Consider the following 113,946-nt stretch of genomic DNA (forward strand, 5'->3'; position numbering starts at 1 on the left):
AGGTGGGCTTTCGTTCCCCGGTGCTGGCCAGCGACGGCGCGAACCTGGCCGCCGCGTTTCAAACCATTGTCGAAATTGGCGACGAGCTGCTGCTGATGCGCATTCTCGACCAGGCCTTCCCCGGCTGCGTGTTTTACAGCGACAACACCGGCGGGCGCTTCCGCATGATGATGCAGCGCGAGGGGCTGAGCAGACCGCTGGAACCGGCAGAGTTCTCCGACGGCACGCTGCGTTTTTTGTGCCTGGCGGTGGCGCTGTTAAGCCCGCGCCCTCCCGCATTCATCGCCCTCAACGAACCGGAAAACAGCCTGCATCCGCAGATGCTGCCCGCCCTGGCAAGCCTCATTGCCGAGGCCAGCCGCTATTCGCAGATCTGGCTCACCAGCCATTCGCCGGAGCTGGCGCATTTGATTGAGAAGCACCGATCGTTTTCGCTGTATCAGCTGTCGATGGCGGAGGGGGAGACGAGGATGGAGAGGCTGGGGTAATTGCCATCCTCACCGGTAGTGCTGAGAGAACCGCTTTTTATCTTTTCTGGAAGCGTTATAAGTTAACTCCTTATTTTGGTTAAAATTTGCCTGGTCAATGTCTTAAAAGGACATCGATTGGGTGTAAACATGATCTGGTTTCACCTTTCCATGCGTATAGCGGACATACGCTGGAGCGTATTGACATACTTGATGGAAAGGATAGGTATGGGGTTTTAAAGCACAATAATGACGTTATTCAACAAAATAAGGAAATAGAGAAATGTCTATACCAGCATACTTATGGCTTAAGGACGACGGCGGAGCATTAATCAAAGGCGGAGTTGATGTTCAGCACAGAGAGTGCAGCATTGAGGTAAAAGGGTTCCACCACAACCTCATGATCCCAACAGATAACGCAACCGGCAAAATAACCGGTACACGTATGCATTCCCCTATGCTGATCATTAAAGAATTCGACTGCTCTAGCCCATATCTTTATAAAGCAGTTGCGACAGGTCAAAGCCTGGTGTCAGCAGAAATAAAATGGTATCGGATCAACTACTCTGGACAGGAAGAGGAATACTTCAACATGCTGCTTGAAGGCGTGCGAATAGTTTCGATTTCACCAGCAATGGCACCAGGGGATAACCCTAACGAAAACCATATGGAAACGGTCGAACTGCGTTACGAGAAGATTACCTGGAAGCATAACGACGGGAACATTATCTTCAGCGATGCATGGAACGAACGCCAGTCAGCATAGAACGCACAAGGGGCGCTTAGCCCCTTAATCATACAACCAGCGCCCCGCTTTGGCAGACTCAATAATCATTTCGAGCGTTAGCGGCTTGTACTGACGATCTCGAAACTTCTTTCTAAGCCCAAACTGGTACCAAAAAAGCTCGGGCTCAAAGTAGTTATCCATGACAAAGTTGCTGTGCTCAATTTCATACCGGTTGAATAGGTCGAGCAGCATCTCCTCCAGATCTTCAGGGACGAGGTTAAAATGCTCCTGGAAGGTCCATTCCTTAAGGGCAGGACGCTTACGTTCACTGTAATTTTCAGTGATGTAATCTAAAAACTCTTGCTCATCCGGCAACAACATTAGAAATAAGTCCAGGCAATCCGATCTTTCGGTCGGGCAATGAGGTTGTACTTGTTTCTGGTTTCTCTGGCAACTAGGGCAAAGATAATTACCGCCTGGGCATAGCCAACAAAGGGAACTGCTCTTCCCACGACGGCCCCAACCTTATTTGTCTGTCTGGTTTTACCCATACCGATGATCGTCTCCACTCTCATGCCTTCAGGAAAGTGGCCCCCCTTTAAAATGCGACGCGCTACCTTAGACGCGATACTTGTACGCGAACCGGACGCACCCAATACCTTACGCTTGGGTAATATAGGCTGCCCCGCCAGGATTGTTGCAGCAGTCTCCACAGTTACGCCCAGATGGTTCGCCAGACCCTCAGCGAATATCAGCAAAAATAGCTCCTGTGGGGTTACGTTCGCATTCCCGTGATAGAAATACGTCCCGCCAGATTCCTCTACTGTGTCCATAGCATAATCCATTAATTAAAGAGATAAAGGTTAAACCCTTATCTTTATTAAGGATAACAAGGCAATACCACTTTGATTAAATTCAGAAAAGTGCCTGCATAAATGCTTTAAAATGAAATCGGGTCAATCGATAAACCGCTTGCGCACCCTTTCCAGCGGCGCAATCAGCAGATTGATGAGCGGCTTACGATCGATAACGATATCGGCGTTCACCGTCATTCCGCCCATCAGCATGCGCTTTTTCTTGTCCGGGTCGGTAAACCAGGAGGGGACGCGCACTTTAGCCAGGTAGTAGTTCTGCCCTTCCTGGAGCGGGATCAGCGCCGAATGGGCATCAATGTTTACCTCATAGAAATCGGACAGCGTTGCCTCCACGGAACCGTACTTGTCCACGGGCCACGAGTCGAAGCGCAGCTTGACCTTATCGCCTTTCGCCACGCGCCCCACCCCCGTTGCCGGAACATACAGGTACCCCTCCATCGTCGCCGCGGTATTTTTACGGATCACCACCACCACCTCGCTATTTTGCGTAATGGCCCGGCCAGGCGGGAAGTTAATCGCCACCACGTAACCGTCGGAAGGGGCCAGCATCGCCATGGTGGAACTTCCCCGGCTGGACAGGTTGCGGTCAATTTCGCTGATGCGGTTTTTCACATACAGCTGCTCTTCGCTCAGAGAGTCAATTTGCGACTGGGTGCTGTCGGTCAGGCTGGTTTTTCGTGCCTCAAGCTCAAGAATAGTGCTCTCCTCCAGCGTCAGGTTGAGCTGCGCATTGAGCACATCGTTGTGGCTTTTATCGAGATCCACTTTGGAGACATAGCCCTTCCCGGAGACGGATTTCCACGCCTCGTAGGTGTCGGTGCTGTTTTTTAACAGCGCGCGCAGCTTCTTCACCTTATCGCGGGAAACGGCGATCTGCTTGTCGGTGAGAGCCAGCTGCTGCGCCAGATTTTTGCGATACGACGCAATCGAGTCCTCAATGGCCTGGATGCGCTGCTCGCTGCGCTTCTTCTCCGCTTCCATCTGCTGGCGGTCAAACTGCACCACCGAGCCCTGCTTGCCGCCATAGTCCTGCGACACGGTGAACAGCGGATCGTTTTCCTTCACGTACTGGCCCGGCCGTACGGCAAAATCCACAAGCGTACCGGACTCCCGGGCGCGCACTTCGACATCGCCCTGCGCCGGGATCAGCACCCCGCGTGCCAGCGTGGTTTCCGAAAAGTTAAAGACAATCGCAAAGACCAGCAGGCAGAGAAAAAAGGTGATGAACAAGGTCAGCACGGCTTTCAGCCGTGGCGCGTTGATGTGATAGCTTTTTGAGAAATGATGCGGGATCAGCGCCCGCCGCTGTCGGCTTCGGTTTTTTAATTTCACGATATGTCATCCATGATAAATCACTGAAAGATCGTCCCATGCACTCCAGAGCGTGGGGGTTTTGCGCAGCGCGTTCAGCGTGTCGGCGGCGGCCTGACGGTAATCCTCTGGCGCATACGCCTGACTCTCCAGCCCAAACTCCGCCGTGTGCAGCGAACAGATCGGCAGCAGCGTTAGGACGCTGTAGCCATAGCGCGATAAAAACCGCGTTGAGACGTCCGTTAACCACGCCTTTTGATCCCCAGCCTGGGTGGAGAACAGCGGCGCATCCGGCAGGCGTTCGTCCATCAGCAGCACCGTCACCAGGCGGTGAGGGGCGAAAAACGAGCTGGCGCGTCGGCCTTCGTGCGCGGCCATTAGCTTATGCAGCGCAGTGTGACGGGTAATAAACTGAAAGCGCACATCGGCTGGCGCGGTGGCGAGCAGCGCATCCACGATCAGACCAAAGCCCGCCCAGCGCATTCCCAGAAGCAGGGTGCGAGATGAACTGTAAAACGCCTGCTCCTGCGTCCACTGCGCCACGTACGCGTGCAGATCGAAGCGGACGTTGCGCGCCCAAAGCGCGGGCGGGAAGATCTGCTCCACGAAGTTAAACCCGCTCAGCTCATGGGCGTTCTGATGCAGAAAATCAGCCGGGACATCGGCCTCCGGGCAGCGCATAAACTGGCTGTAGTTTTGCGTGATCCGGTTTGCCAGCAGCGTGCGCCCGGCCTGGCGCGCGCAGAGGCGCGCATAGAGACGCGGCAGAAACATCATTGCTCATTCTCCCGCAGGGTGCCATTTTCCATGGTATAGAGACGCCCCTGACAGCCCACCACGTCCGGCGAGTGGGTAACAAACACCAGGCCAATCCCCAGGCTACGCAGGTTCGCCAGCACTTTCTGCGCGGTCGTTTTATCCAGGTTCGCCGTCACTTCGTCACAGAGCAGAAGCTTAGGCTGGCTGTACAGGGCGCGCGCCAGAACCAGACGCTGCATCTCCCCGGCAGAGAAAAAGGTGTTCCCCGGCAGCATCTCCGTTTCGTAGCCGTGCGGCAGCCTGGCGACGACGTGGTCCACCTCCGCCAGCCGACACGCGGCAATGACCTGCTCTTTATCCGGTGCGCTGTCAAAGCAGGCGATGTTGTCCAGAATCGAGCCGGTGAAGAGAATATCGTCCGCATGGACGATGCGGATGTGCTGACGCAGCGAGGAAAGATCGCACTCCTCAATGGGGATCTTATTGATCCGCAGCGTGCCAGACGATGACAGCAACATGCCGGAGATCAGACGCAGCAGCGTGGTTTTTCCCGACCCGCTCTGGCCCACAATCACCGCTTCTTCGCCCTGCTTCAGGGTCATATTGATATGCTGTAGCGTGGCCTCCCGGCCAGGATAGGCAAATGAGACATCCTCAAATTGCAGACAGACCGGCGAGGTGACAATCCGCTTCCCAAACTGGCTGGTTTCAGAGGGGGCAAACAGCAGGTCGCCCACGCGATCCAGCGGCCCCTTGAGGGCATTTTTGTCCAGCAGCTTCTGCGCCACCTGCACCATGGCATCGGAAAAATAGCGCTTATAGCTGATATAGGCGTAAAGCATCCCGATGCTCATCTGCCCTTCCAGGATCAGCCACGCGCCAAAGCAGACCACCAGCAGCTGCTCGGCATTGATCACCAGCAGCGAAGCCACGTCAAAGCGGGCCAGCAGCCGCTCTTTACGCATCAGCCCGGCGATGTGTTCGCGCTGGGATTTATCCATCACCGCATCCCGGGCCTGCTCCATATTGTTCGCTTTGAGCGTAATGATCCCTTTCTGCGTCTCCACCAGCAGGGATTCATACTGGGCGGTGCGCTCGATGGAGTCATCCACCGCGCGTTGATAGGGGCCGATCAGCGAAAAGCGGATCAGGAAAAACACGCCCATCAGCAGCATCGTCAGCAGCGCAATTTTGACGTTATACAGCAGCATAAACAGCAGGCTGGTGACGGCGATCAGGCTGGAAAAGAGAATTTGCACGTAACCATTGCTGATGAACTCCGCGCAGGCGTGGAGCGATTTTTCAATGGCCAGCACGATGCCCGGCGGGCGCGAGCGGAACCAGCTGGTCTGGGTGCGCAGCATGTAGTGGCGCACGGACTGGCTTAAATCGTCATAGGCAATGTTACGCATCAGGATCTCAAGCAGCTGCTTGAGGAATTTACCGATGACTTCAAAGATAAAGACGATAGCGAAGATCGCGGTGAGCAGGATCACCAGATCGCTGTCGCTGCGGGAAATGGCCTCATCCATAATCAGCTGCACGTAGGTGGGGCTTGCCAGCATGGTGATGAGGGTAAAAATACAGAGCACAAACAGCAGCAGCTGGCGCTGGAACAGGCTCGGGGATTTATTGGCTAACCGGCCAAGCGTGAGCTTTTCATCCGGGGATTTCTTTTTGAAGCACGGCGTGGGCTTAAGCTCAAGAACATAGCCGGAAAAGAGTTTTTCCGCCTCTTTCAGACGGTAACGACGCACGCCGCTGGCGGGGTCGTGAACGGTCACGCTGCGGCTGTCGATCTTCACGATGACCACGAAATGGTTGCCGCGCCAGAAGGCGATGAGCGGCAGCTCAGACGTTTCTATTTCAGTGATTTCGCCTTTAAGCACCCGGCCAGACATATTTTTATCGCTGGCAAGGGTCATCAATTCCGCCATTGAGGTTCCCGCATCGGCGGAAACGGAAATCTCCCGGCGCAGCTGGCTGACGGAGACATGGTGGTCGTAGTGCCCCAACACCATCGCCAGGCAGGCCAGTCCACATTCGGTAAATTCATGCTGGCGAATAACAGGGGTCTTACCCTGTTTTTTATACTGAAAGAGCGAAAACATAATGATCCGTGGCTGAAATAAAAAAATGGCCCGGCAATGCGGGCCATGCGTACAACGTGCTTCTCGCTTAGGCGCTGAAGAAACCGCCGATGAAGCCGCCCACCAGGCCGAACACGCCGCCGATGGTGCCGCCCAGCGCGCCTAACATCTGGCTGCCCGCGTTATAGCCCGCGCTTGCGCCCTGAATAGCGGCAGCAAACGGATCCCAACCACCGATGATGGCCTGTGCTTTTTTGAAATCGATAACTTGCATGAGTCTTTTCCTGTTAACGTGAATTAGTTGTAGCTACCAACCAGCGCACCCAGGAAGCCCATTGCGCCACCCAGAATTCCGCCAACCACACCGCCAACCATGCCCATGATGCTTGCGCCGGTGTCGTAACCCAGCTGTGCACCTTTAACCAGACCAGCGAACGGGTTTAACGCGCCACCGATAATGTCTTTCGCTTCTACGAATGAAATCGCTTTCATTTTTATCTCCTGTAGTGATGGATCTTTAGCATGATGCTAAAGGCTAATTTCCTTTTATGAAGGAAAGCGGTTGCTACGGGCAGGTGGTAAGCGGAATGATTTTATTGCCATAAATAATCATCCGCCTTGCAGCCTGCCCGGCATTATCTATTTCCAGCCGTTGCCCCGGCGGAATATATTTTGAATTGTTGTATTGCGTACTGCACCCGACCGAGGAAACATATTTAAAATAGGTATTCCCGGTATTACTCACCACCCCGTTGCTAAACGCATAATCAAAATGTCGTGTCCATGGACGGACAATCAAAATAGCCTCAAGCGAGACCACCACATCCGACTGGATGCGCTGGCCTTTGCGCGTGATAACCTTTGCCTGGAGCGGCGTCTCGGTGAATTTTACGCGATAGTATCGCTCTTTGTTGTCATGCGGGCCGGTATAATAAAATTTAAAACCCGCGCGTTCACCGCTCCCCAGCGTTAATTGCTTAGGCGAATACATGACTTCGCCATCTTTTATTTCGGTTTCTTTTCCCTTCTCTTTAGGAACGTCTACCTGAATAAGCGAAACGGTATAATTCTGACGCTCGCTGGTATCGTTTTTTATCGGCTGAAAAACAACTTCTCTTTCGGGAAGAAAATCAATATTCAGACTTTCGATAATTAAAGCATTTGCCCCTGTGGAAATGAAGCAATTTATTGCAAAAATAGCCAGGAATTTTCCAGTCATGGTTGATTAATTCCAGGATGCGCTAACATCTATTCTTCCCTGCGCGGTCACTTCGCCAAACCAGCTATTTCCGTCATAGGTGGTTTTCGATACCGGATTATCCATAACGAACTGGAGGATCAGCGGTGTTTTCCAGAGCCACATATCGGTCACGCCGGAACTCATTTTGTCCCACTCTTCCGCATGGGTGGCCGGCGCCGGGATCGACAGTACTTCGCCTTTACAGTTGTGCGCCATCAGCGTCTGGCTTTTCCCCACCAGCACGTTGCCCGGAATGGGAACCGTGAAGCCGTTGCCGCTAAAGGCGCAGTAGTCCACCCCATTCAGGCTTTGGGTAGGCCCGGTTACTTTTACCGTGACCGCAATCGCCGCATCTTTTTGCGCCCCGCTGTAGGTGATGGTGTAGGGGATCTCAATGGGCGCTTCGCCGATAATACCTTTCCCGGAGCCGCCCAGACCGTCAGGATCGAGGGTGTAATCCGGGTTGTCTGGCACAATCTCCAGCCCGGGCTCGATAGGGTTAATCACCAGGCCGCCCCCCGGCTGGAAGCAGAAATCCGCTGCCAGCGAGCTGTTGCCGGGCGTCAGACACAGGCTGACGATATTGCCAATGTTGCTGCCGTCCCCCGCCTGCGCCACGCTCAGAATTAACGCTTTCGGCAAAAAGATTTTAAGGGACGCTTTGCCGCCGTTTTTCTGCGGCGCTGCAAGGAAGGTGTTCGCCAGGACACGCGTATCGCTCAGGATACCGCCGGAGATACTGTACCAGGTGTTTTCATCGAAGGTCAGCTCGGCGGCAAGCCCGGTGCCGCCGCTCATGTGCGATTGCAGCACGCTGTTGACGCGGGAAGAGGTGAGCGCCAGCCCCCCGTTGTAACCGGAGATATCCTCCCCAACAAACGTGTATTCGAGCAGGTCGCACAGGACGCCAGAGACCGTGTTGCGGGTGTATTTGGTGCAGGTGGCCCCCGTTGATCCATCGACAATCGTCACCTCACCGCTGATCGGGTCAATCCCCAGGTTAAGCGCCCTGGCGTTGGTCATGGTCAGCGTGCCCACCTTGTGAAGCGTATTGGTGGTGGTCACTTTGTTGATGGAGCTGATTTGCGGCGTGGAGGTGATGGTCACTTCATCCCCTGGCGCGGCGTTGAGCAGATAGTTAAAGAACGGATCGCCCAGTACCCAGCGCCCGTATGACGTGCCGGGCTCCATCACCGGCGGCTTAACCACCATCGACGTGTCGGTATAGCTGGTCGTCGGGGTGTACCCCGTGTTGCCGCAGGACGAGGAACACGCCGTCCCTTTGAAGAACGGAGAGGCGCTGGAACCGGTCACCGAAAAGTCGATGGTCAGCGCGCTGCCTGCCGGACCGCTGTAGCTGTTGTCCGGGATGTAAGTGGCAATACCGTTATTCGTTTTCGCACTCAGGGTCGGCCACTCGCGCGAACCGTGTAAAAACGCGGTCGACGTGCTGTTCAGACTAAACAGCCCCGCGCTGTTTCCCGTACCGTTATTGTCCGGGTTATTAATGGCTAAATAGGGCAGCTCCTGCGCCTGGGCCGCCGCGCTCATCAGCAGTAAATTAAGAGCGAATATCTTTTTCATCGTCACGTTCCTGCGTTCCTTTTGCTTCCTGCCAGACGAAATCGCCTTTGTCGCAGGAGATGTCCCCGAGCCACAGCGCACCGCGGTTAGACTCGATGTCCAGGCGCACTTCGCAGACGCTGTCGTCCGGCGTGGCGATACTCAGGACAGGGTTGTTCTTATCAACGTCGATCACGAAGCGTCCGTCGTTTTCCGTCCGGGTCAGCCCGACGTGGTTTTTGATCTGCATGGCGCCAACCGGGGCCCCGTTTGCATCCACAAGACGACCAAACAGGGTGACGATTTTCTTCACCTGCGGCTTCATCACCACGGTATTACCCGGATAAACCGTGATATGGCGACGCGCATTCGCGCCAATCTCATAGCTTTCCGTACCGGTTTCACTGTTCATCACTTCCAGGTCATAAGCCTGGTATGCCGGCAGCGACAGCCAGGTCTTATCCCCTTTGATGCGTTCTGCCCGGCCGTTAAGCTTCAGGGTCAGCGCTTCATCAGATTTGAGACCGGTACTGACAATCACCCCTGCGCTTTCGGTGCCTTTCCCGGCGGCGATGGCCTCTTTGGACCAGCCCACGCTGCCGTCACTGGTCAGCGTGGAGTTCCAGCCTTTACTCATGCCGCTCTGGACGCTGAGGATGTTGCTGTTCCACGGCGTGTCGAAGTTCACGCTGCCGCCGCCGCTTACGCTGCGATCCTGGCGGCTGTTAAAGGCTTTCGAGACGTTGGCGGTGGCCGATTTCAGGTAATCGCCCTCAAACTGGCGGCTGGCGCTGACGTTCAGCGCTGTGCCGGTATCGCGATTGTGGGAAACGCCAACCGACACGGTATTGCCGAGCGGTATGGCGAAATCGAGCATCACGTAACGATCTTTCTCTTCGTAATACCCGTCGTATTTGTTGCGCGACATCCCCACCCGCAGGCGCGCCGTACCGTAGCGACCGGCGTATAACCCCTGGGAGTAGTCCAGCTGATAGCGTTTATAGCGATAGAGGTCGTCCTCCTGGCGCATCAGGCTCAGGTTGCCTGCCGAGGGCAGGCCGAATGACGGCAGGCTAAAGGAGGCACCCCAGGTGTTGCCCTTGCTCTCATAGATATCCAGGAACTTGCCGCTGGAGAGCTGTTCATGGGAGTACCACACCGAGCCGATCTGCCACGGCAGGCTGAGATTCGCCCCATAGTTGGCGCGATACGTTCCGTCGGAGGCGGCCATGGTCTGGGTATTCACCGAGAAATAGCCCGTCAGGTTCAGGGAGGCCCACAGCTCGCTGACGATGTGTTCCCGCATCATGTAGGTAGAGGCGTTCCAGTCGACCATCCCGCTGCGCTTGCTGAACGAGGCTCCCACCAGCGACATGGTGTCTTTATGTTTGGTGTCGTAATCGTAGTAGTAGGTGTTATCCTGCTCGTTTTTGCGTTTCGCGTATTTTTTATAATTGACGACGGATTTATCGCGGCTATACATCCCGCCCCACATCTGCCAGCGCAGCGTTTCCGACACGTTGCTGGAGAACGGTTTATTTACGGTGTACATGCTGCGCGACACGGTGCGGCTTCCGCTCACCACTTCAACTTCGACGCTGTAGATCCCGTAGGGCAGGCTGCTGGTGTCAATTTCATGGTTGCCGACGTCAAAGCGCTGAATGCCGATAAGCTGCCCGTCACGACGAATACGGGCCTCGCCCGCCGTGGGAAAATAGACCACCACCGGCGTCAGAGAGAGCGTGTTATCGCGCTTGCGGGAGTTGGCCTGGTTGCCCATGGAAACGCCGTAGACTTCACCGCCGGAAATCCCGCTGACGCTCGCCAGAGACTGCATCGCCCAGCCGTTCAGCATGCCCGCGGCGTAGCGCATCCCCTGATAGTCGCGCTCCCACATAACCGCGTTCATCTGGGTATCGCTGCTGTTCTCGTTGACGTAGCCAGAGCCGTCGATCAGGACATGATCGACGCCCATTGAGATCCAGTTTCTCGCGTTCAGATAGCCCGACGACCAGCTGTCACCGTAGCCGCTCTCGGTGTGATACGCTCCGAGGTTGTAGGAGAAAGTGCCGCTCAGGTCGTCAGACTCCGGCGCATCAATGTCCACCTCACGCGGGCGAATATTCACCCCGTAGTCGCTCTGCGACAGATTCAGCAACAGGCGCATTTTTTTCTGATCCAGTTCGAACGCCGAACCCGCGCTAACCGGAATACGCATCTGGTCATCAAACTGCTTATCGTTAATGCTTTGCAGTAACGCCCGCATCTCTTTTGACAGACGAATGCCGTTATCAGACTCCTGGACCTGAACATCCCTCAGCCCCAGCTTCAGATCTTTTGCAAAGAGCGTCACGTCACCGATACGAACATATTCGCTCGCCGTGCCTTCGTGGTTCCCTTGTTGTGCTGAGTGTGGACGCGTATTCACCAGATAGACGGGAATTTTGATCCCCTGCTCCAGCAGTGCATAAAGCGAGTCGGGAAAACGGTAATTAGCGATAACCACGGAGCTTGAGGCTGCATGCGCAAGCGCAAGCGCGGGCAGCGTGCCGGATGCGCAAGCCATCATCACCGGCAACACTAATTTATTTTTCACCATGCATCCTTACTTAACAGGAATGAACTGTTTCAGGTCCCATATTCCGAGATGAAAATGGTTATCCGTAACGTTGATATCCTCGATAGCGCGCGAGGTCTCTGGCATCAGGTAGAAGTTTTTGCTACACGGCGTGCCGGGGGATTCCGGATTAGGCTTCAGGCAGGTCCCGGTCGCATTGACGCGAAACGAGGTGTTCCCTTTATTGGTTATTTTTCCCGCCACATAGACGAAATCAATCTTCTTATCCCGGGGCTGAACCACCAGAATGGTGCTCACCACCGCACGCGTCATCCCGGTGCCGTTTTTTGGCGAACCGCTGTCCACCTCTTCGCTTACCCCTTCATCCGTGAAGGTAATGCGGTAGTAACGCTCTTTGTTATCGGCGTTCCCGTGATAGTAAAATTTGACGATATTGCTGGTACCGGCGGGCATCACCATGCGCGTGGGCGTCAGCAACAGTTCGTCCACTTTCTCCGGATTAATGACGATCCCTTCATCCATTGGGCTGCTGATCCGCTGTGCGCGAACAGAAACAATACGCACGCTGTCTGCTTCGTTTTTTATTTCCTTGGCGGTGGAGTCAGCATCCGCAGAAATAATGGTGGTGACTTTTCCCACATTAATGGCCAGCGCGGAGGAAGAGATAAATAATAAAAATAAGAAGGTGGATTTGAGGTTAAACATGCTATTTCCCTAAACAGGGGCTTGCGCCCCTGGATCGATCAGGCCTTAGCCCCAGGTTGCGCGGAACGCAACAGACACGGTCCCTTCCCACAGGCTGTTGGTCAGGTCTTTGAACTCTTTCGCAGTACCCGCGTTGTCCTGAGCGGAGTCAACGTAGAAGACGAATTTGTCCTGGCCGGTAATTTCGGTATCTGCCGCCGCGCCTGCGCTGGTGGTCAGGTTCCACAGGCCAGAAGAGACGCCGGTGTTAGAAGAAGAATCAACCAGCGTGGTCCATGCGGTCGATTTCGCCCCCACGGTGCCACCGATAGAGCCCAGGTCGTTACCGCCCCAACGCGCACCCACTTTCAGCTTGGTCGCTTCACCACCCACGCTGAACAGCGTGTTGTTTGAATCGTCGAGGATAGCTTCGAGTTTGAAGCTGGTCGCCGTAGAGTGATCGCCACGGATAGCCACATCAAACAGACCGGTATCGGTGTTGAAAGATTTGGTATTGGCGCTGTAAACGAAGTTCAAAGCACGCGTTGGCGTAACAACCAGATCGGATTCGCTGTCTTTGGTCGCGGTTGCCTGCCAGGTGGCAGAAGCCGTCGTTTCAGCTGCATTAACTGCGCTCAGGGCAGAAACAGACAGCAGGGAGCCCAGAACGATAGCGTTCAGTTTGTTCATTTATTTAGTCCTTCAAAAAAGAATCCACGTGTATAAAAAGGGGAGCCCCTTTTTCGAGGCGGAGTATAGACAGCCGCAAAATAACGAGGCAATACAGAAAAATTCACTCGACGGAGAGTAACAATAAAAATATAAATAAATTTCTCGTATCTTATTGTTACGTATTGAGTAAATTACTCAATTTCCCGAGTAATAGATAAATATCGATTTTTCAATAAAGAGAAATATCAGGACGTCGGGACAGCTACACACATCATTACAGGCAACACCAGCCCCTTAATTAACCACGCATGTTTTTTTACGCTGGTAATATAGAAGAAGTTGATATTATCAAGTAACATTTCGTTTACAACGCCATCCGGCGCCGCATCATCTTCAGATTTATTCAGCTTTTTATCCTTAATATAAAAGATATTGCTGCCGTCGACCTTTTCCACGCTGAGCGTGTAATTTCTGTCAATCAGGTAGCTTTTGCCCTCTTTCTTGAGTACGCCTTTATGAATAACCGTCACAACATCTTTGTTGTTAAACAGGAAAAGCGTGGTTAGCGACATATCGGTTGACTCACCCGTGGAATAGGTTTTCCAGGAAATGGTATCTGACTGGCAGCCAAACCCCTCATCCTGCGTTCTGATAAAATAGACCCATAACAACGCGATGACAGACAGCGCCAGTACGATACTGAACAGTACACTCATTTTAGTCCTTGACATATTTTAACTCCCGGTCAGGCTTCTGTAAGAAATGCAGTTCTTATAATCGTCGATACTGTCCTGCTGATAACAGATGGCCAGGAAATAATTTTCTATCTGCGACTTTTTAAACCTGGAATAGTAAGCATCTGCAACCTGATGTTGACAGTCGATATGTTGACTGGCGATGACCTCTTTTACGTGATTAAAGTAGTGCTGTCGCGGCTGATACATATTCTTATCGATCAGGTATATCGTACACCTGTCCACTTTACCGAGCAGATGCATATCAGAATCTTTCAGGCTCTCGGCATAGGAATCCCGCTGGTGCAACAGTAAAACAGCGGTGCCGGTAACAATAATTAGTAATAACGTGCAGAGAGAAATAAAGAGTCTGTGCAGCGATATTATTTGTTTAGGCGGATCGGCATCTTTCTTATGCGCTAGCGTATCGAATGCTTCAGAAGCAGATTCTTCGCTAAGCGTTGAAATAACCGGCGGCCTGACCGTGTGGTGTTCAATATGCGCGGCAAGGCTAAATCCCTTGCCACGTATCGTTTTTATCAGTAAAGGGTCGCAGCCTAATGTACGAAATGCTTTTCTGATTTCACTTATGGCAACATTCAGACTCACCGAAGAACCAGAGAAACCATGATCCTCCCAGACCTTCTTTATCAGGTCGTCTCTGTCGAGTGTTTTACCATTATTGATGATAAGTTCATAAAGCAGACGACCCGCCTGGTTAGATAACTTAATGGATGACTCTTCCTCTCCATTAATCATGATCATACCGGTGTCGACTTCATAAAGCATTGTAAGATCAATGAGATACTTCATATTATTATTACGCCATTGTTAAATTTTTGTGCATTTGCCAGGCAATAATAAGTCTAAAGTTTGTGTGGTCAAGTCGCGTGATATTAATTGAGAGATGAATTCATAAAGCTTCATTAATTAACGATTATTAAAGCATTAATAAAAATCTTCGAACCAACGCATTTAGGTTAAAACATTAAAAAAAACATACTGACAAGATTATAATCTTAAACTTTAGAATTTTTTGGAATAATGTTTTGTTATGTACTTTTTTAGTGCAACATAATATCGTCAAAGCATTCTCCCGAGTCGCCATGCGTCTAGCCGGTACATCAGGGACATGTGTAGCCGATTAACATTCATTTTAAATAACACAAATCTTCATGGAGTTTATCATGTTCAAATCGATCATGACCGTATCACTGCTGGCCGCCGCTATTGCCTCTACCAGCGCAGTGGCCGCAGACAATTCGGCGGGTGGTATCATTAACTTTACCGGCGCTATTACCGATACAACCTGTACCATTAACGGCGGTAAAAGCGCGGACTTTACCGTTGCGCTTTCCCCTATTTCGGTAAAAGATGCGGGCACCACGGTTGGCCTGATCACCCGAAATAAAAAATCTATTGCGCTGACATTCTCTGGTTGCTCACCAGCAGCCGGAACGACCGGTACCCCTCTGAAAGTTTATTTCTCCAGCGCGGATAATATTTCCACTGACGGTAAATACCTGCTGAATAACAGCGTGAACGAAAGCGATGCCAGCGTGGCACGTAATGTCGGCTTTGCGTTAGTGGAGCCAGGTTCGTCTACGCCTATTACCCTGAACCAGCCTTACACGACAAATATTATGGGTACAGCGACCGCGCCAGATTCCGAAACGCTGACGCTGGACGTTTATTACTATAAAACAAACGCCGCTGCCGCCACCGTGGGCGAGTTAAGCTCCAACGTAACGTATACCATTTCCTACCTGTAATAGTGATTATTCAGGCTCTGTTTTCGCAGAGCCTGTATTTAAGGTTGCAATCATGCGCAAGGCAATTTTGCTGGCAGGCTTACTGCTAAGCACGGGTCACTCATGGGCCAATATTGTCATTAATGGCACCCGTGTCCTTTATCCTGAAAATAACAAAGAGGTGATCGTCCAGTTAATGAATACGGGCGATGCGCCGGCTCTGGTACAATCCTGGATAGATGACGGTGATATTAATTCCACGCCGGAAACAGCCAATGTGCCGTTTCTGTTGTCGCCGCCGGTGATAAAGGTTAACGAACATAATGGTCAACAGCTTCGTATTAAAAAGCTGCCGTCCAGCTTGCCTGCGGATCGCGAATCCGTCTTTTTCCTGAATGTCCTCGACATTCCGCCCAGACCTGAAAATCTGCAAAACCAGAATACCGTTCAGCTGGCGATTAAATCCCGTATCAAACTTTTTTATCGGCCCGCTGCGCTGAAAGGCACGCTGGATGACGCGGTGGCGAAACTGACGCTCGCCGCCGACGGCGATCGCTTTCGCATTACAAATAACAGTCCGTTCCATATTACGGTCGCCAATATTTCGCTGGGTAAAACGAAATTGCTCCAGGAGTCCCCGATGGTTTCCCCGTTTGGGCAGCTGACGGTCGCCGCCAAAAATACGGTTAAGCGCGGACAGACCTTCCAGCTGATGTATGTGGACGATCTTGGCGCGTATAAAACCCGGACTTTCACCAGTCAGTGATCGGAAAGACTCACCATGAAAATGAAACAAAACAGACTCTGTCTGCTGGCAGTCTGCACGCTTCTGCTTTCGCATAAATCAGGGGCCGTCTCGTTTGATCCCTCCCTGCTTGCTGGCGCATCCGGTGAGTCCGATCTGTCTCGCTTTTCCGAAAACAACGCCATGCCTGCCGGCAGTCAGGAGATGGATATCTACGTAAACGGCAGCTGGAAGGGACGTTATACCGTCATCTACGGCGAGCAGCGTGACGACATCCGCCTTGCCTGGAAAGATGCCCGGTCGCTGGGCATCAACACCACGTCCGTGCCTGCGCCCGCCATTGCGCACGGGCAGGTCCAGCTGCGCGATCTGGTTCAGGGCGGTGAAGTCAAAACCGATACCAGCACCCTGAGTCTGGCGCTTACCGTTCCGCAGGCGGCCGTGCAGCGTACTGAAGAAGGTTACATTGCCCCCCAGTTCTGGGACGAGGGGATCCCGGCGCTGATGCTCTCGTGGAACACGACCTGGTACAACACCCGCGCGAAAGGCACTGCGAAAGACACAAATGATGATTTTTATGCCGGGCTGGATTCCGGCGCCAACCTGTTCGGCTGGCAGTTTCGCGACAGCAGCGCCTGGCGGAAAACCGCCAGCGGAGAGAGTAGCTGGCAGAATAATACCCGCTACCTGCGCCGTCCCCTGGCCTCGCTGAAATCCAACCTGACGCTGGGTGACTTTTATATTCCTGGCGATCTGTTTGATTCCCTGCGCGTGCGCGGCGTGTCGCTGGCGTCGGATATGAAGATGCGCCCAAATTCACAGCAGGGTTTTTCACCGGTGGTTCACGGCGTGGCACGGACGAACGCCCTGGTGAAAGTTATCCAGAATGGCAACGTGATCTATCAGGAGAACGTGCCGCCGGGCCAGTTTACCCTCGACAGCATTCAACCTACCGGGTCCGCGGGCGATTTGCTGGTGGTGGTGCGTGAAGCGGACGGTTCACAGCAGTCCTTCACGGTGCCGTTTTCCGCCGTGCCCGGGATGCTAAAAGAAGGGGTGAGCCAGTACAGCGTAGTGGCGGGTAAAGTGCATCAGAACACGCTCGATGCCGAACCCGCATTCATGCAGGCCACGCTGCGCTACGGGTTTAATAACCTCATCACCGGGTATACCGGGACGATTATTAGCGATAACTACCAGGCCGGGCTTGTCGGTACCGGGTGGAACCTTCCGTTTGGCGCGGTTTCGTTTGATGTCACCCACGCCAAAACCACCCTACAGGATCGCACCAGCAGCGGTCAGAGTTATCGCGTGTCGTACAGCAAATTTATCGATACCACCGCCACCAACTTCACCCTGGCGGCCTATCGCTATTCCACTAAAGGCTATTACAGCTTCAGCGACGCGCTCTATTCGCGCGAAGGGTATCAGCGCCTGAGAGCGCAGTACGACGACTATGAAGATCGGTTTGGCGTTGCGCCCGACATGTCGCTAAGCACCTGGGACGCCCTGCGCGCGGCGCAGCCCAAGAATACCTTTACGCTTAACCTTAATCAGCGCCTGCTCAATAACTGGGGCACGGTGTTTGTCTCCGGCACACAGCGCGATTACTGGAACTCACAGCAAACCACGCGCGAATATCAGATGGGCTATTCCAACGCCATCGGCCGCGCCAGCTATACCCTGTCGGCCAGCCGGGTACGGAACAGGGACAGTGAAGAAGAGACGCGCCTTTACCTCTCCCTCAGCCTGCCGTTCTCGCTGTTTGATAATAATGCGTGGATCACCTCCAGCCTGACGGCCAGCGATTCGCATTACGAACAGAGCAATATCAGCATGAGCGGGAACGCGCTGGCGTCGAACCGCCTGAGCTATACCCTCTCCGGCAGTAATGCGCGTGGGGGTAAAAATGCGGCAAGCGTTAACGCCGCGTACCGTTCGAACTTCGCGACACTCGGTGGCTCTTACAGCGAATCCTCCGACTACCGCCAGACCGGGCTCAGCGGGCGCGGAAGCCTGGTGGCCTACCCGTGGCACGTTCTCGCCTCAAACGAAACCGGCACAACCATGACTATCGTCGATGCGCCAAAGGCGGAGGGACTGATGGTGAACGGCGATGAAAGCATTATGACGAACCGCGATGGCGTGGCGCTGGTCCCTTACGCCACCCCGTATCGCAAAAACGCCATTACGTTAACTGAAACGGAAAACAGCGCTGGCGCGGAGGTGATCGGCAATATGGCTAACGTGGCTCCTTACGACGGGGCGGTGAGTTATATCCGCTTCGACACCGATAAGCGCCAGTCATGGGTACTTCATGCGACGCGCACCGACGGCAAACCGCTGCCCTTTGGCACTGAAGTGCTGGATGAACACGGTGGATCTGTCGGGTATGTCGGCCAGGCCAGCGTACTGTATATCCGTGCTGAACAGCCGCCACGCGCGCTCAACGTGCATCTCCGCAGCGGAAAGTGCGAAATCTCCTCCCCGACCTGGGGGCTGAACAGCCCCTCATCGGTTTGCCATTAATTACGGATTATCAAAATGTTACGATCATTCATGTTCCTGCTCCTCACCAGCATTAGCGGGATGAGCTATGCCACCTGCTCCGGCAGCAGCATCGTTTATGGCACACCGATTACCATTGATTTATCGGATAAGCTGAGCCCGGCCACGCCCACATGGACCGGCAGCTTCAGCACCCAGTACAGCGGTTCGTTCAACTGTACGACGGGTAACAGTGAATTTTCTTACACGCCGATCCTCTCGACCGACAGCAAATACGCGACCATCCTCGGGTTCAGCAATAACAAGTATATGGTGCGGGCGGAGATCACCAATCCCCCGGCCAATAAAACCCTGTCAGCCAGCGGTAGCCATACGGCGTCTGAGCTGAACACTCCGTTTACGGTTCGCTTCACCCTCGTTAACCAGAGCGGTACCACCCTGACGGGGGATACGGCGAACATGAGCGACGTTCTGTTCGTCAGCGACATGAGCGGGTTATCCATCTGGGAAATCATCACCTGGCCAATCAATCAGGTCATCAAGATAGCGCAGTGGTTATTCAGCGGGTTCAAGTGGCCTTACGACAACCGAGATATGTTTGGTCAACCGATGATCATCAAATACGCGCCGAAACTGACTACCTGTTCCTTTGATAATGCGGGGCTGACCGTGGCGCTGCCGACGCTCGGCATTCCCCAGCTCAGTGCATCCTCACAGCCGGGGCTGACGCCTTTTTCACTGAACATGAGCTGTCAGAACGTCGGGGTTAATGGCAATTCCGATCGGGCAATTGAGATGTTTCTGTCCAGCACGCAGCTGCTCTCAACCGACAGCTCGGTGCTGATCGACAGCAGCAGTAGCGCGGCGCAGGGCGTGGGGCTCCGCCTGATAAAACGTGACGCCCCGCAAACGCCGGTGACCTTCTCTACCTCAACCACCAGCCGTGGCAACGCCACGATGATTTTCAGCGTGGCGGCTGGCGCGGCGCTGGACGAACATTTCACCCTTCCGATGGCGGCGTACTATTACGTGTGGGCGCCCGCCCAGGTGAGCCAGGGTAAGATCAATACATCGGCTACGCTGAATATTATCTATCCCTGATGTGAACTATTCCTCCATCTTTCCAACCGCTTGCACATACTTAATCAGTTCGCTGTGGTTGGAAAGATTCAGCTTTTTCATTGCATTGTGTTTCTGTGTCGCAATGGTACTGACCGAACGGTTTCGATGACGGGCAATCTCCGTCGTTGAAAATCCTTCCACGATAAGATGAAGCACCTCCCACTCTCTGGCCGAGAGGATGGAACGCGCCCGGGAGCCGGACCGCATTACCCGCCTGAGCCACGAAGAGATCGACGGTTTTTGCCCGTCCGCCATGAGCAACGCGGGTAATTCCTTTTTCAGTTCAGTCAATTCATCCTGCTGACTGATGGTTAATTCAAATTTCATCTCCAGAACTTTTTTTAACAGCCCGTAAGGCAGCTCGGGCACCAACAGAACACGCCTGACGTGATGGGTTTTACATAAAGATGTAAAACGGCTGCTGACCTCCGCACTCCACTCTTTATGATTAAGCAGATAATTAAATTCAGTGAAGAAAACATCCACGTTATTATCCGCCACCGCCGCCAGCGCCTGTTCTGTGGAATCGACCTGAGTAATGTTCAGTACGTAATCGGGTAAAAGATCCTGGAGCGCCCGGAATATTATCTCTTTAAATATATTTATTTTGTAAAACACCATTACCCTTACGATACGTTCAGTATTATTCATGTCTTTTCTAAATTCTCGTGACCGGAGGAAAATGATAATAGTTTATGTACTCACCACTCACAACCTCTTCGCGCCAGGATTTTATCCTTCTCAGGCTTAAAAATCTGAACAAGGACATTAAATTCATAGAAAAAATTCTATTTTATTCTGCACGCCGTTTCCCCTCGCAGATAAAGCCCTGTCGATAATCCTGCCACGATCACAATTTTTCTTACAGGAACAGCAGTAAATCACTGAAAAAACGGTGGATTAACCCCATTAATCAACCTTCTGATGCTTATTATCCGCTCATTTACAGAATAAAAATCTGGCATGAATATTATTAGAAGATTAAAACAATTGCATATACCATTAAAACCATTTTTCAATTTTATCTTCCGCTAATAATTGGCTTCAGCTTTACTCGACGGTTTGTATTGGCTTACATTGATGCCATCGCATCGCGTTATTTAAAAAGTGCTCGCTATTCTTTTAATAAGAGAGTGCGAACCGCCATTTTCTCTTATATGGACTGTTTACTCAGCGAAAGGAGAATGCCAATGCAAAATAAAAAAACAATTCACGTTGCCGTTGTTGACAGCTGCGAATTCACGATGATTGGCCTGCAATCGCTTGGAAAGCGTGAGCCTGATGAAAAACACGACGTTATTTTCCATGGATTTACCCATATCGAAGAACTTGCTATGAGTGAACAACTCTTTGATATCATCATTTATGATCCGTTGAATACGCGTCATTTCCGGGTGACGACGAATGACGACATTCTCTGTATTAAACAGAAACAAGTGACGGCGAAGATCTATATCTATTCGTTATCCGCCGGCTATTTGAAATTCAAACATGTTGATGGAGTCATCAGCAAAAGAGTCTCCCTGGGGGATATCAAAGCGCTGTGGCAAATACTGATGAGCCAGACGCCGCAAGAGTCTGGCCGTTACAACGTAGGCATGACGACCCGCTTACGCACCCCGGCGAGGTTGTCCAGCGAGGAGGCCAGCGTATTGCGCGGCTATTCCTGTAATCTCAAAACCAAGCAAATCGCCCGTCAGCTGGGGTGTAACGTCAGGCTGGTTTACTTTTATAAGAACAACGCCATGAACAAGCTTAAGGCCGTGCGTGGCCCCTCGTTTTACCAGAGCATTCGCTGGATCCTGAATTAAGAATTTGACCGTGTGTCGTTTGCCTTTTGTTCCCGTGTCCGCGGGAACCTTTTTTCATTTCCTGAAGGCTGTTCCATGTATACCGTTCTTCCCTCTCCCCTGTTGCAACGTATCTCAGGGCTGCGATTCCAGCCTCTTGTCGATCTTCATTCGGGCCAGGTGTTCGCGCATGAAGTTCTCGTGGAGATCCATAACGTCAATCTTGAGGTGCTGTTTGCCTCGCTGCCCTCGCGCAGCGCGCTGCAAATCTTCTTCTGGCAGGCCAACACCCTGTTACAGATACCCGCCCGGGACGCTTACTGGCTAAACCTTCCGGCAGAACACCTTCTCAACGAACGCGCTATCCGGTTGTTGCTGGCGTTACGCCATCAGCAGCGGTTAACGATTGAAATTCAGGATCCCCTCACCATCACACGGCTGGGCGAGGATGAGCAACGTCGTCTTCATGCCACGCTTGTTCGTTTAAAAGAGGCGGGATGGCAAATCTGGCTGGACGATTTAACCCGGGAGTTGGCGGAGGCGTTCGCGCGGCTTGCGCTGCCGCTGGATGGGGTGAAAATTGACCGCTCAGCGCTGCGCGAGCGCGCGCCGCTTGCCCCGTTTGTACAGGAGGTCAGGGCAGGTATCGCGCAATCAATTCTTATAGAAGGCATCGAAAACTCGCGGGATCTGGCGCGCGCCCGCGCGTCCGGCGCACAGTCTGGTCAGGGTTTTCTGTGGCCCGAAAGCCGAACCGATGCCCGCGTAACGCTTTGACGGCCAGCGGAGCGCTGGCCTTTTTACCGGGGCTTACCAGCCCGGCACCGCGCCACCGTTAAAAAGGGTCTCCGCCGCTTTCGCCACTTCCGGCGACTGATAGGACTGGATAAATTCCTTCACGTTTTCGGCGTCTTTGTTCTCTTCACGCGTGACCACAATATTCACGTAGGGTGAGTTTTTGTCTTCGATAAAGACGCTGTCGTGTACCGGAGAAAGCCCCGTTTGCTGGAGATAGGTGGTACTGATGATGGCCACATCCACTTTCGGATCGTCCAGCACGCGCGGCAGCTGCGCCCCTTCCAGCTCCATAATCTGTAAGTTTTTCGGGTTCGCGGTAATATCCAGCGCCGTTGGCAGCAGCCCAACATCCGGTTTAAGGGTAATCAGCTTCTCTTTTTGCAGCAGCAACAGCGCGCGGCCAAGGTTGGTGGGATCGTTTGGAATCGCAATGGTTGCGCCGTCCTTCAGCTCAGAGACCGATTTAATCTTTCGGGAGTAACCCGCCATCGGGAAGACGAAGGTATTGGCCACGGCGACCAGCTTGTAATTGTGCGCCTTGTTATCTTCTGCGAGGAACGGGCGATGCTGGAAGACGTTGGCGTCCAGTTCGCCCTGGTTGGTGGCATCGTTGGGTAGCAGCGAGCCGCTAAAGCCCACCAGCTCAACATCCAGACCGTATTTCTCCTTTGCCACCTTTTTGGCGACTTCCGCCACGTCCTGCTCAGCGCCATTGATCACGCCGACTTTAATGTGTCTGGCATCATTGACGCCCTGATCACAACCCGCGAGCAGCAGGCCAGTCAGGAGAAGCGCACCCAATCGAAGTTTCACGAGACAGTTCCTTTTGATAGACGTTTTGAAGACTATATCGACAACGAGACGGCAGGCTAAAAAACGAAAAGGAATCAGTAAGACGGTTAAGTTATATGCGGCCTGTTGCCGGGTGGCGCTGCGCTTACCCGGCCTACGTAACGGGCGAAGTGTAGGCCCGGTAAGCGTAGCGCCACGGGCGATGGGCATCAGGCTACGGTAGTCCAGGCGCAAGCAGAACCGCTTCCCTCACGCCTGCCGACGCAGCGGCGCTTCGCGCAAAAACCACGACAGCACAAACGCCAGCACCATAATCCCCGCCGCCAGCATGAATACCGCATGGATCGCCGAGCCGAACGCATCCAGATAGTCCAGACGCAGGGCATCAGGCAGATGGTGTATGGCAACGGGATTAAGTTCGCGCGGCAGTTCCGCCCCTTCCGGCAGCCTGTCGATCAGGCCTGATTGCAGAATATGGGTGAACACCGCGCCAAACAGCGCAACGCCAATCGCCCCGCCAATGGAACGGAACAGCGTCACCCCAGACGTCGCGACGCCGTATTGATCGGCTGACACGCTGTTCTGCACCGCTAGCACCAGCACCTGCATCACCAGTCCCAGCCCCATGCCCAGCACGCCGGTAAACAGGTACAGCTGCCAGGTTGGGGAGGTGATTGAAATGCGCGTCAGTAACACCATCCCCACCACCCCGACCAGCGTGCCGAGGATCGGGAACAGACGATATTTCCCGGTACGGCTGATGATGCGCCCGCTGATAATGGAGGTGAGCAACAGCCCACCCATCAGGGGGATCAGCTGCAAACCGGCCTGCGTCGGCGTGGCGTCTTTTACCACCTGTAAATAGAGCGGCAGGAAAGTGACGGAGCCAAACAGCGACATGCCGATAATAAAACCGATCAGGCTACAGAGCAGGAAGCTGCGGTCGCGGAAGAGCGACAGCGGGATAATCGGCTCCCACGCCAGCCGCTCTTCGTAGATAAACCCGGCGATCCCCGTCAGGCCGAAGGCCAGAATGCACCACAGCTGCGGGTCGCTCCATTGGCGGATAGTCCCACCCTCGGTGGTAAACAGAATGATGCACAGCAACGCCATGCTGAGGTAAATCGCCCCCAGGTAGTCAATCTCATGCTTGCTGCGCCGCGCGCTGCCGTGGAAAACCGCGCCAATCACCAGCAGGGCAAACAGCCCCAGCGGCAGGTTGATGTAGAAAATCCAGCGCCAGGATGCGTGCTGAACGATAAACCCGCCGATCAGCGGCCCTATCACCGTCGCCAGGCCAAACACGCCGCCAAACAACCCCTGATAGCGACCCCGATCGGCAGGCGGGATCACGTCCGCCACGGCAGCCATGCTGATCACCATCAGACCGCCGCCCCCCAGCCCTTGCAGGGCGCGCATCAGCACCAGCTGGGTCATGTTCTGCGCCAGACCGCACAGCGCGGACCCTACAAGAAACAGCACAATCGCGATTTGCAGAACGATTTTTCGGCCAAACAGATCGCCGAATTTGCCGTACAGCGGCACCACGATGGTCGAACTGAGGATATAGGCCGTTACCACCCACGAGAGCTTATCCAGCCCGCCCAGCTCACCGACGATGGTCGGCAGCGCGGTGGAGACAATGGTCTGATCCAGCGCCGAGAGCAGCATCACCAGCAGGAGTGCGCTGAACAGCAGCTTAATCGACGGCGCCTTTTTCGCAGGTTGAGTCATTACGTCGGACTCCATAAGACATCACTTGAAATTAATTAATCGTATAATTAATATTTGTGGAAGTGATGAATAAGATCAAGAGATACGGTGACCATGCCAGCACAAAAGGACAATTCTGAACCCCGCCGCCCCGGTCGGCCACGCGGCGGCAAGCGCGTTACCGCCAGCCGTGAACAGCTGCTGGACATCGCCCTGAACCTCTTTTCCCGCCAGGGGATCGCCAATACGTCGTTGAACGCTATTGCACGCGAAGCAGGCGTGACGCCCGCCATGCTGCACTACTACTTCAACTCCAGAGAACAGTTACTGGATGCGATGATTGAGGAGCGCTTCCTGCCGTTACGCGAGCGGATCGGGGCGATTTTCGCCGACAACCGGGATTCGCCGGTGGATGCCCTGACGGAAATGGTCAGGGTGCTGGCCGAACTGGCGGAAAAGTATCGCTGGTTTGCCCCGCTGTGGATGCAGGAGGTGATTGGCGAGATGCCGGTACTGCGCACCCATTTGCAGGCACGCTTTGGCGATGAGAAATATCACACCACGCTGGCAACCATCAAAGGCTGGCAGCAGGAAGGAAAGCTGAATCCGGCGCTGGCCCCCGAACTGCTGTTCACTACGCTGCTGAGCCTGGTGCTGGTGCCGTTCTCCCGCATGCGCAATGACGAGAGGCTTAACGCCCTCTCGCCGGAGATCGTGGTGCGCCACGTGTTAGCCGTGACAGGCACCGGGATCGGCGGTTAAAGATTTTTGGACAGATAGTGTCTCTGCATTCCCTGATAAGGGTAATCCTGCAAGGACATCTGCACCTGATAACCCTGTTTTTCATAGAACGGACGCGCCTGGAAGCTGACCGTATCCACCAGCGCGTGACGACAGCCTTTGCGACGGGCCTCCTCTTCAGCCGTTTTGATAAGCTGGCTTCCCACGCCCGTTCCCCGCACGCTGTCGCTGACCCACAGATAGTCGATGTTCAGCCAGTCGCCTTTCCGTACGCCGATTAACCCGCCCAGCATGACGCCATTGTCGTCTCGCATATATACGCCAATATCGCCGCCAAACGTCGACAGATCTAAAAACTGCGCGTTATAGGCTCTTAGCCCCGTTAATAATTCTTCTTTTTCTTCGGCTGTGACATTATCTGTAATGCTCAGATGCATAATTCTCTCCTTATTTTCAGCGCAATCTGAATATCTCACAGCTTAACCTTCATAAAAACTCCTTATTTTCTCCATTGTTTATAGCTGGAAATATTCATTCAATATGTAAATAAAAAAAGCCTTTCCAATAGTCTCCGAAAACGTATAATGAGAACGATCATTCTCACTTTTTACGGTAGCCGACAATGAGTACAAAGCTGGAAGAACGACAAAAACTGCGGCAGGACGAAATCATTACCGCCGCGCGCCGCTGCTTTCGCGCCAGTGGATTTCACGCTGCCAGCATGTCGCAGATCGCCAGCGAAGCCAGGCTCAGCGTCGGACAAATCTATCGCTATTTCAGTAACAAAGACGCGATTATTGAAGAGATGATCCGGCGCATTATCGACTCACGTATTGAAGAGATGCAGGGCAAAACCCTGGTTGAAGGGATGCCGCAGGCGCTTGCCTGGCGCCAGACGCTTAACGAAGACGATGACGCGCTGATGCTCGAAATGTCCGCAGAGGCCACGCGCAATCCGCTGGTGGCAAACATGCTGATCGAAGCCGAAGCACGCATGTTCGCCAATGCCTGTGAGCACCTGAAAAAGCAGTTCCCTCACCTGAGCGATGAGCATATTCGCTGCTGCGTGGAGATTACCGCCGTGATGATCGAAGGCACGATTTACCGTCGACTCACGCCTTTAAAAGTACCATCAGAACAATTAGAGCCTATATACCAGAATATTTTAAATATGATTTTCTCTGCGAAGTAATCGCATGTGAATAATTAGCGGAAATAAGTAATTTCCCTTTTTCATTTCTGGCTCAGCCAGAGATGCGGGATCGCTGTGCTTTTAATTAGCCCTCCTCCCTGTTAAGCGATTAACAGGGCAGGCTTCGTTCACCCTGGAAAAAGATTATGAAAACCATAACAACCTCCATCGCGGCATTACTCCTCCTGACAGGGTGCGATAATGCGCAAACATCTGCTCCTCAACGTCCTCTTCCGGAAGTGGGGATTGTCACCCTCATGAGCCAGCCGGTGTCCGTCGTCAGCGAGCTGACCGGCCGCACCGCCGCCGCAATGAGCGCCGAAGTGCGCCCCCAGGTAGGTGGCATTATCCAGAAGCGCCTGTTCACCGAAGGCGATACGGTCAAGGCCGGGCAGGCGCTGTATCAGATCGATCCTTCCAGCTACCGCGCCGCGTATGATGAAGCCGCCGCCGCACTGAAACAGGCACAGGCGCTGGTGCAGGCCGACTGCCAGAAAGCCCGGCGTTATGCGCAGCTGGTGAAGGACGACGGCGTATCACGTCAGGATGCGGAAGACGCGAAGTCCACCTGCGCGCAGGACAAGGCCAGCGTCGAGTCAAAGAAAGCCGCGCTGGAAAGCGCCCGCATTAACCTCAACTGGACCACCGTCACCGCGCCGATTGCCGGACGTATCGGCATCTCCTCTGTGACCCCCGGCGCGCTGGTGACCGCCCAGCAGGATACCGCGCTGGCCACCATTCGCGGGCTGGACAGTATGTACGTCGATTTAACCCGTTCCAGCGCCGATCTGCTGCGTTTACGCAAGCAAACCCTCGCCAGCAACAGCGATACGCTGAACGTGTCGTTGATTCTCGAAGACGGCAGCAGCTACAGCGAAAAAGGCCGCCTGGCGCTGACCGAAGTGGCGGTGGATGAGTCTACCGGCTCAGTCACCCTGCGCGCCGTCTTCCCGAACCCGCAGCATCAGCTTCTGCCGGGCATGTTCGTCCGCGCCAGAGTGGATGAAGGCATCATGAATGACGCGATCCTCGCCCCGCAGCAGGGCATCACCCGCGACGCCAAAGGCACCGCCACCGCGCTGGTGGTGAACGCCAGCAACAAGGTCGAACAGCGTCAGCTGGAGACGGGCGACACCTACGGCGACAAATGGCTGGTGCTGAGCGGTTTGAAGGCGGGCGATAAGCTGATTGTGGAAGGCACCGATAAAGTCACCGCCGGGCAGGAAGTGAAAGCTGAAGAGATGAAAACCAACGGAGGAAACGCCTGATGTTTTCCCGTTTCTTCGTGCGTCGCCCGGTCTTTGCCTGGGTTATCGCCATTCTCATCATGCTCGCCGGAATGCTGGCGATCCGCACGCTGCCCGTTGCGCAGTACCCGGACGTGGCTCCGCCGTCGATCAAAATCTCCGCCACCTATACCGGTGCCTCCGCACAGACGCTGGAAAACAGCGTGACGCAGGTGATCGAGCAGCAGCTCACCGGGCTGGATAACCTGCTCTACTTCACCTCCACCAGCAGCTCGGACGGGTCGGTGAGTATTAACGTCACGTTTGAACAGGGAACCGATCCGGACACCGCTCAGGTACAGGTGCAGAACAAAGTCCAGCAGGCGGAATCGCGCCTGCCGACCGAGGTGCAGCAGTCCGGGATCACCGTCGAAAAATCCCAGAGCAACTTCCTGCTGATCATGGGCGTATATGACAAAACCGACACCGCCAGCAGCTCGGATATCGCCGACTGGCTGGTGAGTAATATGCAGGATCCGCTGGCGCGCGTGGATGGCGTCGGTAGCCTACAGGTGTTCGGTGCAGAATACGCGATGCGCATCTGGCTCGACCCGGCGAAGCTGGCGTCGTACTCGCTGATGCCCTCCGACGTGCAGAGCGCGATTGAAGCGCAGAACGTGCAGGTTTCCGCCGGTAAAATCGGCGCGCTGCCCTCGTCGAACGCCCAACAGCTGACCGCCACCGTCCGCGCTCAGTCGCGTCTGCAAACGGTCGATGAGTTCAAAAAGATCATCGTCAAGAGCCAGTCCAACGGTGCGGTGGTGCGCATCAGCGACGTCGCGCGCGTGGAGATGGGCAGCGAAGATTACACCGCCACCGCGAAGCTGAACGGCCACCCGGCGGCGGGTATGGCAGTGATGCTCTCACCGGGCGCCAACGCGCTTAACACCGCCACGGCGGTAAAAGATAAGATCGCCGAGTTCAAAAAGTCGATGCCGGAAGGCTACGACGTGGCCTATCCGAAAGACAGCACCGAGTTCATCAAGATCTCCGTTGAGGACGTGATTCAGACCCTGTTCGAAGCCATTATCCTCGTGGTGGTGGTGATGTACCTGTTCCTGCAAAACATCCGCGCGACGCTGATCCCGGCGCTGGCGGTGCCGGTGGTGCTGCTGGGCACCTTCGGCGTGCTGGCGCTGTTCGGTTACTCCATCAACACCCTGACGCTGTTTGCGATGGTGCTGGCTATAGGGCTTTTGGTGGATGACGCCATCGTGGTGGTGGAAAACGTCGAGCGTATTATGCGCGACGAAGGGCTGCCCGCCCGGGAAGCGACCGAAAAATCGATGGGCGAAATTTCCGGCGCGCTGATCGCCATTGCGCTGGTGCTCTCTGCGGTATTCCTGCCGATGGCCTTCTTCGGCGGCTCTACCGGGGTCATTTACCGCCAGTTCTCGGTCACCATTATTTCGGCGATGTTCCTCTCCGTGGTGGTGGCGCTGACCCTGACGCCCGCGCTGTGCGGCTCGATCCTGAATCACACCGCTCCGCACAAAAAGGGCTTCTTCGGCGCGTTTAACCGCTTCTACAGTAAGACCGAGCACGGCTATCAGAACAAGGTGCTGCGCGCCCTGCGCCGTTCCGGTGGCATGCTGGTGATCTACGCCCTGCTCTGCGGCGCGATGGGGTTCGCCATGCTAAAACTGCCGGGCAGCTTCCTGCCAACCGAAGACCAGGGTGAAATCATGGTGCAGTACACCCTGCCCGCCGGCGCAACCGCGGTGCGTACCGCCGAGGTAAGCCGCCAGGTACGCGAGTGGTTCCTCACCAAAGAGAAAGCCAATACCGACGTGATCTTCACCATTGAAGGCTTCAGCTTCAGCGGCAGCGGCCAGAACGCCGGGATGGCGTTCGTCTCCCTGAAAAACTGGTCAGAGCGCAAAGGCGATGAGAATACCGCCCAGGCCATTGCCCTGCGCGCCACGCAGGAGCTGAGCACCATTCGGGATGCCACAATTTTCGCCATGACCCCCCCGGCGGTGGATGGTTTAGGCCAGAGCAACGGCTTTACCTTTGAGCTGATGGCCAGCGGCGGCACCGACCGCGACGCGCTGCTGAAACTGCGTAACCAGCTGATTGGTGAAGCCAACCAGGACAACTCGCTGCACGCCGTGCGCGCCAACGATCTGCCGCAGATGCCGCAGCTTCAGGTGGATATCGATAACAACAAAGCCGTGTCGCTGGGGCTCTCCCTGAGCGATGTTACCGACACCCTCTCCAGCGCCTGGGGCGGCACCTACGTTAACGACTTCATTGACCGTGGCCGCGTGAAAAAGGTCTACATCCAGGGCGACAGCGACTATCGCGCGGTGCCATCGGATCTTAACAAATGGTATGTGCGCGGCAGCGACAGCACCATGACCCCGTTCTCCGCCTTCGCCACCACCCGCTGGGAGTATGGCCCGGAAAGCCTGGTGCGCTACAACGGCTCGGCGGCGTATGAGATTCAGGGCGAAAACGCCAGCGGCGCCAGCTCCGGTACGGCGATGAGCAAAATGGAGCAGCTGGCGAATAACCTGCCGTCCGGCAGCACCTGGGCATGGAGCGGTTTGTCGTTGCAGGAAAAACTGGCGAGCGGTCAGGCAATGAGCCTCTATGCCCTCTCGATCCTGGTAGTGTTCCTGTGCCTGGCGGCGCTGTATGAGAGCTGGTCGGTGCCCATTTCGGTGATCCTCGTGATCCCGCTTGGGGTGCTTGGCGCAGCGGTTGCCGCCTCCCTGCGCGGCCTGAACAACGACGTCTATTTCCAGGTGGCGCTGCTGACCACCATCGGTCTGTCGTCGAAGAACGCCATTCTGATTGTCGAGTTTGCCGAAGCCAAAGTGGCCGAAGGCTACTCCCTGACGCGCGCCGCCCTGCGGGCCGCCCAGACGCGTCTGCGTCCGATCATCATGACCTCGCTGGCGTTTATCGCAGGCGTGACGCCGCTGGCGATTGCCACCGGCGCCGGGGCCAACAGCCGCGTGGCGATCGGTACCGGTATTATCGGCGGGACGCTGGCCGCGACGCTGCTGGCCATCTTCTTTGTTCCTTTATTCTTTGTACTGGTGAAACGTCTGTTCTCCGGTAAGCACGCAAACCGGAGGTCATAATGTTTCGTGTAACCGTATTAACGTTAGCGCTGCTGAGCGCGGGCTGTGTGTCATTAGATCCCACGTATCAGCGCCCGGACGCCCCCGTCCCGGCGACGTTGCCGGGCGCCCATGGCGAAGCCAACGCCGTGGTGAGCCAGTGGCAGCAGGTGATGAATGATGCGCGGTTGAAAAGCGTGGTGACGATGGCGCTCAACAGCAACCGCGACGTGCAAAAAGCGATTGCGGATATCGACGCCGCCCGTGCCCAGTATGGCGAAACGCGCTCGTCCCTGTTCCCGACGGTGGACGCGGAACTGAGCCACACCCGCAGCCGCACGCTGGCGAGCGGCGTCGCGACAAGTGACGAAGCCAACGGCGCGGTCTCCAGCTTCGAACTGGATCTGTTTGGCCGCAACCAGAGCCTGTCGCGTGCCGCGCGTGAAACCTGGCTTGCCAGCGAATTCACCGCGCAGAACACGCGCCTGACGATGGTCAGCGAGCTGACCACGGCCTGGGTGACGCTGGCGGCGGATAACAGCAATCTGGCGCTGGCGAAGTCCACCCTGGAGAGCGCCGCAAACTCACTCAAGATTGTGAAGCGCCAGCAGGAAGTGGGTGTGGCAGCGGCAACGGACGTCAGTGAAGCGATGGCGGTTTACCAGCAGGCGCGCGCCAGCGTGGCGAGCTACCAGACGCTGGTGATGCAGGACAAAAACGCTCTCAACCTGCTGGCGGGCGATACGGTGCCCGAGAACCTGCTGCCCGGCACGCTGGAGAGCCTGAGCGACAACGCCATCACGCTGATCCCGGCGGGCGTCAGCTCCAGCGCGCTGCTGCGTCGTCCGGACATTCAGGAGGCCGAGCATAACCTGCTGAGCGCCAACGCCAACATCGGCGCGGCGCGCGCCAACTTCTTCCCGACCATCTCGCTCACCGCCAGCGCGGGCGTCGGCAGCGATTCGCTGTCGTCCCTGTTCAGCCACGGGATGAAGGTCTGGTCGTTTGCACCTTCCATCACCCTGCCGCTGTTCAGCGGCGGCAACAATATGGCGCAGCTGCGCTATGCGGAAGCCGAGAAAAAAGGGTTAATTGCGACCTATGAGAAAACCATCCAGAGCGCGTTCAAGGACGTGGCCGACGCGCTGGCCCGGCGCGAAACGTTGAGTGAACAGCTTGATGCCCAGCGTGAATACGTGGCGGCGGAGCAAAAAACGCTGGATGTGGCGACGCGCAGTTACAAGGCTGGCGCGGGCGATTATCTGACGGTGCTCACCGCGCAGCGGTCGCTGTGGTCGGCGCAGGAATCACTGATTGCCTTGCAGCAAACCGACCTGGAAAACCGCATCACGCTGTGGCAGTCGCTGGGCGGCGGGATCCAGTAACATCACTGCCGGGCGGCGCAACGTTGCCCGGCCATCAGAGTAAATACCTATGGCAAAACTCTCTTTTTCTTTCGCGGCCATCCTTGGCCTGCTGACGGCGATCGGGCCGCTGTGTTCCGATTTTTATCTTCCGGCGCTGCCGGAGATCGCCACCCAGCTCAACACCTCCACAACGCTGACGCAGCTTTCTCTTACCTCGGCGCTGATTGGCCTGGGGCTGGGACAACTTTTTTTCGGCCCGCTAAGCGATCGCATCGGACGTAAAACGCCGCTGCTGTTCTCACTTTTGCTGTTTGTACTGGCTTCAGTGCTTTGTGCCAGCACGCAGAATATTTACGCCCTGATCGGCTGGCGATTTGTGCAGGGCGTTGCCGGGGCGGGCGGCTCCGTACTTGCCCGCTCTATCGCCCGTGATAACTATCATGGCACGATGCTAACGCAGTTTTTTGCCCTACTGATGACGGTCAACGGCATCGCGCCCGTGGTGTCCCCGGTACTCGGTGGCTATATCGCGTCGCATTTCGACTGGCGGATGCTGTTCTGGGTAATGGCAGGGGCGGGTCTGGCGCTGCTGATCGCCAGCCAGCTTTTTATCCGCGAGTCCCTCACAGAGAAACAGGGCGGGGGATCGCTGACGCAAACCGCCAGGACGGTACTTAAAAATCGTCGCTTTATGCGCTACTGCCTGATCCAGGCCTTCATGCTGGCGGGGCTGTTCGCCTATATCGGGGCATCCTCCTTTGTGATGCAAAACGAGTATGGCCTGAGCGCCATGCAGTTCAGCCTGCTGTTCGGTGTGAACGGTATCGGCCTGATCGTCTCAGCGCTGATTTTCTCCCGTCTGGTACGCCGACACCCGGCGGAAGGGTTAATGCAAATAGGTCTGGTGTTGGCCGTAACCTGCGCGGGGCTGACGTTGCTCTTTGCGTGGATGCAGCTTTCCGTTCCGGCACTGATTGCACTCTTTTTCACCGTCGCATTTAACAGCGGGATCAGCACCATTGCGGGTTCAGAAGCGATGAGCGCAGTCGACGCGAAGGAGTCCGGCACAGCGTCAGCCATTCTGGGCATGCTGATGTTTTTATTCGGCGGGATCGCAGCGCCTCTTGCCGGTATCGGCGGAGAAACGATGCTGAAAATGAGTCTCGCGGTGTTAGTAAGCTATGGCATTGCACTGGCGATCGGATCCCGCACGCAGAATGCGTAAATTCATACTTTTGGCTTGAATCGCGTTGATGAATGTAACGATATATTTCAGGGGAAGAATGTGACTTTCAAAGGAGGTTTCGATGAAATCTGCACACCTGGTTTGCCTGCTCGTTTGCCTGATTTTCGCTGCGTTTGTTCACGCGCAGGAGAAGAGCGCTCCGGAGAAAGAGGCGCAAATAAAACAGCAGGTCCTGAAAGATGTGAAGAAAACCTGTACCCCGCAGAAAAAGCAGAGCGATAAGGCCTGGCAGGCGATGATTTTGTCGTCTGAGGCCAATCAGCTGCTGATCAAAAACGCCATCACCGCCGTGAAGCGTGACAACCTGGACGCCTACTGGGATGCAGTAAGTCAGGTGGATTGTATGGAAGATTACTGAGGGTTGAGCGCCGGGTGGCGCTGCGCTTACCCGGCCTACATCACACGTTTAACGCTTCCGCACATCCGGAATAATCAAATCCCCGCGCAGAACGTAGGACCCGAGCATCTGCGTTTTCTCTGTCAGCCAGCTCACGATGCGCGCCGCCATGGCGTCCATGGAATACTCAATGGCCGGGATCACCGGAATACCCGGCAGATGCAGCGAACCGCCGAGGCTGAAAACCATGATGTCTTCCGGTACCGATTTATTAAACGCCTGTAACTGCGGGATCACCCGCTGGGCTTCCTGCTCATCCGCCACCAGCAGCGCGTTGAAGTTCAGCGTGGACGCGTTGTTGAGTAATTCCTGAAGCGCAACGGACGATGAAGTCGCGTCCATAAACACGAGGTTGCGATTAAAGGGCAGGAAGTTTTTCTCCAGCGCGTGTTTGTAGCCCAGCAGCACCTGATCGGCAAAGCCGCTGCCTTGCGGGTGGATCAGCGCTATCTGGCGACGCCCCTGGCTGGTGAGATAGTTACAGGCCGTTTCGGCCGCGAACGCGTGATCGAACTGAATGCTGTTGGCGTTATCGGCTTCCATACAGTCGACCAGAATCACGTTGTCCATGTCCACGTCCAGCGGGAAACGCGCGCCAATCACCAGAATGTCATCACATAAGCCGCAGGAGAGTTCTTCAAGGGCGTTCATCACTTCTGTTTTTGTGTGTGCAAAACGCAGCAGCAGATGTTTTTGATGCTGGCTGAGGTGTTTTTCCAGCGCGTACAGGTAACCGGTGGTCTGGTTAATGTTTTCCTGCGCGCAAATCACCCCAATGCAGCCCGTCGACTGGCTGAGCAGCGACTGGGCGATCACGTTGGGACGATAGTTCAGCTCATCCACCGCTTTCAGAACAGCCTGGCGGCTGGCTTCTTTAACGCCACGCGACCCGCTCAACACCCGTGATACCGTGGCTTTGGACACCCCGGCCAGACGCGATACATCGTTGATTGTAGACATCTCTCTCCCCTGTCAGACGCAACTGGCGTCTGTAATTTCCATCACCGCTACGGCTCACATTATAGCCAGAACGGAGTATATCCGTTTCCGTTTTCCATGGAAACCGATTTTCCGTTTCCACTCAATTTGATGCCAAAACAGCCAAATTATGTGACCCACATCCGGTTAATTAGCCTCATAAGTAAGGGATCTTGATGGTTGTCACACTTCTGTCTTTTATAAATGGAAACCGGTTTCCGTATCATGTCCAATCATCCTCGCAATAACTTTTTACATTTTGAGGATGGTTGTCGATGTTCAAGATTATGCTGTGCTGCTCTGCCGGGATGTCCACCAGCCTGCTGGTCAGCAAAATGATCGATGTTGCAAAAGAACGGGGCTTGCCCGTGAAGATAGATGCGTATGGCGTATCCGAATTTGATACGCAGTTTCCGTACTATCAGGTGGTGCTTCTCGGACCGCAAGTGAAATACATGTTAAAGACGCTCTCAGACAAGGCAGCGACGCAAGGCATTCCGGTACAGCCCATCGACATGATGGATTACGGCATGCAGCGTGGCGATAAAGTACTGGACTATGCTCTGTCGCTCATCGAAGCGGCACACTAAAAGGTGTTCACATGAGTTCGTTATATCAATCCATGGTCGCGGTGATTGAGCAGTCAATTACGCCGCTGGCCGCGAAGCTCGGTCAGCAAAAGTATGTGATTGCCATCCGCGACGGCTTTACCGCTGCGCTGCCGTTTATGATCATCGGCTCGTTTATGCTGGTGTTTATCTTCCCGCCGTTTTCGGCGGATACCACCAACAGCTTCGCCCGCGGCTGGCTGGATTTCTCCGAGGCCTACCGCGAACAGCTGATGCTGCCGTTTAACCTCAGCATGGGCGTGATGACCTTCTTCATCTCGGTGGGGATTGGGGCGAGCCTGGGGCGTCAGTTTAACCTCGATCCGGTGATGTCCGGCCTGCTGGCCTTTATGGCCTTCCTGCTGGTCGCCGCGCCCTATGCCGATGGCAAAATTTCGACCCAGTATCTCTCCGGTCAGGGGATCTTCACTGCGCTTATCACCGCGATCTACTCCACTCGCGTCTATGCGTGGCTGAAACAGAACAACGTCACCATCCGCCTGCCGAAGGAAGTGCCGACCGGCGTGGCGCGTTCGTTTGAGATCCTGATCCCGGTGATGGTGGTGATCGGAACGCTGCACCCGCTGAACCTGTTCATTGAAGCGCAGACCGGGATGATCATCCCGCAGGCGATTATGCACCTGCTGGAGCCGCTGGTGTCGGCGTCTGACTCGCTGCCCGCCATTCTGCTCTCCGTCCTGCTGTGCCAGATCTTCTGGTTCGCTGGTATCCACGGGTCGCTGATTGTCACCGGCATCATGAACCCGTTCTGGATGGCGAACCTCTCTGCAAACCAGGCGGCGCTGGCGGCGGGCGCGGCGCTGCCGCACGTTTATCTGCAAGGTTTCTGGGATCACTACCTGCTGATTGGCGGCGTAGGCTCCACCCTGCCGCTGGCGTTCCTGCTGCTGCGTAGCCGCGTTACCCACCTGCGCACCATCGGCAAAATGGGCGTGGTGCCAAGCTTCTTTAACATCAACGAACCGATTTTGTTCGGCGCACCGATCATCATGAACCCGATGCTGTTTATCCCGTTCGTGTTTGTTCCGCTGGTCAACGCCTGCCTGGCGTACGGCGCAACCAAACTCGGCTGGCTGGCTCAGGTGGTTTCGTTAACCCCGTGGACCACCCCCGCGCCGATTGGTGCGTCGTGGGCGGCGAACTGGGCGCTCAGCCCGGTGGTGATGTGCCTGGTCTGTATGGTGATGTCCGCGCTGATGTACCTGCCGTTCCTGCGTGCCTATGAGCGTACGCTCATCAAAAACGAAGAGCAGAAAGCTCAGGCGACCGTCGGTAACGCTGAAGCCGCCAGCAATTAAGTCAAAGAGGAAGAGTCATGAAATACGCATTTCCCGATAACTTCTGGTGGGGCAGCGCAAGCTCCGCTCTCCAGACGGAAGGGACACGAGAGGGTGAAACCACGTGGGATTACTGGTTTGCCCGCGAGCCGAACCGTTTTCACAACGGCGTGGGGCCGCAGCACACCTCCACGTTTTATCAGCACTGGAAAACGGACATTCAGCTGTTAAAGCAGCTGAACCACAACAGCTTTCGTACCTCGATTAGCTGGGCGCGCCTGATCCCTGACGGTATCGGTGAAGTGAACCCGGACGCGGTCGATTTTTACAATCAGGTCATTGATGAGCTAAACGAGCAGGGCATCACGCCGTTTATCACCCTGTTCCATTTCGACATGCCGATGGCGATGCAGGAGATTGGCGGCTGGGAAAACCGTGACGTGGTGGACGCGTACGCCCGCTATGCGCAGATTTGCTTCGAGCTGTTCGGCGACCGCGTGCTGCACTGGTTTACCTTCAACGAGCCGATTGTTCCGGTGGAAGGCGGTTATCTGTACGACTTCCACTACCCGAACGTGGTGGATTTTCGTCGGGCAGCCACCGTGGCGTATCACGCCGTGCTGGCCCATGCGAAGGCCGTTCAGGCTTACCGCGCCGGACACTACGCGGGTGAGATCGGCATCGTGCTCAACCTGACGCCGTCGTACCCGCGCTCCCGGAACCCGGCGGACGTGAAGGCGGCGCACATAGCGGACCTGATGTTTAACCGCAGCTTCCTCGACCCGGTGCTGCGCGGGGAGTATCCGGCGGACCTGGTGGCATTGCTGAAATCTTACGATCAGCTGCCCGCCTGCAAGCCGGAAGACGGTTTCCTGATTGCGGAAGGGAAAATCGACCTGCTCGGCGTTAACTACTATCAGCCGCGTCGCGTGAAGTGTCGCGACAGCGCGGTGAACCCGCAGGCGCCGTTTATGCCGGAGTGGTTCTTTGATAATTACGAGATGCCGGGCCGTAAGATGAACCCGTACCGCGGCTGGGAAATCTACGCGCCGGGTATTTACGATATTCTGGTTAACCTGCGCGATAATTACGGTAACCCTCGCTGCTTTATTTCGGAAAACGGCATGGGCGTCGAAAACGAGCAGCGCTTTATTGAAAATGGCCAGATTAACGATCAATACCGCATCGATTTTATTTCTGAGCATTTATCGTGGCTGCACAAAGGTATTAGCGAAGGCTGCAATTGCCTTGGCTATCATATGTGGACGTTTATTGATAACTGGTCGTGGTGTAATGCGTATAAAAACCGCTACGGTTTTATTCAGCTCGATGTAGAGACGCAGCAGCGCACCATTAAAAAAAGCGGAGAGTGGTTTGCCGCCACCGCCTTAAATAATAGTTTTGATAAAGAGTAATGATGATGATCGCACTAGAAGAAGCCGTAATGGAAATTATCGTCAACGCCGGCCAGTCCCGCAGCTTGTGCTTTGAAGCCCTGCACGCGGCGCGTCAGGGCAACCTTGATGAGGCCAAAAGCCTGCTGCGCGAAGCCGACGGCTACGCGCGCCAGGCGCACAAGATGCAGACCAAACTGATCGAGCAGGATGCGGGCGAAGCCCGCCAGCCGATGACCTTAATTATGGTGCACGCCCAGGATCATTTAATGAATTCCTTATTAGCGCGCGAGTTATCCGAAGAAATTATTCATTTATATCAGAGATAGTCTATGGCGAAATAATTACTGTAATACCTCTGTACCCTAAATAGAGATCCACTTGTTCTGATGATAGCGACATACTCTGTCAGATCGGAGCGGGATGGTTATTGTCTGAATAAAATTAAACTATATTGAGATAACCATGAATACGATTAAAAAACTTCCATTAACCATGGCGGTTATCGCCGCGCTTTGCCCAATTTCCGTTCTCGCTCAGGAATTCACTCAGGAGCAAATCGACGCCATTGTGGCAAAAGCGGTGGATAAAGCCCTGGCCGAGCGTCAGGCCAAAATGGACGCGGCGGTCGCGAAAAAAGCGGACGTGGTGACCGAGCCGCAGAGCGCGGCGCAATCTCCGGATATGGCGATCCCGTTCGGGGTTAAATTTACCGGCTACGCCCGCTACGGCGCGCACTTCCAGGCTGCCGATCAGAAATACGTGGCGGTGGACGGCTCCTACAACGGCGCGTCCGCCATTGGTCGTCTGGGTAACGAAGGCAACGGCGGCGAGTTCCAGCTCTCTAAAGCCTTCAAGGGCGAAAACGGCGCCATCTGGGACATCAACGTGATGATCGACCACTGGGGCGACGAAGTTAACCTCAAGAAAGCCTACGCCGGCGTGACCAACATTATGGCCTCCAACCCGAACGCCTACTTCTGGGCGGGTCGCGACTTCCACCAGCGTCCGCAGCAGGGCATCAACGATTACTTCTGGATGAACCACGACGGTCAGGGCGCCGGGGTGAAGAACTTCGACATCGGCGGCGTGCAGTTTGACGTGGCCGCCGTGGCAGCGGTGGAATCCTGTAGCCCGGAAGTGATGGAGGACGAAGCGAACCCGTCGCGCATCACCTGTACCGGCGGGTCCGGCACGGGCGACAAAGGCAACTACGCCGCGACGTCTAAAATCCACGGTGTGAAGCTCGGTCCGCTGGATCTGGAGCTGTACGCCAACTACGGCTTTGACTCGAAAGCGGTGGAGAGCGACGAACGTCTGAACGCCTGGCAGGGCGGCGTGGTGCTGAGCCACACCAACGACAGCGGCGTGAACAAGGTGATTGCCCGCTACTCCGATAACGCGGACAACAGCGTGTTCAACAAAACCGAGGATCTGACCACGGTCTACGCCAGCTTCGAAGGGCTGTACAAATTCACCCAGGCGACGCAGGTGGAGTACCTCCTCGCCTTCCATGACTACGACAACAGCCGCGATAAGACCGACAACCGCAAGAACTACAACGCCATCGTGCGCCCGATGCACTGGTGGAACGACGTTCACTCCACCTGGCTGGAAGCGGGCTGGCAGCACGTGGATTACGACAACGGCGGCGACAACAAGGGCTGGAAGCTGACCCTGTCGCAGAACATGTCTATCGCCATGGGGCCGGAGTTCCGTCCGATGCTGCGCTTCTACGTGACCGGCGGCAAGGTGGATAACGAACGTACCGCGCGCGTGAACAACACCAAAGATGAAACGCTGGACGACTTCAACGTCGGCGCGATGTGGGAGGCGTGGTTCTAAGGTCAACAACATGCCGGGTGGCGCTACGCTTACCCGGCCTACGGTTTTCCCCCTCTCCCCGTGGGAGAGGGTCGGGGTGAGGGCATCAGGCAGCACACAACCATGCTATGCTGTTGGCCAATTAACGACAACATAACAGGGGAGAACATGGGTTCCACACGCAAAGGGATGCTCAACGTCCTGATCGCCGCCGTTTTATGGGGCAGTTCCGGGGTTTGCGCGCAGTACATCATGGAGAAAAGCCACATCTCTTCGCCTTACCTGACCATGGTTCGTCTGCTGTTTACCGGCGTGATCCTGCTGACGCTCTCCTTCGTTCACGGCGACAAGATTTTCTCGGTCATCAAAAACCGCAAAGACGCCCTCAGCCTGCTGTTTTTCTCGCTGGCTGGCGCGCTTACCGTGCAGCTCACCTTCCTGCTGACAATTGAAAAATCCAACGCCGCGACGGCCACCGTGCTCCAGTTTCTGTCGCCGACCATTATCGTGGCATGGTTTGCGCTGGCGCGGAAAACGCGTCCCGGCATATTTGTCTTATCCGCGATTTTCACGTCGCTTGTGGGTACCTTCCTGCTGGTAACCCACGGCGACCCGACGTCGCTCTCCATCTCGCCGGCCGCGCTGTTCTTCGGTATCGCCTCGGCGTTTGCCGCGGCGTTTTATACGACGTACCCGTCGACGCTTATCGCCCGCTACGGCACGCTGCCGATTGTCGGCTGGAGTATGTTGATTGCGGGACTAATGCTGACGCCGTTCTACGCCGGACGCGGCACCACCTTCGTGATCGACGGGGGCCTGCTGCTGGCGTTTTTCTACCTGGTGGTGATAGGTACCGCGCTGACGTTCAGCCTGTATCTGAAAGGCGCACAGATGATCGGCGGGCCGAAGGCGAGCATTCTGAGCTGCGCCGAGCCGCTGAGCAGCGCGCTGCTGTCGGTGATGTTGCTGGGGGTGGCATTCACCCTGCCGGACTGGCTGGGGACGCTGCTGATTGTGTCGTCGGTGGTGTTGATTTCGATGGATTCGAGAAGACGGGTTCAGACATCGGCGTAGCCTGATGCCCTCACCCCAACCCTCTCCCACGGGAGAGGGAGAAAAGCACTACTTCGCCTTAACCTTCCCCGCCACCAGCAGCGCGGTCAGCAGCATCAGCGTGCCGGAAATTACCAGCGGCGAGGTCAGCCCCAGGTGGTCGAGCGCTACGCCGCCCACCGCCGCGCCGCAGGTATTCGCCAGCTGGATCACCGCCACCTGAATCGACCCGGCTTTTTCCGCCTGATCGGCAAGCGAGCGGGTGATCCACGTCGACCAGCCCACCGGCACCAGCGCAAAGGCAAAGCCCCAGATAATCGCGATCGCCGAAGCCACCCACTTATCGCTGCCCCACAACACCAGCGCCGCGGCGCTGATCGCCAGCACCAGCGGGGCACCCGCCAGCGCCACCTTCAGGGAGCGCTTCAGGAACTGGGACGACAGCGAGGTGCCGACAAAACTGGCGATCCCGAAGCTCAGGAGCACCAGCGTCAGGCCGTCCACGTCAAAGCCCGCCATGGTCATATACACCGGGCGGATATAGGTGAAGAAAGCAAACTGCCCGGCAAAGGCCATGAAGATGGCGGTCATCCCCGCCAGCACGCCGGGGCGCTTCAGCAGCGCGAACATGTTCTGTTTGTGGTGCGCCGCTTCCCCCGGAAGGGACGGCAGCGCCTTCCACACCCAGATAATGCACAGCACGCCCATCACCGCCGCCGCGTTAAAGACGTTGCGCCAGCCGATAATTCCACCGAGGAAACTGCCCAGCGGCGCGGCGATCACCAGCGCGATCGAGACCGCACCGAAGATAACGGACAAGGCTTTTGGCACCGTACGCGCGGGCACCAGGCGCATGGTCAGCGAGGCGGACATCGCCCAGAAGCCGCCTAATCCCAGCCCCAGACAGGCACGGCCGAGCAGCAGCAGGGTGAAGCTTTCAGCGAAAGAGACCAGCAGGCAGGAGAGCGTCAGCAGCACGCTGAACAGAATGACCACCTTGCGGCGGTCGATGGTGCCGATCGCCTGGGTGATAAACAGGCTGGCGAACATCGCCACAAACGCGGTGACGGTCACGGACTGCCCCGCCACGCCCTCGGAAATGCCCAGATCCTGCGCCATCGGCGTCAGCAGGCTGACCGGCAGGAACTCGACGGTGATCAGGCAGGCGACGCAAAATGCCACGGAGAAAACCGCCGACCAGTTGGGGCGTGAAACCTCTTTGGCCTGCGGTGTAGTCGTGGGCTGGGTATGTTCTGTCATGGCATCACCTGAAGATAAAAACGTGCGGAAAAGTCGCGCAGTTTATCATCAAAAGTGTGACGAATTTAACGTTTCGACAACTTTTGTCGTTTTTTAATGCCGGGCGGCGCTTTGCTTACCGGGCAAAATTACCCGCGAGCCTTAAGAGCGGCATTCGCCAACCCGACAATCCACTCCTGATGCCCGTTAATCATTGGGTTCGGCACGGTGCGCGCTAATTCCTGCGCCGGCACGCCTTTCTGCGACTCCTGAGTCAGAATGCGCACGCGGTTTCCCGGCAGGTCTTCAAACAGCCAGGCGTGGATCACGTCCAGACGCGAATTTGCATCCCCTTCTACCCAGCCGTGCCACGCGATACGCGCGGCTTCGCCCTCCACGGGCGGAACATACTCCGTCACCTGCGCCTCAACCGGGAAGCCAAAGGTGGTGAAGCGGAAGCGGGCGTTGGCGCTCAGCGCCGGGCCGCTGCCGTCGTGAAAACGGATATCTTCGGCGTTGCTGTAGTAGTTCGGCCACAGGGTGGTGTCGTTGAGCTGCGCCCAAATCTCTTTTGCGCTCAGCCCGGCGACGATGATTTCGTTGGAGGCAAAGTTATCGGTGGTGCCGGGCAGGTAGTCGTTCGGCCAGATAATGGCGGATTGTTTCATGGTTCACCTCATCGGTTAGTTGATAAGGTGATGGTGCGCCTGCGGGTGATATAAATCTAATGACGATGCTTTATACTCTTCATCACGTTTTGTGATATCAGTGCAGGTAAAACACGCCCTCTTCCGGCAGGAAAAGTTGGTTGTAGCGCAGCTGGAAGGCGTTGAACTCCTGCGGGTCTGGCTCTATCTCGCGCATAAAGCCGAGCGCGAGGCGGATTTGCGCGTCGGTGATCGGCGCGGCCAGACGGGCTTTACGCAGCATGCGGTGCCAGGTATGCAGATTCTCTTCGCTGGCGTCGACGATGCAGACCTGCCAGATCAGCAGCACCTGGGCGGCATTTTGCAGATGCGCCTCGTCGGGGCGTTCAAGATAGCGGATAAACTCATTGCCCGGCGTTTTACCGAACTGGTCAATCATCGACTCGACCGGCATCGGGGTGATCCCCAGCCGCTCGCTTAAACGTTTGATGGCGCGGCGGGAGTCTGAGGTCAGGACACGAAATCCAACCACAAACACCACGGCAAGCGTTGCCAGCATTATCCAGACCATGCGTTCTCCTTAGACTAGCCGCCCATCATAGCGGGAAACGCAGCGCGTCAACAGCGGGCAGCGCCATAATAGTAAACGGAAAAGAGGTGGAAAAACGTCATGAAAGCGGATCTGCGCACGCTGGATCTTAACCTGCTGAAAACGCTGGATGCCCTGCTGGACGAACGCAGCGTCACCCGCGCGGCGGCGCGTCTTGCCCTGACCCAGCCAGCGGTAAGCGGCATGCTTAACCGCCTGCGGGATTACTTTGAAGACCCGCTGTTTATCCGCGCGCCGCACGGCATCGTGCCTACCACCCGGGCGGAAGCAATGGCGGCTCCCGTCAAACGCATTCTGGCAGATATCGACGAGCTGCTTCAGCCGATCGCCTTTGATCCGCTCACCGCAACGTTCACCTTCACGCTTGCCGCGACCGACTACGCCCTGCGCGCGGTCGTCGTGCCGTTTATCGCTGCGCTTAAGGTACAGGCGCCGGGTATTCGCGTGCGCGTGGTGCCTGTGGAATCTGACCGTCTGGTCAGCCAGCTCGAACAAGGCTCTGTCGACGTGGCGCTGATCACCCCGCACACCACGCCAGATGAGCTTCACAGCCGGGCGCTTTATGATGAACGGTACGTTTGCATGATGCGTGCCGACCATCCGGATGCCGGACAGCCCATGACGTTAGACCGGTTTTGCGCCCTGGAGCATGTGCTGGTCTCTTACGAGGGCGACGGTTTTCGCGGCGTAACGGATGGCGCGCTGGAGAAAACTGGCCGAACGCGGCATGTTGGCTTATCGGTGAGTAACTTTTTAGTCCTGCCGGACGTGCTGGCCCTCAGCGATATGATTGCCGTTGTGCCATCACGCATAGCGGAAAAGCAGACGGGGATGTTCGTCTGCGAGACGCCGGTTCCCGTGCCCGGTTTTACCAAAAGCATGGCCTGGCACGGCAGAACGCACCGCAACCTCGCGCAGGCGTGGCTGCGCGGGCTGTTGCTGGAGACCAGTCAGCGCGCCTGAAGCCCTTTCAGCAGCGCCTCGTGGAAGCGGGCAGGATCCTGCATCTGCGGCGCGTGGCCCATGTCGTTAAATTCAACCAGCGTCGCGTGTGGAATGCGCTTCGCCGTCTCTTTGCCCAGCACCGCGTAGTTACCGAGCGTCTTGCGGATCTCCGGTGGGGCGAGATCTTTCCCGATGGCGGTGTTGTCCTTCGTGCCGATCATCAATAATACTGGCATCTTCAGCTCGTTAAATTCATAGACGACCGGCTGGGTATAAATCATGTCGTAGAGCAGCGCCGAGTTCCACGCCACGCGCGCTTTGCCCGGCCCGTTGTTCAGCCCGGCAAGCATGGTGACCCAGCGCTCGTACTCCGGCTTCCACTCCCCGGCGTAGTAGGTGTTTTTCTCGTACTGACGAATACCGTCGGCGCTGACTTTCAGCTCGCGCTGGTACCACTGGTCGACCGTAATATGCGGCACGCCGCGCGCTTTCCAGTCTTCAAGCCCTATTGGGTTCACCATCACCAGCTGCTCCACCTGCTGCGGCCACATCAGCGCGTAGCGGGTCGCCAGCATGCCGCCGGTCGAGTGGCCGATGACCGTCACGCGATCAACGCCGAGCGTTTTCAGCAGCGCGTGGGTGTTATCCGCCAGCTGCTGGAAGGTGTACTGATAATGCTCCGGCTTGGTGGATTTGCAGAAGCCGATCTGGTCGGGTGCGATCACGCGATACCCGCTGGCTGAAAGCGCGCGGATCGTGCCGTCCCAGGTGCCAGCGCAGAAGTTTTTGCCGTGCATCAGCACCACGGTGCGGCCGTTGGGTTTTTCCGGCTTCACGTCCAGGTAAGCCATATCCAGAGGCTGGTTCTGCGAGGTAAAGGCAAAGTGTTTTACCGGCCAGCCGTAGTCAAAACCTTCCAGCTTCTCGCCGTAGGTGGGGGCATCCGCGGCCATTGCGGGGGAGGCCAGCGCCATCAACAGCGCCAGGCAGGACAATCGTCGGGTCAACATGCAAGCTCTCCGTTAGCAAAAAGGGCTAAGGCTGCACGAAAGGCGGCAGCAAAAAAACTGTAGAGCATGGAGAGGGGCGGGTGTGTAAAGCGGGGTAAAGGTAAAAGGCAGGCCGTGAAAAATAAAAAAGCCCGGCATCACACACCGGGCAAAGAAGTTACCTGCACACTCAGGCTACTTTTAATTTCTGCGCACGATTCTCGCGGCGGATCTTACGCTCTTCCAGCACCGCAACCATCGCCATCAGGACGATACAGCCAATCGCTGCCGCATCCAGCGCGGCAAAGGTGCCCGCCCAGCCGGTGAGGCCGAAAATTGGCGTGCCGTCGGCGATCATGCCCAGACCGAGCTTGGCGAAGCTGTCGCCGATCAGGTAAGCGAAGGTGCCCTTAATCCCATCGGCTGCGCCGATCGCTTTTTTCGGCACAAAGCCAACCGCCGCCACGCCGATCAGCAGCTGCGGACCGAACACCAGGAAGCCGAGCGCAAACAGCGACGCCAGGTAAACGTACTGGTTGCTGGCGTGCTGGTAAACGCCGAGCGTGGCGATAATCAGCGCCAGCGCGACGCAGGCCACCAGCGCGCGACGACCGTTGGCGAGGTCCGAGAGCCAGCCCCACAGCAGGGTACCGACCAGCGCGCCTACTTCGAACAGGGTGAAGCCCTGAATCGCCACCTCTTTCGAGAGCTTCAGCTCCTGGAAGGCATACACGGTGGACCACTGGTCGATACCGATACGCACCACGTACAGGAAGATGTTCGAGAAGCAGAGCAGCCAGATCACTTTGTTTTTCAGCACGTACTCAACAAAGATCTGCCATTTGGACATCTCGTTTTCTTCGGTCTCTTTGTCCTCCTCGCTGATCTCCTCCCCGAACAGCTCTTCAGCTTTGCCGAGGCCGTACGATTCCGGTGAGTCGCTGCCGAAGCGCAGGCCGATGAAGCCGACAATCAGGGCGATAATCGACGGGAAGATAAACATGCCGATCACGTGACCGTCGAACAGGTAGTTCGCGCCGAACAGCGCCACGCCTGCCGCACCCGCTCCGCCGAGGTTGTGTGAGATGTTCCACATGCCGAGGTAGGAACCCCGCTTGCGGCGCGGGGTCCATTTGGTGATGGTGGAGTAGCTGCACGACCCGCCGGTACTCTGGAAGAATCCGCTCAGGGCGTAGAAGGCGATCATCAGGAACAGGCTGACGGAGCCCGCGCCCATGCTGGCGCTAAAGCCGAGCATACAGATGGCGGAGAGGATCAGCATAAACGGCAGGAACTGCTTGGTGTTTTTGCCGTCCGCGTAGTAGGACACAACCGTTTTCCCCACGCCGTAGGTGATGGAAAAGCCCAGGCCAATCATCCCCAGCTGCGTCATGCTCAGCCCGTAGGTTGAGATCATGTCGTTCTGCGCGATGTTAAAGTTTTTGCGGATCAGGTACATGGTCAGGTAGCCGATGAAGACCACCAGATAGGACTGCATGAACGGTTTGAACCACATCTTGCGCCGCACGTCGAGCGGCAGATCCAGGGTCGGCTTGCGCACCTGATTTAAGAAGGCCAGCATGACTGAGTTACTCCTGAGCTGATTTTTGCAGCATTGTAAAAACCAGCCAGGAGAGATGCCTGAGACAGCGTCCAGGTGAAACCGGGAAAATTTCTTAGTTTTGCGCGTCTCGGCAGCAAAAGGTGAGGCGCGTCACGCTTCGCGCGGTGCCTGCGCGTGCAAAAACGGCAGCAGCAGCAGGGCGGAGATGCCCGCCGCGATGGCGATCACCGCGAAGAACCCGCTCCAGTGCCAGATGTCGATCACCCGCGCCAGCGGCCAGCCGGAGAGCGATGCGCCGAGGTAGGCAAACAGCCCGACAAAGCCCGTCGCCGCACCTGCCGCCTCTTTGTGGGAACACTCCGCCGCCGCCATGCCGATCAGCATCTGCGGGCCAAAGACGAAGAAGCCGATGGTGAAGAAGCACGCCGCCTGCATCACGTAGCTGGCGAACGGCATCAACCACAGCGACCCGACGGAGAGCAAAATCCCGGCGGCAAAAATCAGGTTCATCGGACCGCGGTTACCGTTGAACAGCTTATCCGAGCCCCAGCCCGCCACCAGCGCGCCGATAAACCCGCCCAGTTCAAACATGGTCACCGCCGAGTTGGCGGTCACCAGGTCCACGCCGAGCGTTTCGGACATGTACAGGTTGCCCCAGTCGTTGATGGCCGCGCGCACCACGTAGACCAGCACGTAGCAGAGCGACAGCAGCCAGATGTACGGGTTTTTCAGCACGTATTTGGTGAGGATCTCCTGGCGGGACATCCCGGCCCCTTCCTGCTGCTGGGCGATCTCCATCTCGTCGTGCCGCCAGTCGCCCACCGGTGGAAGGCCGACGGTTTGCGGCCTGTCGCGCAGGCGCCAGCAGAGGAACAGCCCGGCGACAATCGCGAGGCCACCGGCAATCATCATCCCCGCGCGCCAGCCGTAGTGCAGCGCCGCCGCGCCGACCACCATCGGGATCAGCGCCCCGCCGACGTTATGCGCGGTATTCCATATCGCCCACCAGCCGCCGCGCTCGTTGCGTGAGTACCAGGCGGTGAGCAGGCGGGCGCAGACCGGCGCGCCCCAGCCCTGGAAAAAGGCGTTCAGCGCCCACAGCAGGGCGAAGGCCCACAGCGAGGTGGAGAAGCCAAACAGGATGTTCACCACGCCGGTGGCGATCAGCCCAACGCCCATAAAATAGCGCGCGTTGGAACGGTCGCTGACGATGCCGGAGAAGAACTTCGACAGGCCGTAGGTGATGTAAAACAGCGTCGCCAGCAGGCCGATATCGGTGCGCGTCATCACGCCGCTGGCGAGGATTTCCGGCGCGGCGGCGTTGAAGCTTTTGCGGGTGAAATAGAACAGCGCATAGCCGAGCCAGATGGTAATCAGGATATGGCGACGCCAGTAGCGGTAGCGGGCATCGATTTCCGCTTTGTTGCTTAGCGGGGCGGCGCTGGCGGGGGTTTTAAACATGGTGCGTCCTTAACGGCAAACTGACGCTGACGCGCGTCCCGTGGGTGCAGGAGATCGTCAGCGTGCCGCCCAGCGCCTTTACGCGCTCGCGCATGCCCGCCAGGCCAAACCCCTGCTGGCCGGAGCCCGGCGGCAGGCCGCAGCCGTCGTCTTCAATCACCAGCATCAGGCGCTCGTCCTGCTGCCAGCCCTGGATCGTTACCGCGCTGGCGCTGGCGTGTTTGACGATGTTGTTCAGCCCTTCCTGGCAGACGCGGAAAAGGGTCACGCGCTGGCCTTCGCTCAGGGTAGCTTCATTGATGCGCCAGTCGAGATGGCTGACAATCCCGCGGCTCTCCAGCTCCATCTCGCGCATCAGAGAGCGTATTGCCTGCTCGAGCGAGAGATCGTCAAGCTGGCGCGGGCGCAGCCGCCCTAACAGGCGACGAACGGAATCATAGACGCCCAGCGAAAGCTGTTCGATATGCGCCCCGCCCTGCTTCACGCCCGCGTTTTCTGCCGCCAGGCGCTGAACAATGCCCGCTTGGGTGCGGATGGCGGTGATGGTCTGGCCGATGTCATCGTGCAGCTCGCGAGCAACCTCCTGGCGCACGCTCTCTTCCGTCTCCAGCAGACGCTCCGCCAGACGGCGGTTGCGCGCCAGCTCGGCTTGCAGAGACTGGTTCAGCTCGCGCAGGCGCTGTATGCCCGCGCCGAGCAGCAGCCCGGTCAGGCTCTGGGCCAGCAGCGAGAGCAGCAGATCTACCGGGTGATCGTGCCAGGTCTGGCTGGCAATCAGCGCGATGGCGTTCATCAGCGTGGCGATCAATGCGCCCTGCCAGCCGTAATGCCAGGCAAGGGCGATGATCGGCAGCGCCAGACAAAACGGCGTGAAGCGTGATAATTCAGCGGGCAGACCAAGCTGCAACCACAGGCTCACCACAAACAGCAGCAGATACCAGATCAGGTGCCGGGCGCGCCAGTTCACCGGCTGGGAGACCAGCGCCGGGCCGAGCGGCTGCCAGACAGTGCTGGTAAGGTAATGCCAGAAAACAAGGCAGGTCGGGGCCAGCGTCAGGCCGCCGGTGAGGGTCAGCAGCAGGGCGTTGAGCCCCTCCTTTTCACCCACCCACGGCAGGGACTGCAACAGCGCGGCGGCAATCAGCGCCGCACCCTGACGCAGCAGCGTGCGCCAGTCGCGCTGGTGACGGTAGCGGGAAATCAGGGCGACCGGGATAAGCGTGAGCAGGCTTCCGGTCATCAATAAAGGCAGATGCGCCAACGCCACTTCCTGCGCCAGCCAGATCAGCATCAGCCACTCTGCGCCCAGCAGCACCGGCCAGTAGCCGCGCGGACATTGCAGCATTAGCCCCAGCCGCAGGCCAAAGGGGAACAGCAGCACCGCCAGCTCCGGGCGCTCGACAAGATGCAGGCTGATACTCCACAGACAGAACCACGCGGCGGAGAAGATGAAAAAGCTGGCAACAACGGCGATCAGCCGCGAAAACAGGGAGTTCATTGCCAGCTGTCAAACATACGGCGCGCCAGCTCGACATCGTTACTGACGTTGAGTTTTTCCATCAGGTTGGCGCGATGAACGTGAACGGTCTTTGGCGACAGCCCCAGCTCTACGGCAATCTCTTTCACCGACATGCCCTGGGCAAGTTTCTCTGCCACCTGGCGCTCGCGTCTGGTGAGCGGATCCTGCCGTCCCGCCGCCAGCTTGATGGCAATATCCGGCGTCAGGTAGCAGCCGCCGGTGGAGACGGTGCGCACGGCGGCAATCAGCTCGTCCGGGCTACAGCGTTTAGAGAGAAACCCGCGCGCCCCCGCGTTGAGCGCCTGCTCGACCAGCGCCGGGCTGTCGTGGACCGAGAGCATAATCGTCGCCATCCCTTTCGGCAGCTGGCTTAACAGCTCCAGCCCGGAGAGGTCCGGCATTGAGATATCGCAGATACAGACCTGCACCCCGCGTCCCGGCAGGCCCGCCAGCGCCTCGCGTCCTGAGCCAAACTCGGCCACGACCTGAAAATCCGGTTCGAGGTTTAAAAGCTGGGCAAAGCCGGAGCGAACGATAAGGTGGTCGTCGATAAGGGCGATGGTGGTCATGGTTTGATCCTGATGCGTGAACGCGCCGGATGGCGGCGCAAACGCCTTATCCGGCCTACGTGTAACGTCCTTGCAGGCCGGATAAGCGCAGCGCCATCCGGCAAAAGCCTCTTACCTTAAGTGATTTACTCAAAAAACACCGCAATTTTGTTAAACATGGTGGGATCGGACTGGTTGCGTGCCACTTTGGTGACGTCCTCCAGCTTGTCGATCTGCGCCATCATCTGCTCCAGACGCTGGTCGTCGTTCACCAGTAGCCAGATGCGGCTGTGCTCGCTGCCCTGAATCGGCAGGCACAGAATGCCTTCCACGTTAAACGCCCGACGGGCAAAGAGCCCACAGACGTGGGTCATGACGCCTGGGTGGTTGCGGACGGTGAGTTCCAGAATGACGTTATCACATTGTTTCTGCATGGCTTATTCCCCCACCATCTCAGTATTTGCCGCACCCGGCGGCACCATCGGATACACTTTTTGTTCAGGGTCGATACGCACGTGGATCAGCGCCGGGCCAGGGCGAGAAATCGCATCCTGCAACGCCGCGTGGGCATCTTCTTCGGCGTTCAGATCGCAGGTGTGAAGGCCAAAACCAGCGGCAATCTGCATAAAGTTGATCATCCCCGGATAGGTCGCCGCAAACACGCCCTGCTTGTAGAACAGGCTCTGCTGCTGGTGTACCAGACCCAGCGCTTCGTTGTTCATCAGAATGATTTTAACGTCTAACTGGTTTTCGGCCGCCGTCGCCATCTCCTGAATATTCATCATCAGGCTGCCGTCACCGGAGAAGCAGATCACCTTGCGGTCCGGGTTGGCGAGCGCCGCGCCAACCGCTGCTGGCAGGCCGAAGCCCATGGTGCCAAGGCCGCCGGAGGTCAGCCACTGGCGCGGACGGTTCAGCGGATATGCCTGGGCGGTCCACATCTGATGCTGGCCGACGTCGGTGGTGATAATCGCGCTGTCATCCACGCAGGCGGCGACGGCGTTGATAAGACCATAGTGGCTCAGCGGGTCGCCCTCGGTTGGGATAGCGCCCGGGAACTCACGTTGCAGATCGGCCACCAGCTGGCGCCAGTCGGCGCGGTCGGTTGCCTCCGTCTGCGGGATCAGCTGCGCCAGCACCTCGGCCACGTCGCCCTGGATCGCCACGTGCGGCTGCTTGATTTTACCCAGCTCGGCGCGGTCGATATCCACGTGAATGATTTTGGCGTTCGGGCAGAACTGCTCGGTTTTGCCAATCGCCCGGTCATCAAAACGCGCCCCCATAACTATCAGCAAATCCGCCTCTTGCAGGATGTAGTTGGTGCTGCGCGCGCCGTGCATGCCCAGCATGCCGAGAGAGAGCGGGTGCGCTTTTGGCAGCATACCCAGCGCCATCAGGGTCATGGTGGTGGGCAAATTAGCTTTTTCAGCGAACTGGCGGATTTCATCCGCGGCGTTGATCGTCCCGCCGCCCAGATAGAGCACCGGGCGTTTGGCGGCGTTGATCATCGCCGCCGCATCGCGCACGCTCTCAGCGCTGAATTCCGGCGCGGGGGCACGGTCACCCGGCTCCGGCAGAACGTCGATCTCAATTTCTGCGGTCTGGACATCCTTAGGAATGTCTATCCACACCGGACCCGGGCGGCCAGACTGGGCAATGCGAAACGCATCGCTGATAACCTGAGGCAGCTCGCTGATATCGCGAACTAAATAGTTATGTTTGGTGATGGGGATAGAGATGCCGTAGGTGTCGACTTCCTGGAACGCATCGGTGCCGATCATCGAGGACGGCACCTGGCCGGTAATGCAGATCAGCGGAATGGAGTCGAGACGCGCGTCGGCGATGGCGGTCACCAGGTTAGTGGCGCCCGGCCCGCTACAGGCCATACAGACCGCCGGTTTACCCTGGGTACGCGCCATGCCCTGGGCGATAAAGCCTGCGCCCTGCTCGTGGCGCGCCAGCACGTGGCGGATCTGTGTGCTTTGGCTTAACGCATCATACAGCGGCAGTACGGTCCCACCCGGGATGCCCGCAACGGTGGTGATGCCCTGTCGTTCCAGTAAATGAACAATCAGCTGCGCGCCTGTAAAACGCGTCTTGGTGGATGTTGTGCCCGAACTTGCCATGCTCCAGTCCTTTTCTTCTGAGCCAGCCTTCCGGGGAGGGTCCTAAACGAAAAACCCCGCCCGGTTTGCGCCGGCGGGGTTTTGGATTCGTGTGTTGATCCAGTCCCTACGGCGCATTGCCGACGACCACCACCACACGCACGACGACCACTGCGGCAGGTTGCGCAGTTTTTAGTAGGGTCGAAGTGAAGATGGATGAAGTCATTGGGGACCTGTGTTTGGAATCATTGATTGAATTTATACAAACACAGGTTTTCGGATGTGACAATGGAAATATTTTCATCTGCGCAAAAATGCGTCAGGGATCACGTTTCAGTACGTTGCTCGCTCATTCCAGGTGTCACTATAGATGACATTGCCGTCGCAATGCTTCCAGGTGATTTTCTCGTAGCGTATGAGAACCGTTTCAAGGTGGGTTCCGGTGTTTGCGCCGGGATACAGGTCTGGTGTGATTGAGGTTATTTTCACATTCTCCAGGAAGATATTAAAATACTCCTGTTCAAAACCCGCCTCATTAATCTGATACATCTTAATAGTGGCTGACTTGAGCGTTCTTCCCGTACTCAATGCGCGAAAGAGAAGCGGGGTTACACGATCAAATTCTTTTTGAAACATGATGGGCATGTGTATACGCGTACCCGTCAATTTCCCGGTATTCCCGTCGACCGGGACGTTGACATTATGAGTGAACGTTTTAAGTTCAATTGCACCTTCACGCCCTGACACAAGGCAAGGGCCAACCATGGGAGAACCATTTTCATCTTTTAAAAACAAATAAGCTGGGTTTGACATAAAAATCCTTTTAATAACATTTAATCGTATTTATCAAAGTGGCCAAAAATCATCGGGTGAACAATAATAAACACAACGATAGCAATGAATGTTAGTAAGACCCAGTGGTCAGGTACCAACCACAGGAACAAAGAGGCGCACGCAAAAATATAAACAGGGAATAAAATATCCGTAAATAGAATTGATAACAGACTTTTAAACATGCTCCTTGCCCTTTAAGTCTTTATAAATTGCATCGAAATCCTTATAGAATCCCAACTGCACCTTCTTAATGAGTTCAGACAGGAAAGGCTCAAAAAAGTAGTAAAGCATCTCCAGTTGTGCGGCATAGAGGGTGGCGTAATACTTAGGGTCCAATGTTTTCAGGCGACGAGCAGCAAGAGCGCACTTCTGTTCCGTTCCAATCAATTGAAGCGCCATGACAACGTTAGGTACGCGGCGTGCAAGCCGTTCGACGACGATTTCAGACAGCAGGCCAGATTCGGAAAGGGATTTGGCCAGACCCCATGCTATCGCTAAACGCGCGGCCTTGCTGGTCGGTATGTTATTAACAAGCCCGGTTACTTTTGAATCCGTCTTACGAACGCGATTGTGTTCATTTCCATTTTCAGAATCGGAAATAACACTTTCAAAATAAAGATATAGCATGTGGGCTATTACATCGCGATAACGGTAAAGCGAGAGAATTGAGAGGTACATTCTCTTTTCTTCTGAGAGAAGCTCGTCACACACATCGTGATAGCTGGGGATTAAGCATGATGAGTACCAACTTACACGCTCAATTCCTGAGTAAATATCAGAGCCGATCCCCTGTAATGCTTTCCACGTCCCTGCAACGCCCTGCTGCCCATAAATAGCCAACTGCCTGTCGCTTTGGAACTTCATCTTTAAATAATCAGATGCCTGCATAATGTATCCATACTGTACGTGTGGTTATAGATAGTACAATGAAAAATCGAATAATTCAAATTAAGGAGGGTTAACCCCGCAAATATTTAAGAAAAATATAAATTAGTTCATTATTATTTACTGCAATTATAGTCGATACCATTTTTTCACTTTCAGAAGAGTATTGATGTCTGGAATGAGTTTATGTATTGAGAGACGTAAACTTGTATAAGTGGCCTAGAACCAGAACCACTGCTTATTAGAACTTATTAAATTAATCATTGAATCATACTGCATGCCAGCCGCACCCATTGCCAATAAGTCAACAAGCACCTTTTCTGGGCTGCCCTGAAAACAAAAAACCCCGCCTAAGCGAGGTTTTTATCAGGGTTTTGCGGTTGGTTGCCGCAGAACACACTGTGTTACGTCAACGCGAAAAGTATACGCGATCGAAGACGAACGCGCAATTCCGGCACGGATTTTGACGTTTTTGAGTATGGATCGCCTTCCAAATTTTGTCCATAAAATACTGTTCATGCATACAGTATTTATCTATACTGAGGGTGTTCGCAGTGAGCGAGGGGGCCGCAGTTTACCGGCGCAACAAAGTCCTGGCTGAAACGGGTGGTGCCGTCAGTGCCTTAACCCCTGAAGTGAGCACACTGTGTTACGTCAATCCAGGTGCTGGCCACAGGCGGCGGAAAGGTACGCCAGCATCGTGCTCCTTTTAACCAAAAGGAGACGCGTATGAGCGTCGTGGATATGGTCATACTTGTCCTCAAACTCATTGTTGCTGTATTGCAACTGCTTGATGCTGTCCTGAAATACGTTCGGTGATTCAGGTTCAAGTCGCACCTGAGAGGGGCGGGCAACCGCCCCTCTTTAATAACGAGGGAATGCTATGTCGCGTCTGTTAATTGAGCCCGTCACGCCCGATGAACCCGGGTATATCGCCCTGAAGGCGGAGAGTATCGCGTTGAATTTCAATATGCTGCGCAGGCTGGAAGAGAACTGGCAGCGGGGTGAAAACCGCTTTAACGCGCCGGGTGAAAAACTGCTGGGGGCGTTTCTTAACGGCAGGCTGGTGGGCGTGTGCGGCCTTAATCGCGATCCGTTCAGCCAGCAGCCGCGCGCCGGACGTATTCGTCATCTCTACGTCAGCGAAAAGTGCCGTGGGCAGGGCATAGGCAAACAGCTTTTGACCGTGGTGATGGCGGATGCCAGCATCTGGTTTGATTTTCTTAATACCCATGCGCCGGAAACCGCGTACGGATTTTACCATCGGGCGGGCTTCAGGCTGGTGTCAGACGAACCCCGGGTGACGCACCGCCTTTTTTGCGCAGTGTAAGCGGCTGGCAGCATCGACGGGTGAATGTTACAGTTGGATGACATTTCACCAACCGATACGCCATGACCATCACCGTTTTCTGCATTTTACTGTTCGCCGCACTGCTGCATGCCAGCTGGAACGCCATCGTTAAAGCCGGAACGGATAAACTCTACTCGGCGATCGGAGTCAGCGGTTCAGCCGCGCTTATTGCCCTGATTTTAATGCCCTTCTCTCCTCAGCCAACTGCCGCAAGCTGGTCATATTTGTTCGTCTCCTGTGCGTTACAGGTGGTGTACACCGTGCTGGTAGCGAAGACCTATCAGGTCTCCGACATGAGCCAGACCTACCCCCTTATGCGCGGGACGGCCCCTCTGCTGGTGGCGCTGATCAGCGTATTGGTGCTCGGGGATCATCTCTCCTGGCTTGCCTGGTCCGGCATTGGGGTCATTTGTCTGTCGATTCTGGCCATGGCGATGAACGGCCGCATGCAGTCACGCAAGGGAATCTGGCTGGCGCTGCTGAACGCCTGTTTTATCGCCGGGTATACCCTGGTGGACGGCACCGGTGTGCGACTCTCGGACACTGCGCTGGGCTATACGCTCTGGACCTTCTTCATGAACGGTTTCTGCCTGCTGAGCTGGGCAATGGTGGCGCGGCGTCGCGAAGCGTCCAGCTACCTGCGCCTGCACTGGAAAAAAGGGCTGCTCGGCGGTGTCGGGACGATGGGATCTTACGGTCTGGCACTCTGGGCGATGACCCAGGCACCGCTGGCTGTGGTCGCGGCACTGCGTGAAACCTCTATTCTCTTCGGCGCATTAATCGCATTTGTGCTTTTAAAAGAGAAGGTTGCCGGCCTGCGCATCGCGGCGGCACTGGGTATTGCTGCCGGTGCGGTCCTGCTGCGCCTGGCGTAATTCGCTGGCAACATTAGTTGCCGATCTTGTTTACAAATCCTGCCTTCACGCCTTCTGTCATTCATCACAGTAATGCTTAAATTGTCATCTCTCTGTGGTAGATTCCTCGCGCATTTATGGGAATGCGTAGTCACTTATTCTTTATTTATCTCTTTTGGCAAAAGTATTCAGCGACATGAAAAAGCAACGGAACGTGAACTTATTGTTGATGCTGGTGTTACTGGTGGCCGTCGGGCAGATGGCACAAACCATCTACATTCCGGCGATTGCCGATATGGCAAAAGATCTGAGCGTCCGCGAAGGTGCAGTCCAGAGCGTGATGGCAGCCTATCTGCTGACCTATGGCGTTTCACAGCTGGTTTATGGTCCCCTGTCCGATCGCGTCGGGCGTCGTCCGGTTATTCTGGTGGGCATGAGCATTTTCATGGTAGCGACGGTGATTGCCATTACCACTCACAGCCTGACCGTCCTGATTGCCGCCAGCGCCCTTCAGGGCGTGGGCACCGGCGTTGGCGGGGTTATGGCGCGTACCCTGCCGCGTGATATGTACCAGGGCACACAGCTTCGTCACGCCAACAGTCTGTTAAATATGGGTATTCTGGTCAGCCCGCTGCTGGCCCCGCTGATTGGGGGTCTGCTGGACACCGTCTGGTCCTGGCGCGCCTGTTACGCCTTCCTGCTGGTGCTGTGCATTATTGTCACCTTCAGCATGGCGCGCTGGATGCCGGAAACCCGCCCAAAAGACGCGCCGCGCACGAAGCTCATCGCCAGCTACAAAACGCTGTTCGGTAATGGGTCCTTTACCTGTTATCTGTTGATGCTAATCGGCGGCCTGGCGGGCATTGCGGTGTTTGAAGCCTGTTCCGGCGTGCTGCTGGGCGCAGGCCTTGGCCTGAGCAGCATGGTGGTGAGTATTCTGTTTATTCTGCCGATCCCGGCGGCGTTCTTCGGCGCATGGTTCGCCGGACGTCCGAACAAGCGTTTCTCCACGCTGATGTGGCAGTCGGTGATCAGCTGTCTGCTGGCCGGGCTGATGATGTGGATCCCGGGGCTGTTTGACGTGATGTCGGTCTGGACGTTGCTCATCCCGGCGGCGCTGTTCTTCTTCGGCGCGGGCATGCTGTTTCCCCTCGCCACCAGCGGCGCGATGGAGCCGTTCCCGTTCCTCGCAGGCACGGCAGGCGCGCTGGTGGGCGGTTTGCAGAACATCGGTTCCGGCGCGCTGGCCTGGCTTTCGGCTATGATGCCGCAGACCGGGCAGGCGAGTTTAGGCTTGCTGATGACCCTGATGGGGCTGCTGATTTTGCTGTGCTGGCTGCCGCTGGCGTCGCGTGTCTCGCATCACGAACAGCCGGTTTAACCGCATGATGGCCCGGCTTCTCGCCGGGCTTTTCACAGACGGGCGCAATCATCGCCTGCAATAGCCGCTCTGGGGCAGGCCGCCACGCCCCCTCTTCCCCGTCATAAAACTGAACATCGGCGTTTATCGCATACGGGATGTTGGCCTGTTGCAGCTCGCACGCCATAAACGTGGCAAACGCCATCTGCGAGGCGGTTGGCGTCAGGCTTTTCGATTCGCCCACCCCCCAGCCGCCAACCCAGCTCACATGCCCGGTTTTTTGTTGCCAGTGCAGCGCGGCGTTGATTCGGTTACGGATAGCCGCTTTCTCAGCCGCAGTTCCGGACGTCCACGGGTATTTACCGTTCGTTTTCAGCGGGCCCCAGGGGAAAATATGCCACTCCGCCAGCAGGTAATTCTGGCTGTGCGCGGGCAGCTTCAGGCTGGATAAATCCTCCGGCGCGGCGCGCAGACGAGGGGCGATAAAAATCATGCGGCTGGCATCAATGGCGTGAATGTCTTTGATCGCTTTCTCATACACCCGGTTGAGCGAAGCAACGTTGTGGTTGAGCTTGTCCGCCGGTTCGTAGATCAGGTCGAAGCCCAGCAATGGCGAGCGCTGACCAAAATAGTGCGCCACGGCAATCCACCAGTTAATCACCTCTTTTTCGGTATCCGCTTTCGGGTCGTTTTTATATTCATCGGCCTGATAAGCGATGATGGGGATGACGCCGTATTGCTCGCAGGCCTCCACCAGCTTACGCAGGTGAATCAGCCGCGCTTCCGTCGGTTCGCCCGCCACCCGAATACGGACATGGTGTATGCCTTTCGCCTGAAAATCACGGACCACCAGCGGGTCGAACTCGCGGATACCGCGCTCGGTGAGTGCCCAGTCGACATCCATTCCGACGCCCAGCATCTGCGCGTAACGGGCAGCCGTCAGCGGCGGCTCAGCGGCAATCGCCCAGCCGGAAGAGAGTAAGATCGCAGTGGCAATAAAAGGCTTTAACACGGTTTACCCTGGATAAATCAAAAGCATTACCTGTATTTAGCACGCTTTTTCACATTTGGTGTAGAGCGAAAGCGTAATAATTCTTCAACCCGCCAGCTCTCTTAGCCAGCCGATAAAGGCGTCAATTTTCGGCCACTGACGGCCGGGAAGCGTTGAGACGTAATAATGCTGATGGCACTTGAGAGTTTTCCCATCAAAGGGTGCGATCAACTCCCCTCGTTCGAGACGTTTTTGCACCAGCCGCTTTCTCCCCATCGCCACCCCCACATTATTCATGGCCGCGATAATGGCTAAATCAGAGCGATCGAAGCCAATACCCGATGATAACGGCATATTCGCCGCGTAATGCTGCGCCCAGCTCAGCCACTCATCCGTACCGGAATCATTGCTCCAGGCCTGACGGTCGTGCAGTAACGTGCAGTGGCTGAGGTTATGGGGGTTTTTCAGCAGTTCATGCTCCCGGGCATACGCCGGCGAGCAGACGGGCAAAATCTCTTCATCCATCAAAAAGTGATGAGAAAGGTGGTTTGGCGGCGTATCGTCGAAATAGAGCGCCAGATCGATGCCGGTTCGCTGCATGTTGACGTAATCATTACCAGTCAGAATAGTAAGTGAAATCGACGGGTAGCGGCGGGTAAAATCCCCCAGCATCGGCACCAGCCAGCACTGGGCGATCGACGGCCGGGAGTACACCGTTAGCGTACCTGACAGCGCCTGGTTTTTAATATCCAGGATCTCCTGATTCAGGGTGTCGAGGGACGATTTCAGCGTCCAGTAAACGCGCTTGCCTTCCTGCGTCAGCTCCACTTTACGGTGTGAGCGGACAAACAGCTGAATGCCCAGCTCCTCTTCCAGCAGGTTTATGCGGTGGCTCACCGCGCTGGGGCTGAGCGACAGCTCCGCCGCCGCCAGCGCGAAGGACTCATGCCGGGCGGCCACTTCAAAGGTGTACATTTTCGACAGCTGCCAGCCGTTTAACAGCCGGTTTCTGCCTTCATTCGCATCGGTCATCACAATTCCCACACGTAATTTCTGCGTTCAGCATACCGCTCAAGAATGAATTTATGTGAACCTAATACGAGTTAAGTGCGCTTTTTAGAACACAGTCACTCAGTTGATCCAATCTGGCTCATCTGAACGCCAATTTATATCGTTTGTCAGCCCACGCCGTTTTTTCGTCCAATACCCCCAGATGACATAAGGGTGAGGTGAGATATGGGATCTCAGGTCTGGGTTGTGGCAACGCTGCTTGTCAGCATCGTATTGATTGTTTTAACCATCGTAAAACTGAAGTTTCACCCGTTCCTCGCGCTGCTGCTGGCAAGCTTTTTCGTCGGCGCGATGATGGGGATGAGCCCGCTGGATATGGTGAACGCCATTGAGAGCGGGATTGGCGGTACGCTGGGCTTCCTGGCGGCGGTTATCGGTCTTGGCACTATTCTCGGCAAAATGATGGAAGTCTCCGGCGCGGCAGAGCGCATCGGGATTACGTTGCAGCGCTGCCGCTGGTTGTCGGCGGACGTGATTATGGTCCTGGTCGGCCTGATCTGCGGCATTACGCTGTTTGTGGAAGTGGGCGTGGTACTGCTGATCCCGCTGGCGTTTTCCATCGCCAAAAAGACCAACACGTCGCTGCTCAAGCTGGCCATTCCGCTCTGTACCGCACTAATGGCAGTGCACTGCGTGGTGCCTCCGCATCCGGCCGCGCTGTTTGTCACCAATAAATTAGGGGCGGACGTCGGGACGGTGATTGTCTACGGTCTGATGGTGGGCCTGATGGCGTCTCTGGTTGGCGGCCCGCTGTTCCTGAAGCTGCTCGGCGATCGTCTGCCCTATAAGCCGGTTCCAGCGGAATTTTCAGACCTGAAGGTACGGGAAGAACACACGCTGCCGTCGCTGGGCGCCACGCTGTTCACCGTGCTGCTGCCGATTGCCCTGATGCTGGTGAAAACCATTGCCGAGCTGAACATGGCAAAAGAAGGCTCGCTGTATACCCTGCTGGAGTTTATCGGCAACCCCATCACCGCGATGTTTATCGCCGTGTTTGTCGCCTACTACCTGCTGGGGATCCGCCAGCACATGGGCATGGGCGCAATGCTGACCCATACGGAGCACGGCTTTGGCTCTATCGCCAACATTTTGCTGATTATCGGCGCGGGCGGCGCGTTCAACGCCATCCTTAAAACCAGCGGTCTGGCGGAGACGCTGGCGCATATTCTCTCGAACCTGCATATGCACCCTATCCTTCTCGCCTGGCTGGTGGCACTGGTGCTGCACGCCGCCGTCGGTTCGGCAACGGTAGCGATGATGGGTGCCACGGCGATAGTGGCGCCGATGCTGCCGCTCTACCCGAACGTAAGCCCAGAGATCATCACCATTGCCATCGGGTCCGGCGCTATTGGCTGCACGATTGTGACCGATTCTCTCTTCTGGCTGGTGAAGCAGTATTGCGGCGCGACCCTGAACGAGACCTTCAAATACTATACGACGGCGACGTTTATCGCCTCGGTGCTTGCACTTGGCGGCACATTCCTGCTTTCTTTCATTATCTGAGCGCGAAGAGACGTATTATGGAAAACGCAACTATCACTACTTTAACAGCACAGTTTCCTCTGGTTGAGGAGCTGATTGCCCTGAAAGAAACCACCTGGCTTAACCCGCGCACCACGACGCTGGCGGAAGGATTGCCGTATGTCGGGCTGACCAAAGCCGACGTGGACGACGCGCACGCGCGCCTGAAACGCTTCGCGCCGTATCTGGCGAAAGCGTTCCCGGAAACGGCGGCAACGGGCGGGATTATCGAATCCGACCTGGTCGCGATCCCGGCGATGCAGGCGCGGCTGGAGAAAGAGTCTGGCAAATCCGTTCCCGGCACGCTGCTGCTGAAAAAAGACAGCCATCTGCCGATCTCCGGCTCGATCAAAGCGCGCGGCGGCATCTATGAGGTGCTGACTCATGCGGAGAAACTGGCGCTGGACGCCGGGTTGCTGAGCCTTGAAGACGACTACAGCGTTCTGCTGGAGCCGCGCTTTAAGAACTTCTTCAGCCAGTACAGCATCGCGGTGGGCTCAACCGGCAACCTGGGGATGTCCATCGGCATTATGAGCGCCCGCATTGGCTTTAAGGTGACGGTGCATATGTCCGCCGACGCCCGCGAGTGGAAGAAAGCCAAACTGCGCAGCCACGGCGTGATCGTCGTGGAATATGAGCAGGATTACGGCGTGGCGGTGGAGCAGGGACGCAAAGCGGCGGAAAGCGATCCGAACTGCTTCTTCATTGACGATGAAAACTCCCGTACGCTGTTCCTGGGCTATGCGGTTGCTGGCGAGCGCCTGAAGGCGCAGTTTGCCGAGCAGGGCCGCGTGGTGGATGCCGATCATCCCCTGTACGTCTACCTGCCGTGCGGCGTCGGCGGTGGCCCCGGCGGCGTGGCGTTTGGCCTGAAGCTGGCCTTTGGCGATAACGTCCACTGCTTCTTCGCGGAGCCAACGCACTCACCGTGCATGCTGCTGGGCGTTTACACCGGGCTGCACGATGAGATTGCGGTGCAGGATCTGGGCATTGATAACGTGACGGCGGCGGACGGTCTGGCGGTAGGACGTGCCTCCGGCTTCGTGGGCCGCGCGATGGAACGCCTGCTTGACGGGTTCTACACCCTTTCCGACCAGAGCATGTACGACATGCTCGGCTGGCTGGCTCAGGAGGAAGGGATTCGCCTGGAGCCGTCGGCGCTGGCGGGGATGGCCGGGCCGCTGCGCGTCGATGCCGATGAGAACGTTACCCACCTGGTGTGGGCGACCGGCGGCGGCATGGTGCCGGAGGATGAGATGGCGAAGTACCTGGCGAAGGGAAACGCCTGATCGTCAGCCGCTCTGCCGCAGCTGTTTCATCAGTTCAGCGGGCGAACGTTGATGCCTGATGAGGTCGCGCATGGCCCGCATGTACGGCGCGCTGTGAAAAAAGAAATCACGGTAGCCCTCGCACAGCACGCTTTTACCGTTCAGGCGATGGCGGGGGCAGTCGCCATTGCACAGGGGAAGAACAGAACACTGCCTACACTCATCCGTGAGCGAATCGTGCTTAATTTCGCCAAATGCACGCGCCGCGGCGGTTTGGTTAAGAACAGATATCGGCATTTGATGAATATTTCCCAGACAGTATTCAGGATAAACATAGTGGTCACATTGATAGAGATCGCCATTGGCCTCTAGTGCAAAGGCATGCCCGCAGCGTTCGGCCAGTGAGCACATCTGTGCGGGATAGCCACTCCAGACGCCCAGCATTGAGTCAAAGAGCTGCACAAAAACGCGCCCCACATCTTCTCTTACCCAGAGGTCGAAGATTGCCTTCAGGAATGTCCCCCACTCCCTGTCACTCACTGATGACGGATTACCCTGCTCTACCAACGGAATAAACTGCAAAAATGGGGTGCCGAGCGCGCGAAGAAAACGGTACACCCGCTCCGGCTGTTGGCTGTTTTGTTGATTGACCACCGTCAGAAGATTGAAAGAAACCTGATGAATACATAGCTTTTCAATGGCTGCGAGAACTTTTTGGTGAGTCGAATTGCCGCGACGGTTAACGCGATAGGCATCGTGCAATTCGGCAGGACCATCGACAGAGATACCTACCAGCCAGTCGTTTTCGCGAAAAAAACGGCACCATTCATCGTTGAGCAGTACGCCGTTAGTCTGAAAAGCGTTCATGATGCGCTTTCCTTTCCCGTGGCGTTGCTGCAACGCCACCACGTTACGAAAAAAATTGATGCCGCACAGCGTGGGTTCACCTCCCTGCCAGGCAAAGTGAACGTCATCATCCGGCTGGGCAGCAATCTGTTGGCAAATAAACGCCTCCAGAGTGGCCTCGCTCATTTGGGGTTGTTCGGGTTTATCGATATAAAAACAGTAACGGCAGTTCAGGTTACAGCGAGAGCTGGCCGGTTTGGCCATCACATGACATCCTGTCATTATTTTTCCTCTATAAAAGAGATAATCTGATGTAAGTGCGTAATAGCAAACAATATAGAGAGGGAGAGAACAGCGACAGCGATCAAAAATTTGTCACGTACGGCTTTAGGTTGTGCGAAATCACCATGCTCAACGTCCATCAGATTACGACTGCGCGTGTAGCGCCAGAGGATAACCGCCACCAGCGCAAGTACCACAAGTGAAATCCAGAATGGAAGCCCCGTGTGGTGCCAGTTGTGTTTAATCGCCAGCGCGATAAGCGCACCGTAGCCCAGTAACGTGCGCAGCCAGGCCAGCGACGTTCGCTCCGGCTGTAGACCTGGGTCGGCCTCACGGCGCGCTTTGCGGCTACCCGACATAGAGCACCAACCCCATCACCACTACGGCAACCACCAGTAATATAGTGCTAATCACAAGCAGGCCGCGGGTGTAGGGTAAATCCTCTTTAAGTCGCATCGCTTTTTCGTTTCGCAGCCAGCGCTGGTAGCCGTAAACCGCCAGCACCCCTGCGAAAAGGCACAGCAGTAATGCCAGCAATTCACGGATCAGTGGCGTAGCGAAATCGGGTGCAAGCTGATCAAGACCCACGCCTGCGGCCAGAAAACCTAGCGCGGTGCGGATCCACGCCAGATATGTGCGTTCATTGGCCAGCGAGAAGCGGTAATCCGGCGCTTCACCGACGCGGGAAATTTTCATCTTGTCTCCTTAAAACTTCTGCTTTTTCTCTTCCACTTTTACCCCCTGCGTGGGCAGTCCGGTGTCGTAATCACGCACCACCGGAGAATAGCCATCTCCCGGCCGCGGACGGAAAGCCCCCATCCAACGAGGGATAGCGTCCGCTCTCCACGGTCGACACGCCCATTGATAGGTACGGAACGGGTCGCGGATTTTATCCATATAATCCAGCAGCGCATCATGCAGCTGATTGCGCTGCTCAGCATAGCGCGGCGAGTCAATCAGATTATGCATCTCGTTTGGATCGTTGCGGCGGTCGTAGAGTTCATCAGTTGTGAACAAGTTCAGCACCAACTTGAATGCATCCGTTACCCAACAGCGTACCGGAATAAATCCGCCAAAGCTGTCATGTTCTATCTCGTAGCGGTTAAATTCCACCATCACTCCGCGCTCTGGCTCTGTCGCCAGAATATTGTCACCCGGCAGGATGTCAGGTTTAGGTATCCCCGCCAGCGCCATCATGGTCGGCAGTAAATCGATATGGCTGACCGGCGTGTCGACTTGCTTCGGTGTGCCCTGTGGGGGGCGTATAATCAACGGGATGCGGGTAATATCGTCGTACATAGCCGCACCTTTGCTGATAAGCCGATGTGCTCCCATCATCTCGCCATGGTCAGAGGTATATATGACCCATGTGTTCTCGCATTGTTCGGGGGTGAGTGCGTTAACCACACGACCAATCTGATCGTCCACAAAGTCATTACAGGCGAAATAAAGCGGGTGATGGTAATACCGGCTGCCATCTTCAACTGGTGACGGCATGGCCTGCGACCAGAGGCGATGATGTACGGGCTTATCCACCAGCGTATCCTGAGCCTTTTCCCCTAAATCGTAGTAAAAGTCCTGATATTTCTCGAGATACTGAACCGGGCATGTGAAGGGATGATGAGGTTCGTCGTAAGAGACCACCATCAAAAAGGGTTCGTCCTCCGGGTGAGGGCGCTGTAAAAAATCGATCGCGCGATTGCTGATGCGGTACGCCCAGGTAAAGGTCTCATCGATATTATTAGCCTGCAATTCCTCTACGCTATTAAGGCCGTTGCGCCACAGATTAATCTGCTCTTCGGTAAGTTCTGCCAGATAGTTAGCGCCGTCAAACCAAAACTCGTCATTCCATTCGGGAGGACAAACGCCGGTGCCAAAATAGTCATGACCATCAAGATGCCATTTACCGATGTAGCAGGTTTGATAGCCCGCATCCTTGAAGTAGCGCCCCATCGTTGAGATGTTCTTGCCTGGTGCAACATTGTTGGTCCACGGTCCGGACTGATTAGCGTAGATCCCGGTGAACAGCCCCGCACGCGCGGGGGTGCAAACAGGGGAGCAGGTATAAGCAGCATTGAAGCGAATCCCCTCTTCCGCAAGCTGATCAATATGGTGGGTGTTCAGGGGTTTACCACTATAACAGCCCACCATATTCGTGGCCTGAGTGTCGGTCATGATGAACAGAAAATTCGGGCGTTTCATGGCTTTTCCTTGACGTCGGAAACATAAACAAGCGAAGGGTTACGGCGCTGACGGATGGCATCGATAATGAGATAAATCACGACCCCTGCGGTGATGAAGTAGCTGACGATGGCAAGCCATTGAGTGGAATACCCCCCAAATTGGGCCAGCCCGGCGTAGACGCCAATCATGGCGAAGAGAATGCCCACCGAGGCAATTTTCGCGTTACGCCAGGGTGACATGTCCACGGCAAACGCGTCATGGAAGGTAAACGGCGTGTCGCGCGGTTTGAGCCAGCCGATAATCAACATTACCGCCACGTTGATGCAGAACGTGCAGGCCAGAACATAGAGAAAGTGAAAATCGAATTTCACCAGATAATTAATTACGATGTAGCTGCAAATGCCGATAAACAGCGCCACTTTCGCGGCGAGGGCTGGAATGCGCGGGAAGAAAAAGCCCATAATGATGATAGTCACCAGTGGAACGTTATAGATGCCGTTTAGCTGTTTCATCCATGAATAAAGCCCCTCCGGCGCATTGGCAATCCACGGCGCAACTATTACAGATACCACTGCGATAAACAGGCCAAACCGGCGTCCTACCTGCACCAGTCCGTCCGGCGTCGCATCAGGCTTCAGGATGCGACGATAAATTCCCATACTAAAGAGCGTACTGGCACTATTCAGGAACCCGTTGAACGTACTGATAACTGCACCAAATAAAACGGCACCAAAAAAACCCACCAACGGTGTCGGCAGGACTTTGTTGACCAGAGCAGGATAGGCCATGTCCGCACTCGGCAGATCGCTGTACAGGTGGAACGCAATCAGGCCAGGAAGCACCAGAATTAGCGGGTCGAGCATTTTTAACACGGCGGTTAACAAGGCCCCTTTTTGTCCCTCAGCGAGACTTTTCGAGGCCAGCGTTCGCTGCACAATTCCCTGATTCGTACACCAGTAAAAGGTATTCACCAGGATCAGGCCCGTAAACGCCGCGCCGATAGGCAACGGATCGGTGCTTACGCCAATGGAATTTAACTTCTCGGCGTGTACGGTGGTCAGACGCTCAACTCCCTGTAAAAAACTGCCATCCCCCATCACAATCAGACCAAACACGGGTACCAGCAGACCACCGATCACCAGACCAATGCCGTTAATGGAGTCCGCAATCGCCATGGCGCGCATTCCGCCTATAACGGCATACACAATTCCGGCCAGCCCCAGCAGAATGACCAGCAACCAGATGGCTGCGGCCTGCGAAAGTCCAAGCGCATCGCTGACGTGAAACAGGCTATTCAACGCCAGCGCGCCGGAGTAGAGCACAATCGGCAGGAAGCAGACGCCCGTCGCGATAAGAAAACAGAAATCAATAATGATGCGTGTCGTTTTGTCGTAACGCTCTTCCAGAAAATCGGGAATAGTGGCAATACCGCGTTGCAGATACTTCGGCAGGAAGATCAGCGCCAGAAAAATCAACGTAACCGCTGACGTGACCTCCCAGCCCATCACCGACATGCCGCTTTTATAGGCCTGGCCAGACAGACCCACCAGTTGCTCTGTGGACAGGTTGGTCAGCATCAGTGAAGCAGCAATCACTGGCGCTTTCAGCGACCGGCCCGCCAGAAAGTATCCCTGCTGCGAAGCGGTATCCACTTTACGTATCTTCCACCAGGTGATAAACGCCACCAGCAGCGTAAAGGCAATAAAGCTCACAATTTGCTGAATATTCATCTTGTTGCCCTTAATTATGATTATGACCCGGTAGTTCGCTGTACAGAGGAATTTAACGCACCGGACCCAGGCTATTCGATATCTTAAAATACAAGACTGGTTTCCCCATCACGGTAATTTTCTGATAAATTCCGCTACAGGTTGTGGGCATAATTTGCTGACGGGAAATTAAAATGAATGGAAAAATTCAAATTTCGCATGTAAAAAACGAAACAACGTACAATATTCCCTTAGTTCTTGATGAAAGTGTGATCTCAAGCGGAATTTCACTGATCTCACTCTGGCATACGCTAGCCGACGAGAGCTACCGCGTTATCTGGCCTCAGGATAAGAAAAAACCGCTGATTGCTAACTCCTGGGTGGCGGTTTATACCGTGCAAGGGTGCGGGAAAATCAGGCTCAAAGATAATTCTGAAATTATGCTTAATGGAAATAACGTTATATTCTTAAAACCTACCGATATAACGTCGTACTACTGCGACGGTCTTATCTGGGAACAATACTGGATGGAATTCATCCCCACAAACATGATGGAAATCCCTATATTACAAACTGGCATAATTTATAATGGCGACGAGTTTAATAAAGAACTTTCAGAAGTTGCTGAATTACTCGCTTTGCGGTCCCCCATAAAAAATAATTTAGCCGTCGCGTTTCTCACAAAAATTATCTATCAGTGGATTTGTCTTATTTCCGAAAATGGTAGGAAAGATCGGGAACTGCTGCGTCTGGAAAATCTGTTGGCCGAGTTGCACGCCAGTGTGCAAAAGCGCTGGAGCGTCACAGAAATGGCACAGCGGATGCAGTGCAGCGAGCCCTGGCTGCGGCGGATCTTTTTACGATACACGGGTAAAACGCCGAAAGAATATTATCTTGACGCACGCCTCGAACTGGCGCAATCGCTGCTGCGCCAGGAGGGAAATACGGTAAACAAGGTGGCTGACATGCTCAACTTTTTTGATTCGTTTCACTTCAGCAAAGCGTTTAAGAATAAGTTTGGCTATGCGCCGTCGGCGGTCAGCAAGTTTAAGGACCGGCACCTCAATGATGCCGGTCAGGAAAATTAATGCAGTTCCGGCCAGTACTCTTTGTTGGCTTCAATCAGATCGTCCAGAATCGCCTTCGCCACCGATGCGCTCGGTACGGTTTTCGACAGGGTAATCGCCTGCCATAGTTTCTGATACGAGCGCTGCTCCCAGGCGTCCACCACCAGTTTTTCCACTGCCACCTGCTGGCTCATGAGCCCTTTCTGGAAGTGCGGAATATCACCAACGGTCAGCGGCTCCGGTCCGTTGTGGCCGACCAGACAAGGGATTTCTACCATCGCGTCGGCGTCAAAATTATGGATAGCCCCATTGTTAGGCACAATCAGCAGCATGCGTTCCTGGGTATTAAAGGCGATCGCGGTCGCCAGATCGACGATGTACGACGCATGTTCGTCGATTTCCAGTTCACCGGCAGAAGAATGACCGGCTTCGATAATCGCCCGGCATGAACTGAATACATGCTTCTCACGGTGATCCATCACTTCATTGGCGCGGGTACGCTCCGGGTTGGAATGGGCGACCACATAGTCCGGGAACAGGTAATACTTCAGGTAGGTGTTCGGCATGGTGTCCGGATCCAGCGCCTGTACGTCTTTAGCCTTGGCGAAAGTATCATTCCAGCTCGCTTCAGTATGCGCATCTTCCGAAGGCGGAACATAACCGTTTTTCGCCACGTATTCGCGCAGTTTCGGCATCAGATCGTTGCCGTTCAGATCTTCAATCGACGTCCACCAGCCGAAGTGGTTCAGACCGTAGTAGCGCACGCGCATCTCTTTGCGGTCTTTCAGACCGACGATTTGCGCCATACGTCCTTCAATGCCGATCGGCATGTCGCAGATGTTGAGAATTTTCGCGTTCGGACGCAGGCGGCGCGTGGCTTCCGCGACAATCGCCGCCGGGTTGGAGTAGTTCAGCATCCACGCGTTCGGGGAGTACTGCTCCATGTAATCCACCAGCTCCAGCACGCCGCCGATGGAGCGCATGCCGTAGGAGATGCCGCCCGGCCCGCACGTTTCCTGGCCCAACACGCCGTGGCGCAGCGGGATTTTTTCATCTTTTTCACGCATGGGGTATTTGCCCACGCGAATATGCGCCATCACGAAATCCACATCGGTAAAGGCCGCTTCAGGATCGGTGGTGTAACTAAATTCAATCTCCGGCGCCTGCTCCTTAAGGATGATTTTGCACGCCTCGGCGATGATCTCCTGACGTGCTCCGTCATTGTCATAGAACTTCAGCGCACGCAGCGGGAAACGGTCACGGTTGGCTAACAGCATCAGGACGATACCAGGCGTGAATGTACTGCCGCCGCCTGCAATAACAACTGAGAATTTTTTCATGATATAGCCTCTGTCAGAGTGGTTTGTTCGTTTGTTAAAGGGGTTTTCATCAGCGATTCCAGCTGGTCGCGCACCTGAGGAACGTGCAGACCGACAATCACCTGTATGCCGTTGCCGCGCCGCACCACACCGTGTGCGCCCAGGGCCTTGAAGACGTCATCGCTTTGGGTTTTCGTCATATCCACCAGGGCGATACGCAAGCGGGTGGCGCAGTTATTGATACTTTCGATGTTTGCTGCGCCGCCGAGCGCCTGTAAGAACCCAGCAGCCTGCCCGACCTGCTGGCTGGCTGCCGCCGGGGCGGTGGTTTGCCCGCGCGCGGCCTTATAGTCGGCTTTGTTGTAGAGTTTGATTTCGCTCTCTTCCCGGCCCGGCGTTTTGAGATTCAGACGTTCGATAAGCGTTCTGAAGACCACGAAGTAGATCCCGGTGAAGCAGAGGCCGATGCCAATCTGGGTGAATACCGTCGAGGCGTGGTTATGGAACATCGGGATCCAGTTTTGCGGCAGGAACTGGTCCAGCAGACCGCCCCCCATGTTCCCCACCACCCCGAAGGTATACATCACCGTCGCCATCGTTGCGGCCAGCACGGCGTGGATGGCAAACAGCAACGGCGAGATAAACAGGAAGGTGAACTCCAGCGGTTCGGTAATGCCCACCAGCACGGCGGTAAGCGTGGCCGGGATCAGCAGACCTGCCACTTTGACGCGGTTCTCCGGCGACGCGGTATACCAGATAGCCAGCGCAATACCGACTGAGCCAAACACCTTAGAGTTGCCGTGCAGCGCGAATCCGCCCTCCGGAAACAGCGTTTTCAGCGGCACAGTGCTCTGGCTGAATTCCTGAAGGTGCTGTGCCCAGTAGACCTGAATGCCGCCTTCTACCGCAGCCGGGCCGAAGATAAACGGGCCGTAGACAAAGTGGTGTAATCCGGTTGGGATCAGAATGCGTTCCAGGAAGGTATAAACCCATACGCCCAGCGCGCCAGCGGTACGTAGAAAGGCCTGCAACGACTCAATGCCCATCTGCACTTTCGGCCATCCCAGCAGCGTCAGCCAGGCGCAGGGGATCATGACGAAGAACGCGAGGATAACGACAAACGAGGTGCCCTGGAAAATCCCCAGAAAGACCGGCAACGGCTTGTCGAAAAATCGGTTGTGGATGGCGGTGACGAGCCCGGAAATGATAATCGCCCCGATGATGCTGGTATCAAGCGTTTTGATTCCGGCAATCATCGCCAGCCCGCTGCCGGCAGTGGGTTCAGCAGAGAAGTCGACGCCAAAGAAGTGACCCCAGGTCATCCCCATCGCATTGATAAAGTAGTTCCAGGTCAGGAAGCTAATCAGCACCGCCAGACAGGCGCGGCCCTGCGCCTGCTTTGCCAGGCCAATCGGTAAGCCGACAGCAAAAATCAGCGGCATATTTCGGAACACCGCCCAGCCGCCCTCTTCGATGATGTGAACAATTTGCGCGAACAGATTATCCGGCGCGGTTAAGGCCTCACCGACAAACAGCGGATTGCGAAGCATGATGGCGATCCCAACCACGATCCCGGCAAAGGGAAACAGCAAAACCGGGGTGAACATGGCGCCGCCAAAACGTTGTATTTGACTGAGCATTTTTAAATCCTCATGAAACAACCTGTAGGGGATAGAGGCCTTTATGGTTTTTTACTGGCCTGAGGTGAGCATAAGAACTTACTGATGCAGCAACATGGTATGCCGCTGCGATTCGTGATCGCATTCATGGTTTTAATTTGACCAATCAGGTCTACTTTTTAAAATAAAAATAGACAAGTTAAGACGTAATCCACGCCATGATGTGTGCAGAGAGGTCTACTGGTGATCTACAAATCAATTGCCGATCGGCTGCGGCTGCGGCTGAATTCCTCGGACTACAACATTGGTAGTCCGTTACCCGGAGAAAAAGCGCTGGCAAAGGAGTTTGGCGTAGCCCGGATGACCATCCGCAAGGCGCTGGATCTGCTGGTAAGCTGGGGGCTGGTTGAACGTCGACACGGCAGCGGGACATTCGTGGCGCGCAAAGACGTTCATCATGAAACGACTAATCTGACCGGGCTGGTGGAGGTGCTGCGCCAGCAGGGGAAAGAAGTGCAGAGCAAGGTGTTGCAGTTTGAAGTGATGCCCGCGCCGCCCGCCATCGCCAGCCAGCTGCGGATTCAGGTTGATGAGCGGATCTATTTTTCAAGGCGGGTGCGTTACGTGGACGGAAAACCGCTGATGCTGGAGGACAGCTTTATGCCGGTGAAGCTGTTCCGCAATCTTTCCCTGGCGCATCTCGAAGGATCTAAGTTTGATTACATCGAGAAGGAATGCGGGATCACCATCAGCGGCAACTACGAGAGCCTGACGCCGGTGCTGGCAGATAAACAGCTGGCCGGTTATATGAATGTGCCGGAACAGACGCCGCTGCTGCGCATCACCTCCCTTTCCTACAGCGACAGCGGCGAGTTCCTCAATTATTCCGTGATGTTCCGGAACACCAGCGATTACCAGGTGGACTACCATCTGCGGCGCATCCACCCGGAAGACTTGTTAGCCCATCCCCCAGAACAGCACCGATAAAGACTGACAGCAACGGGAACGCGCCAGAGCAGATTTATATCAGCGTGCGCAGTTCATCGAAGGAAAAAATACGGCCACGATAGCCCAACCCGGAATCAATATTGTATATCGACACCCCAATATTATTGTTGGTATCGAAGACGAAGAAGGACTGCTCGGCGCCAAAATAGACGTTGAAATTATCATCTCCCACGTCAAATACCGATGAAGTAAGCTCGCTTCGCTGACCAGGAATGTGGAACTGATCCAGCCGCTGAACCGTCCTGGCGGTTAAATCAACGGCCAGCACGGTGGGTAAAGAATCCAGTGCCGCCGCAGTATAAGCGACTGGCGGCGATTCAATAACACGCACCAGTTCATTCCCCTTTTCATCGGCACAGGAATTGTTGTTAAACAGAGAAATGACGATTTTATTATCACCTCGCCAGGCATCATATTGACTATTTTTGGTAATAAACACGGCGTGCTCACCGTTGGGATAGGTGAAATTATCGGCATCGACCACGCTCAGATTGAGCGCGCTATTGAGGGTGGGGAAAGCGGGATTATCAATAATCCACTCCGGATCGCCCGAGTCAATATTGAGGCCAATAATGGTACAGCTTGAGCGGGAATTGATCATGAGCTGATTGGTTTCCGCTATATACTCCAGGCTGTTGAAATGCACGTCATTGGTATCGGTATTATCCAGCACCGTGGCCCCCATATACTCGGCGGTGTAGTCACGCTGCCAGAGCAGGGTTCCGCTGGCGATATCGTACCGGTAGAGCATGCACTCCAGCTTCTGCTGGTCGCTCCAGCCGTCCAGCAGCGAGCCTAATACCCACACGTTGCCCTTGCCGTCGGTTGTCAGGTCGTGGTGAAAGCCATAGCCCGCCGGTGCGGCGAGGGTTTGCGTTACCTTTCCGGCAAGGTTAAAGCGGTAGAGCGTGGGGGCAAAGGCATGTTTATCGGGATCGTAGGTTTCACTGGCCAGTGCTGACCACAGCGAATTGTCGATAATTTTTAAATTACCGTACATCCACGGGAACAGACCCGTAATGCGTAAATCGCCGTTAATATCGTAGCCATTCCACTCGCTGGTCACAAACCAGCCCTGACCCAGCGTATTATCCGCCATGTCCCGATCGTCAATATTGATGGCTAACGTTAAGGCCACATCGCCATAATCCTGGCCCTCAGTGGAGATCGTGAAAACAGAGGTTTGTACCTCTCCTTGTTCCGTGTAAAGCGTCAGCGTCACGGTATTGGCATAATTCGCATAGAGGCCGACAACGGTGACTTCGGGATTAACAGCGTAACGATCGTTGGCATAATAAAAATCCACATTATTAGACTTACCATGAACGGTATAGTTAAATCTTACCGGCTGATAATAATCTATTTTAATAAGCGCACTGAGCTTATTCTTATCATAAGGGTTAACAATTACCGTAGAGGTTGCTTTCATTACAGAGTCCTTAGTTTGTGCTTAACATCGCTGGTGTATTGACGCTTTCACCCACAAACCTATACCTCGTTTTAATTGTATTTTGTGGAATAGCACACAAATAAACCGATTTTTGCAAATTCATACTAATTAATCAGCAGTGAAAACACCAAAATAAATCATTACACATCAATATATTCATCAATGAAATATAACCCTGGTAAATACACATTGCGCCTGTCATTCACATCCATAGATTATATATAAATAATTAATTAAAAAATCACAAAAATCACTGGGATTTATAGCTTGCTATTTTTGCAAAGACACTCACAAAAAATCATTTTTAATCTTCTAATGACTAATTTTGATTACTAGTATTCATCCCGTCATCAACAGCAGTGAACGGGATGTAATTATCTGGATAAAAATATCACGGAGGTTAAGTCAAACATGTTTTCTGAATTTATCGCCATAATACAGTCTTTTTTGACCGAGCCTGCAATCTTAATAGGCTTGCTGGTCGGTCTGGGGTACGCACTCGATAAAAAATCACCGATAAAAATTATTACCGGCATGGTAAGCGCCATGGTGGGATTAATGATGGTGTTATTCGGTGGTTTTCAATTCTCGGCAACGTTTAAACCTGTGGCTGATGCTGTTAGCCAGTCTTACGGTATTCATGGCTACCTGATGGATTCCTATGCCATGAAAGCGGCGACCCAAATTGCGCTCGGCGATAATTTCGGTTTTGTCGGCTATGTGTTTGTACTGGCCTTTTTTACCAACCTGCTGCTGGTGCTGCTGGGCCGTTATACGCGGGTCAAAGGCATCTTTCTGACCGGTAATACCGGCGTATCCCACTCTCAGGCTGTGCTGTGGCTAATCGTCTTCTGGCTGGGCTTAGGCTGGGTCCCCTCAATTATTATCGCCGGGATATTAACCGGGTTGTTCTGGGCTTTCGCCACGACGCTGATCGCGAAACCCGTCGCCAAAATTACCAATAATGCGGGCTTTACCATCGCCCATAATCAGATGCTGGGGATCTGGTTTTTTTCTAAATTCGCCCATTTGTTTGGCGATGCGGAAAAACAGGATGCCGAGAATATGAAACTGCCCGGATGGCTGGCAATTTTTAACCATAACGTCACCTCTATCGCAATCGTGATGACGCTGTTTGTCGGCGGTTTTTTACTGACAACCGGGATTGATAACGTCCAGGCGATGGCGAAAGGAAAGCCCTGGTATATCTATATTATTAACCTCGGACTGCAATTCTCCATGTATATGGTGATTTTGCTTCAGGGCGTGCGCATGATGGTCGGCGAAATTAATGCCTCTTTTAAAGGCTGGCAAGACCGTCTTATTCCTGACGCCATTCCGGCTGTTGACGTCGCGGCGCTGCTCCCCTTCTCACCAAATGCCGCTACGCTGGGATTTATCTTCTGTACCTTCGGCACCATATTTTCGATGGTTATTCTGCTTATCACCAAAAGTCCCATTATGGTGTTGCCGGGTTTTGTGCCGCTCTTTTTCTCCGGCGGTCCTATTGGCGTATTAGCCAACCGATTAGGCGGTTACCGCTCCGTTATTATTTGCACCTTTCTGCTGGGAATGATTCAAACCTTCGGCACGATCTGGGCCATTCCGCTTACCGGCCTTGCTGCCGAGGGAGTGGGCTGGACCGGTATTTTTGACTGGGCGACATTATGGCCCGCCATTTGTGAAATCCTTAAGTTTATTGCAGCCACATTCCACCTTGGGCCTTACGCGGGCTAAATCCCTTCACCTTTAAAAGGAACGTGTGATGAAAGAAAAAATTAATATTCTGTTTGTTTGCGGCTATGGCGTTGGTAGTAGCGTAATGTTACAGACGGTCGTGAAAAAAGCGTTAGCAAAATACAATATTGCTTTTGAGATGGAGCATACCGCCGCGGGCGAGGTGGGCGGGTTTACCGACTGGGCCGATATCTATGCAATTTCTAAAAAACTCATTGATGTGGTCAGTCTCGATCCGCGTCACGGGCAATATCTCATCCCGATCGAAAATATTATGGACGGCGAAACGATCGGTAAACAGATCTACGCGGTGGTAGAAGAACATTTTCCGCATCTGATCCCGTCTCGCTAAGGAGCGCAGATGAAAGCCATTATTCTGCTCTTTGATAGTCTGAATAAACATTATCTGCCGCCCTACGGAGACGTTATTACCCAGGCGCCAAATTTCCAGCGTCTGGCGGCGCACGCGGTAACGTTTAATAACAGCTATGTCGGCAGTATGCCGTGTATGCCCGCCCGCCGTGAATTACACACCGGGCGGTACAACTTCCTACATCGCGAATGGGGGCCGCTGGAGCCGTTTGACGACTCCATGCCGGAGTTGCTGAAAAAAGCGGGCGTGTATACGCACCTTATCAGCGATCATCTGCATTACTGGGAGGATGGCGGAGGTAATTACCACAATCGTTACAACTCGTGGGAGATCGTGCGCGGTCAGGAGGGCGATAGCTGGAAAGGGAGCGTTGCCGATCCGGTTATCCCGGAGGTGCTGCGCGTACCGCAGAAGCAGACCGGCGGCGGCGTGTCCGGGCTCTGGCGTCAGGACTGGGTAAATCGCGATTATATCCGTGAGGAGGCCGATTTTCCGCAAACTCGCGTCTTTGCTGCCGGCTGCGAGTTTATCGAAAAAAACCATTCGCAAGATAACTGGCTGTTGCAGGTCGAAACCTTCGATCCGCACGAACCGTTTTACACCACCGAAGAATACCTCTCGCTGTATGAAGATCCGTGGGACGGGCCTCACTACGACTGGCCGCGCGGCAAGGTGGAGGAGAGCGCGGAGGCGGTAGAACATATTCGCTGCCGCTATCGTGCCCTGGTGTCCATGTGCGATCGCAATCTGGGCCGCATCCTTGACCTGATGGACATTCTCGATCTCTGGCGCGATACGATGCTGATCGTCGGTACCGACCATGGTTTTCTGCTGGGAGAACATGGCTGGTGGGCGAAAAATCAAATGCCGTACTACAACGAAGTGGCGAATAACCCGTTATTTATCTGGGATCCGCGCCACGCCAGGCGCGCAGAGCAGCGTGATTCGCTGGTGCAGATGATTGACTGGGCGCCGACTCTGCTGGAGTTCTTCAGGCAGCCCATTCCCGCAGACGTACAGGGGCAACCGCTAACGCCGGTTCTGCAAGATGACACGCCGGTGCGTGACGCCGCGCTGTTCGGCGTTTTCAGCGGCCACGTCAACGTCACGGACGGTCGCTACGTCTATATGCGCGCCGCGCTTCCCGGGCGTGAAAATGACATCGCGAATTACACCCTGATGCCGATTAAGATGAACACCCGCTTTGATGTGGCCGAGCTGCACGCCTTAACGCTGGCGCCTCCCTTCCGTTTTACCAAGGGCGTCAGTACATTGCGCATTCCGGCCAAAGAGAAATATCAGGGGATTAATCGCACTGGCCATCTGCTGTTTGATTTATACACCGATCCGCAGCAGCTGAGCCCGATAAAGGATGACGCGATCGAAGCGCGTATGATTGCCCTGCTGGTGCGCCTGTTGCACGAGAGTGACGCGCCGGCAGAGCAGTTTGTCAGGCTGGGCTTAACCGGCTAGCCCATCCCCCAGAACAGCACCGCCAGTAGCTGCGGGGTGATGATGCGCAGAAACATCACCAGCGGATAAACCGTGGCGTAGGACAACGCCGCCGCGCCGCTGGTGGCGTGCAGGTTGTTGGCGAACGCCAGCGCGGGCGGATCGGTCATGGAACCGGCCAGCATGCCGCACAGCGTGAGATAGTTCATTTTAGCGAAGATACGTGCCAGTAATCCGACCGTTATCAGTGGGATAGCGGTAATAAATATGCCGTATCCTACCCAGCTCATCCCTTCGCCGTTGACCAGAGTATCGACAAAATCGCCGCCGGATTTCAGCCCCACCACCGCCAGAAACAGCACGATGCCTAACTCCCGCAGCGCCAGGTTAGCACTCGGCGGCATAAACCAGTAGAGCTTACCGATGGAGCCGATACGCCCGAGGATCAGCGCCATAATGAGCGGCCCGCCTGCCAGACCCAGCTTCAGTGCTACCGGGAAGCCGGGCACGTACAGGGGGATGGAGCCAAGCATGACGCCAAGCCCGACGCCGATAAAGACCGGCAGCATCTGCACCTGCTGGAGTTTTTGCTGGGCGTTGCCTACCATGTCCGCTACGGCATCAATGGATGAGGGACGCCCGACGAGGTTGAGAATATCACCGAATTGCAGGCTGGCATCCTGGCTGGCTACCAGCTCGACACCGGCGCGGTTAAGCCGGGAGATCACCACGTCATAACGCTCTTTAACCTGCAAATCGCGTATTTTCTTGCCCAAAACCTTCTCATTGGTCACTACCACGCGCTCCACGCGCATGTCCGTTCCACGGGTTGAGAGTGAGGTATCCACCTCCTGACCAATCACCAGCCGGGCATTGTTTAAATCCGCCGGTTGCCCTACCAGATGCAGGAGATCGCCGTGCTGAATAAGGGTATCCGGTGAAGGTACCATCAGCGTTTCATCACGTTTCAGGCGGGAACAGATAATGGTCGCGCTGTTCAGAATGGGAACATCCTGTATCGCCATATTGTTCAGGTTGGGGTTTTCGACGCGAATGTTGATGGTTTTAATGAGCGCATGGCCGTTGGTCAGCGTGCTTTCATGCTCTTTTGCCTCCTGCTCGACGTTAACACGGAACAGCACGCGCACCAGCCACATCGAGAGCAAAATACCGCAAATGCCAAACGGATAGGCCATGGCGTAGCTCATCCCCATCTGATCGACGACATCAGCAGGGATACCCAGATCGCGCAGAATTTGCTGGCCCGCCCCGAGCGCGGGCGTATTCGTGACGGCGCCGGAGAAGATGCCCAGCACAACGGGCAGCGGAATCGCGAAGAGTTTATGCAGAATGGCGGTAACCAGCCCACCCATCACGACGATGCCGAAGGCAAAGAGATTAAGGCGTAAACCGGAGACGCGCAGGGAAGCGAAGAAGCCCGGCCCCACCTGAATACCGATGGTATACACAAAGAGGATCAGGCCGAACTCCTGGATGAAATGCAGCATATCGGCGCTGAGCACCCACCCAAGCTGGTCGGCAAAATGGCCGACAAAAATCCCGCCGAACAGCACCCCGCCGATGCCAAATCCGACGCCGCGGATTTTGATATTCCCCAGCCATAGCCCCACTACCGCGACAAGGGCCAACACGCTAACGGTTAACGCGATATCACTCATGATCCACATCCTGTGTATAACCATAGTTATGCTAAGGATTCTCTCAGAGCTGACGGCGGTTGTATGGGCGATGGCGCACAAAAAAGCCCTGCCGGGGCAGGGCTTCATGGCATCTGTGAGCGAGTCGGGTGGCGGCTGCGCCTTACCCGACCTACAGGATCGGCAGGTTTGCCTCGCGGCAAAAATGTGTATTAGCTGTTCAACGCCGGGCGTTCGCTAATGGCGATGCGCTGAGGCGCAATGGCTTCCGGCACGTTACGGGTGAGGTCAATGTTCAGCAGCCCGTTAGTGAACGTCGCGCCAGAAACTTCCATATGGTCTGCCAGGGTAAAGCTCAGGCTAAACGGCTGAGTGACAAGCCCCTGATGCAGCCATTTGGTCTCGGTGTCTGGTTTTTCCGGTGACCCTTTCACGGTCAGGCGCGTACCCTCAAGCTGGATGTCGAGATCTTCCTGGCGGAACCCGGCCAGCGCAAGCGTGATGCGGTAGTGGTTATCATCGCTTTTTTCGATGTTGTACGGCGGAAAGGTCTGCTGTTCGGTTGCGCTTTGCAGCGCGTTAGCCAGTTTGTCAAAACCGATCCACTGACGCAGCAGGGGGGATAAATCGTAGTTACGCATACTAAATCTCCTTCTGAGAAGCGAGTGCGGCACAGTTTAATTTTGTGCACAGTTGTACCTGCAAACCCTTGCGGATTCGCATATGCTCCCGTTACGGCAAGCAAGTTCGGGTGGGCCGCTCACGCGACCCGCGTAATTAGTTGATTTCGATACGACGCGGTTTTTTCTCTTCCGGAATCACACGTTCCAGTTCGATAAACAGCAGGCCGTTCACCAGGTTCGCGCCCTTGACGTGGATGTTCTCAGCCAGCTGGAACTTGCGCTCAAAGTTGCGCTCTGCGATGCCCTGGTAGAGGTAGGTTCGTTCTTTCTGCTCGGCCGTATGGGAGCCTTTCACCACCAGCAGATTGTCCTGCGCGGTGATCTCCAGTTCGCTCTCTGCGAAACCGGCAACAGCAATCGCAATGCGATAGTGGTTTTCGTCAACCAGTTCAACGTTGTAAGGAGGATAGCCGTTGCTCTGGCTCTGGTTGTTTTCTAAGTGGTTGAACAGACGATCGAAACCAATGGCAGAACGGTATAGCGGAGAGAGATCGAAATTACGCATGGATAAATGCTCCTGAAATCAGCGAGAAAATGTAGCCTTCCACCATGGACAGGCTTCTGCTTCCCCGAACACCCATCAGGCGTGTCCGTTATCGGGTTACATTCTTAAAATGGGTCTGGATACGGCCTTTTCAAGACTGTTGATGTGAGATTTTTTTGCACTTTGCTGGTTGTCGCATAGACTCAGGGGCACAGCACAAAGGGTTAAATTGCGATGACGACCACAGTGCGGGAGTTTTGAGCTATCCATTTTGGACGCGCCTCGCTATAACCCTGAGTTGCAGGTCAATGCCGTGCTACTAAAGATGACTGAGTGATGATGAGAAATGTTCTGATTAAGCTGGCGTCGTTCAGCGGGGTTGTTTTACTTTGCGGGTGTTCGAGCGTGATGTCGCACACCGGCGGTAAAGAAGGAACATATCCGGGGACGCGCGCCAGTGCCGCAATGATCTCTGATGATGAGACAAACTGGGGTACCAAATCTCTGGCGATTCTTGATATGCCGTTTACGGCGGTTGCCGATACGCTTCTGCTGCCGTGGGATATGTTCCGCACCGACAGCTCAGTGCGTTCGCGCGTTGAGAAAAGCGAGCAGGAAAAGCTGGCGACCAATTCCGTCATCCCGCCCGCAGAGATGCCTCCACGCTAATTCTGTGCGGTTTCCGTTAGCCACAGCTGGCGGAAACCGTCCTTCTCTTCCATCCATGCAATAAATCGTCCGTCCGGGGAAAACACCACAGCGTCAGCAGACGGCGGATTGCCGTGATCGGACGTCAAAAACGTCACCTCTCCGGTCTGCGCATCGCAGCAGGCAATACGGCCTGCAAGCACAAATCCCAGCCCGTTGCCGGAAGGATGCCAGTTAAAGGCCGACTGAATATCACGCTCAGTGTGGGTCAGCTGACGCGGCTCGCCGCCCTCAGGGGAGATAAGCCACAGCTGCACAACGCCGTTATCGTCCCGCATTAAAAACGCAATCTGCGTCCCCTGCGGATTGCTGCGCACCCAGTGGCGCGGCACGTTCACCAGCCCCGGATACGCCTTCTGATGGGTGAAGGTTAAGCGACGTTGTGTTACGCCCGCAGGCGGCGCGGGCATTGTATCAGGCGTTCCCTGCAACGGCGCATCGCCCGCCCGTTTCCAGCCCTGCTCGTCTTTGGGGAGATCGACAATAAACAGTTCGGGCACTTTCTCGCCTTTCGCAGACACCGTATCGCCGATAAACGCCAGCCTGTCGTTGCCCACCCAGCCCTCTTCATAGGCGCGGTTTACCTCATCGCTGCCCGGTTTCGGGTTCGGCGTTGTACGGCTTACCAGTACGCTCCAGAAGGTGCCGGCATATTCCCGCGGATGGTTCCCCTGTGGGTTTACTGGGCCAAAAGGCGCCGCCACCCCGACGTTACGCAAATCCAGCTGCGGATCGCGCGCGTGCAGCACATGGTCGTTGTAGGTAAAGCTGACGAACTGCCCGTTCGGGCTAAAAACGTGGACGTGGCTGCCGCCACGCAGCGCGCCTGCGGTGTAAGGCGCGGTGATATCCATCGCATCAAGATTGCTCACCTGACCATTGTGCGCAATCACCCCCTGACGATGGTGAAAATCATACTGCCAGTCTGCATCCGGGTTTTTCGGGCCGTGGATAAAAACATATTTGTCCTGCGCCGGATGAACGGTTACCACGCCGACATGCGCGCCGTCAGTCGCACGGTAGATCGCCTCAACCTCGCCCGTACTAACATTGACCCGCTCAATGGTTTCACCGGTAAACGACGCGCCGGACGGGCGGACATCATAGACAAGCCACTGGCTGTCTGGCGTCCAGGTGTTGATGTTGGTGAGCTGGTGGTTGCGGGAAGCGGAGGTGATTTGTTTCATGAAAATACCCTGATGCGCGGTTATCGCATCAGGGTAAAACATCCGAAGGGATTAGCCTACTCGTTTAACGTCGCCGACCAGCAGGATGTAGGAGAGCGCCCCGATCAGCGCCACGGCAGAGATATACACCAGAGCCGGACCAAAGCCGTAGTCCTGCGCAAGGTAACCGATGACCAGCGGTACGGTGATCCCGCCCAGGCCGCCAACGAAGTTAAACACGCCACCAGTCAGGCCGATCAGACGCATCGGCGCCAGGGACGACACCAGCGACCAGGTGATGGAGGCAAAACCGTTTCCGAAGAACGCTACCGCCATCAGGGTCATGATCCACACAGGATCGTTGGTGTAGTTCGCTCCCATGATGCAGGTAGAGATCAGCAGTCCGCAGATAATCGGCGTTTTACGCGCAACGCCCAGCGAGAAACCTTTTTTCACCAGCTTATCCGCCAGCCAGCCCGAGAGCAGGACGCCGAAAAACGCCGCAAGGAAGGGTACGGTGGTCATAAAGCCTGCCTTCAGCGCGGTAATACCTTTTTCCTGGGTCAGATAGTTCGGGAACCAGGTGAGGAAGAACCACAGCGTGGAGGTCACCGCGAACTGTCCCAGATACACGCCCACCAGCTTACGGTGGAAGACCAGCTTCCAGTCCGCTCTGGTCAGCGGCTGGCGCGCCTCTTTTTTCACGGGCGCATCGCCATCCACCAGGCCACCGCCGTCGCGGATGTAGTCCAGTTCGGCTTTGGTGATGCTTTTGGTCAGGCGCGGCGGCTGATAAACCTTAAACCATATGAGCGACCAGATAATGCCGATCCCGCCGGTGACGATAAACACCCAGTGCCAGCTCAGCAGCTCCTGGATCCAGATTAACAGCGGCGTCAGAAACGCCAGACCAACAAACTGCCCGGAGGTGTAAAAACCAACAGCGGAAGCGCGTTCGTGTTCCGGGAACCAGCTGGTCACCATGCGGTTGTTGGTCGGAAACGCCGGCGCTTCAAACACCCCGGTGATGGCGCGCAGGCCAATCAGCGACATCAGCCCGGTCGCGAAGCCCTGGAACAGGGTCGCCACGGACCAGCCAAAAATAGCGATAAAGTAGGTCAGACGTGAACCCACGCGGTCAAGGAACCAGCCACCGGGGATCTGACAGAGCGTATATAGCCAGGCAAACGCCGAGAAGACGTAGCCCATTTCCGCTTTGGTGATGCCAAACTCTTCCTGAATATGAGCCGATGCCACGGCAAGGTTGGCGCGGTCGACATAACAGATGACCACGGTAATAAAGATCATGATCAGCGTCAGGTAACGACGACGCCCGGTTTTTGCAGCAGTAACTGGAATATCCATCGCAATCTGTCTCCAGATTTTGGGCATAGCGAAGCCGCTCACCATGCCCTGTAATTTACAGAGGGTTATATTTTTTCTATGTACGTTTTTTTTGCCCGGTGGCGCTTCGCTTGCCGGGCCTACGAGAGAGTAGGCCGGATAAGCGTAGCGCCATCCGGCGATTTACCACTCGGCTACGGAACCGTCTTCAAGACGCCACAGTGGGTTACGCCAGTCCGGCGCACTTTTACTCAGCTCAATGACTTTGGCTTCGTCGATCTCCACGCCAAGGCCCGGCTTCGTTAACGGTTTAAAGAAACCACCTTCCATGCTGAAGTCTTCTTTGTTTTTCACAAAGTCGAGCAGCTCCGCGCCCTTGTTATAGTGAATGCCCATGCTTTGTTCCTGGAACACCGCATTGCGGGAGACGAAGTCGACGTGCAGGCAGGCCGCCAGCGCAATCGGCCCAAGCGGACAGTGCGGCGCCAGCGCCACATCGTAGGCTTCTGCCATTCCGGCAATTTTGTAGCATTCGGTGATGCCGCCCGCGTGGGAGAGGTCCGGTTGCAGGATCGCAATGCCGCCCGCCTCCAGCACGCGTTTAAACTCGAAGCGCGAGAACATGCGTTCCCCAGCCGCGATGGGAATGTGCGTCTGTTCAGCCAGTTTCGGATAGTATTCCGCCTGCTCGGCCAGCACCGGCTCTTCGATAAACAGCGGGCGATACGGCTCCAGCTCTTTAATCAGCACTTTGGCCATTGGCGCGCTGACGCGGCCGTGGAAATCCAGACCAAACTCAATCTCGTTGCCGAAGGCTTCACGGATTTGCGCCACGGTATTCACCGCCCGGTCTACCGCGCGCGAGTTGTCGATAACGCCCATTTCTTCGCAGCCGTTGAGTTTGAAGGTGTCAAAACCGATGTTGCGCAGTTGCCGGATACCGTCGATCACTTCCGCAGGGCGGTCACCGCCCACCCAGCTGTAGGCTTTGATTTTGTCGCGCACCAGGCCGCCCATTAATTGCCAGACCGGGGCATTCAGCACTTTGCCTTTGATATCCCACAGCGCCTGATCAATACCGGCGATGGCGCTCATCAGAATCGGCCCCCCGCGGTAGAAGCCCGCCCGGTACATGACCTGCCACAGGTCGTTGATGCGCGCCGGATCCTGGCCAATCAGGTATTCGCCCAGCTCGTGAACCGCGGCTTCAACGGTGCGCGCACGGCCTTCAATCACCGGCTCGCCCCAGCCAACCACGCCTTCGTCGGTTTCGATTTTCAGGAACATCCAACGCGGGGGTAAACGGTACGTGGTGAGTTTGGTTATTTTCATTGCACTGCCTCTCGATACGCTTTCACAAATGCTGCCGCCTGCTGTGCGGTACGCTCAACGGGCTGACCGGCACGATAGAGATCGCTGCCCAGCCCCGCGCCCACACAGCCCGCGCTCATCCACTGGCCCAGGTTTTCCGGCGTGACGCCGCCCACGGCAAAGACCGGCACGCTGGCGGGTAAGACCGCTTTCAGCGCTTTGATGTAATCCGGACCAAAGGCCGACGACGGGAAAATTTTGAGAGACTGTGCGCCCGCATCGAGGGCGGCAAAGGCTTCTGTGGCCGTGGCGCAACCCGGGCAGACGGTCATGCCGTAATCCACCGCCCGGCGGATCACCTCGGGGTTGATATTCGGTGTGACGATAAGCTTGCAGCCCATCTTCGCCAGTTCATCCACCTGCTCCGGCTGTAATACGGTGCCAGCGCCAATCAGCGCCTTCTCACCAAACGCCTTCACAATTGCCGGAATGCTTTTTTCCCACTCCGGGGAGTTGAGCGGGATTTCCACTGCGTCGAACCCGGCGTCGATCACCGCGCCAACGTGCGCTAAGGCCTCACCGGGCGTGATACCGCGCAAAATCGCGATCAGGGGAAGTTCAGTTTGCCACTGCATGAGCGATGCTCCTTATGCCTGCCTGAAATGCCGTGTCGCCTTCCACCGCAGCAACATCCCGTCCGATAGCGTGGAACGCCTGGCGGTAACGAGACGTCAGCGATGAACCCGCGACGAGCGTGATGGCCTGCTGCCCGGCGAACGCGTCGCTCAGAGTGGCGACTTCTGCGCCAATCAGCAGGCCGGACAGAAATTCGCTGACCTGTTCGCGCGGAAGATTTCCCAGCACGTGCGAGGCGCGAACCTCAAAAAGTTGCGGCAAAACGGCAGGGGATGCGATCCCGCGCTCAAGCCCGGCGGCAAACGCTTCCGGCGAAGGGGTCTGCTCCGGCAAACCGGCCCCCACCAGCGAATGCTTAAGCAGCAAGTGGTGCAGTTCGCCGGTCATCACGGTGCGGAAATCATGAATTTGCTCAGCATCCGCCTGGACCCATTTGCAGTGCGTCCCGGGCATGACGTAGACAGAAGAAGGAGAAAGGTTGCGCGCCCCGAGCAGCTGCGTCTCTTCGCCGCGCATCACATTATGGTTATCGTCGCGAGAGACGCATAAACCGGGAATAATCCAGACATTGTCGCCAACGGACGTTAACTGCTCGCCAACGGCGGTGAAATGCACCGGAACTGACAGGTAAGGCGCGACCTTCCACCCCACGTTACTGCCGACCATTCCGGCCATCACCACTGGCGTAGTACCGTCGCGCCAGTTTTGTGTCACTTCTGCTAGCACCGCTGCGGGGGATTTACCGTTCAGGCGCGTCACACCTGCTTCTGATTGCCTGCTTTCCAGGCACTGCTCACCCTGGTAGAGCCAGGCGCGCAGATTGGTCGATCCCCAGTCAATTGCGATGTAGCGTGATGTCATGTGATTTCCTTCAGCCTTCGTGTCGAGCTGGCGATCATGGTCAGCGCCGCCTGCTCTGCCGCATCGCCGTCCTGATGCCGTATCGCATCGAACAGCGCTTTATGTTCCTGAAGCGTTTTCGGCATGTTGGCCTCATCGCCCATCCAGGTACGTTCAAATACTGCTCGCTGTAGCGAGCTGATCGCCACGCTAAGCTGCTGTAAAACCGGGTTATGCACCGACTGCAATACCGCTTCGTGGTAACGAATGTCCGCTTCGTTGAACGCCTCCCGATTCTGGTTATTGGCGATCATGTCGTTTAAAGCCGACTCAATCTGTGCCAGGTCACCTGACGTTGCGCGCTCTGCCGCCCAGCGGGCGATGGCCGGTTCCACCAGATTTCGGACTTCGCTCATCGCGCCGATGAGCCGTGGGTCGTAGTCGTTTTCCAGCACCCATTGCAGAACATCGGTATCGAGGTAGTTCCACTGGTTACGCGGCGCCACAAACGCGCCGCGATAGCGCTTCATTTCAATCAGCCGCTTCGCCATCAGTGAGCGGAACACTTCCCGAATGATGTTGCGCGAGGTTTCAAACTCCTCGCACAGTTCCGCCTCTGCTGGCAGCGGCGAACCGGGAACGTATTTGCCACCCACAATCTGAGTGCCCAGCGTGATGACAATGCGATCGGTTTTATTGAGTGTCATGGAGAGTCCTTGTGCTCTGTAAGTCCATCACTACTTTACCGCGACCGCTGAATTTCGCCTCACTTTTGCAGTACAAACGTGAGGCCTTTCGTCTTTGCCGTGGTGACAATGTAGTACAATCAGTTAATGTTGTACTACAATCCAGATCACAAAAAGAACAATTTGATAAATTCAGGGCCAAAAAAAGCCCCGGTTAATAACCGGGGCTAATCTTTCAAAGCACTTGTTACGACAGAACGAATTTCTCGATCGCCCAGGCAACGCCGTCTTCCAGGTTAGATTTAGTCACGAAGTTCGCCACTTCTTTTACCGACGGGATGGCGTTATCCATCGCCACGCCCATGCCCGCATATTCGATCATCGCAATATCGTTTTCCTGGTCGCCCAGCGCCATGATCTCCTCAGGCTTGATGCCCAGCGCATCGGCAAGCGATTTGACGCCCGTGCCTTTATTGACGCGTTTATCAAGGATTTCGAGGAAGTACGGCGCACTTTTCAGCACGGTGTATTTCTCTTTTACCTCAGCCGGAATGCGTGAGATGGCTTTGTCGAGAACCGCAGGTTCATCAATCATCATCACTTTCAGGAACTGGGTCGCCGGGTCCATTTTCTCCGCTTCGCAGAACACCAGTGGAATGGTTGCAACGTAGGACTCGTGCACCGTGTAGTAGCTGATATCGCGGTTGGCGGTGTAAAGCGTATTGCGATCGAGCGCGTGGAAGTGAGAGCCCACGTCGCGGGAGAGTTTTTCCAGGAAACGGTAGTCATCATAGCTCAGTGCAGTTTGCGCCACCGTGCTGCCATCGGCTGCCTTTTGCACCAGCGCGCCGTTATAGGTGATGCAGTAATCGCCAGGCTGGTTCATGTGCAGCTCTTTCAGGTAACTGTGCACCCCGGCATACGGGCGTCCGGTGGTGAGCACCACGTTCACGCCTTTTTCGCGTGCGGCGGCGATCGCATTTTTAACGGCAGGAGAGATAGTGTGGTCTGGCAGCAGCAGCGTGCCGTCCATATCGATTGCAATGAGTTTGATAGCCATGAGGTCCCCGGGATAAATGAGTGCTACCTCATGCTAACGCGATTAAGCACACAAAAATAGAGCTACCTTGCGCAACAAAAAGCCCCTTTTACGTTTATCCCGGGAACGCGAACTCACTCGCGGGTGAGAACGATTTTGCCAAACGCACCGCGATCCAGATGTTCAAGCGCCTGTTCCAGCTCGTCAAAGCGGTAGCGATGCTCAATCACCGGTTTTAACTCCGTGATATCAACAGCACGGACAAAATCTTCCAGCGCCCGGCGATGTCCAACCCCAATCCCCTGAATGACGGGAGATTTCAGCAACAGCTCGCTTGCAGGCAGAGAAATTTCTGTCCCGGCCAGCACGCCAATGACCGATATCCGCCCATGAACGGCAACGGCGCGCAGGGAATGTCTCAGGTTCTCCCCACCCACCGTTTCGATAATATGGTCGATGCCGCGATCCTGCGTCAGTGCCAGCGTATTTTCAGCCCAGTCGCCTTTCAGTCGGTTGATGCCCTGGCTGGCCCCCAGTTTTTTGGCCTGCGCCAGTTTTTCATTGCTTCCCGAAGTGACAAACACCTCTGCGCCGCGCGCTTTTGCGATTTGCAAAGCAAAGAGCGCCACGCCGCCCGTGCCCTGTACCAGCACCGATTGCCCGGCGCGCAGCTGACCACGTTCCACCAGCGCAAACCAGGCGGTGAGCCCCGCGCAAGGAAGCGTGCTGGCCTCAGCGTCATCCAGGCTTTCCGGGGACGCCACCAGCGCGTTTTCACTCACAATCACATATTCGGCCAGCATGCCCTGGAAGTATCCACCGGACGTTTTATAGGGCAAATCGCGCGCGTCTGCCTGCGGCTTGCCGTCGATCCATTCCGGGAAGAAGGTTGAGATGACGCGTGCGCCGGGCTTGAAACGCGTAACGCCTTCGCCGATGCTGTCCACCACGCCTGCCATGTCAGATGCTGGGGTAAACGGGAAGGAAAGCGGAATCGGCATCGTGCCTTCAATCACCATTTTATCCCGGTAGTTGAGCGCAACGGCATTAACCCTTACGCGAACCTCCCCCGGGCCTGGCTGTGGAACAGGCTCCTGAACGAGCCTGAGGCTTTCACGACCAAGGGCATCCATTGACCAGCGTTGCATTGTTTCAGTCATTTTTTTCTCCTGTCATCAGATGATTTTCAGTTCTGACAGTCTACCGTTGACTCAGCGTCGCCAGTGGCGATAAGTTTTCCCTTCATTGATGACCAAATTGACACAATCCGTCCATGACCGATACGCTGAAAGATATTCCCGTTTTCGTTGCCTCCGTTGAGGCAGGAAGTTTTGCCCAGGCCGCCGTCCGTCTGCATTTGTCGCGCTCGGCGGTAGGAAAAAGCATTGCTCGTCTTGAAGAGAGGCTGGGGGTTCGTCTGTTTCATCGGACCACCCGCAGTCAGAGGCTGACCGATAACGGCGCGCTTTTTTATGAACGCTGCCTGCGCGCGCTGGAGGAGATCCGTGGCGCTGAATCGCAGCTTGAAACCGGAAAACATCAGGTCAACGGTCGGCTGCGTGTTGCCGTGCCGGTGCTGTTTGGTCGCCAGTGTATCGCCCCGCTGCTAATAGAGCTGGCGCAGGAGCATCCCGGGCTTGAGCTTGAAATGTCCTTCAGCGACCGCGTCGTGGATCTCGTGGAAGAAGGGTTTGATATGGCGGTGCGCAATGGCGCTCTGGCTGACAGCAGCGTGCTGGTCGCCAGAAGGCTGGGGGAGCACCGGATGGTTCTGTGTGCCGCGCCGGATTATCTGCTTAAGAATGGCCAGCCGCAAACCGTTGATGATTTACGCCAGCATACGGCCATTAACTACACACGTGCGGGCAGAGTCCTACCCTGGCAGCTGATGGATTACGATGGCACGTCGCGCACGTTTATTCCCCGCTCATCGCTCAATATGGATGATTTGCAGGCGATCTGCGACGCGGCGCTGGCCGGCCACGGCCTTGCATGGTTACCCTGCTGGATGGTCATTAAAGAAATTCAGCAGGGAGATCTTGTCCCGCTCTTAAAGCAGGCCCCGGATGTACGCTTCGACGTTCATGCCGTCTGGCAGCAGACGCCACACCTGCCGCTAAGGGTAAGAATTGCCATAGATATGCTGGTCATACGTTTACCGGCAGTGATGTCGCTGGAGTTTCCTGCGTCCATAAAAAAGCCGCGCTGAAGCGCGGCCAGTTATGCTGTCGTAAAGCGACGATTAAATATCGATATTCGCCGCCTTCAGGGCGTTCTCTTCGATGAAGGCGCGACGTGGTTCAACCGCATCGCCCATCAGGGTCGTGAACAGCTGATCCGCTGCGATTGCGTCTTTAACGGTGACGCGCAACATGCGACGGCTTTCCGGATCCATGGTGGTTTCCCACAGCTGATCCGGGTTCATTTCGCCCAGGCCTTTATAACGCTGAATAGAGAGACCACGACGGGACTCTTTTACCAGCCACTCCAGCGCCTGTTCGAAGCTGGCTACCGGCTGACGACGTTCGCCACGTTCGATAAACGCATCGTCTTCGATCAGACCGCGCAGCTTCTCGCCGAGGGTGCAGATACGGCGGTATTCCGGACCGGTCACAAATTCGTGCTCCAGCGGGTAGTCGGTATCGACGCCGTGGGTACGCACGCGGACGATCGGCTCGAACTGCTGCTCAGCGTTCTGCTGGACGTCGAACTTCCACTGGCTGCCATGCTGCTCTTTCTCGTTCAGCTCGCTCACCAGGGTGTTCACCCAGCGGGTGACGGTCTGCTCGTTGCTCAGATCGGCTTCGGTCAGGGTCGGCTGGTAAATCAGCTCTTTCAGCAGCGCTTTCGGATAGCGACGCTCCATACGGCCAATCATTTTCTGCGTGGCGTTGAACTCGGAGACCAGACGCTCCAGCGGCTCACCGGCCAGCGCTGGCGCGCTGGAATTTGCGTGCAGGGTCGCACCATCAAGGGCGATCGCGATTTGGTACTGATCCATCGCGTCGTCATCTTTAATGTACTGTTCCTGCTTGCCTTTCTTCACTTTGTACAGTGGCGGCTGGGCAATGTAGACGTGGCCGCGCTCAACGATTTCCGGCATCTGACGATAGAAGAAGGTCAACAGCAGCGTACGAATGTGCGAGCCGTCGACGTCCGCATCGGTCATGATGATGATGCTGTGATAGCGCAGTTTGTCCGGGTTGTACTCGTCGCGACCAATGCCGCAGCCGAGCGCGGTGATGAGCGTCGCCACTTCCTGAGAAGAGAGCATCTTGTCGAAGCGCGCTTTCTCAACGTTAAGGATTTTACCCTTCAGCGGCAGAATCGCCTGGTTCTTGCGGTTACGGCCCTGCTTCGCAGAACCGCCCGCGGAGTCCCCTTCCACAAGGTACAGTTCAGACAGCGCCGGGTCGCGTTCCTGACAGTCAGCCAGTTTGCCCGGCAGGCCTGCCAGGTCCAGCGCGCCTTTACGACGGGTCATTTCACGCGCTTTACGCGCCGCTTCACGGGCACGCGCCGCATCGATAATTTTACCCACCACGATTTTCGCGTCGGACGGGTTTTCCAGCAGGTATTCGCTCAGCAGTTCGTTCATCTGCTGTTCAACCGCCGATTTCACCTCAGAAGAGACCAGCTTGTCTTTGGTCTGTGAGGAGAACTTCGGATCCGGCACCTTCACGGAGACCACGGCAATCAGGCCTTCACGTGCATCGTCACCGGTGGCGCTGACTTTCGCTTTTTTGCTGTAGCCTTCTTTGTCCATGTAGGCGTTCAGGGTTCGGGTCATCGCCGCGCGGAAGCCCGCCAGGTGCGTACCGCCATCGCGTTGTGGAATGTTGTTGGTGAAGCAGTAGATGTTTTCCTGGAAACCGTCGTTCCACTGCAAGGCCACTTCCACGCCGATACCGTCTTTTTCAGTAGAGAAGTAGAAGATATTCGGGTGAATTGGCGTTTTGTTCTTGTTCAGATACTCAACGAACGCCTTGATACCACCTTCGTAATGGAAGTGGTCTTCTTTGTTGTCGCGTTTGTCGCGCAGACGAATCGACACGCCGGAGTTCAGGAACGACAGTTCACGCAGGCGTTTCGCCAGAATGTCGTACTCGAATTCGGTGACGTTGGTGAAGGTTTCGAGGCTCGGCCAGAAACGCACCATGGTACCGGTTTTATCGGTATCACCCGTGACGGCCAACGGAGCGTCAGGCACGCCGTGCTGATAGATCTGACGGTGAATTTTGCCTTCGCGCTGGATAACCAGCTCCAGCTTTTGCGACAGGGCATTTACTACGGATACGCCTACGCCGTGCAGACCGCCGGAAACTTTATAGGAGTTATCATCGAACTTACCGCCTGCGTGCAGAACGGTCATGATGACTTCCGCAGCAGATACGCCCTCTTCCGGGTGAATACCGGTTGGGATACCACGACCGTCATCGGTAACGGACACGGAGTTGTCCGCATGGATCGTGACCACGATGTCTTTACAGTGACCCGCGAGCGCTTCGTCGATAGCGTTATCTACCACCTCGAATACCATGTGGTGCAGACCGGTGCCGTCATCCGTGTCGCCGATATACATACCCGGGCGCTTACGCACCGCATCCAGCCCTTTCAGGACTTTGATACTGGAGGAGTCATAAGAATTCGACATCAACGTTTCTCGCTCATTTCAACTTGGGTTAATCCGTTATTTTACCCTTTTCCACGGTAAACATCTTCGAATTTTCGTCCGACATGTCTATAACGTGTTCAGCGCTAATGGCGCTGACGAAAACCTGCGACTGCGTGGCTTTTAAGCGGCTGGCAAGCAGCCCGCGCCGCGCGTCGTCAAGTTCCGAGGCAAAATCATCTATCAGGTACAGGCAGCGTCGCCCGCTCTCTCGAGTGAGGAACTCCCCCTGCGCCAGGCGCAGCGCGCACATCAGGAGCTTCAGCTGCCCGCGCGACAGCGTGTCTTCCACCGGCGCACCGTCGGCACGAATGCGGAAATCCGCCTTGTGCGGGCCGTGCGCGGTGTAGGTCAACATGCGATCGCGCTCGAAGCTTCTCTCTAACACCTCGGCATAATCCGTCTCTTTTTCCCAGCCACGCTGGAAAGAGAAGGTGAGAGAGAACTCGGGTAAAAACTGTTTGCAGGTGTCGGCCATGTCTTCGGCGATACCTGCGCTGTATTCGGCACGCCAGCGGCTGATTTGTTCCGCAAGAGGGATGAGTTCCATGTCCCACGGACGCAGCTGAGCGTAGCGCGTGACCTGGCGCAATGCGGCGTTACGCTGTTTAAGCAGACGCTTCAGGTTGCTCCAGGCGTTAAAGAAACCGGCTTCATTGTGAAAGCATCCCCAGTCGAGGAACGCTCTTCTGTATTTGGGGCCGCCGTTGAGTAAAGTAAACCCCTCGGGCGTAATCAGCTGCATCGGCATCAGCAGCGCCAGCTCCGCCACTTTGTGGCCATCGGTGCCGTCGATGCGCACCTTGCTGTCGCCCTGCTTGTCTTTGGTCAGGCCGATGGCGGTTTCCCGCTCTGCGCCCTGCAAACGCCCGTGCAGAACAAAAGATTCCTGCTCGTGGCGAATCACGCGACCAATCTGCAAACTGCGAAACGCCCGGCCGTGGCCGAGCGTATAGATGGCTTCCAGCACGCTGGTTTTGCCGCTGCCGTTCGCGCCAACCAGGAAGTTAAAGCCAGGGGATAAAGCGAGATCCGCGCTTTCGATATTGCGAAAGTCGCGGATCAACAGACGGGTGAGCGACATTACAGTCTCATTGGCATGACAACATAAGCAGCCGACTGTGATGCGGCATCTTCAATCTGTACGCTCGAAACGGAGTCAGTCAGCAGGATGCGAACGTTCTCGCATTTCAGTGCATTCAGCACATCCAGCACATAGCTGACGTTGAAGCCGATTTCCATCTCAGCCCCGGCGTAGGTGACGTCCAGAATCTCTTCTGCCTCTTCCTGCTCCGGGTTGTTGGCGGTGATTTTGATCTGGTTTTCACTCACGTACAGACGTACGCCGCGGAATTTCTCGTTGGAGAGAATAGCGGCACGCGCGAACGCCTGCTTGAGGATGTCGCAACCCGCCTCCAGCGTTTTATCCGGGTTCTTCGGCAATACGCGGCGATAATCCGGGAAACGACCGTCTACCAGCTTCGATGTGAAGACAAAATCGCCCACGTGGGCACGAATATTGTTGCTGCCGATCTGCACGCGCAGCGGCGTTTCACCGCCGTCGAGCATACGCATCAGTTCAATTACGCCTTTACGCGGTACGATCACCGAATGGTTTGGCAGTGAATCGCCAATCGGCATGGAACAAACCGCCAGACGGTGACCGTCGGTCGCCACGGTACGCAGCTCTTCACCTTCGGTTTCGAACAGCATGCCGTTTAAGTAGTAACGAACGTCCTGATGCGCCATGGAGAACTGCGTGGCTTCAATCAGACGCTTCATCGTCGCCTGCGGCAGGGTAAATTCAACTTCGCTCTGCCAGTCATCCAGGTTCGGGAAATCCGCAGCGGGCAGCGTGGAGAGGGAGAAACGGCTGCGGCCAGAGCGCACCAGCATGCGGTCGCCCTCCAGCTGCACGGCGATTTCAGCGCCTTCCGGCAGCCCACGGCAAATATCAAAGAATTTACGTGCCGGAACCGTGGTCGCGCCCGCGTCGTGCGGCTGAGTCAGCGTAACGCGCGCGATCATTTCCATTTCCAGATCTGTGCCGGTCAGCGACAGCGTACCGTCCGCGACCTGAAGCAGCAGGTTTCCAAGAATAGGCAGCGTAGGGCGGCCGCCTAATGGGCCACTCACCTGTTGCAGCGGTTTTAATAAATGTTCACGTTCAACGGTAAATTTCATAGCGTCACGATGATAATGTTCTGATTAAATTGGAAAAATCTTCTTTTATGTCGTGGCTTTCTTCGCGTAACTGCTCGATCTTGCGACAGGCGTGCAGCACGGTCGTATGGTCACGGCCACCAAACGCATCACCGATTTCCGGCAGGCTGTGGTTGGTTAGCTCTTTTGCCAGCGCCATCGCCATCTGACGCGGACGCGCCACCGAGCGGGAACGACGTTTAGACAGTAAATCTGCCACTTTGATCTTGTAGTACTCAGCCACCGTCTTCTGAATATTGTCGATAGTGACCAGTTTTTCCTGCAAAGCCAATAAATCGCGCAGCGCTTCACGCACAAAATCGATGGTGATCGCCCGACCGGTGAAGTTGGCGTTGGCGATAACGCGGTTCAGCGCCCCTTCCAGCTCACGCACGTTGGAACGCAGGCGCTTGGCAATGAAGAACGCCACTTCACCCGGCAGGCGAATGTCGTTCTCGTCGGCTTTTTTCATCAGGATCGCGACGCGGGTTTCCAGCTCCGGCGGCTCGATCGCCACGGTCAGGCCCCAGCCGAAGCGGGATTTGAGACGATCTTCAACGCCGTTGATCTCTTTTGGATAACGATCCGAGGTCAGAATGATCTGCTGATTGCCTTCCAGCAGGGCGTTAAAGGTATGGAAAAACTCTTCCTGCGATCGTTCTTTATTGGCAAAGAACTGAATGTCATCGATCAGCAGCGCATCAACGGAACGGTAGTAGCGTTTAAACTCTTCGATCGCATTGTTTTGCAGGGCTTTTACCATGTCCTGAACGAAGCGTTCGGAGTGCATATACACCACTTTGGCATTGGGCTTACGCGCCATAATGCCGTTGCCCACCGCATGCAGCAGGTGCGTTTTACCGAGACCCGTGCCGCCATACAGGAACAGCGGGTTGTAAGCGCCACCGGGGTTATCGGCAACCTGACGAGCCGCCGCACGTGCCAGCTGGTTCGACTTACCTTCAACGAAGTTATCGAACGTGTGTTTCACGTTAACGTTAGAGCGGTAGGTAGGCTCAGCGGGGGCCGGAACGTTATCCCAGCCCTGACGAACCGGTGCAACGCGAGGCGCTGGAGCGGGCGCCGCCTGTGCAGGGGCTGCCACATTGACAACTTCACGAACGGTTTGGGTGACCGGCTTTGTGCCCACTTCAAAACGCAGCTGTGGGGCATCTGACCCGCAGAAATCGTTCAGCAGTCCATTGATGTTATTAAGGTATTTATCCCTTACCCAATCGAGCACGAAACGGTTTGGCGCATACAAAGCCAGCGTGTTATCGCTCAGTTCCGCCTGCAACGGGCGGATCCACATACTGAATTCTGTGGCTGGTAACTCATCCTGCAATCGGGCAAGACACTGCTGCCAAAGCGAAAGTGACACGGCGGACTCCACTCGAACAATAAAAGAAAACTATTGAATATTCATGATTGTTGGCGCACATCGACATGACCCCATCAGGGTGATGTGCGAACCGCTATCTGCGGTTATACACGCTATCGTTGATACAACCTGAACGATGTTGTGTTTATGCCCGACCAGGATCGCTGGATCCCGATCGGGACCGCGGATCATAGCCTAAACTGAGCCAGAGATCTTCTGTTTCTCACAGATTCTTCCCGATTTATCCACAGGAAGATCCGGAATCGGGTAAGTGTAAACGATCCTGACGCGAGTGCCTCGCGATTTAGGCCGCATATTGGAAAATTTAATGAGCACAGACAATTTTTGGCTTAAATGATCTAACGAAGATCCGGGACGATCCTTGCGCTTTATCGTTGAGCCCGTATAATCCTCGACCCGGCGCGTGATGCTCATCTTCCTGCGTCGTCCGCTGCTCATTTTCCACGCGAAAACGTGAGGAAATACACAGGGATTTAAGGAAAGAGAATTGACTCCGGAGTGTACAATTATTACAATCCGGCCTCTTTAATCACCCACGGCTTCGGCGTCCGTCATTCGAAACTCGGTCGGGCATCCGCAAAAGTCATGAATTTTTTCAAGTTTAGGTAGAAATCGCCATGAAACGCACTTTTCAACCGTCTGTACTGAAGCGCAACCGTTCTCACGGCTTCCGTGCTCGTATGGCTACTAAAAATGGTCGTCAGGTTCTGGCACGTCGTCGTGCTAAAGGCCGCGCTCGTCTGACCGTTTCCAAGTAATAAAGCTAACCCCTGAGTGGTTAAGCTCGCATTTCCCAGGGAGTTACGTTTGTTAACTCCCACTCATTTCACTTTCGTCTTCCAGCAGCCATTACGGGCTGGCACGCCGCAAATCACCATCCTCGGCCGCCAAAATTCGCTGGGGCATCCCCGCATCGGTCTCACAGTCGCCAAGAAAAACGTTAAGCGTGCGCATGAACGCAACCGGATTAAACGTCTGACGCGTGAAAGCTTCCGTTTACGTCAGCACGAACTGCCTTCAATGGATTTCGTGGTGGTGGCTAAAAAAGGGGTTGCCGACCTCGATAACCGTGCTCTCTCGGAAGCGTTGGAAAAATTATGGCGCCGCCACTGTCGCCTGGCTCGCGGGTCCTGATAGCCCTCATTCGGGTCTATCAACGCCTGATTAGTCCGCTACTCGGGCCACACTGCCGTTTCACGCCAACATGCTCAAGCTACGGAATTGAGGCATTGCGCAGGTTTGGAGTGATAAAAGGCAGTTGGTTGACGGTGAAACGCGTATTAAAATGCCACCCTTTACACCCAGGTGGAGACGACCCCGTCCCTCCAGGACCTTTTGATACCAGAGAACACTAACGATGGATTCGCAACGCAATCTTCTTATCATCGCTTTGTTGTTCGTGTCTTTCATGATCTGGCAGGCATGGGAGCAGGATAAAAATCCTCAACCCCAGCAGCAGACCACGCAGACCACGACCACCGCAGCGGGTAGCGCCGCCGACCAGGGCGTACCGGCCAGTGGCCAGGGGAAACAGATTACGGTTAAGACCGATGTGCTTGAGCTGACTATCAACACCCGTGGTGGTGATGTTGAGCAGGCGCTGCTGTTGACCTACCCGAAAGAGCTGAAGTCTACCGAACCGTTCCAGTTACTGGAAACTACGCCTGAATTTATCTACCAGGCGCAGAGCGGCCTGACCGGTCGTGATGGCCCGGATAACCCGGCTAACGGTGCGCGTCCACTGTATAACGTCGAGAATGACACGTTTGTGCTGGCTGATGGTCAGAACGAACTGGTTATCCCGATGACCTACACCGACGCGGCAGGCAACACCTTCACCAAAACCTTCACCCTGAAACGCGGTGAGTATGCGGTGAACGTGGGCTACAGCGTACAGAACGCCGGTGCGAAACCACTGGAAATCTCTACCTTTGGTCAGTTGAAGCAGTCCATCAATCTGCCGTCTCACCGTGACACCGGAAGCAGCAACTTTGCGCTGCATACCTTCCGTGGCGCGGCTTACTCCACGCCAGATACCAAGTACGAGAAATACAAATTCGACACCATTGCCGATAACGAAAACCTGAACGTCAGCTCTAAAGGCGGTTGGGTCGCAATGCTGCAACAGTATTTCGCGACGGCGTGGGTACCGAATAACGACGGTACGAACAACTTCTACACCGCGAACCTCGGCAACGGTATTGCAGCCATCGGCTACAAATCTCAGCCGGTTCTGGTGCAGCCGGGTCAAACCGGTAAACTGGCAAGCACCCTGTGGGTCGGCCCGGAAATCCAGGACAAAATGGCTGCCGTTGCGCCGCACCTGGATCTGACCGTCGATTACGGTTGGTTGTGGTTCATCTCTCAGCCGCTGTTTAAGCTGCTGAAGTTCATCCACAGCTTCCTGGGTAACTGGGGCTTCTCCATCATCGTTATCACCTTTATCGTTCGTGGCATCATGTACCCGCTGACTAAAGCGCAGTACACCTCCATGGCGAAGATGCGTATGCTACAGCCGAAGATTCAGGCTATGCGTGAGCGTCTGGGCGATGACAAACAGCGTCAGAGCCAGGAGATGATGGCCCTGTATAAAGCAGAGAAAGTGAACCCACTGGGTGGTTGCTTCCCGCTGCTGATTCAGATGCCAATCTTCCTTGCGCTGTACTACATGCTGATGGGTTCCGTTGAGCTGCGCCACGCGCCGTTCGCTCTGTGGATCCATGACCTGTCCGCACAGGACCCGTACTACATCCTGCCGATCCTGATGGGCGTGACGATGTTCTTCATTCAGAAGATGTCTCCGACCACCGTGACCGACCCGATGCAGCAGAAGATCATGACCTTTATGCCGGTCATCTTCACCGTGTTCTTCCTGTGGTTCCCGTCAGGTCTGGTGCTGTACTATATCGTCAGCAACCTGGTGACCATCATCCAGCAGCAGCTGATTTACCGTGGTCTGGAAAAACGTGGTCTGCATAGCCGCGAAAAGAAAAAGTCCTGATTCGGTAACTTAACGCTAAAATAAGGGCGGTCGATTGACCGCCTTTTTTATTTGTATTGAACGAGAGCAACCATGAGCCATAACGACACTATCGTCGCCCAGGCAACCCCACCGGGACGCGGTGGTGTAGGCATTCTGCGCATCTCCGGCCTGAAGGCGCGTGAGGTGGCCGAAGCGGTGCTGGGTAAACTGCCAAAGCCGCGCTACGCTGATTATCTGCCGTTTAAGGATGCCGACGGCACACCGCTGGACCAGGGCATCGCGCTGTGGTTCCCCGGCCCAAACTCCTTCACCGGCGAAGATGTGCTGGAGCTTCAGGGTCACGGCGGCCCGGTGATCCTCGACCTGCTGTTAAAACGTATTCTGACCCTGCCTGGCCTGCGCATTGCAAAGCCGGGTGAGTTCTCCGAGCGTGCTTTCCTCAACGATAAGCTCGACCTGGCGCAGGCCGAGGCGATTGCCGACCTGATCGACGCCAGTTCCGAACAGGCAGCCCGCTCCGCGCTGAACTCGTTGCAGGGAGCATTTTCCGCACGCGTGAATCACCTTGTGGAAGCACTTACTCACCTGCGAATCTATGTCGAAGCGGCTATCGACTTCCCGGACGAGGAGATCGACTTCCTCTCAGACGGTAAAATTGAAGCTCAGCTCAACCAGGTGATGAACGATCTCGATGCCGTTCGCGCCGAAGCGCGCCAGGGCAGCCTGCTACGTGAAGGAATGAAGGTGGTGATTGCTGGTCGCCCCAATGCCGGAAAATCGAGCCTGCTGAACGCCCTGGCGGGCCGTGAAGCGGCGATCGTGACCGACATAGCCGGCACCACCCGCGATGTCCTGCGCGAGCATATCCATATCGACGGCATGCCGCTGCACATCATCGACACCGCTGGCCTGCGCGATGCGAGCGATGAAGTCGAGCGTATCGGTATCGAACGCGCCTGGCAGGAGATCGAGCAGGCCGACCGCGTGCTGTTTATGGTGGACGGCACGACAACCGACGCCGTTGACCCGGCTGAAATCTGGCCAGACTTTATCGCCCGTCTCCCGGCTAAACTGCCGATCACCGTGGTGCGCAACAAGGCCGACGTTACCGGCGAAACGCTGGGCATCAGCGATGTGAATGGTCACTCACTTATTCGCCTGTCGGCCCGTACCGGTGAAGGCGTGGAAGCCCTGCGTAGCCATCTCAAACAGAGCATGGGCTTCGACACCAGTATGGAGGGCGGCTTCCTGGCACGTCGTCGTCACTTGCAGGCGCTGGAAGAGGCGGCTCGCCACCTTGAGCAGGGTAAAGCCCAGCTGATCGGCGCGTGGGCCGGTGAACTGCTGGCGGAAGAGCTGCGTCTGGCGCAGCAGAACCTGAGCGAGATCACCGGGGAGTTTACGTCGGACGATCTGCTGGGACGGATTTTCTCGAGCTTCTGCATTGGTAAGTAATTCCCATTAATACAGGGTGATTTCCTCCAGGGAAATCACCATTGTCCAAATGGCAACTCGCTTAATCCCTCCACGCCCCCTATCCTGCTTGCCTGCATCTATGGGGGATTTATGGCTCGTTTTCTGTTCTGTAGTTTTGCGCTGGTTCTGCTGTATCCGTCCGGCATTGATATGTATCTGGTGGGACTACCGCATATTGCCCGCGATCTGGGCGCCAGCGAGGCGCAGCTGCACATCGCGTTTTCGGCCTACCTCGCGGGAATGGCGTCGTCGATGGTATTTGCCGGGAAAATCGCGGATAAAGCAGGCCGTCAGCCCGTCGCCATTACGGGTGCAGTTATCTTTGCGCTGGCATCAGTACTGTCTTCAGTAGCTCAGGAAAGCACAATGTTCCTGTCAGGCCGTTTTATCCAGGGCATTGGCGCGGGTGGCTGTTACGTGGTGGCGTTTGCTATTCTTCGCGATACCTTAAGCGCCCAGCGCCGCGCTAAAGTGCTGTCGATGCTGAACGGCATTACCTGCATCATCCCGGTGCTGGCACCGGTTGTAGGCTACCTGATTATGCTTAAATTTCCGTGGCAGAGTCTTTTCTGGACCATGGCCGCAATGGGCGCCATCGTCTTTATCCTGTCCGTGACGGTGCTGAAAGAGACCCATCCCGGTTCGCAACAGCCATATCACACCGCAACCCTCCATCCGGCTGAAAAGCTGATGAATCGCTTTTTCCTGAGTCGGCTGACAATCACCACGCTTAGCGTGGCGGTGATCCTCACCTATGTAAACGTTTCCCCGGTGTTGCTGATGGAGACGATGGGCTTCGATCGCGGTGAGTATTCGACGGTGATGGCGCTAACCGCGATGGTGAGCATGGCGGTTTCATTCTCCACGCCCTTTGCGCTCAACATCTTCCGCCAGCGCACGCTGATGCTCACCTCACAGACGCTGTTCCTCGCCGCAGGCGTGATCCTGGCGACCGCCACCTCACACGCTGTAATGCTGGTGGGCATTACTCTGATCTGCGCCGGATTCTCCGTCGGCTTTGGTGTGGCGATGAGTCAGGCACTTGGCCCGTTTTCATTGCGGGCAGGCGTGGCAAGCTCGGTGCTGGGCATTGCGCAGGTCTGCGGTTCGTCACTATGGATTTGGCTGGCGGCGGTGATCGGCCTTAACGCGCTGAATATGCTGATCGGGGTTCTGATTGGCTGTAGCATACTCTGCATTACCTTACTTATGGTCATCCAGCCCGCGGCGCACTATGAAGAAGCCCATCAGCAGTCTCGATCTTAATCTTTTACTTTGCCTGCAACTTTTGTTGCAGGAGCGCAGCGTCACCAAAGCCGCGAAGCGGATGAACGTGACGCCGTCCGCGGTGAGTAAATCGCTGGCGAAGCTGCGCGACTGGTTCGACGATCCGCTGTTTGTGAAAACGCCTTTAGGGCTATTGCCCACACCGCTGACGGTGAGTCTGGAACAGGATTTGGCCGACTGGATGCAGATTGGCAACCAGATCCTCGATAAATTCCACCATAGCTCTCCTGGCGGGCTTAAGTTTGTGCTCGCCGCCGAAACACCGCTGATGCTGATCCGCTTTAATACCCTGCTGGAGCAGGTGAATGAACGCTACCCACAGGCGACGGTGAAGCTGCGCCAATGGGATTACGATTCGCTGGACGCCATTACGCGCGGAGAAGTGGATCTAGGCTTCACCGGGCGTGAAACGCACCCTCGCTCGCGCGAACTGCTAAAGCTGATGCCGTGGTTTATCGACTACGAAATCCTGTTCAGTGACCGTCCGTGCGTGTATTTGCGCGAGGATCATCCCGCGCTCCAGGAAGCGTGGGATCTGGAGACGTTTCTGCGCTACCCGCATATCAGCATCTTCTGGGAACGCAGCGACACCTGGGCGCTCGATGAGGTGCTAAGAGAGATGGGTCGGGAGCGTAACATCGCCATGAGTTTGCCCGGTTTTGAACAGTCGATGTTTATGGCGGCCCAGCCGGATCACAACTACATTGCCACTGCGCCGCACTACTGCCATCACTACAATCAACTCCACCAGCGTAATCTGGTCTGTCTGCCCATTCCCATCGATGAGGCGCAGGCAGAAAAGCTCACCGTCCCCTTCACGCTGATCTGGCATAAACGGAACAGCCATAATCCGAAAATCCTCTGGCTGCGCGAGACGATCAAAGCGCTGTATACCGCACCAGGTCAGGTTTTTGCCTAAGATAATGTAAAGTTCGGTGCTCAGGCTTCTCTTATTTCCATTTACTGATTAAAACAGAAGCTGAGTTAAGCGATAATCATGTAACCGTTTAACCGACTACGACCATTATCAAGGAGCGAAAAATGGCTACGCACTTTGCACGAGGAACATTAACGGAAGGGCATCTCGTATCGGCCAGACTTTCTTCAGCCTGTCACAATGAGGCGCTCAAACTACCTGAACACCGCAGGACGCGGTTTTTAGCTTCCAGAGCGCTCCTCGCAGAACTGCTTTTTATGCTCTACGGCACCAGCGAATTACCGGACATACTCACCCAGCCAGAAGGTCGTCCGGTTTTTGCGGACCCGGCACTCCCCCATTTTTCCATTGCGTACACCGGCAACATTGTTGGCGTCGCGCTGACGACGGAAGGTGATTGCGGCCTGGATATGGAGCTACAACGCGTCACGCGCAGCTTCCATGGTGCTAACGCGCTCGATGAATACCCGCTCTCCAGCAATGAAAAGCTGTGGATACGTAACCAGAACGACCCCGTTGAAGCCAGAGCGCAGCTCATCACCCTTCGCCAGAGCATCCGCAAACTGAGCGGCGCGGCGTCAGACGACGCCAGCCTGTTGCAGCTGCTCCCCGGCTCCGGACGCCTGCGCGCGACAAAAGCCTCGCTGGTAGAGGCGCTCTGCGACGCTGAGGACGTACTGATCTGGTCCGTTGCGGTGACCCCCGCCATCGAACGGCTGAAAATCTGGGAGTTTGACAGCACTCGCGGTTGGAGTAGTCTTCCGGATGTACCTGAGCGCGCCAACGAGCCCGCCGCGCGCCTGATGCGATTAACCAGTTTACCGGCAGAAAAAGCATACACCCATAGCTGATCCGTCCAGGATCATCATGATGAAACAGGAGTAATCATGTCTGATACGTTGAAAGTTGTTACGTTACTGGGAAGCCTGCGCAAAGGTTCTTTTAACGGGATGGTTGCCCGTACGCTGCCGCAGCTGGCGCCTGCGGGAATGGAGATCAGTGCCCTGCCGTCCATTGGCGACATCCCGCTTTATGATGCTGACGTTCAGCAGGAAGAAGGGTTCCCGCAGAGTGTGGAAGCGATAGCCGAGCAAATCCGTCAGGCTGACGGCGTGGTGATTGTGACGCCTGAGTATAACTACTCGGTGCCGGGTGGTTTGAAGAACGCCATTGACTGGCTGTCCCGTTTACCGGAGCAGCCGCTGTCTGGTAAACCTGTGCTGATCCAGACCAGCTCAATGGGCGCCATCGGCGGCGCGCGCTGCCAGTATCACCTGCGTCAGATCCTGGTGTTCCTGGATGCGATGGTGATGAACAAGCCGGAATTTATGGGCGGCGTGATTCAGAACAAGGTCGACCCGCAGACGGGTGAAGTGGTGGATCAGAGTACGCGTGACCATCTCTCTGGCCAGCTGACCGCGTTTGGGGATTATATTAAGCGGGTGAAGGCCTGATAAAAAAGCCCGGTGGCGCTAGCGCTTACCGGGCCTACACTCGTCAGTAGGTCAGGTAAGCGAAGCGCCACCTGACACCACCAGCATCTTAGTGTGCATCAATAAACACAATCTTCAGCACAAACAGCAGCGCCACAATAATCACGCACGGGCTAAGTTCGCGGAAGCGGCCGGTACCGATCTTCATCACGCAGTAAGAGATAAAGCCCAGCGCGATACCTTCGGTGATCGAGAAGCTGAACGGCATCATCACCGCGGTAATAAATGCCGGAACGGCTTCCGTCAGATCTTCCCACTTCACGCGCGCCAGGCTTGAGGTCATCAGCACGCCGACGTAGATCAGCGCGCCGGCTGCCGCGTATGGTGGCACCATCCCCGCCAGCGGAGAGAGGAAGATCACCAGCAGGAACAGCAGACCCACAACTACCGCCGTCAGGCCGGTACGACCGCCCACGGACACACCGGAAGAGGATTCAATGTAAGCGGTAACAGACGAGGTACCGATGAAAGAGCCTGCAACGGAAGAGATGCTATCCACATACAGCGCCTGCTTCATGCGCGGGAATTTGCCTTTTTCATCTGCCAGACCCGCTTTGTCGGTCACGCCAATCAGCGTACCGGAGGAGTCAAACAGGTTGACCAGCATGAAGGAGAAAATCACCCCGGCCAGTCCCAGGTTCAGCGAGCCCGCCAGATCAACGTGGCCAATCACGGTAGAGACGCTCGGTGGCGCAGAGACGATACCGTTGTAATGCACGTCACCCAGCATCCAGCCCAGCAGCGTGGTCACAATGATAGAGACCAGCACCGCAGCATGGATGTTGCGCGATGCCAGGATCGCGATGATAAAGAAGCCCAGCACGCCCAGCAGCACGCTGTGAGAGGTCAGGTTACCAATGCTCACCAGCGTTTCCGGGTTCGCCACGATAACGCCAGCGTTTTTCAGCCCCATCATGCCGATGAACAGACCGATACCGCTGGTGATGCCCACGCGCAGGCTCACGGGAATGTTCGCAATCATCCAGTAGCGCACGCGGAAGATGGTTAGCAGCAGCAGGCCGACCGCGCCCCAGAAAATAGCGCCCATCCCAACCTGCCACGGCAAGCCCATCGCCTGAACCACCACGAACGCAAAGAACGCATTCAGACCCATTGCCGGGGCCAGCGCCACGGGCAGATTAGCGAAAACGCCCATCAGGATGCTGCCAAGGGCCGCGATCAGACAGGTGGTTACAAAGACGGCGCTGGTGTCCATGCCAGCTACGCCCAGAATTTGCGGGTTAACGAAAACGATATAGACCATCGTCAGGAAGGTAGTAAAACCGGCGATCACTTCGGTGCGTGCCGTTGTGCCGTGCTCGCGCAGTTTGAACACGCGCTCAAGCAGCCCCTGACCAGATGTCTGGGTAGTGTGTTGTTGACTCATCATCAATTTCCGAACAAGGAGGGAAAATTCGTCGCTATCCTATACCAAAATGCGACAATAGTGGCGGTTACGGGATACTTTTTTCATTGATTTTGCTTATACGGCAACGATTGCGTCCCGGTGAACTGCCGTACGAAAACGTTAAACTTGTTAAAAGGGAAAGGCATGTCCGGAATTGAAGCGGTATTTTTCGACTGTGACGGTACGCTGGTCGACAGTGAGGTCATTTGTTCCCGCGCGTATGTCGCCATGTTCCATGAATTTGGTATTACGCTCGATCTCGAAGAGGTGTTCAAACGCTTTAAGGGCGTGAAGCTGTACGAGATCATCGACATCATTAACGAAGAGCACGGGGTGGATCTGGTGAAAGCGGATCTGGAACCGGTGTACCGCGCCGAGGTCGCACGCCTCTTCGACGCCGAGCTGGAAGTTATCGCCGGCGCTAACGCGCTGCTGGATGCGATGACGGTGCCGATCTGCGTGGTCTCTAACGGACCGGTCAGCAAAATGCAGCACTCGCTCGGCAAGCTGGAGATGTTGCACCACTTCCCGGAAAAACTGTTCAGCGGCTACGATATCCAGCGCTGGAAGCCCGATCCGGCGCTGATGTTCCACGCGGCGAAGGCGATGAACGTCAACGTGGAGAACTGCATTCTGGTGGATGACTCATCTGCCGGCGCGCAGTCAGGGATTGATGCGGGGATGGAGGTGTTTTACTTCTGCGCCGATCCGCACAACAAGCCGATCGACCATCCAAAAGTGACAACCTTTACCGATCTGGCGCAACTGCCAGCGTTGTGGAAGGCGCGCGGGTGGGATATTACGCGTTGAATTAACGTAGGGCGGGTAAGCGTTAGCGCCACCCGCCACACATATCACTCTTTCGGATCTTTACCCGCCAGCAGCTTGTCCAGCTCGTCGCCGCCCACGTGTCGGAAATCCTGCCCCTTCACGAAATAGAAAATGTATTCGCAAATGTTCTGGCAACGGTCACCGATACGCTCGATGGAGCGCGCACAGAACAGCGCGGTCAGTACGCTTGGAATGGTACGAGAATCTTCCATCATGTAGGTCATCAGCTGACGCACAATGCCTTCGTATTCCTGGTCAACTTTCTTGTCTTCACGGTAGATACGGACCGCTTCGTCCAGATCCATGCGCGCGAAAGCGTCCAGCACGTCGTGCAGCATCTGCACGGTGTGGCGCCCGAGAGACTCCAGGCTCACCAGCAGCGGCTGGTGCTGCTGGGAGAATTTCTCCAGCGCGGTACGGCAGATTTTATCCGCCACGTCACCGATACGCTCCAGCTCGGCGATGGTTTTGATGATCGCCATCACCAGACGCAGGTCGCTCGCCGTCGGCTGACGCTTCGCAATGATGCGCACGCAGGCTTCGTCGATGGCGACTTCCATCATATTGACGTTGTGGTCGCCTTCAATAACGCGCTTCGCCAGCTCGCTGTCCTGGTTGTGCATCGCCGTGATCGCATCAGAAAGCTGCTGCTCGACCATGCCGCCCATGGTCATCACCTGGGTGCGAATGCTTTCCAGCTCTGCGTTAAACTGGCCGGAAATGTGTTTATTAAGATTGAGGTTGTCCATGGTTTCTCCACATGCACTAAGGCAAATCAACCGTAGCGGCCAGTAATATAATCTTCGGTTTGTTTCTTCGCCGGACGAGTGAACAGCGCGTCCGTATCGCTGAACTCAATCAACTCGCCCAGATACATAAACGCCGTGTGGTCAGAACAACGTGCAGCCTGCTGCATGTTGTGGGTCACGATCACCACGGTGTAATCCTGCTTCAGCTCGGTGATCAGCTCTTCGATACGCCCGGTTGAGATCGGGTCCAGGGCTGAGCACGGCTCATCCAGCAGCAAGACTTCCGGGCGAATGGCGATACCGCGCGCAATGCACAGACGCTGCTGCTGACCACCGGAGAGAGAGTACCCACTCTGGTGAAGTTTATCTTTGGTTTCGTTCCATAATGCGGCCTTGGTCAATGCCCACTGCACGCGCTCGTCCATATCCGCACGGGAGAGCTTCTCAAACAGACGCACACCAAAGGCGATGTTGTCATAGATCGACATCGGGAACGGCGTGGGTTTCTGGAATACCATCCCCACTTTCGCACGCAGCAGGGCGATATCCTGGGTATTGGTCAGGATGTTGTCACCGTCCAGCAGAATTTCACCTTCTGCGCGCTGCTCCGGATAGAGCGAATACATTTTGTTAAAGGTGCGCAGCAGCGTGGATTTGCCACAGCCGGACGGACCGATGAATGCCGTTACCTGGTTCTTTGCGATATCCAGGTTGATATTCTTCAGGGCATGGAATTTGCCGTAGTAGAAGTTCAAATCACGAACCTGAATCTTACCCGGGGCAGTATCAACCATACTCATTGACTCATTTCCTCATTCGGCGCCACGGTGTGCCGCGCCGTAAAAATTTAACCGTGTTTCTTCTTCGCGAAAATGACGCGCGCCAGAATGTTCAGCAACAGTACGCAAAGGGTGATGATCAGCACCCCGGCCCAGGCCAGCTGCTGCCATTCCGCGAATGGGCTCATCGCAAATTTAAAGATCGTCACCGGCAGGTTGGCGATCGGCTGCATCATGTCCGTGCTCCAGAACTGATTGGAGAGGGCGGTAAACAGCAGCGGTGCGGTTTCACCGGCGATACGGGCGATAGCCAGCAGGATACCGGTCATGATCCCCGAGACGGACGCTTTCAGGGTGATAGCCGAAATCATCTTCCATTTAGGCGTACCCAGCGCGTAAGCCGCTTCACGCAGGCTGTCCGGCACCAGTTTCAGCATGTTTTCAGTGGTACGAATAACGATAGGCACCTGCAACAGCGCCAGCGCAATCACACCCGCCCAGCCGGAGAAGTGTTCCATTTGCGCCACCACGATGGTGTAAACAAACAGACCCACGACAATCGACGGGGCAGAAAGCAGAATGTCGTTAATGAAGCGGATGACTTCAGCGATCCAGGACTTGCGGCCATATTCCGCCAGATAGATACCCGCCATGATGCCCAACGGCGTACCGAAAACGGTCGCCCACAGGATCAACAGGCCGCTGCCCGCCAGAGCGTTTGCCAGACCACCACCCGCCGTGTTCGGCGGCGGCGTCATCTCGGTGAACAGCGCCAGGGACATTCCATCAATACCCCGGGTGATGGTGGACATCAGGATCCAGATCAGCCAGAACAGGCCGAACGCCATCGTTGCCATGGAAAGCGTCAACGCAATGCGGTTTTTAATCCGGCGCTTTGACTGCATTTTGCGACGGGATTCCGCAAGCTGAGCGGTGTTTTGCATGTCGAGAGTCGCCATTAGCGTGCCCCCTCGTTTTTAGCCAGACGCATAATCATCAGCTTGGAGATAGCCAGCACAATAAAGGTGATAACAAACAGGATCAGACCCAGTTCCATCAGCGCGGCGACGTGCAGCCCGGATTCCGCTTCGGCAAATTCGTTCGCCAGCGCAGAGGTAATACTGTTCCCCGGCATATAAAGCGAGGCGCTGTCGAGCTGGTAGGTGTTGCCGATGATAAAGGTGACCGCCATGGTTTCACCGAGCGCGCGACCTAAGCCCAGCATAATGCCGCCAATCACCCCATTTTTGGTGAACGGAAGGACGATGCGCCAGATAACTTCCCAGGTGGTGCAGCCGATGCCGTAGGCGGACTCTTTCATCATCACCGGGGTTTGTTCGAAGACATCGCGCATGACCGCCGCAATGTACGGAATAATCATGATGGCGAGGATCACACCTGCCGCCAGAATGCCGATACCGAATGCCGGGCCGGAGAACAGCGCCCCCACAAACGGAATGGCAGAGAGAACGTTACCGACCGGCTCCTGGAAGTACGTCGCAAACAGCGGCGCGAAGATAAACAGGCCCCACATGCCGTAAACGATACTTGGGATGGCCGCCAGCAGTTCAATGGCGATACCCAGCGGACGTCGCAGCCAGCCTGGCGCCAGTTCCGTCAGGAACAGGGCAATACCAAAGCTCACCGGAACCGCAATCAGCAGGGCGATAAAAGAGGTCACCAGCGTGCCGTAAATCGGCACCAGCGCACCGTAAATATCGTTCGGCGCATCCCACTCTTTGGTCCACAGGAAGGCGAAACCAAATTTTTGAATGCTCGGCCAGGAGGAGAAAATCAGGGACACGATAATGCCGCCCAGCAGCAATAGCACAATCAGCGCAGCCAGTTTCACCAGCGCGCTGAAAATCATGTCACCTTTTTTACCCGGAGGGTTAAATGCAGGCTTGGTTGCAGCCATAAATTACTCTTCTGTTTGAGACGTTTTTACGAATATGCCCGGCGGCGCTGACGCTTACCGGGCCTACAGAGTAACCGTAGGGCGGGTAAGCGCAGCGCCACCCGCCATCTTCGTTAAATATATCCTGTTAGTACAGCGCTTTACCGCTGCTGTCTTTCACGTTGGTTTTCCATGCAGCACGGATCTGCTCAACCACGCTGTCTGGCAGGCTGGCGTAATCCAGATCGTTAGCCTGTTTGCCGCCATTTTTATATGCCCAGTCGAAGAACTTCAGCACTTCAGCACCCTGCTCAGGCTTCTTCTGCTCTTTGTGGACCAGAATGAAGGTGGTAGACGTGATAGGCCATGCATCGTCGCCTTTCTGGTTGGTCAGGTCCTGCGCGAAGGATTTGCTCCAGTCAGCGCCTTTCGCGGCGTTGGCGAAGTTCTCTTCGGTCGGGCTAACCGGTTTGCCGTCGGCAGAAACCAGTTTGGTGTAAGCCAGGTTGTTCTGCTTAGCGTAAGCGTATTCTACGTAACCGATGGAGCCTGGCAGACGCTGTACGAAGGCTGCGATACCGTCGTTGCCTTTACCGCCCAGACCGGTTGGCCAGTTAACAGTAGAGCCGGAACCGACTTTAGATTTCCACTCTTCGTTCACTTTCGCCAGGTAGCTGGTGAACACGAAAGAGGTACCAGAGCCGTCAGCACGACGAACCACCGCGATATTCTGCGAAGGCAGCTTAACGCCCGGGTTCAGCTTAGTGATGGCTTCGTCATCCCATTTTTTGATTTTGCCCAGGTAGATGTCACCCAGGGTTTTGCCGTCCAGCACCAGCTCGCCTGATTTCAGGCCAGGGATGTTAACAGCCAGCACAACGCCGCCGATCACGGTCGGGAACTGGAACAGGCCTTCCTGATTCAGTTTCTCATCAGACAGCGGAGCGTCGGATGCGCCGAAATCAACGGTATTCGCGGTAATTTGTTTTACGCCACCGGAGGAGCCGATACCCTGATAGTTGACCTTGTTACCGGTCTCTTTCTGGTAGGTATCCGCCCATTTGGCATACACCGGCGCAGGGAAGGTTGCACCAGCGCCAGTCAGGCTTGCTGCTGCAAAGGCAGAGAAAGCGCTCATTGATAAGGTCGCGGCGACAACAGTTGCGACAGTGGTACGCATAACTTTCATAATGTCTCCTGCAAGGATTTCGTAAATCATTGTTTAAGTGGCTACGATGAGCAAAATAGGACAAACAGGTGACAGATAAATGTACGAAATATGACAGTTTTATGACAAAGCCAGCGATGGATGTAACCACATGAAAAATAAAGCCATTAATTCACAGCATGGTCATATTTTTGTCATCTTTTTTGCAATGAATCAGTTTTAGCGTAGCTGATATGACAACGGCTGTCATAAACAGCCGTTGTCATTTTAATGAGCGATTTCAATCGTCAGAGTTGCCGTTGCATTGAACTGGCCTGGTTTGGGCCTCGCTCCTGTCGCGCTGGCAGGCGCGCTTGAAAATGTCAGCGTGCCCAGCGTATCCCCCATGATGTCGGGAATTTTAGTCGTTTCCGCTTCAAGGGCACCGCCATTCGTATTCACTTCCCGATTATATTTATCGTAGACTTTAATTCCTACGTCTTCGTTGTCCGTCGCAATCATCGAATTATCAGAAGCCACGGCTGAGGCATGCAGGGTTGCGTCGAGCTTGTCGTAGAACATCATATTGGTGCATTTGATGTTCACGGTACGAGTGATTTTGCGATCGGTCAGCGCTTTCCCTTTCGTCGACGAAAACTCTGACGCCAGGATTTTATTGAAATCAAAAACAATGGCCTGCCCCTCGTCAATCTCACAAGATTGAGGAACCGTCACTGTTCCCTGAACAATCACATCAGAAATAATCTCATTCGAAACAGTACGCGGGTCGATCGTGGCATAGATATTCGCCACCAGCGTCGCCGGGATCGTCATCACCCCGGTAAAGGCTTTTTTTACGTACAAATAGACCAGCCCCGAGCCGCCACTATAAAACGAGGTGGCAGAACTCACGCCGTTATGACATTGATAGGGAGTACCGGTTTTATTCGGCAGATGATCAAAAGGCACGGCCGTATAACCGACACCGAGTATGTAAACAAGCAAGCCAATATCAACGTTTTCATTCAGGTTAAAATAGGCGACATTGTTCCTGCTTCCCGCTGGCTCCAGCGCCGGATTAACGACGCTGGTTATATAGGTGTGATCGTAACTCTGATTCGGCCCGGTCAGACAATAGCAAGTACCTTTAAACGAGGTATTGTTGTTATTCACATCAATAAGCGTTGTCGTCCCGGCTATATTGTCCGTAATGGAAAACTGCTCTGTAAAATTGAGGTAGTTATGATATTTGCCATTGTCTGGCACACAATAACCGGTTGGGGCCGCATGCGCATAAAAGACGCAGGTCAGTAAGGCTAAAAGCCAGTATTGCAGTTTCATTTTAATCCTTTATCGACACGTGACGGGCATCTGCACCAGTCCAGCGTCAGGCTGTTGTTGAAGCGTGTATTCCGCCCGACAGGTTGCGCCGTCGTTTAGCGTCAACGTAAATTGCCCCTTTTCCGGCAGGCCTGAGAGATAGAGTTCGCCCTCTTCTCCGACAATGCCCGTAACGCTTCCGGTGTCCAGCGTTGCCGATCCCGTTGCCCCAAAAGGCGCAGGTTTGCCATTGCTGAGATGAACGTTGAAAAGGATGCGGTAGCCGATATGCGTAACGAATTCCGCTTTTACTACCGCTCCACGGGTGGGAACCAGATTCTGGACGCTTTTTTCCAGTTCAACATTGCCAGAGGCAAAGTCGCTGTCGCCAATTGCGATACGATTTTCATCATAGGGTGACAGCTGCGTTTTTACGGTGTAGCCGCGCCAGTCCGTCGCGACACCGCTGCTGTTTTCCACCGCCAGGCCCGCCGCTCCTGGAGCTTTCACCAGCGCGACGGTTTCTCCCATTTCCTGTGAGAAGGTGACACCTTCTGAATGCAGTAGAATGCCGCCGCTGACGCCATAATTGAGACTTCGGGTTTCGTTGCTCCAGGCATAGTTAC

Annotated in this window: 109 protein-coding genes, 1 pseudogene and 1 other annotated feature (2 of these 111 cut by a window edge); of the genes and pseudogenes, 45 read left to right on the forward strand and 65 right to left on the reverse strand. The window is 55.5% G+C overall.

What is annotated here, in order from left to right:
• Both ACOTYH_RS16990 and ACOTYH_RS16995 read left to right on the forward strand, forming a co-directional pair.
• On the forward strand, positions 1-488 hold the end of the coding sequence (locus ACOTYH_RS16990; protein ID WP_023295682.1) for an AAA family ATPase. The gene continues 601 nt to the left of window position 1, outside the view; 488 of the gene's 1,089 nt are visible here — the last part of the coding sequence; its start codon lies beyond the left edge, outside the window; the stop codon is at positions 486-488.
• 262 nt (positions 489-750) lie between these two features.
• Positions 751-1,233, forward strand: coding sequence for an Hcp family type VI secretion system effector (locus tag ACOTYH_RS16995; RefSeq protein ID WP_023298995.1), 483 nt, complete (start codon positions 751-753; stop codon positions 1,231-1,233).
• A gap of 24 nt (positions 1,234-1,257) precedes the next feature.
• Here ACOTYH_RS16995 and ACOTYH_RS17000 read toward each other — a convergent pair whose 3' ends face one another.
• From ACOTYH_RS17000 to ACOTYH_RS17065, 14 genes are all read right to left on the reverse strand, one after another.
• The gene (locus ACOTYH_RS17000) at positions 1,258-1,575 is read right to left on the reverse strand and encodes a DUF1493 family protein (RefSeq protein ID WP_015570079.1); all 318 of its coding nucleotides are present in this window, start codon (positions 1,573-1,575) and stop codon (positions 1,258-1,260) included.
• Positions 1,575-2,027 carry an STM2901 family protein gene (locus tag ACOTYH_RS17005; protein ID WP_045339827.1) on the reverse strand — a complete coding sequence of 151 codons (453 nt, stop codon included), beginning with the start codon at positions 2,025-2,027 and terminating at the stop codon, positions 1,575-1,577. Before ACOTYH_RS17005 ends, ACOTYH_RS17000 begins: the two co-directional genes overlap by 1 nt.
• Positions 2,028-2,150: 123 nt before the next feature.
• Positions 2,151-3,401 carry an HlyD family secretion protein gene (locus ACOTYH_RS17010; RefSeq protein WP_017693988.1) on the reverse strand — a complete coding sequence of 417 codons (1,251 nt, stop codon included), beginning with the start codon at positions 3,399-3,401 and terminating at the stop codon, positions 2,151-2,153.
• A 6-nt stretch (positions 3,402-3,407) separates the two neighbouring features.
• Positions 3,408-4,157, reverse strand: coding sequence for a hypothetical protein (locus ACOTYH_RS17015; RefSeq protein ID WP_086626619.1), 750 nt, complete (start codon positions 4,155-4,157; stop codon positions 3,408-3,410).
• Complete coding sequence (locus ACOTYH_RS17020) at positions 4,154-6,250, reverse strand: peptidase domain-containing ABC transporter (RefSeq protein ID WP_033487010.1); 2,097 nt, start codon at positions 6,248-6,250, stop codon at positions 4,154-4,156. The genes ACOTYH_RS17015 and ACOTYH_RS17020 overlap by 4 nt, the downstream gene beginning before the upstream one ends.
• Before the next feature lie 67 nt (positions 6,251-6,317).
• Positions 6,318-6,503 (reverse strand): hypothetical protein, encoded by a 186-nt coding sequence (locus ACOTYH_RS17025; protein WP_001196016.1) that lies wholly within the window; start codon positions 6,501-6,503, stop codon positions 6,318-6,320.
• A 23-nt stretch (positions 6,504-6,526) separates the two neighbouring features.
• Positions 6,527-6,721, reverse strand: coding sequence for a hypothetical protein (locus ACOTYH_RS17030; protein ID WP_013094846.1), 195 nt, complete (start codon positions 6,719-6,721; stop codon positions 6,527-6,529).
• Between the two features lie 73 nt (positions 6,722-6,794).
• On the reverse strand, positions 6,795-7,448 hold the full coding sequence (locus tag ACOTYH_RS17035) for a hypothetical protein (protein WP_006812468.1): 654 nt from the start codon (positions 7,446-7,448) through the stop codon (positions 6,795-6,797).
• 6 nt (positions 7,449-7,454) lie between these two features.
• Positions 7,455-9,053 carry a hypothetical protein gene (locus tag ACOTYH_RS17040; protein WP_032672168.1) on the reverse strand — a complete coding sequence of 533 codons (1,599 nt, stop codon included), beginning with the start codon at positions 9,051-9,053 and terminating at the stop codon, positions 7,455-7,457.
• Positions 9,031-11,631, reverse strand: coding sequence for a CS1-pili formation C-terminal domain-containing protein (locus ACOTYH_RS17045; protein ID WP_047062541.1), 2,601 nt, complete (start codon positions 11,629-11,631; stop codon positions 9,031-9,033). The genes ACOTYH_RS17040 and ACOTYH_RS17045 overlap by 23 nt, the downstream gene beginning before the upstream one ends.
• Positions 11,632-11,637: 6 nt before the next feature.
• The gene (locus ACOTYH_RS17050) at positions 11,638-12,315 is read right to left on the reverse strand and encodes a pilus assembly protein (RefSeq protein ID WP_015570085.1); all 678 of its coding nucleotides are present in this window, start codon (positions 12,313-12,315) and stop codon (positions 11,638-11,640) included.
• A 45-nt stretch (positions 12,316-12,360) separates the two neighbouring features.
• Positions 12,361-12,984, reverse strand: coding sequence for a common pilus major fimbrillin subunit EcpA (locus ACOTYH_RS17055; protein ID WP_003860995.1), 624 nt, complete (start codon positions 12,982-12,984; stop codon positions 12,361-12,363).
• A gap of 227 nt (positions 12,985-13,211) precedes the next feature.
• A complete protein-coding gene (locus ACOTYH_RS17060; protein ID WP_163371352.1) occupies positions 13,212-13,682 on the reverse strand; it encodes a hypothetical protein in 471 nt (156 codons plus the stop codon).
• An 18-nt stretch (positions 13,683-13,700) separates the two neighbouring features.
• Positions 13,701-14,513: a winged helix-turn-helix domain-containing protein gene (locus ACOTYH_RS17065; RefSeq protein WP_015570087.1), complete on the reverse strand. Its 813-nt coding sequence runs from the start codon at positions 14,511-14,513 to the stop codon at positions 13,701-13,703.
• A 374-nt stretch (positions 14,514-14,887) separates the two neighbouring features.
• Here ACOTYH_RS17065 and ACOTYH_RS17070 point away from each other — a divergent pair, with 374 nt between their 5' ends.
• Genes ACOTYH_RS17070 through ACOTYH_RS17085 form a run of 4 tightly spaced genes read left to right on the forward strand, consistent with a single transcriptional unit; the run spans position 14,888 to position 19,805 of the window.
• Positions 14,888-15,472 (forward strand): fimbrial protein, encoded by a 585-nt coding sequence (locus ACOTYH_RS17070; RefSeq protein ID WP_017383657.1) that lies wholly within the window; start codon positions 14,888-14,890, stop codon positions 15,470-15,472.
• Positions 15,473-15,524: 52 nt separating this feature from the next.
• Positions 15,525-16,217: a fimbrial biogenesis chaperone gene (locus ACOTYH_RS17075; RefSeq protein ID WP_015570089.1), complete on the forward strand. Its 693-nt coding sequence runs from the start codon at positions 15,525-15,527 to the stop codon at positions 16,215-16,217.
• Between the two features lie 15 nt (positions 16,218-16,232).
• Complete coding sequence (locus ACOTYH_RS17080; protein ID WP_032668887.1) at positions 16,233-18,725, forward strand: fimbria/pilus outer membrane usher protein; 2,493 nt, start codon at positions 16,233-16,235, stop codon at positions 18,723-18,725.
• Positions 18,726-18,740: 15 nt separating this feature from the next.
• Positions 18,741-19,805, forward strand: coding sequence for a fimbrial protein (locus tag ACOTYH_RS17085; protein WP_032668888.1), 1,065 nt, complete (start codon positions 18,741-18,743; stop codon positions 19,803-19,805).
• 6 nt (positions 19,806-19,811) lie between these two features.
• Here ACOTYH_RS17085 and ACOTYH_RS17090 read toward each other — a convergent pair whose 3' ends face one another.
• Complete coding sequence (locus ACOTYH_RS17090) at positions 19,812-20,447, reverse strand: LuxR C-terminal-related transcriptional regulator (protein ID WP_015570092.1); 636 nt, start codon at positions 20,445-20,447, stop codon at positions 19,812-19,814.
• A 569-nt stretch (positions 20,448-21,016) separates the two neighbouring features.
• Between ACOTYH_RS17090 and ACOTYH_RS17095 the strand changes: the two genes are divergently transcribed.
• Positions 21,017-21,637 (forward strand): LuxR C-terminal-related transcriptional regulator, encoded by a 621-nt coding sequence (locus tag ACOTYH_RS17095; RefSeq protein ID WP_015570093.1) that lies wholly within the window; start codon positions 21,017-21,019, stop codon positions 21,635-21,637.
• A 75-nt stretch (positions 21,638-21,712) separates the two neighbouring features.
• Positions 21,713-22,393, forward strand: coding sequence for an EAL domain-containing protein (locus ACOTYH_RS17100; RefSeq protein ID WP_032646710.1), 681 nt, complete (start codon positions 21,713-21,715; stop codon positions 22,391-22,393).
• A 33-nt stretch (positions 22,394-22,426) separates the two neighbouring features.
• Here ACOTYH_RS17100 and nlpA read toward each other — a convergent pair whose 3' ends face one another.
• Both nlpA and ACOTYH_RS17110 read right to left on the reverse strand, forming a co-directional pair.
• A complete protein-coding gene (nlpA, locus tag ACOTYH_RS17105) occupies positions 22,427-23,227 on the reverse strand; it encodes a lipoprotein NlpA (RefSeq protein ID WP_213774926.1) in 801 nt (266 codons plus the stop codon).
• A gap of 228 nt (positions 23,228-23,455) precedes the next feature.
• Positions 23,456-24,955: an MDR family MFS transporter gene (locus tag ACOTYH_RS17110; protein WP_421637838.1), complete on the reverse strand. Its 1,500-nt coding sequence runs from the start codon at positions 24,953-24,955 to the stop codon at positions 23,456-23,458.
• Positions 24,956-25,033: 78 nt separating this feature from the next.
• Here ACOTYH_RS17110 and ACOTYH_RS17115 point away from each other — a divergent pair, with 78 nt between their 5' ends.
• Positions 25,034-25,681: a TetR/AcrR family transcriptional regulator gene (locus tag ACOTYH_RS17115; protein ID WP_421637839.1), complete on the forward strand. Its 648-nt coding sequence runs from the start codon at positions 25,034-25,036 to the stop codon at positions 25,679-25,681.
• Here ACOTYH_RS17115 and ACOTYH_RS17120 read toward each other — a convergent pair.
• Complete coding sequence (locus ACOTYH_RS17120) at positions 25,678-26,097, reverse strand: GNAT family N-acetyltransferase (protein WP_017383664.1); 420 nt, start codon at positions 26,095-26,097, stop codon at positions 25,678-25,680. The two genes, ACOTYH_RS17115 and ACOTYH_RS17120, sit on opposite strands and share 4 nt — an antisense overlap.
• Before the next feature lie 185 nt (positions 26,098-26,282).
• On the opposite strand from ACOTYH_RS17120, the gene ACOTYH_RS17125 reads away from it, so the two are divergent.
• From ACOTYH_RS17125 to ACOTYH_RS17150, 6 genes are all read left to right on the forward strand, one after another.
• Positions 26,283-26,852: a TetR/AcrR family transcriptional regulator gene (locus tag ACOTYH_RS17125; protein ID WP_000104919.1), complete on the forward strand. Its 570-nt coding sequence runs from the start codon at positions 26,283-26,285 to the stop codon at positions 26,850-26,852.
• A 146-nt stretch (positions 26,853-26,998) separates the two neighbouring features.
• Positions 26,999-28,120: an efflux RND transporter periplasmic adaptor subunit gene (locus ACOTYH_RS17130; protein WP_017383665.1), complete on the forward strand. Its 1,122-nt coding sequence runs from the start codon at positions 26,999-27,001 to the stop codon at positions 28,118-28,120.
• The gene (locus tag ACOTYH_RS17135; protein ID WP_023295673.1) at positions 28,120-31,230 is read left to right on the forward strand and encodes an efflux RND transporter permease subunit; all 3,111 of its coding nucleotides are present in this window, start codon (positions 28,120-28,122) and stop codon (positions 31,228-31,230) included. The genes ACOTYH_RS17130 and ACOTYH_RS17135 overlap by 1 nt, the downstream gene beginning before the upstream one ends.
• Positions 31,230-32,594, forward strand: a complete 1,365-nt coding sequence (locus tag ACOTYH_RS17140) for an efflux transporter outer membrane subunit (protein ID WP_017694001.1) — start codon at positions 31,230-31,232, stop codon at positions 32,592-32,594. The genes ACOTYH_RS17135 and ACOTYH_RS17140 overlap by 1 nt, the downstream gene beginning before the upstream one ends.
• 49 nt (positions 32,595-32,643) lie before the next feature.
• On the forward strand, positions 32,644-33,801 hold the full coding sequence (locus ACOTYH_RS17145; protein ID WP_421637840.1) for a multidrug effflux MFS transporter: 1,158 nt from the start codon (positions 32,644-32,646) through the stop codon (positions 33,799-33,801).
• A gap of 82 nt (positions 33,802-33,883) precedes the next feature.
• A complete protein-coding gene (locus ACOTYH_RS17150; RefSeq protein ID WP_003861030.1) occupies positions 33,884-34,180 on the forward strand; it encodes a YicS family protein in 297 nt (98 codons plus the stop codon).
• Positions 34,181-34,228: 48 nt separating this feature from the next.
• On the opposite strand, the gene ACOTYH_RS17155 is transcribed toward ACOTYH_RS17150, so the two are convergent.
• A complete protein-coding gene (locus ACOTYH_RS17155; protein ID WP_015570102.1) occupies positions 34,229-35,179 on the reverse strand; it encodes a LacI family DNA-binding transcriptional regulator in 951 nt (316 codons plus the stop codon).
• 293 nt (positions 35,180-35,472) lie between these two features.
• On the opposite strand from ACOTYH_RS17155, the gene ACOTYH_RS17160 reads away from it, so the two are divergent.
• The 6 genes from ACOTYH_RS17160 (at position 35,473) to ACOTYH_RS17185 (ending at position 41,395) form a co-directional block, all read left to right on the forward strand.
• A complete protein-coding gene (locus ACOTYH_RS17160) occupies positions 35,473-35,787 on the forward strand; it encodes a PTS sugar transporter subunit IIB (protein ID WP_032668892.1) in 315 nt (104 codons plus the stop codon).
• Between the two features lie 11 nt (positions 35,788-35,798).
• Positions 35,799-37,124 carry a PTS transporter subunit EIIC gene (locus ACOTYH_RS17165; RefSeq protein WP_214601223.1) on the forward strand — a complete coding sequence of 442 codons (1,326 nt, stop codon included), beginning with the start codon at positions 35,799-35,801 and terminating at the stop codon, positions 37,122-37,124.
• Between the two features lie 17 nt (positions 37,125-37,141).
• Positions 37,142-38,518, forward strand: a complete 1,377-nt coding sequence (locus ACOTYH_RS17170; RefSeq protein ID WP_058688749.1) for a glycoside hydrolase family 1 protein — start codon at positions 37,142-37,144, stop codon at positions 38,516-38,518.
• Between the two features lie 5 nt (positions 38,519-38,523).
• On the forward strand, positions 38,524-38,826 hold the full coding sequence (locus ACOTYH_RS17175; RefSeq protein WP_014168006.1) for a PTS lactose/cellobiose transporter subunit IIA: 303 nt from the start codon (positions 38,524-38,526) through the stop codon (positions 38,824-38,826).
• Between the two features lie 136 nt (positions 38,827-38,962).
• The gene (locus ACOTYH_RS17180; RefSeq protein WP_086524143.1) at positions 38,963-40,342 is read left to right on the forward strand and encodes a carbohydrate porin; all 1,380 of its coding nucleotides are present in this window, start codon (positions 38,963-38,965) and stop codon (positions 40,340-40,342) included.
• A gap of 147 nt (positions 40,343-40,489) precedes the next feature.
• Entirely contained in the window at positions 40,490-41,395 is a 906-nt protein-coding gene (locus ACOTYH_RS17185) for an EamA family transporter (RefSeq protein WP_141414535.1), read from the forward strand.
• Positions 41,396-41,443: 48 nt separating this feature from the next.
• On the opposite strand, the gene nepI is transcribed toward ACOTYH_RS17185, so the two are convergent.
• The 3 genes from nepI to ACOTYH_RS17200 form a co-directional block, all read right to left on the reverse strand.
• Positions 41,444-42,634, reverse strand: coding sequence for a purine ribonucleoside efflux pump NepI (gene nepI, locus ACOTYH_RS17190; RefSeq protein WP_023302830.1), 1,191 nt, complete (start codon positions 42,632-42,634; stop codon positions 41,444-41,446).
• Positions 42,635-42,762: 128 nt separating this feature from the next.
• Positions 42,763-43,281 carry an SRPBCC domain-containing protein gene (locus ACOTYH_RS17195; protein ID WP_017694007.1) on the reverse strand — a complete coding sequence of 173 codons (519 nt, stop codon included), beginning with the start codon at positions 43,279-43,281 and terminating at the stop codon, positions 42,763-42,765.
• Between the two features lie 97 nt (positions 43,282-43,378).
• Complete coding sequence (locus tag ACOTYH_RS17200; protein ID WP_017383675.1) at positions 43,379-43,831, reverse strand: DUF1198 domain-containing protein; 453 nt, start codon at positions 43,829-43,831, stop codon at positions 43,379-43,381.
• 99 nt (positions 43,832-43,930) lie between these two features.
• Between ACOTYH_RS17200 and ACOTYH_RS17205 the strand changes: the two genes are divergently transcribed.
• Positions 43,931-44,833, forward strand: a complete 903-nt coding sequence (locus ACOTYH_RS17205; RefSeq protein ID WP_015570111.1) for a LysR family transcriptional regulator — start codon at positions 43,931-43,933, stop codon at positions 44,831-44,833.
• Here ACOTYH_RS17205 and ACOTYH_RS17210 read toward each other — a convergent pair.
• From ACOTYH_RS17210 to ACOTYH_RS17255, 10 genes are all read right to left on the reverse strand, one after another.
• On the reverse strand, positions 44,821-45,825 hold the full coding sequence (locus ACOTYH_RS17210) for an alpha/beta fold hydrolase (protein ID WP_032668896.1): 1,005 nt from the start codon (positions 45,823-45,825) through the stop codon (positions 44,821-44,823). The two genes, ACOTYH_RS17205 and ACOTYH_RS17210, sit on opposite strands and share 13 nt — an antisense overlap.
• 169 nt (positions 45,826-45,994) lie before the next feature.
• Entirely contained in the window at positions 45,995-47,386 is a 1,392-nt protein-coding gene (uhpT, locus tag ACOTYH_RS17215; protein ID WP_032668898.1) for a hexose-6-phosphate:phosphate antiporter, read from the reverse strand.
• A gap of 132 nt (positions 47,387-47,518) precedes the next feature.
• Complete coding sequence (locus ACOTYH_RS17220; RefSeq protein WP_058688752.1) at positions 47,519-48,829, reverse strand: MFS transporter; 1,311 nt, start codon at positions 48,827-48,829, stop codon at positions 47,519-47,521.
• A complete protein-coding gene (uhpB, locus tag ACOTYH_RS17225) occupies positions 48,822-50,327 on the reverse strand; it encodes a signal transduction histidine-protein kinase/phosphatase UhpB (protein WP_039269391.1) in 1,506 nt (501 codons plus the stop codon). The genes ACOTYH_RS17220 and uhpB overlap by 8 nt, the downstream gene beginning before the upstream one ends.
• Positions 50,324-50,917, reverse strand: a complete 594-nt coding sequence (uhpA, locus tag ACOTYH_RS17230) for a transcriptional regulator UhpA (protein WP_003861054.1) — start codon at positions 50,915-50,917, stop codon at positions 50,324-50,326. The genes uhpB and uhpA overlap by 4 nt, the downstream gene beginning before the upstream one ends.
• A 125-nt stretch (positions 50,918-51,042) precedes the next feature.
• The gene (ilvN, locus tag ACOTYH_RS17235) at positions 51,043-51,330 is read right to left on the reverse strand and encodes an acetolactate synthase small subunit (RefSeq protein ID WP_015570113.1); all 288 of its coding nucleotides are present in this window, start codon (positions 51,328-51,330) and stop codon (positions 51,043-51,045) included.
• 3 nt (positions 51,331-51,333) lie between these two features.
• Positions 51,334-53,022: an acetolactate synthase large subunit gene (gene ilvB, locus ACOTYH_RS17240; protein WP_015570114.1), complete on the reverse strand. Its 1,689-nt coding sequence runs from the start codon at positions 53,020-53,022 to the stop codon at positions 51,334-51,336.
• 106 nt (positions 53,023-53,128) lie between these two features.
• Positions 53,129-53,227, reverse strand: a complete 99-nt coding sequence (gene ivbL, locus ACOTYH_RS17245; RefSeq protein WP_057979964.1) for an ilvB operon leader peptide IvbL — start codon at positions 53,225-53,227, stop codon at positions 53,129-53,131.
• A 107-nt stretch (positions 53,228-53,334) separates the two neighbouring features.
• Positions 53,335-53,814, reverse strand: coding sequence for an Hcp family type VI secretion system effector (locus ACOTYH_RS17250; RefSeq protein WP_045339525.1), 480 nt, complete (start codon positions 53,812-53,814; stop codon positions 53,335-53,337).
• A gap of 195 nt (positions 53,815-54,009) precedes the next feature.
• The gene (locus ACOTYH_RS17255) at positions 54,010-54,723 is read right to left on the reverse strand and encodes a hypothetical protein (protein WP_045339524.1); all 714 of its coding nucleotides are present in this window, start codon (positions 54,721-54,723) and stop codon (positions 54,010-54,012) included.
• Positions 54,724-55,449: 726 nt separating this feature from the next.
• On the opposite strand from ACOTYH_RS17255, the gene tisB reads away from it, so the two are divergent.
• The 4 genes from tisB to emrD all read left to right on the forward strand — a co-directional run bounded on the left by tisB (position 55,450) and on the right by emrD (position 58,306).
• Positions 55,450-55,539 (forward strand): type I toxin-antitoxin system toxin TisB, encoded by a 90-nt coding sequence (tisB, locus tag ACOTYH_RS17260; RefSeq protein ID WP_017383683.1) that lies wholly within the window; start codon positions 55,450-55,452, stop codon positions 55,537-55,539.
• A gap of 64 nt (positions 55,540-55,603) precedes the next feature.
• Positions 55,604-56,050, forward strand: coding sequence for a GNAT family N-acetyltransferase (locus ACOTYH_RS17265; RefSeq protein ID WP_003861064.1), 447 nt, complete (start codon positions 55,604-55,606; stop codon positions 56,048-56,050).
• A 62-nt stretch (positions 56,051-56,112) separates the two neighbouring features.
• Positions 56,113-56,946, forward strand: a complete 834-nt coding sequence (locus tag ACOTYH_RS17270; RefSeq protein ID WP_421637841.1) for an EamA family transporter — start codon at positions 56,113-56,115, stop codon at positions 56,944-56,946.
• A gap of 175 nt (positions 56,947-57,121) precedes the next feature.
• The gene (gene emrD, locus ACOTYH_RS17275; protein ID WP_015570118.1) at positions 57,122-58,306 is read left to right on the forward strand and encodes a multidrug efflux MFS transporter EmrD; all 1,185 of its coding nucleotides are present in this window, start codon (positions 57,122-57,124) and stop codon (positions 58,304-58,306) included.
• Here emrD and ACOTYH_RS17280 read toward each other — a convergent pair.
• A pseudogene (locus tag ACOTYH_RS17280) lies at positions 58,212-59,297 on the reverse strand (cellulase family glycosylhydrolase); the annotation flags it as partial. The gene emrD and the pseudogene ACOTYH_RS17280 overlap by 95 nt on opposite strands.
• A gap of 84 nt (positions 59,298-59,381) precedes the next feature.
• Positions 59,382-60,308, reverse strand: coding sequence for a DNA-binding transcriptional regulator DsdC (gene dsdC, locus ACOTYH_RS17285; protein WP_023302824.1), 927 nt, complete (start codon positions 60,306-60,308; stop codon positions 59,382-59,384).
• A 204-nt stretch (positions 60,309-60,512) separates the two neighbouring features.
• On the opposite strand from dsdC, the gene dsdX reads away from it, so the two are divergent.
• Together dsdX and dsdA are read left to right on the forward strand one after the other, a co-directional pair.
• Complete coding sequence (dsdX, locus tag ACOTYH_RS17290) at positions 60,513-61,850, forward strand: D-serine transporter DsdX (protein ID WP_017694017.1); 1,338 nt, start codon at positions 60,513-60,515, stop codon at positions 61,848-61,850.
• Positions 61,851-61,867: 17 nt separating this feature from the next.
• The gene (gene dsdA, locus ACOTYH_RS17295; protein ID WP_141414531.1) at positions 61,868-63,157 is read left to right on the forward strand and encodes a D-serine ammonia-lyase; all 1,290 of its coding nucleotides are present in this window, start codon (positions 61,868-61,870) and stop codon (positions 63,155-63,157) included.
• A 3-nt stretch (positions 63,158-63,160) separates the two neighbouring features.
• Here the strand turns inward: dsdA and ACOTYH_RS17300 are convergent, their stop codons facing one another.
• From ACOTYH_RS17300 to ACOTYH_RS17320, 5 genes are read right to left on the reverse strand one after another with little or no spacing between them, the layout of a single operon-like run.
• On the reverse strand, positions 63,161-64,246 hold the full coding sequence (locus tag ACOTYH_RS17300; RefSeq protein WP_033487026.1) for an anaerobic sulfatase maturase: 1,086 nt from the start codon (positions 64,244-64,246) through the stop codon (positions 63,161-63,163).
• A 17-nt stretch (positions 64,247-64,263) separates the two neighbouring features.
• A complete protein-coding gene (locus tag ACOTYH_RS17305) occupies positions 64,264-64,623 on the reverse strand; it encodes a DUF202 domain-containing protein (RefSeq protein ID WP_032668910.1) in 360 nt (119 codons plus the stop codon).
• Complete coding sequence (locus ACOTYH_RS17310) at positions 64,613-64,960, reverse strand: YidH family protein (protein ID WP_421637842.1); 348 nt, start codon at positions 64,958-64,960, stop codon at positions 64,613-64,615. Before ACOTYH_RS17310 ends, ACOTYH_RS17305 begins: the two co-directional genes overlap by 11 nt.
• Positions 64,961-64,969: 9 nt before the next feature.
• Entirely contained in the window at positions 64,970-66,466 is a 1,497-nt protein-coding gene (locus ACOTYH_RS17315; RefSeq protein ID WP_310865314.1) for a sulfatase-like hydrolase/transferase, read from the reverse strand.
• Entirely contained in the window at positions 66,463-68,178 is a 1,716-nt protein-coding gene (locus tag ACOTYH_RS17320; RefSeq protein ID WP_310865315.1) for a solute:sodium symporter family transporter, read from the reverse strand. Before ACOTYH_RS17320 ends, ACOTYH_RS17315 begins: the two co-directional genes overlap by 4 nt.
• A gap of 173 nt (positions 68,179-68,351) precedes the next feature.
• Here ACOTYH_RS17320 and ACOTYH_RS17325 point away from each other — a divergent pair, with 173 nt between their 5' ends.
• A complete protein-coding gene (locus ACOTYH_RS17325) occupies positions 68,352-69,245 on the forward strand; it encodes a helix-turn-helix transcriptional regulator (protein WP_032668915.1) in 894 nt (297 codons plus the stop codon).
• Here the strand turns inward: ACOTYH_RS17325 and ACOTYH_RS17330 are convergent.
• Positions 69,242-70,564, reverse strand: a complete 1,323-nt coding sequence (locus ACOTYH_RS17330) for a 6-phospho-alpha-glucosidase (RefSeq protein WP_015570123.1) — start codon at positions 70,562-70,564, stop codon at positions 69,242-69,244. The two genes, ACOTYH_RS17325 and ACOTYH_RS17330, sit on opposite strands and share 4 nt — an antisense overlap.
• Entirely contained in the window at positions 70,561-72,183 is a 1,623-nt protein-coding gene (locus ACOTYH_RS17335; RefSeq protein ID WP_017694019.1) for an alpha-glucoside-specific PTS transporter subunit IIBC, read from the reverse strand. Before ACOTYH_RS17335 ends, ACOTYH_RS17330 begins: the two co-directional genes overlap by 4 nt.
• A gap of 222 nt (positions 72,184-72,405) precedes the next feature.
• Between ACOTYH_RS17335 and ACOTYH_RS17340 the strand changes: the two genes are divergently transcribed.
• Positions 72,406-73,149 (forward strand): GntR family transcriptional regulator, encoded by a 744-nt coding sequence (locus tag ACOTYH_RS17340; protein ID WP_045339498.1) that lies wholly within the window; start codon positions 72,406-72,408, stop codon positions 73,147-73,149.
• Positions 73,150-73,183: 34 nt separating this feature from the next.
• On the opposite strand, the gene ACOTYH_RS17345 is transcribed toward ACOTYH_RS17340, so the two are convergent.
• Positions 73,184-74,599, reverse strand: a complete 1,416-nt coding sequence (locus ACOTYH_RS17345; protein ID WP_421637843.1) for an aryl-sulfate sulfotransferase — start codon at positions 74,597-74,599, stop codon at positions 73,184-73,186.
• 432 nt (positions 74,600-75,031) lie between these two features.
• On the opposite strand from ACOTYH_RS17345, the gene ACOTYH_RS17350 reads away from it, so the two are divergent.
• From ACOTYH_RS17350 to ACOTYH_RS17360, 3 genes are read left to right on the forward strand one after another with little or no spacing between them, the layout of a single operon-like run.
• Entirely contained in the window at positions 75,032-76,357 is a 1,326-nt protein-coding gene (locus ACOTYH_RS17350; protein WP_063136761.1) for a PTS sugar transporter subunit IIC, read from the forward strand.
• A 28-nt stretch (positions 76,358-76,385) separates the two neighbouring features.
• Positions 76,386-76,709 (forward strand): PTS sugar transporter subunit IIB, encoded by a 324-nt coding sequence (locus ACOTYH_RS17355; RefSeq protein WP_033487033.1) that lies wholly within the window; start codon positions 76,386-76,388, stop codon positions 76,707-76,709.
• A 9-nt stretch (positions 76,710-76,718) separates the two neighbouring features.
• Entirely contained in the window at positions 76,719-78,203 is a 1,485-nt protein-coding gene (locus tag ACOTYH_RS17360) for a sulfatase (RefSeq protein WP_045329554.1), read from the forward strand.
• Here ACOTYH_RS17360 and ACOTYH_RS17365 read toward each other — a convergent pair.
• From ACOTYH_RS17365 to ibpA, 3 genes are all read right to left on the reverse strand, one after another.
• Positions 78,200-79,861 (reverse strand): putative transporter, encoded by a 1,662-nt coding sequence (locus ACOTYH_RS17365; protein ID WP_017694020.1) that lies wholly within the window; start codon positions 79,859-79,861, stop codon positions 78,200-78,202. The two genes, ACOTYH_RS17360 and ACOTYH_RS17365, sit on opposite strands and share 4 nt — an antisense overlap.
• A 191-nt stretch (positions 79,862-80,052) precedes the next feature.
• A complete protein-coding gene (gene ibpB / locus ACOTYH_RS17370) occupies positions 80,053-80,481 on the reverse strand; it encodes a small heat shock chaperone IbpB (protein WP_015570126.1) in 429 nt (142 codons plus the stop codon).
• A 136-nt stretch (positions 80,482-80,617) separates the two neighbouring features.
• On the reverse strand, positions 80,618-81,028 hold the full coding sequence (ibpA, locus tag ACOTYH_RS17375) for a small heat shock chaperone IbpA (RefSeq protein WP_006177605.1): 411 nt from the start codon (positions 81,026-81,028) through the stop codon (positions 80,618-80,620).
• Positions 81,022-81,096 (reverse strand) — a sequence feature (ROSE (Repression Of Heat Shock gene Expression) occurs in the 5'-region of heat shock genes and acts as an RNA thermometer to modulate expression.). It overlaps the preceding gene by 7 nt.
• Positions 81,097-81,343: 247 nt before the next feature.
• Between ibpA and ACOTYH_RS17380 the strand changes: the two genes are divergently transcribed.
• The gene (locus tag ACOTYH_RS17380) at positions 81,344-81,676 is read left to right on the forward strand and encodes a YceK/YidQ family lipoprotein (RefSeq protein ID WP_017383693.1); all 333 of its coding nucleotides are present in this window, start codon (positions 81,344-81,346) and stop codon (positions 81,674-81,676) included.
• Here ACOTYH_RS17380 and ACOTYH_RS17385 read toward each other — a convergent pair.
• The 8 genes from ACOTYH_RS17385 to ACOTYH_RS17420 all read right to left on the reverse strand — a co-directional run bounded on the left by ACOTYH_RS17385 (position 81,673) and on the right by ACOTYH_RS17420 (position 89,897).
• Positions 81,673-82,902 (reverse strand): DUF3748 domain-containing protein, encoded by a 1,230-nt coding sequence (locus tag ACOTYH_RS17385; RefSeq protein ID WP_421637844.1) that lies wholly within the window; start codon positions 82,900-82,902, stop codon positions 81,673-81,675. The two genes, ACOTYH_RS17380 and ACOTYH_RS17385, sit on opposite strands and share 4 nt — an antisense overlap.
• Positions 82,903-82,953: 51 nt before the next feature.
• On the reverse strand, positions 82,954-84,291 hold the full coding sequence (locus ACOTYH_RS17390) for an MFS transporter (RefSeq protein WP_015570129.1): 1,338 nt from the start codon (positions 84,289-84,291) through the stop codon (positions 82,954-82,956).
• 117 nt (positions 84,292-84,408) lie between these two features.
• Complete coding sequence (dgoD, locus tag ACOTYH_RS17395; RefSeq protein ID WP_017694024.1) at positions 84,409-85,557, reverse strand: galactonate dehydratase; 1,149 nt, start codon at positions 85,555-85,557, stop codon at positions 84,409-84,411.
• Positions 85,554-86,171: a 2-dehydro-3-deoxy-6-phosphogalactonate aldolase gene (locus ACOTYH_RS17400; RefSeq protein WP_421637845.1), complete on the reverse strand. Its 618-nt coding sequence runs from the start codon at positions 86,169-86,171 to the stop codon at positions 85,554-85,556. Before ACOTYH_RS17400 ends, dgoD begins: the two co-directional genes overlap by 4 nt.
• Positions 86,155-87,033, reverse strand: a complete 879-nt coding sequence (locus tag ACOTYH_RS17405) for a 2-dehydro-3-deoxygalactonokinase (RefSeq protein ID WP_077580191.1) — start codon at positions 87,031-87,033, stop codon at positions 86,155-86,157. The genes ACOTYH_RS17400 and ACOTYH_RS17405 overlap by 17 nt, the downstream gene beginning before the upstream one ends.
• On the reverse strand, positions 87,030-87,719 hold the full coding sequence (gene dgoR, locus ACOTYH_RS17410; protein WP_003861109.1) for a D-galactonate utilization transcriptional regulator DgoR: 690 nt from the start codon (positions 87,717-87,719) through the stop codon (positions 87,030-87,032). The genes ACOTYH_RS17405 and dgoR overlap by 4 nt, the downstream gene beginning before the upstream one ends.
• Positions 87,720-87,945: 226 nt before the next feature.
• Positions 87,946-88,758: a sugar-phosphatase gene (gene yidA, locus ACOTYH_RS17415; protein ID WP_023295661.1), complete on the reverse strand. Its 813-nt coding sequence runs from the start codon at positions 88,756-88,758 to the stop codon at positions 87,946-87,948.
• 113 nt (positions 88,759-88,871) lie between these two features.
• Positions 88,872-89,897, reverse strand: coding sequence for a zinc-dependent alcohol dehydrogenase family protein (locus tag ACOTYH_RS17420; RefSeq protein ID WP_421637846.1), 1,026 nt, complete (start codon positions 89,895-89,897; stop codon positions 88,872-88,874).
• Between the two features lie 113 nt (positions 89,898-90,010).
• Between ACOTYH_RS17420 and ACOTYH_RS17425 the strand changes: the two genes are divergently transcribed.
• On the forward strand, positions 90,011-90,946 hold the full coding sequence (locus ACOTYH_RS17425; RefSeq protein ID WP_421637847.1) for a LysR family transcriptional regulator: 936 nt from the start codon (positions 90,011-90,013) through the stop codon (positions 90,944-90,946).
• A 33-nt stretch (positions 90,947-90,979) separates the two neighbouring features.
• Here ACOTYH_RS17425 and gyrB read toward each other — a convergent pair whose 3' ends face one another.
• Genes gyrB through dnaA form a run of 4 tightly spaced genes read right to left on the reverse strand, consistent with a single transcriptional unit; the run spans position 90,980 to position 96,992 of the window.
• A complete protein-coding gene (gene gyrB / locus ACOTYH_RS17430; protein WP_006808766.1) occupies positions 90,980-93,391 on the reverse strand; it encodes a DNA topoisomerase (ATP-hydrolyzing) subunit B in 2,412 nt (803 codons plus the stop codon).
• A gap of 28 nt (positions 93,392-93,419) precedes the next feature.
• The gene (gene recF, locus ACOTYH_RS17435; protein ID WP_000060091.1) at positions 93,420-94,493 is read right to left on the reverse strand and encodes a DNA replication/repair protein RecF; all 1,074 of its coding nucleotides are present in this window, start codon (positions 94,491-94,493) and stop codon (positions 93,420-93,422) included.
• Positions 94,493-95,593, reverse strand: coding sequence for a DNA polymerase III subunit beta (gene dnaN / locus ACOTYH_RS17440; RefSeq protein WP_015570134.1), 1,101 nt, complete (start codon positions 95,591-95,593; stop codon positions 94,493-94,495). The genes recF and dnaN overlap by 1 nt, the downstream gene beginning before the upstream one ends.
• Positions 95,594-95,597: 4 nt before the next feature.
• Positions 95,598-96,992 (reverse strand): chromosomal replication initiator protein DnaA, encoded by a 1,395-nt coding sequence (gene dnaA, locus ACOTYH_RS17445; RefSeq protein ID WP_017383700.1) that lies wholly within the window; start codon positions 96,990-96,992, stop codon positions 95,598-95,600.
• Between the two features lie 638 nt (positions 96,993-97,630).
• Between dnaA and rpmH the strand changes: the two genes are divergently transcribed.
• The 9 genes from rpmH (at position 97,631) to ACOTYH_RS17490 (ending at position 105,150) form a co-directional block, all read left to right on the forward strand.
• The gene (gene rpmH, locus ACOTYH_RS17450) at positions 97,631-97,771 is read left to right on the forward strand and encodes a 50S ribosomal protein L34 (RefSeq protein WP_000831330.1); all 141 of its coding nucleotides are present in this window, start codon (positions 97,631-97,633) and stop codon (positions 97,769-97,771) included.
• Positions 97,772-97,787: 16 nt separating this feature from the next.
• A complete protein-coding gene (rnpA, locus tag ACOTYH_RS17455; RefSeq protein WP_006808764.1) occupies positions 97,788-98,147 on the forward strand; it encodes a ribonuclease P protein component in 360 nt (119 codons plus the stop codon).
• Positions 98,111-98,368 carry a membrane protein insertion efficiency factor YidD gene (gene yidD, locus ACOTYH_RS17460; RefSeq protein WP_001307474.1) on the forward strand — a complete coding sequence of 86 codons (258 nt, stop codon included), beginning with the start codon at positions 98,111-98,113 and terminating at the stop codon, positions 98,366-98,368. Before rnpA ends, yidD begins: the two co-directional genes overlap by 37 nt.
• A 2-nt stretch (positions 98,369-98,370) precedes the next feature.
• Complete coding sequence (gene yidC, locus ACOTYH_RS17465) at positions 98,371-100,014, forward strand: membrane protein insertase YidC (RefSeq protein ID WP_003861138.1); 1,644 nt, start codon at positions 98,371-98,373, stop codon at positions 100,012-100,014.
• Between the two features lie 72 nt (positions 100,015-100,086).
• Positions 100,087-101,451 carry a tRNA uridine-5-carboxymethylaminomethyl(34) synthesis GTPase MnmE gene (gene mnmE / locus ACOTYH_RS17470; RefSeq protein ID WP_015570136.1) on the forward strand — a complete coding sequence of 455 codons (1,365 nt, stop codon included), beginning with the start codon at positions 100,087-100,089 and terminating at the stop codon, positions 101,449-101,451.
• A gap of 111 nt (positions 101,452-101,562) precedes the next feature.
• A complete protein-coding gene (locus ACOTYH_RS17475; protein WP_015570137.1) occupies positions 101,563-102,738 on the forward strand; it encodes an MFS transporter in 1,176 nt (391 codons plus the stop codon).
• Positions 102,707-103,678 carry an HTH-type transcriptional regulator YidZ gene (gene yidZ / locus ACOTYH_RS17480; RefSeq protein ID WP_017383702.1) on the forward strand — a complete coding sequence of 324 codons (972 nt, stop codon included), beginning with the start codon at positions 102,707-102,709 and terminating at the stop codon, positions 103,676-103,678. The genes ACOTYH_RS17475 and yidZ overlap by 32 nt, the downstream gene beginning before the upstream one ends.
• Positions 103,679-103,800: 122 nt before the next feature.
• On the forward strand, positions 103,801-104,547 hold the full coding sequence (locus ACOTYH_RS17485) for a 4'-phosphopantetheinyl transferase family protein (RefSeq protein WP_421637848.1): 747 nt from the start codon (positions 103,801-103,803) through the stop codon (positions 104,545-104,547).
• 36 nt (positions 104,548-104,583) lie between these two features.
• Complete coding sequence (locus tag ACOTYH_RS17490) at positions 104,584-105,150, forward strand: NADPH-dependent FMN reductase (protein WP_003861147.1); 567 nt, start codon at positions 104,584-104,586, stop codon at positions 105,148-105,150.
• Between the two features lie 88 nt (positions 105,151-105,238).
• On the opposite strand, the gene adeP is transcribed toward ACOTYH_RS17490, so the two are convergent.
• Positions 105,239-106,576: an adenine permease AdeP gene (gene adeP, locus ACOTYH_RS17495; protein ID WP_017383704.1), complete on the reverse strand. Its 1,338-nt coding sequence runs from the start codon at positions 106,574-106,576 to the stop codon at positions 105,239-105,241.
• Positions 106,577-106,741: 165 nt separating this feature from the next.
• Here adeP and yieH point away from each other — a divergent pair, with 165 nt between their 5' ends.
• On the forward strand, positions 106,742-107,407 hold the full coding sequence (gene yieH, locus ACOTYH_RS17500; protein ID WP_023295655.1) for a 6-phosphogluconate phosphatase: 666 nt from the start codon (positions 106,742-106,744) through the stop codon (positions 107,405-107,407).
• 44 nt (positions 107,408-107,451) lie between these two features.
• On the opposite strand, the gene phoU is transcribed toward yieH, so the two are convergent.
• The 7 genes from phoU to ACOTYH_RS17535 all read right to left on the reverse strand — a co-directional run.
• Entirely contained in the window at positions 107,452-108,177 is a 726-nt protein-coding gene (gene phoU / locus ACOTYH_RS17505; RefSeq protein WP_003861153.1) for a phosphate signaling complex protein PhoU, read from the reverse strand.
• Positions 108,178-108,203: 26 nt separating this feature from the next.
• The gene (pstB, locus tag ACOTYH_RS17510) at positions 108,204-108,977 is read right to left on the reverse strand and encodes a phosphate ABC transporter ATP-binding protein PstB (protein ID WP_003861154.1); all 774 of its coding nucleotides are present in this window, start codon (positions 108,975-108,977) and stop codon (positions 108,204-108,206) included.
• A gap of 47 nt (positions 108,978-109,024) precedes the next feature.
• Positions 109,025-109,915, reverse strand: coding sequence for a phosphate ABC transporter permease PstA (gene pstA / locus ACOTYH_RS17515; protein WP_003861156.1), 891 nt, complete (start codon positions 109,913-109,915; stop codon positions 109,025-109,027).
• Complete coding sequence (pstC, locus tag ACOTYH_RS17520; protein WP_015570141.1) at positions 109,915-110,874, reverse strand: phosphate ABC transporter permease PstC; 960 nt, start codon at positions 110,872-110,874, stop codon at positions 109,915-109,917. Before pstC ends, pstA begins: the two co-directional genes overlap by 1 nt.
• 127 nt (positions 110,875-111,001) lie before the next feature.
• Positions 111,002-112,042, reverse strand: coding sequence for a phosphate ABC transporter substrate-binding protein PstS (gene pstS, locus ACOTYH_RS17525; RefSeq protein ID WP_017383706.1), 1,041 nt, complete (start codon positions 112,040-112,042; stop codon positions 111,002-111,004).
• A 246-nt stretch (positions 112,043-112,288) separates the two neighbouring features.
• The gene (locus ACOTYH_RS17530) at positions 112,289-113,341 is read right to left on the reverse strand and encodes a fimbrial protein (protein ID WP_033487043.1); all 1,053 of its coding nucleotides are present in this window, start codon (positions 113,339-113,341) and stop codon (positions 112,289-112,291) included.
• A 9-nt stretch (positions 113,342-113,350) separates the two neighbouring features.
• A protein-coding gene (locus ACOTYH_RS17535) for a fimbria/pilus outer membrane usher protein (RefSeq protein ID WP_033487044.1) crosses the window boundary here: on the reverse strand, positions 113,351-113,946 show its 3' end. Its footprint extends 1,882 nt past the window's final position; the window shows 596 of its 2,478 coding nt (coding positions 1,883-2,478); its start codon lies beyond the right edge, outside the window — the gene reads right to left on this strand; the stop codon is at positions 113,351-113,353.

This window comes from Enterobacter cloacae complex sp. SHL001 (assembly GCF_049236825.1).
Classification (GTDB): Bacteria; Pseudomonadota; Gammaproteobacteria; order Enterobacterales; family Enterobacteriaceae; genus Enterobacter; species Enterobacter hormaechei_C.

Excerpts from the sequence above, each read along its gene's own strand:
- ACOTYH_RS16995 (WP_023298995.1), top strand. The coding sequence starts at position 751 with ATGTCTATACCAGCATACTTATGGCTTAAGGACGACGGCGGAGCATTA.
- ACOTYH_RS17000 (WP_015570079.1), bottom strand. The coding sequence starts at position 1,575 with ATGTTGTTGCCGGATGAGCAAGAGTTTTTAGATTACATCACTGAAAAT.
- ACOTYH_RS17005 (WP_045339827.1), bottom strand. The coding sequence starts at position 2,027 with ATGGACACAGTAGAGGAATCTGGCGGGACGTATTTCTATCACGGGAAT.
- ACOTYH_RS17015 (WP_086626619.1), bottom strand. The coding sequence starts at position 4,157 with ATGATGTTTCTGCCGCGTCTCTATGCGCGCCTCTGCGCGCGCCAGGCC.
- ACOTYH_RS17020 (WP_033487010.1), bottom strand. The coding sequence starts at position 6,250 with ATGTTTTCGCTCTTTCAGTATAAAAAACAGGGTAAGACCCCTGTTATT.
- ACOTYH_RS17025 (WP_001196016.1), bottom strand. The coding sequence starts at position 6,503 with ATGCAAGTTATCGATTTCAAAAAAGCACAGGCCATCATCGGTGGTTGG.
- ACOTYH_RS17030 (WP_013094846.1), bottom strand. The coding sequence starts at position 6,721 with ATGAAAGCGATTTCATTCGTAGAAGCGAAAGACATTATCGGTGGCGCG.
- ACOTYH_RS17035 (WP_006812468.1), bottom strand. The coding sequence starts at position 7,448 with ATGACTGGAAAATTCCTGGCTATTTTTGCAATAAATTGCTTCATTTCC.
- ACOTYH_RS17040 (WP_032672168.1), bottom strand. The coding sequence starts at position 9,053 with ATGAAAAAGATATTCGCTCTTAATTTACTGCTGATGAGCGCGGCGGCC.
- ACOTYH_RS17045 (WP_047062541.1), bottom strand. The coding sequence starts at position 11,631 with ATGGTGAAAAATAAATTAGTGTTGCCGGTGATGATGGCTTGCGCATCC.
- ACOTYH_RS17050 (WP_015570085.1), bottom strand. The coding sequence starts at position 12,315 with ATGTTTAACCTCAAATCCACCTTCTTATTTTTATTATTTATCTCTTCC.
- ACOTYH_RS17055 (WP_003860995.1), bottom strand. The coding sequence starts at position 12,984 with ATGAACAAACTGAACGCTATCGTTCTGGGCTCCCTGCTGTCTGTTTCT.
- ACOTYH_RS17060 (WP_163371352.1), bottom strand. The coding sequence starts at position 13,682 with ATGAGTGTACTGTTCAGTATCGTACTGGCGCTGTCTGTCATCGCGTTG.
- ACOTYH_RS17065 (WP_015570087.1), bottom strand. The coding sequence starts at position 14,513 with ATGAAGTATCTCATTGATCTTACAATGCTTTATGAAGTCGACACCGGT.
- ACOTYH_RS17070 (WP_017383657.1), top strand. The coding sequence starts at position 14,888 with ATGTTCAAATCGATCATGACCGTATCACTGCTGGCCGCCGCTATTGCC.
- ACOTYH_RS17075 (WP_015570089.1), top strand. The coding sequence starts at position 15,525 with ATGCGCAAGGCAATTTTGCTGGCAGGCTTACTGCTAAGCACGGGTCAC.
- ACOTYH_RS17080 (WP_032668887.1), top strand. The coding sequence starts at position 16,233 with ATGAAAATGAAACAAAACAGACTCTGTCTGCTGGCAGTCTGCACGCTT.
- ACOTYH_RS17085 (WP_032668888.1), top strand. The coding sequence starts at position 18,741 with ATGTTACGATCATTCATGTTCCTGCTCCTCACCAGCATTAGCGGGATG.
- ACOTYH_RS17090 (WP_015570092.1), bottom strand. The coding sequence starts at position 20,447 with ATGGTGTTTTACAAAATAAATATATTTAAAGAGATAATATTCCGGGCG.
- ACOTYH_RS17095 (WP_015570093.1), top strand. The coding sequence starts at position 21,017 with ATGCAAAATAAAAAAACAATTCACGTTGCCGTTGTTGACAGCTGCGAA.
- ACOTYH_RS17100 (WP_032646710.1), top strand. The coding sequence starts at position 21,713 with ATGTATACCGTTCTTCCCTCTCCCCTGTTGCAACGTATCTCAGGGCTG.
- ACOTYH_RS17110 (WP_421637838.1), bottom strand. The coding sequence starts at position 24,955 with ATGGAGTCCGACGTAATGACTCAACCTGCGAAAAAGGCGCCGTCGATT.
- ACOTYH_RS17115 (WP_421637839.1), top strand. The coding sequence starts at position 25,034 with ATGCCAGCACAAAAGGACAATTCTGAACCCCGCCGCCCCGGTCGGCCA.
- ACOTYH_RS17120 (WP_017383664.1), bottom strand. The coding sequence starts at position 26,097 with ATGCATCTGAGCATTACAGATAATGTCACAGCCGAAGAAAAAGAAGAA.
- ACOTYH_RS17125 (WP_000104919.1), top strand. The coding sequence starts at position 26,283 with ATGAGTACAAAGCTGGAAGAACGACAAAAACTGCGGCAGGACGAAATC.
- ACOTYH_RS17130 (WP_017383665.1), top strand. The coding sequence starts at position 26,999 with ATGAAAACCATAACAACCTCCATCGCGGCATTACTCCTCCTGACAGGG.
- ACOTYH_RS17135 (WP_023295673.1), top strand. The coding sequence starts at position 28,120 with ATGTTTTCCCGTTTCTTCGTGCGTCGCCCGGTCTTTGCCTGGGTTATC.
- ACOTYH_RS17140 (WP_017694001.1), top strand. The coding sequence starts at position 31,230 with ATGTTTCGTGTAACCGTATTAACGTTAGCGCTGCTGAGCGCGGGCTGT.
- ACOTYH_RS17145 (WP_421637840.1), top strand. The coding sequence starts at position 32,644 with ATGGCAAAACTCTCTTTTTCTTTCGCGGCCATCCTTGGCCTGCTGACG.
- ACOTYH_RS17150 (WP_003861030.1), top strand. The coding sequence starts at position 33,884 with ATGAAATCTGCACACCTGGTTTGCCTGCTCGTTTGCCTGATTTTCGCT.
- ACOTYH_RS17155 (WP_015570102.1), bottom strand. The coding sequence starts at position 35,179 with ATGTCTACAATCAACGATGTATCGCGTCTGGCCGGGGTGTCCAAAGCC.
- ACOTYH_RS17160 (WP_032668892.1), top strand. The coding sequence starts at position 35,473 with ATGTTCAAGATTATGCTGTGCTGCTCTGCCGGGATGTCCACCAGCCTG.
- ACOTYH_RS17165 (WP_214601223.1), top strand. The coding sequence starts at position 35,799 with ATGAGTTCGTTATATCAATCCATGGTCGCGGTGATTGAGCAGTCAATT.
- ACOTYH_RS17170 (WP_058688749.1), top strand. The coding sequence starts at position 37,142 with ATGAAATACGCATTTCCCGATAACTTCTGGTGGGGCAGCGCAAGCTCC.
- ACOTYH_RS17175 (WP_014168006.1), top strand. The coding sequence starts at position 38,524 with ATGATCGCACTAGAAGAAGCCGTAATGGAAATTATCGTCAACGCCGGC.
- ACOTYH_RS17180 (WP_086524143.1), top strand. The coding sequence starts at position 38,963 with ATGAATACGATTAAAAAACTTCCATTAACCATGGCGGTTATCGCCGCG.
- ACOTYH_RS17185 (WP_141414535.1), top strand. The coding sequence starts at position 40,490 with ATGGGTTCCACACGCAAAGGGATGCTCAACGTCCTGATCGCCGCCGTT.
- nepI (WP_023302830.1), bottom strand. The coding sequence starts at position 42,634 with ATGACAGAACATACCCAGCCCACGACTACACCGCAGGCCAAAGAGGTT.
- ACOTYH_RS17195 (WP_017694007.1), bottom strand. The coding sequence starts at position 43,281 with ATGAAACAATCCGCCATTATCTGGCCGAACGACTACCTGCCCGGCACC.
- ACOTYH_RS17200 (WP_017383675.1), bottom strand. The coding sequence starts at position 43,831 with ATGGTCTGGATAATGCTGGCAACGCTTGCCGTGGTGTTTGTGGTTGGA.
- ACOTYH_RS17205 (WP_015570111.1), top strand. The coding sequence starts at position 43,931 with ATGAAAGCGGATCTGCGCACGCTGGATCTTAACCTGCTGAAAACGCTG.
- ACOTYH_RS17210 (WP_032668896.1), bottom strand. The coding sequence starts at position 45,825 with ATGTTGACCCGACGATTGTCCTGCCTGGCGCTGTTGATGGCGCTGGCC.
- uhpT (WP_032668898.1), bottom strand. The coding sequence starts at position 47,386 with ATGCTGGCCTTCTTAAATCAGGTGCGCAAGCCGACCCTGGATCTGCCG.
- ACOTYH_RS17220 (WP_058688752.1), bottom strand. The coding sequence starts at position 48,829 with ATGTTTAAAACCCCCGCCAGCGCCGCCCCGCTAAGCAACAAAGCGGAA.
- uhpB (WP_039269391.1), bottom strand. The coding sequence starts at position 50,327 with ATGAACTCCCTGTTTTCGCGGCTGATCGCCGTTGTTGCCAGCTTTTTC.
- uhpA (WP_003861054.1), bottom strand. The coding sequence starts at position 50,917 with ATGACCACCATCGCCCTTATCGACGACCACCTTATCGTTCGCTCCGGC.
- ilvN (WP_015570113.1), bottom strand. The coding sequence starts at position 51,330 with ATGCAGAAACAATGTGATAACGTCATTCTGGAACTCACCGTCCGCAAC.
- ilvB (WP_015570114.1), bottom strand. The coding sequence starts at position 53,022 with ATGGCAAGTTCGGGCACAACATCCACCAAGACGCGTTTTACAGGCGCG.
- ivbL (WP_057979964.1), bottom strand. The coding sequence starts at position 53,227 with ATGACTTCATCCATCTTCACTTCGACCCTACTAAAAACTGCGCAACCT.
- ACOTYH_RS17250 (WP_045339525.1), bottom strand. The coding sequence starts at position 53,814 with ATGTCAAACCCAGCTTATTTGTTTTTAAAAGATGAAAATGGTTCTCCC.
- ACOTYH_RS17255 (WP_045339524.1), bottom strand. The coding sequence starts at position 54,723 with ATGCAGGCATCTGATTATTTAAAGATGAAGTTCCAAAGCGACAGGCAG.
- tisB (WP_017383683.1), top strand. The coding sequence starts at position 55,450 with ATGAGCGTCGTGGATATGGTCATACTTGTCCTCAAACTCATTGTTGCT.
- ACOTYH_RS17265 (WP_003861064.1), top strand. The coding sequence starts at position 55,604 with ATGTCGCGTCTGTTAATTGAGCCCGTCACGCCCGATGAACCCGGGTAT.
- ACOTYH_RS17270 (WP_421637841.1), top strand. The coding sequence starts at position 56,113 with ATGACCATCACCGTTTTCTGCATTTTACTGTTCGCCGCACTGCTGCAT.
- emrD (WP_015570118.1), top strand. The coding sequence starts at position 57,122 with ATGAAAAAGCAACGGAACGTGAACTTATTGTTGATGCTGGTGTTACTG.
- dsdC (WP_023302824.1), bottom strand. The coding sequence starts at position 60,308 with ATGACCGATGCGAATGAAGGCAGAAACCGGCTGTTAAACGGCTGGCAG.
- dsdX (WP_017694017.1), top strand. The coding sequence starts at position 60,513 with ATGGGATCTCAGGTCTGGGTTGTGGCAACGCTGCTTGTCAGCATCGTA.
- dsdA (WP_141414531.1), top strand. The coding sequence starts at position 61,868 with ATGGAAAACGCAACTATCACTACTTTAACAGCACAGTTTCCTCTGGTT.
- ACOTYH_RS17300 (WP_033487026.1), bottom strand. The coding sequence starts at position 64,246 with ATGGCCAAACCGGCCAGCTCTCGCTGTAACCTGAACTGCCGTTACTGT.
- ACOTYH_RS17305 (WP_032668910.1), bottom strand. The coding sequence starts at position 64,623 with ATGTCGGGTAGCCGCAAAGCGCGCCGTGAGGCCGACCCAGGTCTACAG.
- ACOTYH_RS17310 (WP_421637842.1), bottom strand. The coding sequence starts at position 64,960 with ATGAAAATTTCCCGCGTCGGTGAAGCGCCGGATTACCGCTTCTCGCTG.
- ACOTYH_RS17315 (WP_310865314.1), bottom strand. The coding sequence starts at position 66,466 with ATGAAACGCCCGAATTTTCTGTTCATCATGACCGACACTCAGGCCACG.
- ACOTYH_RS17320 (WP_310865315.1), bottom strand. The coding sequence starts at position 68,178 with ATGAATATTCAGCAAATTGTGAGCTTTATTGCCTTTACGCTGCTGGTG.
- ACOTYH_RS17325 (WP_032668915.1), top strand. The coding sequence starts at position 68,352 with ATGAATGGAAAAATTCAAATTTCGCATGTAAAAAACGAAACAACGTAC.
- ACOTYH_RS17330 (WP_015570123.1), bottom strand. The coding sequence starts at position 70,564 with ATGAAAAAATTCTCAGTTGTTATTGCAGGCGGCGGCAGTACATTCACG.
- ACOTYH_RS17335 (WP_017694019.1), bottom strand. The coding sequence starts at position 72,183 with ATGCTCAGTCAAATACAACGTTTTGGCGGCGCCATGTTCACCCCGGTT.
- ACOTYH_RS17345 (WP_421637843.1), bottom strand. The coding sequence starts at position 74,599 with ATGAAAGCAACCTCTACGGTAATTGTTAACCCTTATGATAAGAATAAG.
- ACOTYH_RS17350 (WP_063136761.1), top strand. The coding sequence starts at position 75,032 with ATGTTTTCTGAATTTATCGCCATAATACAGTCTTTTTTGACCGAGCCT.
- ACOTYH_RS17355 (WP_033487033.1), top strand. The coding sequence starts at position 76,386 with ATGAAAGAAAAAATTAATATTCTGTTTGTTTGCGGCTATGGCGTTGGT.
- ACOTYH_RS17360 (WP_045329554.1), top strand. The coding sequence starts at position 76,719 with ATGAAAGCCATTATTCTGCTCTTTGATAGTCTGAATAAACATTATCTG.
- ACOTYH_RS17365 (WP_017694020.1), bottom strand. The coding sequence starts at position 79,861 with ATGAGTGATATCGCGTTAACCGTTAGCGTGTTGGCCCTTGTCGCGGTA.
- ibpB (WP_015570126.1), bottom strand. The coding sequence starts at position 80,481 with ATGCGTAACTACGATTTATCCCCCCTGCTGCGTCAGTGGATCGGTTTT.
- ibpA (WP_006177605.1), bottom strand. The coding sequence starts at position 81,028 with ATGCGTAATTTCGATCTCTCTCCGCTATACCGTTCTGCCATTGGTTTC.
- ACOTYH_RS17380 (WP_017383693.1), top strand. The coding sequence starts at position 81,344 with ATGATGAGAAATGTTCTGATTAAGCTGGCGTCGTTCAGCGGGGTTGTT.
- ACOTYH_RS17385 (WP_421637844.1), bottom strand. The coding sequence starts at position 82,902 with ATGAAACAAATCACCTCCGCTTCCCGCAACCACCAGCTCACCAACATC.
- ACOTYH_RS17390 (WP_015570129.1), bottom strand. The coding sequence starts at position 84,291 with ATGGTGAGCGGCTTCGCTATGCCCAAAATCTGGAGACAGATTGCGATG.
- dgoD (WP_017694024.1), bottom strand. The coding sequence starts at position 85,557 with ATGAAAATAACCAAACTCACCACGTACCGTTTACCCCCGCGTTGGATG.
- ACOTYH_RS17400 (WP_421637845.1), bottom strand. The coding sequence starts at position 86,171 with ATGCAGTGGCAAACTGAACTTCCCCTGATCGCGATTTTGCGCGGTATC.
- ACOTYH_RS17405 (WP_077580191.1), bottom strand. The coding sequence starts at position 87,033 with ATGACATCACGCTACATCGCAATTGACTGGGGATCGACCAATCTGCGC.
- dgoR (WP_003861109.1), bottom strand. The coding sequence starts at position 87,719 with ATGACACTCAATAAAACCGATCGCATTGTCATCACGCTGGGCACTCAG.
- yidA (WP_023295661.1), bottom strand. The coding sequence starts at position 88,758 with ATGGCTATCAAACTCATTGCAATCGATATGGACGGCACGCTGCTGCTG.
- ACOTYH_RS17420 (WP_421637846.1), bottom strand. The coding sequence starts at position 89,897 with ATGACTGAAACAATGCAACGCTGGTCAATGGATGCCCTTGGTCGTGAA.
- ACOTYH_RS17425 (WP_421637847.1), top strand. The coding sequence starts at position 90,011 with ATGACCGATACGCTGAAAGATATTCCCGTTTTCGTTGCCTCCGTTGAG.
- gyrB (WP_006808766.1), bottom strand. The coding sequence starts at position 93,391 with ATGTCGAATTCTTATGACTCCTCCAGTATCAAAGTCCTGAAAGGGCTG.
- recF (WP_000060091.1), bottom strand. The coding sequence starts at position 94,493 with ATGTCGCTCACCCGTCTGTTGATCCGCGACTTTCGCAATATCGAAAGC.
- dnaN (WP_015570134.1), bottom strand. The coding sequence starts at position 95,593 with ATGAAATTTACCGTTGAACGTGAACATTTATTAAAACCGCTGCAACAG.
- rpmH (WP_000831330.1), top strand. The coding sequence starts at position 97,631 with ATGAAACGCACTTTTCAACCGTCTGTACTGAAGCGCAACCGTTCTCAC.
- yidD (WP_001307474.1), top strand. The coding sequence starts at position 98,111 with ATGGCGCCGCCACTGTCGCCTGGCTCGCGGGTCCTGATAGCCCTCATT.
- yidC (WP_003861138.1), top strand. The coding sequence starts at position 98,371 with ATGGATTCGCAACGCAATCTTCTTATCATCGCTTTGTTGTTCGTGTCT.
- mnmE (WP_015570136.1), top strand. The coding sequence starts at position 100,087 with ATGAGCCATAACGACACTATCGTCGCCCAGGCAACCCCACCGGGACGC.
- ACOTYH_RS17475 (WP_015570137.1), top strand. The coding sequence starts at position 101,563 with ATGGCTCGTTTTCTGTTCTGTAGTTTTGCGCTGGTTCTGCTGTATCCG.
- yidZ (WP_017383702.1), top strand. The coding sequence starts at position 102,707 with ATGAAGAAGCCCATCAGCAGTCTCGATCTTAATCTTTTACTTTGCCTG.
- ACOTYH_RS17485 (WP_421637848.1), top strand. The coding sequence starts at position 103,801 with ATGGCTACGCACTTTGCACGAGGAACATTAACGGAAGGGCATCTCGTA.
- ACOTYH_RS17490 (WP_003861147.1), top strand. The coding sequence starts at position 104,584 with ATGTCTGATACGTTGAAAGTTGTTACGTTACTGGGAAGCCTGCGCAAA.
- adeP (WP_017383704.1), bottom strand. The coding sequence starts at position 106,576 with ATGAGTCAACAACACACTACCCAGACATCTGGTCAGGGGCTGCTTGAG.
- yieH (WP_023295655.1), top strand. The coding sequence starts at position 106,742 with ATGTCCGGAATTGAAGCGGTATTTTTCGACTGTGACGGTACGCTGGTC.
- phoU (WP_003861153.1), bottom strand. The coding sequence starts at position 108,177 with ATGGACAACCTCAATCTTAATAAACACATTTCCGGCCAGTTTAACGCA.
- pstB (WP_003861154.1), bottom strand. The coding sequence starts at position 108,977 with ATGAGTATGGTTGATACTGCCCCGGGTAAGATTCAGGTTCGTGATTTG.
- pstA (WP_003861156.1), bottom strand. The coding sequence starts at position 109,915 with ATGGCGACTCTCGACATGCAAAACACCGCTCAGCTTGCGGAATCCCGT.
- pstC (WP_015570141.1), bottom strand. The coding sequence starts at position 110,874 with ATGGCTGCAACCAAGCCTGCATTTAACCCTCCGGGTAAAAAAGGTGAC.
- pstS (WP_017383706.1), bottom strand. The coding sequence starts at position 112,042 with ATGAAAGTTATGCGTACCACTGTCGCAACTGTTGTCGCCGCGACCTTA.
- ACOTYH_RS17530 (WP_033487043.1), bottom strand. The coding sequence starts at position 113,341 with ATGAAACTGCAATACTGGCTTTTAGCCTTACTGACCTGCGTCTTTTAT.